95 protein-coding genes, 1 tRNA gene and 2 other annotated features (1 of these 98 running past the window's edge) are annotated in these 115,343 nt (G+C 38.6%); of the genes, 85 read left to right on the top strand and 11 right to left on the bottom strand.

What is annotated here, in order from left to right:
- The 32 genes from pnpS to AC4G3N_RS15870 form a co-directional block, all read left to right on the top strand.
- Nucleotides 1-1,366, top strand: the 3' portion of a protein-coding gene (gene pnpS / locus AC4G3N_RS16025) for a two-component system histidine kinase PnpS (RefSeq protein WP_491090629.1). It extends 404 nt beyond the left edge of the window; the window shows 1,366 of its 1,770 coding nt (coding positions 405-1,770); the start codon falls outside the window, past its left edge; its stop codon occupies nt 1,364-1,366.
- A gap of 278 nt (nt 1,367-1,644) precedes the next feature.
- Nucleotides 1,645-4,272: a DNA polymerase I gene (gene polA, locus AC4G3N_RS16020; RefSeq protein ID WP_139892804.1), complete on the top strand. Its 2,628-nt coding sequence runs from the start codon at nt 1,645-1,647 to the stop codon at nt 4,270-4,272.
- A 21-nt stretch (nt 4,273-4,293) separates the two neighbouring features.
- Complete coding sequence (gene mutM, locus AC4G3N_RS16015) at nt 4,294-5,124, top strand: DNA-formamidopyrimidine glycosylase (protein ID WP_066108883.1); 831 nt, start codon at nt 4,294-4,296, stop codon at nt 5,122-5,124.
- A gap of 70 nt (nt 5,125-5,194) precedes the next feature.
- A complete protein-coding gene (ytaF, locus tag AC4G3N_RS16010; RefSeq protein ID WP_490551054.1) occupies nt 5,195-5,833 on the top strand; it encodes a sporulation membrane protein YtaF in 639 nt (212 codons plus the stop codon).
- A gap of 16 nt (nt 5,834-5,849) precedes the next feature.
- On the top strand, nt 5,850-6,446 hold the full coding sequence (coaE, locus tag AC4G3N_RS16005; protein ID WP_490551055.1) for a dephospho-CoA kinase: 597 nt from the start codon (nt 5,850-5,852) through the stop codon (nt 6,444-6,446).
- Between the two features lie 172 nt (nt 6,447-6,618).
- Nucleotides 6,619-7,647, top strand: coding sequence for a glyceraldehyde-3-phosphate dehydrogenase (locus AC4G3N_RS16000; protein WP_066108875.1), 1,029 nt, complete (start codon nt 6,619-6,621; stop codon nt 7,645-7,647).
- A gap of 315 nt (nt 7,648-7,962) precedes the next feature.
- Nucleotides 7,963-8,343 (top strand): adenosylmethionine decarboxylase, encoded by a 381-nt coding sequence (speD, locus tag AC4G3N_RS15995; RefSeq protein ID WP_066108871.1) that lies wholly within the window; start codon nt 7,963-7,965, stop codon nt 8,341-8,343.
- 248 nt (nt 8,344-8,591) lie between these two features.
- Entirely contained in the window at nt 8,592-9,050 is a 459-nt protein-coding gene (nrdR, locus tag AC4G3N_RS15990) for a transcriptional regulator NrdR (RefSeq protein ID WP_066108869.1), read from the top strand.
- A 72-nt stretch (nt 9,051-9,122) separates the two neighbouring features.
- Nucleotides 9,123-10,499: a replication initiation and membrane attachment family protein gene (locus tag AC4G3N_RS15985; RefSeq protein WP_066108866.1), complete on the top strand. Its 1,377-nt coding sequence runs from the start codon at nt 9,123-9,125 to the stop codon at nt 10,497-10,499.
- Nucleotides 10,500-10,516: 17 nt separating this feature from the next.
- Complete coding sequence (dnaI, locus tag AC4G3N_RS15980; protein ID WP_066108861.1) at nt 10,517-11,458, top strand: primosomal protein DnaI; 942 nt, start codon at nt 10,517-10,519, stop codon at nt 11,456-11,458.
- A gap of 270 nt (nt 11,459-11,728) precedes the next feature.
- Complete coding sequence (locus AC4G3N_RS15975; RefSeq protein ID WP_254654738.1) at nt 11,729-12,583, top strand: putative sporulation protein YtxC; 855 nt, start codon at nt 11,729-11,731, stop codon at nt 12,581-12,583.
- A gap of 371 nt (nt 12,584-12,954) precedes the next feature.
- Nucleotides 12,955-14,883, top strand: a complete 1,929-nt coding sequence (thrS, locus tag AC4G3N_RS15970) for a threonine--tRNA ligase (protein ID WP_491090624.1) — start codon at nt 12,955-12,957, stop codon at nt 14,881-14,883.
- A 570-nt stretch (nt 14,884-15,453) separates the two neighbouring features.
- Complete coding sequence (gene yicI, locus AC4G3N_RS15965) at nt 15,454-17,766, top strand: alpha-xylosidase (RefSeq protein ID WP_491090622.1); 2,313 nt, start codon at nt 15,454-15,456, stop codon at nt 17,764-17,766.
- Nucleotides 17,763-19,793: a beta-galactosidase gene (locus AC4G3N_RS15960; RefSeq protein WP_491090620.1), complete on the top strand. Its 2,031-nt coding sequence runs from the start codon at nt 17,763-17,765 to the stop codon at nt 19,791-19,793. Before yicI ends, AC4G3N_RS15960 begins: the two co-directional genes overlap by 4 nt.
- Before the next feature lie 53 nt (nt 19,794-19,846).
- On the top strand, nt 19,847-22,180 hold the full coding sequence (locus AC4G3N_RS15955) for a glycosyl hydrolase family 95 catalytic domain-containing protein (protein ID WP_491090618.1): 2,334 nt from the start codon (nt 19,847-19,849) through the stop codon (nt 22,178-22,180).
- Between the two features lie 13 nt (nt 22,181-22,193).
- On the top strand, nt 22,194-22,919 hold the full coding sequence (locus AC4G3N_RS15950; protein WP_491090616.1) for a YesL family protein: 726 nt from the start codon (nt 22,194-22,196) through the stop codon (nt 22,917-22,919).
- Between the two features lie 75 nt (nt 22,920-22,994).
- Nucleotides 22,995-25,790, top strand: coding sequence for a glycoside hydrolase family 3 C-terminal domain-containing protein (locus AC4G3N_RS15945; RefSeq protein WP_491090714.1), 2,796 nt, complete (start codon nt 22,995-22,997; stop codon nt 25,788-25,790).
- 244 nt (nt 25,791-26,034) lie between these two features.
- Complete coding sequence (locus AC4G3N_RS15940) at nt 26,035-27,825, top strand: sensor histidine kinase (protein ID WP_491090614.1); 1,791 nt, start codon at nt 26,035-26,037, stop codon at nt 27,823-27,825.
- Nucleotides 27,818-29,344, top strand: coding sequence for a response regulator transcription factor (locus AC4G3N_RS15935; RefSeq protein ID WP_066108837.1), 1,527 nt, complete (start codon nt 27,818-27,820; stop codon nt 29,342-29,344). The genes AC4G3N_RS15940 and AC4G3N_RS15935 overlap by 8 nt, the downstream gene beginning before the upstream one ends.
- A 201-nt stretch (nt 29,345-29,545) precedes the next feature.
- Entirely contained in the window at nt 29,546-30,478 is a 933-nt protein-coding gene (locus tag AC4G3N_RS15930; RefSeq protein WP_225983735.1) for an ABC transporter permease, read from the top strand.
- Between the two features lie 12 nt (nt 30,479-30,490).
- Nucleotides 30,491-31,405 (top strand): carbohydrate ABC transporter permease, encoded by a 915-nt coding sequence (locus AC4G3N_RS15925; RefSeq protein ID WP_491090612.1) that lies wholly within the window; start codon nt 30,491-30,493, stop codon nt 31,403-31,405.
- A 56-nt stretch (nt 31,406-31,461) separates the two neighbouring features.
- On the top strand, nt 31,462-33,120 hold the full coding sequence (locus AC4G3N_RS15920) for an ABC transporter substrate-binding protein (protein ID WP_140462235.1): 1,659 nt from the start codon (nt 31,462-31,464) through the stop codon (nt 33,118-33,120).
- Nucleotides 33,121-33,231: 111 nt separating this feature from the next.
- The gene (locus AC4G3N_RS15915; protein WP_140462236.1) at nt 33,232-34,011 is read left to right on the top strand and encodes a sugar phosphate isomerase/epimerase family protein; all 780 of its coding nucleotides are present in this window, start codon (nt 33,232-33,234) and stop codon (nt 34,009-34,011) included.
- A 6-nt stretch (nt 34,012-34,017) separates the two neighbouring features.
- Entirely contained in the window at nt 34,018-35,094 is a 1,077-nt protein-coding gene (locus AC4G3N_RS15910) for a Gfo/Idh/MocA family protein (RefSeq protein ID WP_066108824.1), read from the top strand.
- Nucleotides 35,095-35,124: 30 nt separating this feature from the next.
- A complete protein-coding gene (locus tag AC4G3N_RS15905; RefSeq protein ID WP_140462237.1) occupies nt 35,125-36,168 on the top strand; it encodes a Gfo/Idh/MocA family protein in 1,044 nt (347 codons plus the stop codon).
- On the top strand, nt 36,168-37,136 hold the full coding sequence (locus tag AC4G3N_RS15900) for a sugar phosphate isomerase/epimerase family protein (protein WP_140462238.1): 969 nt from the start codon (nt 36,168-36,170) through the stop codon (nt 37,134-37,136). The genes AC4G3N_RS15905 and AC4G3N_RS15900 overlap by 1 nt, the downstream gene beginning before the upstream one ends.
- Before the next feature lie 272 nt (nt 37,137-37,408).
- Nucleotides 37,409-37,541: a sequence feature (ribosomal protein L20 leader region), on the top strand.
- Nucleotides 37,542-37,589: 48 nt separating this feature from the next.
- Nucleotides 37,590-38,111, top strand: coding sequence for a translation initiation factor IF-3 (gene infC / locus AC4G3N_RS15895; protein ID WP_077248178.1), 522 nt, complete (start codon nt 37,590-37,592; stop codon nt 38,109-38,111).
- A gap of 22 nt (nt 38,112-38,133) precedes the next feature.
- Nucleotides 38,134-38,334, top strand: a complete 201-nt coding sequence (rpmI, locus tag AC4G3N_RS15890) for a 50S ribosomal protein L35 (protein ID WP_049669916.1) — start codon at nt 38,134-38,136, stop codon at nt 38,332-38,334.
- A 32-nt stretch (nt 38,335-38,366) separates the two neighbouring features.
- Nucleotides 38,367-38,726 carry a 50S ribosomal protein L20 gene (rplT, locus tag AC4G3N_RS15885; RefSeq protein ID WP_066108802.1) on the top strand — a complete coding sequence of 120 codons (360 nt, stop codon included), beginning with the start codon at nt 38,367-38,369 and terminating at the stop codon, nt 38,724-38,726.
- Between the two features lie 59 nt (nt 38,727-38,785).
- A complete protein-coding gene (locus AC4G3N_RS15880; RefSeq protein ID WP_066109248.1) occupies nt 38,786-39,061 on the top strand; it encodes a DUF1294 domain-containing protein in 276 nt (91 codons plus the stop codon).
- Nucleotides 39,062-39,133: 72 nt separating this feature from the next.
- Nucleotides 39,134-39,703, top strand: a complete 570-nt coding sequence (locus AC4G3N_RS15875) for a VTT domain-containing protein (RefSeq protein ID WP_066108799.1) — start codon at nt 39,134-39,136, stop codon at nt 39,701-39,703.
- 281 nt (nt 39,704-39,984) lie between these two features.
- On the top strand, nt 39,985-41,073 hold the full coding sequence (locus AC4G3N_RS15870) for a M42 family metallopeptidase (RefSeq protein WP_066108797.1): 1,089 nt from the start codon (nt 39,985-39,987) through the stop codon (nt 41,071-41,073).
- 46 nt (nt 41,074-41,119) lie between these two features.
- Here the strand turns inward: AC4G3N_RS15870 and sspI are convergent, their stop codons facing one another.
- Complete coding sequence (gene sspI, locus AC4G3N_RS15865) at nt 41,120-41,329, bottom strand: small acid-soluble spore protein SspI (RefSeq protein ID WP_066108794.1); 210 nt, start codon at nt 41,327-41,329, stop codon at nt 41,120-41,122.
- Between the two features lie 128 nt (nt 41,330-41,457).
- Between sspI and AC4G3N_RS15860 the strand changes: the two genes are divergently transcribed.
- From AC4G3N_RS15860 to pheT, 3 genes are all read left to right on the top strand, one after another.
- Entirely contained in the window at nt 41,458-42,189 is a 732-nt protein-coding gene (locus AC4G3N_RS15860; protein WP_187393497.1) for a TrmH family RNA methyltransferase, read from the top strand.
- Between the two features lie 381 nt (nt 42,190-42,570).
- On the top strand, nt 42,571-43,608 hold the full coding sequence (pheS, locus tag AC4G3N_RS15855) for a phenylalanine--tRNA ligase subunit alpha (RefSeq protein WP_066108785.1): 1,038 nt from the start codon (nt 42,571-42,573) through the stop codon (nt 43,606-43,608).
- A gap of 21 nt (nt 43,609-43,629) precedes the next feature.
- Nucleotides 43,630-46,044 carry a phenylalanine--tRNA ligase subunit beta gene (pheT, locus tag AC4G3N_RS15850; RefSeq protein WP_148630967.1) on the top strand — a complete coding sequence of 805 codons (2,415 nt, stop codon included), beginning with the start codon at nt 43,630-43,632 and terminating at the stop codon, nt 46,042-46,044.
- 363 nt (nt 46,045-46,407) lie between these two features.
- Here the strand turns inward: pheT and AC4G3N_RS15845 are convergent, their stop codons facing one another.
- On the bottom strand, nt 46,408-47,028 hold the full coding sequence (locus AC4G3N_RS15845) for a DUF1269 domain-containing protein (RefSeq protein WP_066108777.1): 621 nt from the start codon (nt 47,026-47,028) through the stop codon (nt 46,408-46,410).
- 391 nt (nt 47,029-47,419) lie between these two features.
- Nucleotides 47,420-48,379, bottom strand: coding sequence for a ribonuclease HIII (rnhC, locus tag AC4G3N_RS15840; protein ID WP_148630965.1), 960 nt, complete (start codon nt 48,377-48,379; stop codon nt 47,420-47,422).
- 154 nt (nt 48,380-48,533) lie between these two features.
- On the opposite strand from rnhC, the gene zapA reads away from it, so the two are divergent.
- The 11 genes from zapA (at nt 48,534) to uvrC (ending at nt 61,508) form a co-directional block, all read left to right on the top strand.
- Nucleotides 48,534-48,803 carry a cell division protein ZapA gene (gene zapA / locus AC4G3N_RS15835; RefSeq protein ID WP_373925507.1) on the top strand — a complete coding sequence of 90 codons (270 nt, stop codon included), beginning with the start codon at nt 48,534-48,536 and terminating at the stop codon, nt 48,801-48,803.
- 7 nt (nt 48,804-48,810) lie between these two features.
- Nucleotides 48,811-49,353, top strand: a complete 543-nt coding sequence (locus tag AC4G3N_RS15830) for a CvpA family protein (protein ID WP_066108772.1) — start codon at nt 48,811-48,813, stop codon at nt 49,351-49,353.
- Nucleotides 49,354-49,461: 108 nt separating this feature from the next.
- On the top strand, nt 49,462-51,177 hold the full coding sequence (gene polX / locus AC4G3N_RS15825) for a DNA polymerase/3'-5' exonuclease PolX (protein ID WP_491090604.1): 1,716 nt from the start codon (nt 49,462-49,464) through the stop codon (nt 51,175-51,177).
- 27 nt (nt 51,178-51,204) lie between these two features.
- The gene (locus AC4G3N_RS15820) at nt 51,205-53,562 is read left to right on the top strand and encodes an endonuclease MutS2 (RefSeq protein ID WP_140462243.1); all 2,358 of its coding nucleotides are present in this window, start codon (nt 51,205-51,207) and stop codon (nt 53,560-53,562) included.
- Nucleotides 53,563-53,923: 361 nt separating this feature from the next.
- The gene (locus tag AC4G3N_RS15815) at nt 53,924-55,627 is read left to right on the top strand and encodes a long-chain-fatty-acid--CoA ligase (protein ID WP_491090601.1); all 1,704 of its coding nucleotides are present in this window, start codon (nt 53,924-53,926) and stop codon (nt 55,625-55,627) included.
- 130 nt (nt 55,628-55,757) lie between these two features.
- The gene (fadR, locus tag AC4G3N_RS15810; RefSeq protein WP_066108759.1) at nt 55,758-56,339 is read left to right on the top strand and encodes a fatty acid metabolism transcriptional regulator FadR; all 582 of its coding nucleotides are present in this window, start codon (nt 55,758-55,760) and stop codon (nt 56,337-56,339) included.
- Nucleotides 56,340-56,375: 36 nt separating this feature from the next.
- Nucleotides 56,376-57,149, top strand: a complete 774-nt coding sequence (locus tag AC4G3N_RS15805) for an enoyl-CoA hydratase (RefSeq protein ID WP_139892815.1) — start codon at nt 56,376-56,378, stop codon at nt 57,147-57,149.
- Between the two features lie 126 nt (nt 57,150-57,275).
- The gene (locus AC4G3N_RS15800; protein ID WP_066108751.1) at nt 57,276-58,049 is read left to right on the top strand and encodes an electron transfer flavoprotein subunit beta/FixA family protein; all 774 of its coding nucleotides are present in this window, start codon (nt 57,276-57,278) and stop codon (nt 58,047-58,049) included.
- A 67-nt stretch (nt 58,050-58,116) separates the two neighbouring features.
- A complete protein-coding gene (locus AC4G3N_RS15795; protein ID WP_066108748.1) occupies nt 58,117-59,094 on the top strand; it encodes an electron transfer flavoprotein subunit alpha/FixB family protein in 978 nt (325 codons plus the stop codon).
- Between the two features lie 182 nt (nt 59,095-59,276).
- The gene (gene trxA, locus AC4G3N_RS15790; protein ID WP_066108745.1) at nt 59,277-59,591 is read left to right on the top strand and encodes a thioredoxin; all 315 of its coding nucleotides are present in this window, start codon (nt 59,277-59,279) and stop codon (nt 59,589-59,591) included.
- A 129-nt stretch (nt 59,592-59,720) separates the two neighbouring features.
- The gene (gene uvrC / locus AC4G3N_RS15785; protein WP_066108740.1) at nt 59,721-61,508 is read left to right on the top strand and encodes an excinuclease ABC subunit UvrC; all 1,788 of its coding nucleotides are present in this window, start codon (nt 59,721-59,723) and stop codon (nt 61,506-61,508) included.
- Between the two features lie 114 nt (nt 61,509-61,622).
- Here uvrC and AC4G3N_RS15780 read toward each other — a convergent pair whose 3' ends face one another.
- Nucleotides 61,623-62,084, bottom strand: coding sequence for a YslB family protein (locus AC4G3N_RS15780; protein ID WP_066108735.1), 462 nt, complete (start codon nt 62,082-62,084; stop codon nt 61,623-61,625).
- 406 nt (nt 62,085-62,490) lie between these two features.
- Here AC4G3N_RS15780 and AC4G3N_RS15775 point away from each other — a divergent pair, with 406 nt between their 5' ends.
- From AC4G3N_RS15775 to AC4G3N_RS15725, 11 genes are all read left to right on the top strand, one after another.
- Nucleotides 62,491-63,108, top strand: a complete 618-nt coding sequence (locus AC4G3N_RS15775; RefSeq protein WP_066108731.1) for a succinate dehydrogenase cytochrome b558 subunit — start codon at nt 62,491-62,493, stop codon at nt 63,106-63,108.
- Between the two features lie 57 nt (nt 63,109-63,165).
- Nucleotides 63,166-64,926 carry a succinate dehydrogenase flavoprotein subunit gene (gene sdhA / locus AC4G3N_RS15770; protein WP_491090595.1) on the top strand — a complete coding sequence of 587 codons (1,761 nt, stop codon included), beginning with the start codon at nt 63,166-63,168 and terminating at the stop codon, nt 64,924-64,926.
- 2 nt (nt 64,927-64,928) lie between these two features.
- The gene (gene sdhB / locus AC4G3N_RS15765; RefSeq protein ID WP_066108725.1) at nt 64,929-65,690 is read left to right on the top strand and encodes a succinate dehydrogenase iron-sulfur subunit; all 762 of its coding nucleotides are present in this window, start codon (nt 64,929-64,931) and stop codon (nt 65,688-65,690) included.
- Nucleotides 65,691-65,996: 306 nt separating this feature from the next.
- On the top strand, nt 65,997-66,467 hold the full coding sequence (locus AC4G3N_RS15760) for an acyl-CoA thioesterase (RefSeq protein ID WP_066108722.1): 471 nt from the start codon (nt 65,997-65,999) through the stop codon (nt 66,465-66,467).
- A 119-nt stretch (nt 66,468-66,586) separates the two neighbouring features.
- On the top strand, nt 66,587-66,811 hold the full coding sequence (locus AC4G3N_RS15755) for a helix-turn-helix domain-containing protein (RefSeq protein WP_066108719.1): 225 nt from the start codon (nt 66,587-66,589) through the stop codon (nt 66,809-66,811).
- Nucleotides 66,812-67,092: 281 nt separating this feature from the next.
- Nucleotides 67,093-67,914 carry a glutamate racemase gene (gene racE / locus AC4G3N_RS15750; RefSeq protein ID WP_066108716.1) on the top strand — a complete coding sequence of 274 codons (822 nt, stop codon included), beginning with the start codon at nt 67,093-67,095 and terminating at the stop codon, nt 67,912-67,914.
- A gap of 163 nt (nt 67,915-68,077) precedes the next feature.
- Nucleotides 68,078-69,169, top strand: coding sequence for a GerMN domain-containing protein (locus AC4G3N_RS15745; protein ID WP_066108713.1), 1,092 nt, complete (start codon nt 68,078-68,080; stop codon nt 69,167-69,169).
- A gap of 144 nt (nt 69,170-69,313) precedes the next feature.
- A complete protein-coding gene (rph, locus tag AC4G3N_RS15740; RefSeq protein WP_139892820.1) occupies nt 69,314-70,051 on the top strand; it encodes a ribonuclease PH in 738 nt (245 codons plus the stop codon).
- Between the two features lie 46 nt (nt 70,052-70,097).
- Nucleotides 70,098-70,703, top strand: coding sequence for an XTP/dITP diphosphatase (locus tag AC4G3N_RS15735; protein ID WP_066108707.1), 606 nt, complete (start codon nt 70,098-70,100; stop codon nt 70,701-70,703).
- Nucleotides 70,700-71,212, top strand: coding sequence for a metallophosphoesterase family protein (locus AC4G3N_RS15730; RefSeq protein ID WP_066108704.1), 513 nt, complete (start codon nt 70,700-70,702; stop codon nt 71,210-71,212). The genes AC4G3N_RS15735 and AC4G3N_RS15730 overlap by 4 nt, the downstream gene beginning before the upstream one ends.
- A 174-nt stretch (nt 71,213-71,386) precedes the next feature.
- Nucleotides 71,387-71,460: transfer RNA gene (locus AC4G3N_RS15725), tRNA-Arg, on the top strand.
- 199 nt (nt 71,461-71,659) lie between these two features.
- Here the strand turns inward: AC4G3N_RS15725 and AC4G3N_RS15720 are convergent.
- The 3 genes from AC4G3N_RS15720 to AC4G3N_RS15710 form a co-directional block, all read right to left on the bottom strand.
- The gene (locus AC4G3N_RS15720) at nt 71,660-72,877 is read right to left on the bottom strand and encodes an NAD(P)/FAD-dependent oxidoreductase (RefSeq protein ID WP_148630960.1); all 1,218 of its coding nucleotides are present in this window, start codon (nt 72,875-72,877) and stop codon (nt 71,660-71,662) included.
- A gap of 192 nt (nt 72,878-73,069) precedes the next feature.
- The gene (locus AC4G3N_RS15715) at nt 73,070-74,629 is read right to left on the bottom strand and encodes an esterase/lipase family protein (protein WP_225983617.1); all 1,560 of its coding nucleotides are present in this window, start codon (nt 74,627-74,629) and stop codon (nt 73,070-73,072) included.
- A gap of 501 nt (nt 74,630-75,130) precedes the next feature.
- Nucleotides 75,131-75,400, bottom strand: coding sequence for a DUF1292 domain-containing protein (locus AC4G3N_RS15710; protein ID WP_066108697.1), 270 nt, complete (start codon nt 75,398-75,400; stop codon nt 75,131-75,133).
- A 180-nt stretch (nt 75,401-75,580) separates the two neighbouring features.
- Here AC4G3N_RS15710 and AC4G3N_RS15705 point away from each other — a divergent pair, with 180 nt between their 5' ends.
- On the top strand, nt 75,581-76,594 hold the full coding sequence (locus tag AC4G3N_RS15705) for an LLM class flavin-dependent oxidoreductase (RefSeq protein ID WP_491090590.1): 1,014 nt from the start codon (nt 75,581-75,583) through the stop codon (nt 76,592-76,594).
- 302 nt (nt 76,595-76,896) lie between these two features.
- Nucleotides 76,897-77,712 (top strand): GNAT family N-acetyltransferase, encoded by an 816-nt coding sequence (locus AC4G3N_RS15700; RefSeq protein ID WP_491090588.1) that lies wholly within the window; start codon nt 76,897-76,899, stop codon nt 77,710-77,712.
- A gap of 118 nt (nt 77,713-77,830) precedes the next feature.
- Here AC4G3N_RS15700 and AC4G3N_RS15695 read toward each other — a convergent pair whose 3' ends face one another.
- Entirely contained in the window at nt 77,831-78,640 is an 810-nt protein-coding gene (locus tag AC4G3N_RS15695; protein ID WP_140462246.1) for an SDR family oxidoreductase, read from the bottom strand.
- Nucleotides 78,641-79,074: 434 nt separating this feature from the next.
- On the opposite strand from AC4G3N_RS15695, the gene AC4G3N_RS15690 reads away from it, so the two are divergent.
- The 17 genes from AC4G3N_RS15690 (at nt 79,075) to yihA (ending at nt 103,124) form a co-directional block, all read left to right on the top strand.
- Complete coding sequence (locus tag AC4G3N_RS15690; RefSeq protein WP_490551068.1) at nt 79,075-80,424, top strand: APC family permease; 1,350 nt, start codon at nt 79,075-79,077, stop codon at nt 80,422-80,424.
- 180 nt (nt 80,425-80,604) lie between these two features.
- Nucleotides 80,605-82,338, top strand: a complete 1,734-nt coding sequence (locus AC4G3N_RS15685) for an ABC transporter ATP-binding protein (RefSeq protein WP_491090710.1) — start codon at nt 80,605-80,607, stop codon at nt 82,336-82,338.
- Nucleotides 82,328-84,184 carry an ABC transporter ATP-binding protein gene (locus AC4G3N_RS15680; protein WP_139892824.1) on the top strand — a complete coding sequence of 619 codons (1,857 nt, stop codon included), beginning with the start codon at nt 82,328-82,330 and terminating at the stop codon, nt 84,182-84,184. The genes AC4G3N_RS15685 and AC4G3N_RS15680 overlap by 11 nt, the downstream gene beginning before the upstream one ends.
- Before the next feature lie 224 nt (nt 84,185-84,408).
- Nucleotides 84,409-84,597 carry a hypothetical protein gene (locus AC4G3N_RS15675; protein WP_491090585.1) on the top strand — a complete coding sequence of 63 codons (189 nt, stop codon included), beginning with the start codon at nt 84,409-84,411 and terminating at the stop codon, nt 84,595-84,597.
- A gap of 432 nt (nt 84,598-85,029) precedes the next feature.
- Nucleotides 85,030-85,273 (top strand) — a binding site (T-box leader).
- Between the two features lie 92 nt (nt 85,274-85,365).
- A complete protein-coding gene (ilvB, locus tag AC4G3N_RS15670) occupies nt 85,366-87,096 on the top strand; it encodes an acetolactate synthase large subunit (RefSeq protein ID WP_491090583.1) in 1,731 nt (576 codons plus the stop codon).
- A complete protein-coding gene (gene ilvN / locus AC4G3N_RS15665) occupies nt 87,093-87,611 on the top strand; it encodes an acetolactate synthase small subunit (RefSeq protein ID WP_066108669.1) in 519 nt (172 codons plus the stop codon). Before ilvB ends, ilvN begins: the two co-directional genes overlap by 4 nt.
- Nucleotides 87,612-87,639: 28 nt before the next feature.
- Nucleotides 87,640-88,671 (top strand): ketol-acid reductoisomerase, encoded by a 1,032-nt coding sequence (ilvC, locus tag AC4G3N_RS15660; RefSeq protein WP_066108666.1) that lies wholly within the window; start codon nt 87,640-87,642, stop codon nt 88,669-88,671.
- A complete protein-coding gene (locus AC4G3N_RS15655) occupies nt 88,658-90,196 on the top strand; it encodes a 2-isopropylmalate synthase (protein ID WP_490551071.1) in 1,539 nt (512 codons plus the stop codon). Before ilvC ends, AC4G3N_RS15655 begins: the two co-directional genes overlap by 14 nt.
- A gap of 24 nt (nt 90,197-90,220) precedes the next feature.
- Nucleotides 90,221-91,330 carry a 3-isopropylmalate dehydrogenase gene (gene leuB / locus AC4G3N_RS15650; protein ID WP_066108663.1) on the top strand — a complete coding sequence of 370 codons (1,110 nt, stop codon included), beginning with the start codon at nt 90,221-90,223 and terminating at the stop codon, nt 91,328-91,330.
- Between the two features lie 38 nt (nt 91,331-91,368).
- Nucleotides 91,369-92,793 (top strand): 3-isopropylmalate dehydratase large subunit, encoded by a 1,425-nt coding sequence (gene leuC, locus AC4G3N_RS15645; RefSeq protein WP_491090578.1) that lies wholly within the window; start codon nt 91,369-91,371, stop codon nt 92,791-92,793.
- A gap of 1 nt (nt 92,794) precedes the next feature.
- Nucleotides 92,795-93,382, top strand: coding sequence for a 3-isopropylmalate dehydratase small subunit (gene leuD / locus AC4G3N_RS15640; RefSeq protein WP_066108658.1), 588 nt, complete (start codon nt 92,795-92,797; stop codon nt 93,380-93,382).
- 134 nt (nt 93,383-93,516) lie between these two features.
- On the top strand, nt 93,517-94,530 hold the full coding sequence (locus AC4G3N_RS15635; protein ID WP_066108655.1) for a tetratricopeptide repeat protein: 1,014 nt from the start codon (nt 93,517-93,519) through the stop codon (nt 94,528-94,530).
- A gap of 164 nt (nt 94,531-94,694) precedes the next feature.
- Entirely contained in the window at nt 94,695-95,984 is a 1,290-nt protein-coding gene (tig, locus tag AC4G3N_RS15630; RefSeq protein ID WP_491090575.1) for a trigger factor, read from the top strand.
- A 405-nt stretch (nt 95,985-96,389) separates the two neighbouring features.
- Entirely contained in the window at nt 96,390-97,649 is a 1,260-nt protein-coding gene (gene clpX, locus AC4G3N_RS15625) for an ATP-dependent protease ATP-binding subunit ClpX (RefSeq protein WP_066108651.1), read from the top strand.
- Between the two features lie 666 nt (nt 97,650-98,315).
- Entirely contained in the window at nt 98,316-99,980 is a 1,665-nt protein-coding gene (lonB, locus tag AC4G3N_RS15620; protein ID WP_066108648.1) for an ATP-dependent protease LonB, read from the top strand.
- A 241-nt stretch (nt 99,981-100,221) separates the two neighbouring features.
- On the top strand, nt 100,222-102,546 hold the full coding sequence (gene lon, locus AC4G3N_RS15615) for an endopeptidase La (RefSeq protein ID WP_139892829.1): 2,325 nt from the start codon (nt 100,222-100,224) through the stop codon (nt 102,544-102,546).
- On the top strand, nt 102,543-103,124 hold the full coding sequence (gene yihA, locus AC4G3N_RS15610; protein WP_066108642.1) for a ribosome biogenesis GTP-binding protein YihA/YsxC: 582 nt from the start codon (nt 102,543-102,545) through the stop codon (nt 103,122-103,124). Before lon ends, yihA begins: the two co-directional genes overlap by 4 nt.
- A gap of 511 nt (nt 103,125-103,635) precedes the next feature.
- Here yihA and AC4G3N_RS15605 read toward each other — a convergent pair.
- Entirely contained in the window at nt 103,636-104,571 is a 936-nt protein-coding gene (locus AC4G3N_RS15605) for an SMI1/KNR4 family protein (RefSeq protein ID WP_139892830.1), read from the bottom strand.
- 200 nt (nt 104,572-104,771) lie between these two features.
- Complete coding sequence (locus AC4G3N_RS15600; protein ID WP_139892831.1) at nt 104,772-104,957, bottom strand: hypothetical protein; 186 nt, start codon at nt 104,955-104,957, stop codon at nt 104,772-104,774.
- Nucleotides 104,958-105,247: 290 nt separating this feature from the next.
- On the opposite strand from AC4G3N_RS15600, the gene AC4G3N_RS15595 reads away from it, so the two are divergent.
- A complete protein-coding gene (locus AC4G3N_RS15595; RefSeq protein WP_225983614.1) occupies nt 105,248-105,676 on the top strand; it encodes a stage III sporulation protein AH in 429 nt (142 codons plus the stop codon).
- A gap of 197 nt (nt 105,677-105,873) precedes the next feature.
- Here AC4G3N_RS15595 and AC4G3N_RS15590 read toward each other — a convergent pair whose 3' ends face one another.
- Nucleotides 105,874-106,533, bottom strand: coding sequence for a nucleotidyltransferase domain-containing protein (locus tag AC4G3N_RS15590; protein WP_192796829.1), 660 nt, complete (start codon nt 106,531-106,533; stop codon nt 105,874-105,876).
- A 534-nt stretch (nt 106,534-107,067) separates the two neighbouring features.
- Between AC4G3N_RS15590 and AC4G3N_RS15585 the strand changes: the two genes are divergently transcribed.
- The 8 genes from AC4G3N_RS15585 (at nt 107,068) to AC4G3N_RS15550 (ending at nt 115,208) form a co-directional block, all read left to right on the top strand.
- Entirely contained in the window at nt 107,068-107,607 is a 540-nt protein-coding gene (locus tag AC4G3N_RS15585) for a GNAT family N-acetyltransferase (RefSeq protein ID WP_066108626.1), read from the top strand.
- Between the two features lie 290 nt (nt 107,608-107,897).
- On the top strand, nt 107,898-108,353 hold the full coding sequence (locus tag AC4G3N_RS15580; RefSeq protein WP_175354316.1) for a CarD family transcriptional regulator: 456 nt from the start codon (nt 107,898-107,900) through the stop codon (nt 108,351-108,353).
- A gap of 623 nt (nt 108,354-108,976) precedes the next feature.
- Nucleotides 108,977-109,378 (top strand): CDI toxin immunity protein, encoded by a 402-nt coding sequence (locus AC4G3N_RS15575; protein ID WP_066108619.1) that lies wholly within the window; start codon nt 108,977-108,979, stop codon nt 109,376-109,378.
- Between the two features lie 181 nt (nt 109,379-109,559).
- A complete protein-coding gene (locus AC4G3N_RS15570) occupies nt 109,560-110,420 on the top strand; it encodes an alpha/beta fold hydrolase (protein WP_139892833.1) in 861 nt (286 codons plus the stop codon).
- A 284-nt stretch (nt 110,421-110,704) separates the two neighbouring features.
- Nucleotides 110,705-111,208, top strand: coding sequence for an SMI1/KNR4 family protein (locus AC4G3N_RS15565; RefSeq protein ID WP_139892834.1), 504 nt, complete (start codon nt 110,705-110,707; stop codon nt 111,206-111,208).
- A 225-nt stretch (nt 111,209-111,433) separates the two neighbouring features.
- Nucleotides 111,434-111,913, top strand: coding sequence for a hypothetical protein (locus AC4G3N_RS15560; protein ID WP_139892835.1), 480 nt, complete (start codon nt 111,434-111,436; stop codon nt 111,911-111,913).
- A 682-nt stretch (nt 111,914-112,595) separates the two neighbouring features.
- Nucleotides 112,596-113,411, top strand: coding sequence for an SMI1/KNR4 family protein (locus AC4G3N_RS15555; protein WP_491090568.1), 816 nt, complete (start codon nt 112,596-112,598; stop codon nt 113,409-113,411).
- A gap of 594 nt (nt 113,412-114,005) precedes the next feature.
- Nucleotides 114,006-115,208, top strand: coding sequence for an IS110 family RNA-guided transposase (locus tag AC4G3N_RS15550; protein WP_491089503.1), 1,203 nt, complete (start codon nt 114,006-114,008; stop codon nt 115,206-115,208).
- Nucleotides 115,209-115,343: the final 135 nt, after the last annotated feature.

Raw genomic sequence — 115,343 nt, 5'->3', positions numbered from 1 at the left:
CGATTATTCGTTGGATACTGGGGAAACAGGCCATTTCATATTGGTTTCAAATGAAGATTCCTCTCTATATACAAAAGTATGGTTTATACTCTTGGGCTGTTTGGGATTCGCCTGTGTGATGATCGTCCTGTTTGTATTTCAGTTAATCAAGAAGTTTGCGATTCCTATAGAAAGTGCTACAAAAGCTGCTCTGGAATTAACGAGAGGTAACTATCGGGCCCGTTCTTATGTCGGTAGAAATAATGAAAATGGAATTCTTAATCATTCTATTAATACTGTTGCCCGAAATTTGCAGGAAATGAAAATTGCTCATGAAATCCAAAAAGACAGATTGAGTACACTGATTGAAAATATGGGTAGCGCCCTGTTATTAATCGATGATAAAGGGTTTATCAGTATGATTAACCATGCCTATATTGATCTTTTCAAGGTAGAGGAAGAAGAATATTTATCTGAACTCTATTATAAAGTGATCAAACATGAAGAAATTAATGCGATTATTGAAGAAATCTTTATGGCTGAACAAAAATTAAAGAAACAAATCGTATTGACGATTGGAATTGAGCGGAAGAATTTTGAGGTATACGGTGCACCAATTATGGGACCTAAGGGAGAATGGAAGGGTATTCTACTTGTTTTCCATGATATCACTGAGCTAAAGAAATTAGAGTCAGTAAGGAAACAATTTGTTGCCAATGTGTCTCATGAACTGAATACACCGGTTACATCTATTAAGGGATTTTCGGAAACGCTCCTTGATGGAGCCATGCATGATCCGCAGGCATTAGAGCACTTCTTATCTATTATTTTAAAGGAAAGCGACAGGCTGCAGGCTTTAATAAAGGAATTACTGGAGCTTTCAAAAGTGGAGCAACAAGGCTTCCGGCTCGATATACAGGAAATTGATATTGTTCCTGTTTTATCCGATACGTATGCCATGCTTGAGAAAAAAGCATCGAAGAAACATATTCAGTTCGAGATCCAGGATTTTAAAAAGCCTATTATGTGTGAAGCAGATACATTCAGGCTTAAACAAGTATGCCTTAATCTTGTTAGTAACGCGATTTCCTATACCCCGTCATATGGGAAAGTACAAATAACTGCAAAAGAAGAATCTGATAAAATTTATATTGCTATCGAGGATACCGGAATTGGCATAGAGGAAAAGGAGTTTCCTCGTATATTTGAAAGATTTTATCGAGTGGATAAAGACCGTAGCCGGGAATCAGGAGGAACGGGATTGGGACTTGCAATAGCTAAGCATATTATGGAGGCACATGAGGGAGAAATAACGGTAGAAAGCCAAAAGAATGTAGGAACCACTTTTACAATCATACTTCCTAAATACCAGGCCAAGCATACATAGGCCTGATGACTTCCAGCTTAAAAGAGTCCTATGACAAATCCAAACCGGTGTAATTGAATAAATAGAACTGAACCGTCATTTTTCTTTCAAACTCTAGTCATGATAAAATAGAGTGGATAAGTGAAGTGACGGTTTTTATCAGGCCTGAATCAGTAAAATGTCTCAAATCCTGATAAAAGCATTTATAAGGCACACCTGTTATGATGAATGATTCGGTGGCCGTATTTAAATTATGCTATATGTTAATGAAAATATATATATGGATACTGGAGGTAACCATGAAGAAAAAATTGATTTTAATCGATGGAAACAGCATTGCCTATCGGGCGTTTTTTGCATTGCCATTACTGAATAACGAGAAGGGTGTACACACAAATGCCATCTATGGTTTTGCGATGATGCTCAACAAAATCATTTCAGAGGAAAATCCTACTCATATATTAGTTGCTTTTGATGCCGGGAAAACAACGTTCAGACACAGTACATATAAAGAATACAAAGGCGGACGTCAAAAGACGCCACCTGAATTATCAGAGCAATTTCCTTTTATTCGAGAATTACTGGATGCATACGGAATCTCTCGCTATGAGTTAACGAATTATGAAGCCGACGATATTATCGGAACACTTGCTCTTGAAGCTGAAAAAGGGGATTATGAAGTACAAATTATCTCCGGCGATAAAGATTTAACCCAGCTTGCTACGGATAAAACGACTGTACGTATTACCCGTAAAGGGATTACGGATATGGAGGATTATACACCGGAGCATATTCGTGAAAAGTATAACTTAACGCCGAATCAAATCATTGATTTAAAAGGATTAATGGGGGATGCTTCAGATAATATTCCTGGAATCCCGGGTGTAGGTGAGAAAACTGCCTTAAAATTGTTGAATCAATTTGGAACAGTTGAGAAGGTAGTGGCTTCCCCTGATGAAATCAGCGGAAAAAAACTAAAAGAAAAAGTGGAAGAATTCAAGGACCAAGCTATTTTAAGTAAGCAGTTGGCAACAATTGAAACAAATGCTCCAATTGAGGTAGAGCTTGAATCAATTGATTATGCGGGTGCAGACCAGGAAAAGCTGCTGTCTATCTATAGGGAGCTTGGATTTGCAACCTTAATTGAAAAAATGGAACCAGCTGCAAAAGAAGAGATGGCCGTCCTTGAAGAGATTGACTATAAGGCAGTGGAAGAAGTGACGGAAGATATGCTGACAGCAGAGTCCTCACTCTATCTAGAACTGCTTGATCCGAATTATCATACTGCAAAAGTAATTGGCATAGCTATTTCAAATGAAAATGGAACATTCTTTATCGATAAGGACAAGGCTGCAGGATCCCCTCTTTTCAAAGAGTGGGCAGAGAATCCTGAATATAAAAAAACAGTGTATGATGCCAAACAAAGTATTGTGGCATTAAGCCATGATGGGATTGCTTTAAAAGGAATTGAATTTGATGTTTATCTGGCATCCTATGTTTTAAATCCAGCTGAACCGGATGTTGATATGGCGGATCTTGCTAAAAAACATAATGCCGGACATATTCAAACAGATGAGAGTTTTTATGGAAAAGGAGCGAAACGTTCAATTCCGCCGGTTGCTGAATTGGGTGAGCATATTGCCCGGAAAGCTTTATCGTTAACACTGATTAAGGAAAGCCTGGAAAGACAGCTGGAGGAATTCAATCAAATAGGATTGCTGCAGGATCTAGAACTGCCGCTTGCTCTTATCCTGGCTGAAATGGAAATTACGGGTGTGAAGGTCGATGAGAACCGTTTGAAAGAAATGGGAGCTGAACTTGCAGGCAGATTAAAGGACATCGAAGCTAAAATTTATGAAATGGCCGGTGAATCCTTTAATATTAATTCACCGAAGCAGCTTGGAGTTATCCTGTTTGAAAAATTAAATTTACCTATTATTAAAAAGACGAAGACAGGCTATTCCACATCAGCAGATATACTTGAAAAATTAGAGAGCAAGCATAGTATTGTCCGGGAAATTCTTCATTATAGACAGCTGGGGAAATTGCAATCAACCTATATTGAGGGACTTTTAAAAGTTATACATGATGATCAGAAGGTTCATACGAGGTTCAATCAGGCATTAACTCAAACTGGACGACTTAGTTCAACAGACCCTAACCTGCAAAATATTCCGATCAGACTTGAAGAAGGCAAAAAAATCAGACAGGCTTTCGTTCCATCTGAAGAAGGCTGGGTCATTTTTGCGGCTGATTATTCTCAAATTGAACTGCGTGTTCTGGCCCATATAGCGGGAGATGAAAACCTGATAGATGCCTTTAACTCAGATATGGACATCCACACAAGAACGGCTATGGATGTATTTCATGTGGATGCTGATCAGGTGACATCAAATATGAGAAGACAGGCTAAAGCGGTGAACTTTGGAATTGTGTATGGTATCAGTGATTATGGACTATCGCAAAGTCTTGGAATTACCAGAAAAGAAGCTGGAATCTTTATTGATCGCTATTTAGAGAGCTTCCCTGGTGTTCAGCAATACATGAAGGATATTGTAGAAGAGGCGAAGGAAAATGGATATGTAAGTACTTTATTGCAGCGCCGAAGATATATACCTGAAATTAATAATCGGAACTTCAATGTTCGTGGTTTTGCAGAAAGAACAGCTATGAATACACCAATTCAGGGCAGTGCTGCAGATATTATCAAATTGGCGATGATTCGAATGAATGCCAGATTAAAGAAAGAAAATTTACAGACTAGAATGCTGCTTCAGGTGCACGATGAATTGATTTTTGAGGCGCCACCTGAAGAGTTGGATATATTAAAGAAAATTGTTCCGGAAGAAATGGAAAATGCAATTGAATTAGCGGTTCCATTAAAAGTGGACTATTCTTTTGGCAACACCTGGTATGATGCTAAATAGGAATAAAAGGGGTGAAAAGGTATGCCTGAATTACCTGAGGTCGAAACAATCAGAAGGACCCTCGAAGTTTTGGTACTTGGAAAAACAATTGATGATGTGGATATACGCTGGGCAAAAATTATAAAAGAGCCGGATGATGCTGAACTGTTTCGTATGCTTTTAAAAGGGCAAACCATTCATGAGATTGGGAGGCGAGGTAAATTCCTGATTTTCCATTTAGATGATTACAGTCTTGTTTCCCATTTACGGATGGAAGGGAAATACGGTCTTTATGATGAAACGGAACCGGCAGATAAGCATACGCATGTTATATTCAAATTTACGGATCAAACGGAATTGAGATACAGAGATGTCCGTAAGTTTGGCACGATGCATCTGCATACAAAGGGGACAGAATTGGAAGTATTGCCACTTTCAAAAGTAGGACCTGAGCCTTTTTCAGATGAATTTACACCAGATTACTTAAGCACAGCACTCAGTAAGACAAATCGTTTTATAAAAACGGTATTATTGGATCAAAGAGTAGTTGCAGGTCTTGGTAATATCTATGTGGATGAAGCATTGTTCCATTCCGGTATCCATCCTGAACGGCCGGCATCCACATTGACAAAAGAGGAAATAGAAAAACTATATACATCCATTAAGGAAACTCTTGCTACCGCCATTGAAAAAGGTGGAAGTACAGTACGATCCTATGTGAATTCACAGGGCCAAATCGGCATGTTTCAGCTCGAGCTGTTTGCATATTCGAGAAAAGGACAGCCTTGTAAAATTTGCGGAACAAACATGGAAAGAATTATTGTTGGAGGCAGAGGGACCATCTACTGTCCTGAATGTCAGCCATTAGCCTAACTGAATATGAACATAAGATGGGCTCCTTTCATATAGTAGGGTATTGATTATGGAAAGGAGTCCCTATGAAATGGAGCACATAGCATCAATAGTATTATTGGCATTGGCAGTGAGTCTGGATAGTTGCGGTGTGGGAATAACCTATGGAATGCGAAAAGTAAGTATACCGATTCGCTCCATCATCATCATTGCCGGTTGCTCTGCATTAAGCCTAGCATTCGGTATGTTAATGGGATCGTTAAGCGAGCATTTGATGGCACATTCCTGGACCGGTAAGCTAGGAGGATTTATCTTGCTGGTGCTTGGAATTTGGACACTTTCAAGTTACTTCAAGCGAAATGAAGATAATTGTCCCTATGTGGATGAAAGAACCTTATTCCAATTAGAAATAAAGTCTATTGGGCTGGTTATTCATATACTTAAAAAGCCATTAAGTGCAGACTTTGACCGTTCCGGGACCATTACTGGGTTAGAGGCTTTCTTTCTAGGATTAGCCTTATCATTAGATGGATTTGGAGCTGGAATAGGTGCTGGTATACTTCATTATCCCCTGTTTATTCAGGTGACTCTCTGTTTTGGTATGAGTGCTTTATTAATGACTGTGGGTATAAAAGCGGGAAAATTTCTGCAGGATTCCATTATGGCAAAGGTCTTTTCATTTATTCCGGGTTTAGTACTTATTTTTCTTGGGTTAACCAAAATAATTTAATAGGGAATGGAATGCTATGGGGAAAATATTCGGAGTTACAGGAGGGATTGCCAGTGGAAAGAGCAGCGTCAGCAAATGGCTCATTTCCAAGGGTTACCCTGTTATTGATGCAGATATCGCAGCAAGAAAAGTTGTCGAGCCTGGTATGCCAGCATTAGAGGAAATTAAAAATGTATTTGGTCAGGATATTTGTTTACCTGATGGGACATTAGACCGAAAAAAATTAGGTTCCATCGTATTTTCAAACTCTGAAAAACGGCAAATGTTAAATGGAATTGTTCATCCGGCAGTCAGGAAATGGATGATGGAAGAAACGGAGAAAGCGTTACACCAGGGGAAAGAACTCGTTTTCATGGACATTCCCCTATTGTTTGAAAGTAATTTGACGCATATGGTAGAGGGTATTATTCTTGTGTATGTAAAGCCCGAGGTCCAGTTAAAGAGATTAATGGCGCGGGATCATTTTACTGAGGAAGAAGCACTTGCGAGAATACGAGCACAAATGCCAATTGATGATAAGAAAAAATTGGCCAATTATATTGTTGACAATAACGGAGAATTTTTTGAGACGGAAGAGCAACTCATTGATCTAATTAAACAATTGAATGTATAATCAATAGAAAGGCTATCTGAGGGATAACGACCCTGGGATAGTCTTTTTTTGTATAAAATTCCATTTAATTTGGATAATTTGGGTATTTAAACCATGCAGCATTTTATTCAATGTGTTATACTAATTACATCATTTTTACAATAAGTATAACTTATATATAGGAGGAAGTTAAATGAGTGCAAGAGTTGCTATCAATGGGTTTGGCCGAATTGGCAGAATGGTTTTCCGAAAAGCAATATTGGATGAGCATCTTGAAATCGTAGCCATTAATGCTAGCTATCCGCCTGAAACATTAGCACATTTAATTAAATATGATACGAATCATGGTCCGTTTAATGGTGATGTACATGCTATGGATGATCATTTATTGATAAATGGTAAAAAAGTTCTTTTGCTTAATAATCGCAATCCTGAATTCCTGCCTTGGAAAAATCTTGGGATTGATATCGTAATCGAAGCAACTGGGAAATTTAATCATCGTGATCAAGCAGCTCTTCATTTAAATGCCGGTGCAAAACGAGTCGTTTTAACAGCTCCCGGGAAGAATGAGGACGTCACGATTGTAATGGGTGTTAACGAGGATACATTGGATATCAATAAACACCTTGTTATTTCTAATGCATCCTGCACAACTAACTGTCTCGCTCCTGTTGTAAAAGTACTCGATGAACAATTTGGAATTGACAATGGTCTTATGACAACCGTTCATGCATATACAAATGATCAAAATAATATCGATAACCCGCACAAAGATTTACGCAGAGCTCGTGCCTGTGCACAAAGTATCATACCTACCACAACTGGAGCAGCCAAAGCACTCTCACTGGTGCTTCCTCATTTAAAAGGAAAACTCCATGGTATTGCGTTGAGAGTACCAACTCCAAACGTCTCTTTAGTTGATTTGGTAGTAGATTTAAAAAGAGAAGTTACTGTTAATGAAATCAATCAAGCGTTTAAAACAGCAGCTGAAGGATCATTGGCCGGTATTATCCAATACAGCACAGAGCCGCTTGTTTCGATTGATTTTAATACGAATCCACATTCGGCTATTGTAGATGCACTCTCAACAATGGTGATTGGTGCAAATAAAGTGAAAGTGCTTGCCTGGTATGACAATGAGTGGGGATACTCATGCAGAGTGGTAGAATTAGTAAACCATGTGGCACGCCTTCTTCAGGAGGATAAGGTGAAAGTAAGTTAATAATAATAAACAATATCTATTACGGTCTGGCTGTCTTTCTGAAAAAAAAGGCGGTTCAGGCCGTTCTTTGATTCATATTCTAGAATAAACTAAGAAAAACAATTAATGTACATTTAGTGGTAATTATTAACTAATATTGAATTGTATGATTGCTTTTGAAATATAAACCATATATACTAAATGTCGTAAACTTCATCATCCTGGCAGTACTACTTAAAGGGTTAGGACCTCTCAGGACTAACTTTCCCCCGTGGTAGTAAAGGCCAGAAACGAAGATAATTATAATTCGTTTAAATGCTAAAGGGGGAATTGAACATGCATACAATAGGTCGTCATGTCATTTCTGAATTATGGGGCTGTGATTTATCTAAATTGAACGATGTTAATCAGATTGAACAAATATTCGTGGACGCTGCTTTACGATCTGGAGCTGAAGTTAGAGAAGTAGCCTTCCATAAGTTTGCGCCACAGGGAGTAAGCGGAGTAGTCATTATATCTGAATCACATTTAACCATTCATAGTTTTCCGGAACATGGTTATGCGAGTATTGATGTATATACATGCGGTGACTTAGATCCTAATGTGGCTGCTGATTTTATAGCTGAAGCCTTAAACGCTCAGGTTAGGGAACACATTGAAATCCCGCGAGGCATGGGTCCTGTTGCTGTCAGCCATGTTCTTGCTAAAGCATTATAAATAAAAAATATTTAAGAGATGTCCTTTTGTGTTGACTCAAAAAAGCTAGATTCAAACTCTAACTTTTAGGGGTGCAGTACATATGCATCTCTTTTTTTTGTGGCAAACGTCTTTACTTGCCCATTATTTACTTTTCTCCGATAGTATTGGCCGTATCATAGATAAAAAATAGCATTTTATGCAAACAGACTTGTCCTATTCGATTTGTTTTAATAAGATAGAACTATAGAAAAGGACGGTGCTAATCTATGATATGTCCAACGTGCCAACATAATGGGACAAGAGTGCTGGATTCCCGCCCTGCGGATGAAGGACGTTCAATACGTAGAAGAAGAGAATGCGAATCCTGTAGTTATCGTTTTACTACATTTGAAAAGGTAGAAGAAATTCCGCTAATTGTGGTAAAAAAAGATGGCGCACGGGAAGAATATAGCAGAGAAAAAATCCTAAGAGGTTTAATCCGAGCTTGTGAAAAGCGTCATGTTGCTCTTAAAGAACTGGAAGAGATTGCAACTGATGTTGAAAAAGAAATAAGAAATCAAGGATTTTCTGAAATAAAAAGTGATTTAATAGGTGAAATGGTTATGGATAGGCTGGCTGAGTTGGATGAAGTGGCCTATGTCCGTTTCGCTTCTGTGTATCGTCAATTTAAGGATATAAATGTCTTTATTGACGAATTGAAAGAATTAATGAAAAAAGAGGATTAAGTAGAGCTGAAGACAGTTTCTTTAGCTCTTTTTTCAACTATAAAAACCCGAAGTACGAAAGGTTTGTAGACAATGCAATTTTCATGGAAGTTTGTAAATCCTAAAGACAGATATGTTGTACTATATAAAGAAAAGCTATCAGAAATGGACCATAAATCGATTCAATATTTATATCAGCCACTTGTAGGAGGATTGGCTGTTTCTTTGTATATGACCTTATTAAACGAAGTCAATACAGGTAACATGTATTCCAGACAAACGACACATCGTTGGTTAATGGATGTACTTGGTTTACCTTTGGATGAGATATTTCAATACCGAAAAAGGCTTGAAGGAATCGGGTTATTAAAAACATATAAAAAAGCAACTCCTGAAGGTAATGTTTTTATTTATGAGATTCTTTGTCCTTTAAGTCCGGATAAATTTTTCCATGATGATTTGCTGCCTATTTATCTGAAGCAAAAACTAGAAGAGAGACATTACGAACGGCTGCTCACGATGTTTGCGGATAAACGTATACCGGATGATTATGAGGAAATAACACAATCGTTCAATGAGGTGTTTGCATCTGAATTTCGCAATCCAAAAGAAATCATCAGCTCGGAAACTGATCAAAACATGCAATTCTTCTCAAAGGACCCACAGGGATATAGCCATAATTTAATGGAGCAATTTGATTTCGAGTTATTATTTGCGACGGCTAAAAACAGCTTTATATCGAGAAAAGCGTTTACTCCAAATGTGATGGAATCCATCGCGATGCTATCGTATTTATATAAAATTAATGTAATGGATATGAGCAAGTTGATTTTACGCTGTCAAAATCAACATAATGAAATTGATATAGACGAACTTAGAAAATGTGCAAGGGAGTTTTTCCACATCAATCATGGTGAAGAAATGCCGACATTGATTGAACAGAAACAGCCTGAGTATGAACGTACGATCATAGAACCTAAAACACCCGAGGAGCATTTGCTGTATACTTTTGAAACAACCTCTCCGTTGGAATTTCTAGTTAGCCTTTCGCAAGGCGCAATGCCTTCCGACAATGATCTGGCACTTGTAGAAAAGGTCATGGTCAATCAAAAGCTTCCTCCTGGAGTCGTTAATGTCCTTCTGCACTATGTCATGTTAAAATCAGATATGAAATTGCAATCAAACTATGTGGAGACAATTGCTTCGCACTGGGCGAGGAAAAATATCACCACCGTACGTGAAGCCTATGAAATGGCTTTGAGTGAGCATAAGAAATACCAAACCTGGGCTAATGAGAAAAAGACGAAAACAAATAAATCAACACGCCGCACATCGGGTAATGCGAGGAAGGAAATCGTTCCTGACTGGCTGGATGAAACAAAGAAGAAAGAGCCAGTTGCTCAATCCACCGAAATTGCTGAGCGGGTAAGAAAACTCAAGGAAAAATTGCAAAATGAAAATTCTAAATAAACAGGAGGTGTATAAGGATGAAAAATATACAGGATGCACTGAATCAGCTCGGGAAGCGTGAAAACTTTCAACAAAGATTGGATGAAATGAGAAATATTGTTTTAAAAGATCCTGATGTCCGTTTATTTATAAATGAACATAGCAGTCAGCTGACAAGCGACATGATTGAAAAAAGCATGAATAAGCTCTACGAGTTCTCCACTCAAACGAAGACATGTGACGAATGTCCTTCTTTATCTGAATGTAAAAATCTTCTTCAGGGTCATCATCCGCACCTGTTTATTCAGGGGAAACGGATTGATGTTCGGTATGAACCCTGTCATAAAAAACGCAGGCAGGAAGAGAAGAATCGATTACGTAAGCTGATCCGTGCCAGCCATGTACCAAAAGAAATTGTGGAGGCTTCTTTTTCTAATTTGATTTGGGATGAGTATACGACCGAAGCACGTGTGGAGGCAGTCGAAAAGGCAAAGAATTTTGTTGACTCATATATAAATGGTGCTGGTCATAAAGGGCTCTATTTATACGGTGAATTTGGGGTAGGTAAAACCTATTTGCTTGGCGCGATTGCAAACGCACTATCTGAAGAGGGTGTCTCATCACATATTGTGTACTGGCCTGAATATTTAAGAGAATTAAAAGGGTCATTTGCGGAAAATTCCTATAACCAAAAGGTGGATGCCCTAAAGGAAGTTCCTATTTTGATGATTGATGATATTGGAGCTGAAACGATGAGTGCCTGGTCGCGTGATGATGTACTGGGGCCGATCCTTCAATACCGAATGCACGAAAATCTACCAACCTTTTTTACCTCCAATTTTAATATGAAACAATTGGAACACCATTTCACGTATTCTCAGCGTGGAGATGAAGAACTGGTTAAAGGTAAAAGGATCATGGAGAGAGTCCGTAATTTAACGGAGCCAATTGAAATGGACGGAAAAAATCGCAGAGATTAAAGAGAATAAGGGTTTGGCAAAGAGGCAGCTCGCAAAAAAGGGGCTGTCTCTTTTTAGATATTACTATTCCTTAATAAGCTAACAGACCTGGCATGAAATAAATTGACTGGAATTCATATGATATGTAGGCAATAGTACAGCGGCTCTGTACAGTCTGCCATGATGCTTTTATTTTACATCTAATTTTATCCATCCATTCTAAAGGGTTGCCATGTCCCATATACATAAAACTAGGAGTTCCGATAGTCTGGAGGGATAGGGTTGCTTACGATGTATTTTGATTCACAGGAAGAACAGGCTAATTGGCATGTTCGATTTAAGAACAGCGATTTTTTTATCCGACAGGCAATTCATTCTGTTCATAAGGATGGCCAAAAGTCTGTCTCCTTTCTTTGGGACCCGGATCAGGAGGAAATTTTTTGTCACGCACTCATTGATGCTTTATATACATTTTTCTCTACCTATCATCTGGAATGCAAAATTCGGGATGTGATTCGGGAACGCTTTTTATATGAGGATGAAGATGAAATTAGCCAGATTGCAGAAATCGCATTGCTCATGTGGGATGGTGAAGCTGCCTACTGCGGTAGCCATCACCTTTCAGAACAATTAAAAAAACAAGTCAAGTATCTCCTGCAGGAAGTAGTTAAACAAAGAATTGATTTTTCGTTTCGATCCTTATGGAATTTCCGTTTAAGGGATATCCATGAATCGCTTGTTACATTAGTTGGATTTGCGATTGATGAGTATAAGCTTGAGCAGGATTATCAGGAATTTATCTCTGTGCTAAGACGATTGATAGAGGAGCGGAATCCACAGATTGATGAAATTCATTTAGTTTATCATGAAGAATTTCAATTTTATAATCGATATTTTGAGCCAATTTCTAAACAAGATATTCTTAAAGTGATTGACCGTAAATTGATGGCTGAGAATCCTATGTTTATTGATTCAAACACCATTGCACCGCTGGTTTCCTTAGCACCGAAACGAATTCATATTTATGCGGATGATGAGGATAATCGTGTAATCACTACATTGAGGAAAATTTTCGAGGAAAGAATCCTTTTATTCCGAATCAGTTACTTCCATGAACAGGTTAAAAAGGTAGAAGAGCGTTCATAATGATAAAAGAATAGAAAGTGACTTGCTTTTGTCCTCATAAGCTTTTATAATAACCTACATACAAGTTTATAATTCGATAGGTTACGATAAGGACATGAGTGTTTTAAAAAGCTGTGAACAGAGAGGGAAGCCAGTGGCTGCAAGCTTCCTCATAGACTTGAAATGCTTACCGCCTTTGAACTTCAGCCAGGAAAACATATTTGGGTGATTATTGGCTGACGGGAACTCCGTTAAAAGATACAAGTGCCGGAAAAGCTGAACCATCAGCACCGGAATTTGGGTGGAACCGCGGGTTTGTTTAGTATACAATAGCTCGTCCCTTAATTTATCAGGGACGGGCTTTTTATTATGTAGAAAAAGGAGTGGCTCACATGGCTGAAATGATCAAAATTACATTTCCAGATGGCGCGGTAAAGGAATTTGAATCTGGAATTACAACTGAGCAAATTGCTTCTTCCATTAGTTCTGGATTAAAGAAAAAAGCAATTGCAGGAAAGGTAAACGGAGCATTATATGATTTGCGCCGACCAATTACAGAGGATGCGTCAGTAGAGATTGTGACTCCGGATCAACCGGAAGCCCTGGAGGTATTGCGCCACAGTACAGCGCATTTATTAGCACAGGCAGTTAAACGTATTTATAAAGATGTTAAATTCGGTGTAGGCCCAGTAATTGAAGGCGGCTTCTATTATGATATGGATCTAGAGAAATCCATTACACCGGAAGACCTTCCTTTAATCGAAAAAGAAATGAAGAAAATCATTAATGCGAATATTGATATTGTCCGTAAAGAAGTCAGCCGTGCTGAAGCGAAGCGTCTATTTGAAGAAATTGGCGATGAGTATAAGCTGGAATTGATTGATGCGATTCCTGAAGAGGAAACTGTAACGATTTATGAACAAGGTGAATTTTTTGACCTTTGCCGAGGTGTTCATGTACCTTCAACTGGCAAAATTAAAGAATTTAAGCTATTGAATATTGCGGGTGCCTACTGGCGTGGAGACAGCGATAATAAAATGCTTCAACGTGTGTATGGAACTGCATTCTTCAAGAAAGAAGATTTGGACGAGCATTTACGTCTGTTAGAAGAAGCGAAAGAACGTGATCACCGTAAAATTGGGAAAGAGCTTGATTTATTCATGAACTCTCAATTAATTGGACAAGGTCTGCCGTTATGGCTTCCAAAAGGTGCAACGATTCGCCGCGTCATTGAACGCTATATTGTGGATAAGGAACAAAAGCTTGGCTATGACCATGTGTATACACCAATCATGGGAAGTGTTGACCTCTATAAAACTTCCGGCCACTGGGATCACTATCAGGAAAATATGTTCCCAATAATGGATATGGATAATGAACAGCTGGTTCTTCGTCCAATGAACTGCCCGCATCACATGATGATTTATAAAAATGATATTCACAGCTATCGTGAGCTTCCAATTCGGATTGCTGAATTGGGTATGATGCATAGATATGAAATGTCCGGTGCATTGGCAGGCCTGCAACGGGTACGTGGAATGACATTAAATGATGCTCACGTATTTGTACGTCCTGACCAAATTAAAGATGAATTCAAACGTGTTGTTACTTTGATTCTGGAAGTATATAAAGACTTCGGCATGGAGAACTATTCCTTCCGTCTTTCTTACCGTGATCCGGCGGATAAAGAAAAATACTTTGATGATGATGCAATGTGGGAAAGAGCTCAATCCATGCTGAAAGAAGCAATGGATGAGATGGGTCTTGACTATTTCGAAGCAGAAGGCGAAGCTGCTTTCTACGGACCTAAATTGGATGTTCAAGTTAAAACAGCGCTTGGAAAAGATGAGACTCTTTCCACAGTACAGCTTGACTTCTTGCTTCCTGAACGTTTTGACCTTACGTACGTTGGAGAAGACGGCAAACAGCATCGCCCAGTTGTTATTCACCGTGGGGTTGTTTCAACTATGGAACGTTTCGTTGCGTTCTTAATTGAGGAATACAAAGGAGCTTTCCCTACTTGGTTAGCACCAGTTCAGGTTCAGGTTATTCCAGTATCTCCGGATGTTCATCTTGATTATGCAAAAGAAATTGAAGCGAGCCTTCAACGTGCAGGTTTACGTGTAGAAGTAGACCTACGCGATGAAAAAATGGGCTATAAGATTCGTGAAGCTCAAATGCTAAAAATCCCTTACATGCTTGTGGTGGGAGATCAGGAACAAGAAAATGGTAATGTTAACGTTCGTAAGTATGGAGAACAGAAATCAGAGACTATGCCATTTGATGAGTTCTTGACTTTGATTAAAGGTGAATTGAAATAAAACTCTAGATGATAAGGGGCCTATCCGAATTTGGATAGGCCCTTTTTATTAAGAAACCAGCTTTTGTGGTGGATTATATTATAATTTGCTATAAAGAAGAGCGCCTATGCTCTTCGTTTTTATACTTAAATTTCAAGGTACCTTCATGATTTACCGGCAAACTTGAAAGAGGGTTAAAAGCTGGTTTTCCCCATTATCCTTATCCCCATGATGAACATCTATCTAATAATAATAAGATTACTGCAAACTCAGCCTCTAGGCATTTTTCGCCATTCTGTACTATATGTGAAATTTTTTACGATAATTAACAAACAATAATCTAATTTTGTCCTGATTTTTTCTTTAATTCACAGGGTGTTCACTCTTAAATTCCCTCTGTAAAATGAAAGAGAACTAGCTGACACAAAAAAATGTAAGCGTATTAATTTTGTTGAACAGCTGAAAACTTAATGATTTAGTAACAGGTATATGCAATGAGCTTATTCTAATCAGATTACTCAAATTCGATTTTTCGATCTACTTTTTTTAAGAGGTATGCTGCAACTCAATTTTTGAAAAGGGTGATTATATATGAAATTTAGCAATGGGAATTGGCTGGATAAGGAAGGCTATCAGCTTCATTATCCAATGGAAGTATACGATCTGGAAAAAGATGATAATAAACTATCGATTTTTGCTCCGTTTACAAAAATTCTACATAGAGGAAAAACATTGGACGGAGGGTTAATGACCATTGAGTTATCTTCACCTCTTGAGGATGTTATTTCTGTCAAACTGCTTCATCATATTGGAGCACCGATGAGAGGGCCGGAATTTGAACTGGCAAAACAGAATCCAGACGTTTATATAGAGGAAGCGGATGAAGAGATATCGTATCAGAGCGGAAATCTGCGGGCTTCTATTAGAAAAAAGGGGGATTGGAATATTGATTTCTTTTCTGGGGATGAACGAATTGTATCCAGTCAAAGTATGGGGATGAGCTATATTTTGACTGATAAAAAAGAGCCCTATATGCGAGAACAATTAACATTAGATGTTGGGGAATTAATCTATGGATTAGGAGAAAGGTTTACACCGTTTGTGAAAAATGGACAAACGGTTGATATATGGAATGAAGATGGCGGTACAAGCAGTGAACAAGCTTATAAAAATATACCGCTTTATCTAAGTAATAAAAGCTATGGAGTTTTTGTGAACCATCCAGAGAAAGTATCATTTGAGATTGGATCAGAAAAAGTCTCTAAAGCACAATTTAGTGTACCAGGTGAAAGCCTGGAGTATTTTATTATAAATGGATCGACAATGAAGGATGTACTAGAAAAGTATACAACTTTAACAGGGAAGCCAAGCCTACCACCGGCATGGACATTTGGTCTATGGTTAAGTACGTCATTTACAACAGATTATGACGAAGAGACTGTAAATCATTTTATCGATGGAATGCTGGAAAGAGATATTCCATTGGATGTTTTTCATTTTGATTGCTTTTGGATGAAGGAATTTGAATGGTGTAATTTTGAGTGGGATAAGCGCGTTTTTCCTGAACCGGATAGCATGTTGAAAAGGCTGAAGGATAAAGGGTTAAAAATCTGTTTGTGGATTAATCCATATATCGGACAGAAATCTCCATTATTTAAAGAGGGACTGGAAAATGGTTATTTCATTAAGCGTAAGGATGGACATGTTTGGCAATGGGATAAGTGGCAGCCGGGGTTGGCGGTTGTAGATTTCACCAATCCTGAAGCATGCAAATGGTTTGAGGAAAAGCTTGAAGCTTTAATTGATATGGGGGTAGATAGCTTTAAAACAGATTTCGGTGAGCGGATTCCTACGGATGTTGTCTATCATGATGGTTCTGACCCGCAGAAAATGCATAATTACTATACGTATTTATATAACAAAATCGTCTATGAGTTATTAGAAAGAAAGCTTGGAAAGGGAGAAGCAGCTGTCTTTGCCCGATCAGCTTCTGTTGGAAGCCAGAAATTCCCTGTCCATTGGGGCGGAGATTGCTGGTCCACTTATCCATCAATGGCAGAATCATTACGAGGGGGCTTGTCTTTCGGCTTATCAGGATTTAGTTACTGGAGCCATGATATTGCGGGCTTTGAACATGGAGCTACACCTGATTTGTATAAGCGTTGGACTCAATTTGGCTTGTTATCCTCTCACAGCCGTTATCATGGTAATACTGAATATAAGGTTCCTTGGATCTATGATGAAGAAGCGGTGGATGTCACACGAACTTTTACAAAATTAAAAAATTCATTAATGCCTTATTTATACAGAATGGCACGTGAGTCAGCGGAAACCGGTGTTCCTATGATGAGGCCTATGATACTTGAATATATGGAGGATGAATCGTGCCATTATTTAGATCGCCAATATATGTTAGGAGATTCTCTATTAGTTGCTCCAATCTTTAATGAAGATGGAAAAGTAACATACTATTTGCCAAAGGGTAAATGGACAAACTTCCTGACAAATGAGGTCGTCGACGGAGGAACATGGCAGGCGGAGGAACATGGGTATATGACATTACCATTAATGGCAAAACCAAACTCTCTTATTGCGGTAGGCTCTGTTGATTCTACAGCAGTTTATGATTATGCAGAGGAAGTAACTTTTCATTTATTTGAACTGGAAGAAGGTAAAACCGTAAACTCACATATCTATAACCAAAATGGTGAGAATGTGTGCAGGATTACGATTTCCCGCTCAGGTAATACGTTAATCGTAGAAGGGGAGAGAGTTTCCAAACCATATTCACTCGTCATTCGAAATAGAAAAAGCGTCTTAGCTGTTAAGGGCGGGGAAAGTATAGAAACAGAACAGGGTGTATGTATCCATCCAAATGAAAATAGGGTAGTGATTGAACTATGATTCACCAACAAATTAAAAAAATTGTTTATGGCGGAGATTATAATCCTGAACAATGGCCTGAAGAGATTTGGCAGGAGGATATGCGGATTACAAGACTCGCAGATATAGACATCATGACAATTAATGTATTTGCCTGGGCTATGCTGCAGCCTAAAGAGGATGAATACGATTTCTCATTGCTTGATAGAGTGATGGATTTGTTGGCAGAAAATAAGATTTATGCATGTTTAGCAACAAGTACGGCTGTTCATCCAGCTTGGATGGCCAGGAAGTATAATGATTTGTTACGTGTGGATTTTGATGGCAGAAAACGAAAATTTGGATTACGCCATAATTCTTGTTCGAACAGTTCTTCCTACCGCCACTTTTCAGCAAGACTAGTAGAGGAAATTGCTAAGCGTTATCAAAACCATCCTGCTCTCACACTATGGCATGTCTCTAATGAATATGGAGGGGATTGTTATTGTGAAAACTGTGAAAAGGCATTTCGAGTTTGGCTGAGAAGAAAATATAACACGTTGAATGAATTAAATCGGGTCTGGAATACACGATTTTGGGGACATACATTCTATGACTGGGATGAAATTGTCCTGCCAAATAATTTAAGTGAGCATTTAGGAAACTCAGATTACACAGCCTTTCAGGGGATTTCACTCGATTATCGCCGTTTTAACTCTGATAGTATGCTGGAATGCTATAAATTGGAATATGACATTATCAAAAAATACACTCCTGATATAAAGGTAACCACTAATTTAATGGGAACATACAAGCCGTTAGATTATCAAAAGTGGGCGAACTATATGGATATTATCTCGTGGGATAATTATCCTGAGGTGGGATCTCCGGTAAGTAAGGAAGCAATGCGGCATGATTTAATGCGAGGATTGAAGCAAGGAGAACCATTTATATTAATGGAACAAACACCGAGTGTAACAAATTGGCAGCCATATAATGCCCTAAAGCGGCCTGGTGTCATGCGCCTACAAAGTCTTCAGGCTGTCGCTCATGGAGCAGATAGTGTGATGTTTTTCCAAATTCGTCGCTCTATTGGCGCCTGTGAAAAATTCCATGGAGCCGTAATTGATCATGCCGGACACGAACATACACGTGTATTTAAAGAGTGCGCTGAGCTGGGGAAAGAATTGACTGCACTTGGGGATACAATTATCGATTCAAGAGTGAAAGCGAAAGTCGCGATTGTTTTTGACTGGGATAACTGGTGGGCCGTGGAACTTTCAAGTGGTCCAAGCAGAGATTTGAATTATGAACAAGAGGTATGGAAATTTTATCATGCGTTATTTGAGCAAAATATTCAGGTTGATATCATAGCTGAGAATGATGATTTTAACTCGTATGAGGTTGTCATTGCGCCCGTTCTCTATATGACCAAGGCTGGTTTTAAAGAGAAAGCGGAAGCGTTTACTGAAAATGGGGGTTTCTTTATCACTACTTTTTTCAGCGGCATAGTCGATGAACATGATTTAGTCATAGGAGGAGGATATCCAGGCCATTTGCGTCATTTACTTGGGATTTGGGTGGAAGAAATTGATGCTCTGCCGCCTGGAAAAACGAATCATATTTTAATGGCTTCCTCTCAAAAAGATAGATACCAGCCATCCTATTCATGTTCATTGCTTTGTGATCTTCTCCACCTTGAAGGGGCTGAGGCATTAGCTTTCTATGGTGAAGATTTTTATAAAGGAATGCCAGCAGTTACTCGGAATCAATATGGTAATGGGTATGCCTACTATATTGCATCCAGTGTGGATCCTGAGTTTCTTCGTGATTTCCTGGAAAATGTATGCAGAGAGCGAAATGTGAAGCCGGTGCTTACTGCTCCAAAAGGAGTTGAAGTATCAAGACGCGAAAAGAATGGTGAAGAGATCATTTTTATATTGAACCATAATGAAAATGAGGAAATGATTCAGGTGGATGACTCCTATTTTGATTTGATTCATCAACGGGAATACTCCGGTTCAATAGCAATCTCAGGCAGAGATGTTGTTATTTTATCTAAGATTTAATGGAGAGAGGACAGGAAGCTGTCCTCTTCTTAGTAAGAATGGGGTGAAGGAAAGTGGGAAGTGAACCATTGAGAGGCTTCAGCAGGCATTGGACATATAGCGATAAGCCTGCTGATAAATGGGAATTTGCGAATGTATGTGGAAATGGAGAGCTGGGAGCCATACATTATGGGCAGCCACACAAAGAAACGATTATTGTGAACCATGCGGAATTATTTCTTCCAACTGGCTCGCCACAGACCATGCCAGATATGTCCTTTTATTTAGAAGATGTGAGAAGAATCAGCAAGAGTGATGGTTATAGAGCATCCCATCAATTCTTTATTGAAAAAGGGGAAGAACTGGGACATACAATCGTGGACACAGACCCATTCCATCCTGGATTCTTTCTAAATATTGAACAAAGCCAAACGGAAGGATTGCGTGAATACTGCCGTTATACAGATTTTGAAAAGGGAGAGATTGGTTCTTCATGGGAGAATGATGGAAATAGGTTTCAGCGCCGCCTTTTTTCCTCAAGAACCGATCAGCTTATAGCATTAAGTATTAAAATGGATGAACATCTGCCGTTAACTTGTTTAACCATAGATGAAAACAATCATCCTTTAATAAAGTCTAGATATGAATGCCTCCCTAATGACGTGTTAGTTGGAACTCATGATTACGTACATGGAAAAGGCGGATACTATACCTTTGTGCACATAAAAAATTGTGATGGAACGATACAGTGCACGCCTACTTCAATTGAAGCAAGGAATGCCAGTAAGTTACTGATATTAATGAAAATTATTCCATTCGCCGAACACAATGAAGATATGGTGAGAGAGGTATCGTCCTTATTTTCCGGTTTTTCCGATACATATGAAGCATTATTCGATTCCCATCAAGTAAAACACTCAGAAGTCTTTAACCGTGTCTCCTTAAATTTAAATGGCGGAGAAAAAAGAGGCTGGAGTACCGATCAACTACTGGCGGATGTTAAGGAAACTTCCAGTGTACCACCGGCATTATTAGAGAGATTATTTGATGCAGGAAGATATATGTTTATCTGCAGTGCCGGTGTACGTCCGCCAAATCTTCAGGGGATATGGACGGGAACATGGGAGCCTTCCTGGTCATCTGATTATACGTTAGATACTAATTTGCAATTGGCCATGGCTTCTGTTTTTAGCTGTAATATGCTTGAAGGCATTCACCCATATACAGCCCTGCTCGATTCTTATATGGAAGATTTTCGTTATAATGCCAGGATGCTCTTTGGATGTAGAGGCATTCTCTCAGGTGTTCGGGCTTCAAGCCATGGAAGGCATTTGCACTGGGGAGAATCTTCCTGGGGAGATCGAGAATGCGATACGTTTTTTGGCGCTTTTTGGACGTGCGGGGGAGGATGGCTTGCTCATTGGCTGTATGACTATTATTTGTATACTGGAAATCAGCAGTTCCTACGAGAACATGCATTACCGTTTATGTTAGAAATCATAGCCTTTTATGAGGACTTTTTATATGAGGAAGAAGGAATATATGTCTTTAATCCCTCTTATTCCGCTGAAAATGGAATCGCGTTTAATAGTACTCAGGATATTGCCGTAGCGAAAGAGGTTTTAAATCATACAATCGAGGCTTGCAGGGAGCTTGGAATTTATCAAGAATCTATACCGCATTGGCAGCAAATGATAGAAAAAATGCCGCCGTACCTGATTAATGAGGATGGGGCATTGAAGGAGTGGGCTGTATGGGATCATGATGATAACTATAACCATCGGCATTTTTCTCACCTATATCCGCTTTTTCAAAGCTATGAATTTTCCGATACCGAGACTCCTGAACTTTGGGAGGCATCCAAACGGGCATTGGAGCTAAAAATGGAACATTGGCTATATAACCCTGACACCGATACCTCGTCTCATGGCCGTATGCATGCAGGATTATCGGCTGCCAGATTAGGAATGGGAGATGTTGTGATTGATATTATCCGGATGATGGCAGCTGGCGGAGCTATCTATCCTAGTTTAATGACAGCTCATTATGACCATTTTAATGTGTTTAATGTTGATGTAAATGGATGTATTCCTGAGCTTCTGGTAAATCTCCTGGTTTTTTCATTGCCTGGGAAACTTGAATTGCTGCCAGCTATCCCTAAGAACTTAACAAAGGGAGCAGTCGAGGGCATTTTATGTCGTAAACGAATGAAGATATCGACTATGGAGTGGGATTTAGAAGAAGGAATTCTTTCCTGTACCTTACTTTCAGATATAAATCAGGAAATCTCTCTTTCAATTGAAGAAGAAAAAGGAAATTGGTTTTTAAACAATAATCAAAGAGATACATGGAAAATAAATTTAAAAGCAGGAGAAAATACTACACTTACATTTAAACAAAAGGAATAAGGAGGGACGGGTAATGAATTCAGGAGTTTTGGGTGGGACATATCGAGTATGCTTATGGGTTGTCAGACTGGCTTGGTCAAATATCATATGGATTTTCTTAAATCTTCCTGTTTTATATTTTTGTTTAAGCTTATTGAATGCTGAATATTTAAATATCACGTATATTCTTCTTTTAATCATGGGGTTAGTGCCAATTTTCTCTTTCCCTTCCACTGTCGCTTTGTTTGGAGTTGTACGGAAATGGGTGATGGGAGAAAGCGATATTCCGATTGCCACTTCCTTTCTTCGTTATTATAAGGAAAACTATTTCAGGAGTTTCATAGGGGGAATCGTGTTTACCCTTATGTGGGCTGGCTGGTTTATGAATTATATTAGTTTTGTCAGTCAACAGTCCGTTATATTTCTTGTTCTCTATGCTTTTTTTACGATGATTCTCCTAACATGGACTTTATATTTTTGCTGCTATACCGTTCATATTCACGATCGGCTCTTACAATCTATCAAAAATTCTTTCATCATGTCCGTTGGACGACCGATTTCAACCCTTGGGGTAGTCATGGTCACTGCGATATTAATTTATATTAGCATTGGTTTTACGTTTTTATGGCCATTCTTTACCGGAACGATATTGGCGTTTTTATCCTTTAGCTTTTTCTATCGGATTATTGAGAAAACCATACACTATCAAAATCAAACTAGAGATAGTGGCTTAGACACAATAGAAGAAAAAACAACCTAAATAAAGGCTGGGCTTTTAATCGATTATTTGTTTTTGATAAGAAAAAGAATCTGTTGATGGGAGTTGGAGTTGAAGATGAAGACGGAATATACATATCTCTTTCAGAATATAAAAGCTTTACTAGAGGACAGGGTGAAAGATCTGGTGTCTCAGCTGACATTGGAAGAAAAAATTAATCAAATGTGTCAGTACCAAGATGCTGTTCCGAGATTGGGAATAAAAAAATATAAGCATGGAACAGAAGGAGCTCATGGTATTGCTTGGCTGGGGGAAGCTACCGTGTTCCCGCAAAATATCGGCTTGGCCTGTACATGGAATGTAAATCTAATGAAGGAAATTGGCTCTGTCATTGGAGATGAGGCGAGAATTTTTTATCAAAAGGATCCAGAACATAATGGATTAACAATTTGGTCTCCAACGGTTGATATGGAAAGGGATCCAAGATGGGGTAGAACCGAAGAGGCCTATGGGGAAGATCCTTGCTTAACTGGTAAACTGACAACAGAATTAATCAAGGGTATGCAGGGGGAACATCCATTTTATTTGAAGACAGCCGCTACATTAAAGCATTTTCTGGGAAATAATAACGAGGTTAACCGTGGAGAGTGCTCAGTCAGTCTCGATCCCCGTAATTTAAATGAATATTATCTGAAAGCTTTTGAAAGGCAAATTAAAGAAGGAAAAGCACAATCGATCATGACTGCCTATAATGCTGTTAATGGAACTTTATGTAATATGAATCCTGATGTTAACGAGATTATAAAAAAGGAATGGGGAATGGATGGCTTTGTTGTAAGTGATGCTGGAGATGTACTTGGTTCAGTTAATGAGCATCACTATGTTGAATCCTATTCAAAGGCGGTTGCATACTCCATTAAAAATGGAATTGACAATATCACAGATGATAAGGACATAACGGTACGAGCCATCCGTGATGCTTTGGAACAGGAATATCTATTGGAAGAAGATTTGGATAAGGCTCTTTGCAACACCTTTAGGGTGAGATTTCGTCTTGGTGAGTTTGATTCTGATGGGGAGAATCCTTATTCATATGTTTCTGCAGAAAAATTAGCCAGTAAGGAGCATTATGAGCTATCTTTGAAGGCTGCCCGGGAATCTATTGTATTGCTTAAAAATAATGGAATCCTTCCATTGAAAAATAAAAAGGTTGCCGTAATCGGTCCTTTGGCAGATGAAGTGTTAACCGATTGGTACAGCGGTACACCACCTTATTCAATCACACCGCTTGAAGGTATCAAGGGAAAAATCGGTGAAACAATTCCCTACGCTGATGGAAGCAATCGCATAAGGCTCAGTATTACGGAAAGCGGAAAATCGATAGGGGTTAACCCTGATACCGGCTTCTTGCTTGCAAGTGAGAATGAAGGAGATGTATTGATTCATACGGACTGGGGATGGGGGAGTGAGACGCTTCGCTCTGAGAAAAATGGCAAATTCATTACCGTAGATGACGATCTTCATTTAAAGGCTACCGCTGATGAAGCAAAAGGGTGGTTTGTAAAAGAAGTATTTACTTTTTCTCAAAAGGAAGAAAGCATGGAGATTCTTTCCTGGGATAACCAGCCTATCCAATTGTCTGATGATGGATCCATTATTCAGGCCGAAGGTATGCCTGCCGCATTGTTCTCCTATAACATAACCGAGGATGGTATCCAAAAAGCTGTGGAAGAGACAAGCAAAGCAGATACAGCTATCATTTTTGCTGGTAATAATCCTTTTATAAATGGAAAGGAATGCATTGATCGTCCGGATTTGACATTGCCGCCTGCTCAGGAAAGGCTCATCCAAGAAGTACTTAAGGTTAATTCAAATACCGTCGTTGTTATTGTTGGAAGCTATCCTTATGCTGTTAACTGGGTTAATGAACATGTACCTGCCATTATATATACATCTCATGCAGGACCGGAACTAGGCCGCGCAATAGCTGATGTGTTGTTTGGGGATTACAATCCAGCGGGACGTTTACCAATGACATGGTATCAATCTGTCAACCAGCTGCCTGAAATTATGGATTATGACATTATAAAAGGAAAGCGTACCTATCAGTATTTTGATGGGGAAGTATTGTACCCTTTTGGACATGGATTATCTTATTCACAGTTCGAATATAAAAATTTGGAACTATCGAAAGAAAGTGTAACGAAAGAAGAAGTTTTACATGTGACGGCAGAGATCAGCAATAGAAGTGATCTGGATGGTGATGAAGTGGTCCAGTTGTATGTGCGATGTAATCAGTCTAAAGTAATTCGGCCTATTAAAACGTTAAGGGACTTTGAACGGGTGCATATTAAAGGCGGAGAGACTAAAAAAATAATCTTATCAATAGAGGTAAAGGATCTGGCATACTGGGATGTGGCAGAAGAACGTTTTCTATTGGAGGATGGAACATATACAGTCATGCTGGGCAGTTCATCCAAAGCTATTCAGTTGGAAAAAACAGTTGAAATAACAGGAGAAACCCGTACAGAAAGAACATTGAAGGGCAAAGTAAACTCTGTTCATTATGATGATTATTACTCAGTCAAAATGGTTGAGTGCATAGAAGGACGGCATGCAATTCAAAGTATTGGCTCTAGTGGTTGGATTATGTATAAAGACGTTAAAATAAAAGCAAATAACAGAATGATGAAAATACGGTTGGCCAATGGCGGAAAGCAAACCGATATTGAAGTGAGGACATGTAAGCCGAATGGAAAGCTTTTATGTACCCTTCAGGCTCCAAGTACAGGTGGGTATCAAGCTTGGACTACAGTGGAAAAATCATTCATGGACATCGAAGAGGACAAGGTAGAAGATATCTATCTCTTATTTAAAGATGAAGTGGCTATTCATTGGTTAACAATAGAGTAATAGGAGAAAAAAACACTATAGTCAAATATAGTGTTTTTTTACGTTTATCGATAATTGGTATAGAGTGAGCATATGGATAAATATAAAATAAATAGGAGTTATTACCATGAGGTTTTGCATAATCACTAATTATGACATGAAAAATCATAAAAAATATACCACTTTATTTGGAAAATTCTTTAAAAAATCTCATGTATAATATATTTATATATGTAAGCGCTTACTATTTGTTGGAGGTTCGTTGATGATAGCGTATATTACTCGCAAATTAAATAATATGAAATTAAGAGATAAGTTGATTATATCCCTGGTTATTCTGGTAGCGATTCCGATTAGTATAGTTGGTCTATATTTAACTCAGCAATTGCGAAATGGGGCTATTGAAGACGCCATCAGTGAATCGAAAATGAATATGGAACGAATGAAAAAGAGAACGGCTGAGGTTTTAAAAGTACCAATCTATATATCTGACAACCTTCAGTTTGATCAGCAGCTGGATACGGTCGCAAATACCTCTTATGATTCGCGTTATCAGGTTGTAGAAGCCTATGAAAATTATAAGCTATTTACATATTACCTTGAATACTATAATGAAATCTCGACAATTCGATTTTTCATGGATAATCCAACGATGTTAAATAATTGGGAATTTATACCTATTGATGAAGAGGTAAAAAAAGAAGAATGGTATCAGGAAACAACGAAAAATCCTGATTTAATGAGATGGTATTACGTCAATGATTCAACTAAGGATAATGGGCCCTATTTATCACTTGTGAGACGTATTAATTTTCTTAAGACTAATACATACGGGGCGCTTGTTATAACAGTGAATACTTCAGAGTTGGAATGGATATTGAATCAGGAGACCCTGAGGGCAATGATTGTTGATGAGGAGAATAATATTGTAGCCTCCAATCAGAAAAAGCATATGGGACAAAAGCTTTCCAGTGTCATCCCTTCATTAGAAAAGGTAAGTGAAGAGGATGGATTCAAAGTTTATGAAGGTAAATTAAATGGCAAAAAATCTGTGGTTATGGAGGATTCCTTACTGGAACAAAGTCAAGATCATTTACGGATTATATCAGTTATGACAGAAGACCAAATGATGAAAGATGCCAATAACATCAGTATGATGGGTTTTTTTGTTACCCTGCTTGGATTTACATTAGCTGGCGTATTAATTTCCATTGTATCAATCCTTTATTCTAAGCGGGTTTCTAAATTGAGCAAGCAAATAGATTTGGTTTCAGCCGGTGATTTATCAAGCATGATTGAAGTGGATGGGGAAGATGAAATTGGTACATTATCCAAGCAATTTAATCGAATGGTGGCAAATCTGCGAGAGCTCATTGGCAAGGTGGAGGAAACGAATAGGCAGAAAAGTCTGTTGGAAATTAGGCAAAATGAAATCAAAATTAAAATGATGGCCAGCCAGATAAACCCGCATTTTTTATTTAACACATTAGAGTCTATTCGGATGAAAGCCCATATGGAGGGAGCGAAGGATGTGGCGAATGTTGTAAAAATGCTTGGCAGAATGATGCGCCACAGCTTGGAGATTCAGGGTCAAAAAATTCCTCTGTCAAAAGAATTGGAAATGGTGAATCTCTATTTGCAAATACAGAAATTCCGCTATCAGGACAGGTTGGAATATGAGCTGGATATAGAAGAAGAAGCTTTGACCGTGCTGATTCAGCCATTAATCATTCAGCCCTTGGTTGAAAATGCTGTTATTCATGGATTCGATTTATTAGATAACGGTGGAAAAGTGTGGGTGACAATCGAGAAAAAAGAGTGTGATTTAGAAATCATCGTTTCTGATAATGGGATTGGTATTTCGGAACAGAGGTTAATGGATATTCTTCAATCCATTAACCATCAAGAAGAGGGGAAACATATAGGGCTGAGGAATGTCCATCAAAGGATGGTGCTCATTTATGGAGAAGAATATGGTCTTTCTATTCAAAGTGAGCTTAATAAAGGAACCGTTATACAATTTAGAATTCCAATAGGGAGAGATAGCCATGTTTAATGTATTGATTGTTGACGATGAACCTATGATTCGTGAAGGCTTAAAAACTCTGATCAATTGGGAGGAATACGGTTTTCGAATCATTGCATTGGCTAGAAATGGAAAGGAAGGCTATGAGGAATACTGCCGGTGTAAACCCGATTTAATGATTGTAGATATTCGTATGCCAGAGATGGATGGTATTTCCCTTATTGAGTTAATACGTGCAGAGGATAATGATATTTCTTTTATTGTTCTGAGTGGCTATTCAGATTTTGCTTATGCCAAAAGGGCAATCAAAGCAAAAACAGCGGGTTATTTGCTTAAGCCAATTGACGAGGAGGAGTTGATTCAGTACCTGATTGACTTGCGTCAAAATATTGAGGAAAGGAAACAATGGTCCAGTTTGATTCAGGCTGAGTACTGTCACGAAAGGGATGAATTTCTCGCTTCCTTATGTCTGAATGATTTTAAAGAAATGGCTAATGTTCAAGAAAATCTTCATAAGTTTGAATTGGAGGATAGCGGATGTCAAATTTTATTAATTCAGTGCTATGAGAATGGGCAGAAAAAAATAAAATCAGAGTTAGTATCCTTCTTCGAGGATTGTAAAAAGGGCGTTGTTTTTACGATAAATGGGTATGCAGCTGTTTATTTGAGATCAGATTATTCATTTATTTCTCGGACTGACATGATCAAGCAAAAATTAATGAAACAGATTCATCCGTTTTGTAAAAGTATTGCATTGGGAGAATTTATGCCGAGTGTATACGGTATACAGGCATCCTATCAAACAGCACTTACCTTGATTAAACATCAATTTTATTTTGAAAAAGGACAAATATTAACAAAGAGCCATAGAAAAGAGTTGGATAGCGCCCATGGGATTTTAAAAGAAGAACTACTGCTAGATGAATATTTAAACCGCCTTTATTATGCGATAGATGTTGTTAATATTGATACTTGCAGAACTGTTATAGATGAACTTGGAAGAGAAATGATGCATCGAGATTTTTCGGAACAGCAAATAAAGAAACAGTTTATTTACATCTATACCCATACAATGAATAAGCTGTTGCAATTAAATTCTTCCATTGGTTTAGATTCAATGAAGGTTAATGATTGTGCCACTGATATTTATAAAATCGAAACTATGTCTGACTTAATCGAATATATTTTTCAACAGTTTGAGTCTATTATAAAAAGAATTGATAATGGGTTGACCGGTACACAAATGAAGAAAATGATTGATTTAATTCATAAGAATTATAATCAAAATCTCCGGTTGGAAAGTCTTGCTGGGGTATTCAATTATAATAGTGCCTATCTTGGAAAATTATTTAAAAATTATACCGGTGAATATTTTAATACGTATTTAGATAAGGTCCGTATTGAAAATGGAAAAATATTATTACAAAAAGGTTTAAAGGTTTATGAGGTTGCCGAAAAAATTGGGTATGCCGATGTTGATTATTTTCATAGAAAGTTCAAAAAATATGAAGGGATCTCACCTTCTGCCTACCGAAATCATACTGGGTAATAGTACCTTGCCAAAGCTATGTTGATGAATGCTTTGGCTTTTTTATTTTACCTTGCATATATATGAACTGCATATCTAAAATTTTCACCTGATTTTCTCCTAAATCTGTATGGTATTACCACCTTTTTGATTCGGTTATCATTAATGTAAGAAAAGGGGGAGGTATCAATGCAGACGGCAGAAAAGAAAGCGCATACAATTATGAAGGCAGCTCCTACAAGAACGCAAAGAATGTGGACGTCAATAAAAAATCAAAAGTATTTGTACCTTATGTCATTGCCATTTGTTGCGTGGGTGTTTGTTTTTAACTATATCCCTTTATGGGGTTGGACAATGGCTTTTCAAAATTTCAAGCCAGCCAGATCATTTATGGAACAGGAATGGGTGGGATTTGACCACTTTATTGCACTCTTTCAGGACGAGAGGTTTTTTCTTGCTTTACGTAATACGCTTGCAATGAGCTTAATGGGTCTGATACTTGGATTTGTTATCCCTATTATATTTGCCATTTGTATTAATGAAATACGTAAGAAGGCATTTAAACAAACGATCCAAACTGTATCATACCTTCCTCACTTTGTTTCTTGGGTTGTAGTAGCAGGGATTGTAACAAAAATGCTTTCGGTCGATGGGGGAGCCATCAATCAGTTGTTGACTACAACAGGTATTTTGGATGAACCCTATCAATTTATGACACAGGGAAATTTATTCTGGATCATTGTTACATTATCCGACCTTTGGAAAGAGATGGGCTGGAACTCAATCATCTTTTTAGCGGCCATGGCTGGAATTGACACTCAATTATATGAAGCAGCAAAGGTGGATGGAGCAAGCCGTTTGAGGCAAATATGGCATATTACCTTACCGGGTATTCGGCCGACCATCTTGGTTGTTTTGATTTTATCGATTGGTCATTTGATTTCCATTGGCTTCGAAAAACAATTCTTGCTGGGTAATGCTACTGTTGTTGATTATGCAGAGGTTTTAGATTTATATGCCTTAAACTACGGTATTGGTCTTGGAAGATTCTCGTATGGTACGGCAATTGGGATATTCAATTCTTTAGTCAGCATCATTTTATTATTCTTAGCAAATGGCATTTTCAAGAGATTTACAAACCAAAGTGTAATGTAATGGGGTGAGATAGTGAGTAGCAAAGGAGTTAACGTGAGACCCAGCCGGGACGACCGAATATTCGATATTTGTAATTATATCTTTCTAACACTTGTATTCGTCGTTACCCTATATCCATTTTTGAATGTATTGGCTATATCCTTTAATGAGTCGAATGACACGATTCAAGGGGGAATTACGATATTCCCAAGAGAGTTTACGCTGGAAAACTATAAAACTATTTTTCAGTACGATAATTTGGTAACAGGATTTGTTAATTCAACACTTCGTACCATAATCGGAACTGTACTTGGAGTATTATCATCAGCAATGGTGGCTTTTACTTTAAGTCGTGCTGATTTTAGTGGACGTAAATTTGTTTCAACGATCTTGGTTTTAACCTTGTATTTCTCTGGGGGATTAATTCCTGGATATATGCTTATGAGAGATTTAGGCTTAATCGATACATTCTGGGTGTATGTATTGCCTGGTATGGTTAATGCCTTCAATATCATCATTGTTCGGTCCTTTATGGATGGATTGCCATATGCCTTACAGGAATCAGCAAAAATTGATGGCGCTAATGATTTTACTATTTTTTGGAGAATTGTATTGCCGCTGTGTACGCCCGTTTTAGCGACAATTGCTTTATTTGTAGCAGTTGGTCAATGGAATTCCTGGTTTGATACGTATTTATATAATAGTTCAAATGAGAGTTTAACAACCTTGCAATATGAATTAATGAAAATCTTACAAAATACGACTGTTAGTGCCAGTGATCCTAATGCTTATCGGACTTCGAGCGGTGAAGCAGCTGCTTCATCTGTATCACCGGAATCCATCAAAATGGCGATTTCAGTTGTCACTATTGTTCCTATTCTGCTAGTATACCCGTTCCTACAACGCTTTTTTGTACAGGGTATGACATTAGGTGCCGTAAAAAGCTGATTTAAGTTAAAACAGATCATGATCTGTTTGACAATAAATGATAAGGAGAAAAGAGAATGAAAACAAAAACGAAATCAGTACTAATTCTTTTGATGGCCGTTATGTTGGTGATAACTGGTTGTAAGGATGATAGTACTTCGAGTCCGAAGGAAGAGACAACTGGGCCTGTTACTTTTTCTTTATTTAGCGCTGATCCGCATTCTCAATGGGATAAGATGGAAAGTCCGGTGAGCAAAGCAATCAAGGATAAAACAGATGTGACAATTGATCCTGAATTTGATGTAAATGGCGGAGATCAGAAAATCTCGCTTATGATTGCAAGCGGGGAGTATCCGGATTTAATTTTACCAAAAGGGAATGCTGGTAATTTGGTTGATGCAGGAGCTTTTATAGACCTGACAGATTTAATTGAAGAACATGCACCTAATTTAAAGAAAATTTATGGTGATTATTTAAATCGATTGAAATGGAGTAATGAAGATGAAGGGATTTATATCCTTCCAACTGCAGCTGTTGATCAGACGTATTTCGAGCCAGGCACTGGGTTTATGCTCCAGCATGATGTTGTTCAAAAATTAGATTATCCTGAAATCCGCACAGTGGAGGATGTAGAGAAGGCTATTAAGGAATATAAGGCTAAATATCCAACGATTGATGGAAAGCCAACGATAGGTTTATCCCTACTGGCTGATGACTGGCGCATCCAGATATCTACCACAAATCCTGCATTTTATGCAACAGGTGCACCTGATGATGGAGAATTTTATATCGATCCAAAATCACATGAAGCAAAATTACATTATCGCCGGGCTGAAGAAAAAGAATATTTCCGCTGGTTAAACCATATGAATGATATTGATTTATTGGATAAGGAAAGCTTTGTACAAAAATACGACCAATATTTAGCTAAGATTTCTTCTGGCCGTGTTCTTTCCGTAACCGATACGGATTGGCAGATTGGCGATGCAGACCGTGCGCTGCGTGAATCTGGAAAAACAGAGCGTATGTATGGAATGTATCCTGTAACACTTAATGAACAATTCAAACATCATAATTTCCAGGATACTGGCTATCTAGGCGGATGGGGCATCGGGATTACAGTAGATAATGAGGATCCGGTACGTGCCATTAAATTTATCGATTATCTTGCCTCTGAAGAAGGACAGATTCTTCAAAACTGGGGAATTGAAGGGGAGCATTATGAGGTTGTAGATGGTAAACGTGTCATCTCGAAAGAAGAAATGGATCAGCGTAATAGCAATGCCAATTATGTAAAGGAAACTGGTATTGGTGCATTAAAAGGCTTTGCTCCTTATTACGGGGATGGAATAACAGATTCAACTGGACAAACCTTTTCAATTGCCAGTAGAGAGCAAATCAAAGACGGCTATACTGATGTTGAAAAAGAAGTACTTTCTAATTATGGCGTAGAGATGTGGGCCGATTTGTATCCACAAAAAGAAGATTTCCCTGTAAAAGAATGGGGAGCAGCTTTTAATATGGCAGTCCCTTCAGGTTCTGATACGGAGCTTATCATGCAAAAGTGTCTTGATATCGTGAAAAAACGGATTCCAGAAGCTATTCTGGCAGATCCAGATAACTTTGATAAAGTGTGGGATACCTTTATGAAGGATTTGGAAAAAGCGGATGTCGAACAAGCTGAAAAGGAATATACCAAACTAATAAAAGACCGTATTGAGCTATGGAATAAGTGATATTAAATCATAACTGTCCTCCTGAATCTTTATAGGAGGACAGTGTTTTTAACTAACAGGCTATATAAATGAAAGAATAATAAATTATTTACTGGATTGGAGAGTATTCATATGAATCAGATTCCTATAGCGGTTCAAATGTTCAGTCTGCGAGAAGAGGCGGAAAAAAATTTTGCAGGTACGTTGAAAAAAGTAGCTGAGCTTGGTTTTGACGGTGTTGAGTTAGCTGGCTACGGTAAGCTTACTGCCCAGGAAGTGAGGAACCTCTTAGATGAGTATGGCTTAAAAGCAGCAGCCAGCCATATCCCAATCGATGAGCTAGAAAGTGAGCTTGAACGAGTAATTGAAGAGCAAATTATATTAGGTTCAAACTATATTGTATGTCCATATTTAGCAGAAGACCGACGCAAGGAAAGTGAGTATCTTGCTTTGCCTTCTCTATTAAATGAAATAGGGGAGACATGTAAGAGGAACGGTCTTACATTGTGCTATCACAATCATGATTTTGAGTTAGAGACCCTATCTGATGGACGGAAAGCGCTGGAGGTTATTTTTGATGGTACAGATCCAGATAAGGTTAAAGCGGAGTTTGATGTATATTGGCTAAAAAAGGCAGGGGAAGATCCTATTTCCTGGTTGGATAAATACCGGAATCGGTCTCCTCTCATCCATTTAAAGGACATGACCTTAGATGATGAACAGTTTTTCGCAGAACTGGGCACAGGTGGGGTTGAGATTGAGAAAATTTTAGAAAAGGGCGAGGAGTTAAACGTCGCCTGGTGGATTGTTGAACAGGATGCTACGAGATTAACTCCGTTTAGGAGTATGGAAATTAGTATGAATTATTTAAAAAGCAACCTGCCTGATTATACAACAAATAAAGGGAGATAGGGTTTCATGACTTTACGGGTAGGGATTGTCGGCTGCGGAAATATCAGCAGCATCTATATCGAGAATAGTAATAGATTTACAGACTATCAAGTAGTAGCCTGTGCGGATTTGGATTATACAAAAGCGATCGAAATGGCTCGAAAGTATAATGTTGGAAAACCGTTGGAGCTTGAAGAAATATTTACATCTCCAGATATCGATTTAATTTTAAATTTAACTGTTCCTCATGCTCATTCATCTGTATCTCTAAAAGCTATTCATAACGGTAAGCATGTTTATACTGAAAAACCTCTTTCAATTTCATATAACGAAGGCAAAAGAATACTGGACGCTGCCCGTGAAAAGGGAGTTATAGTAGGGTCGGCTCCTGATACCTTTCTCGGTGGCAGTCTTCAATTAGCTGGAAAATGGATTGAGGAAGGGTTGATTGGGCGAATTGTAGGGGCAACAGGCAATATGATGTCCAATGGACCTGAATCCTGGCATCCAAACCCCGACTTTTATTACAAGGCTGGCGGTGGCCCTATGTTTGATATGGGTCCATATTATTTAACGGCATTAATCAGTTTACTGGGCAGTGTGAACAGAGTTACTGGTATAGCTAGAACAACCTATACGGAACGATTGATCACAAATCCGAAGCGGTTTGGAGAGTTTATCCCGGTTGAGGTGCCGACACATGTGACTGGAATACTGGAAATGGCGAGTGGAGTGATTACGACGATTACGACAAGCTTTGATGTAGTGGGAGCTAGAACTCCGTTTCTTGAGATATATGGGGAAAAAGGAACACTTAGCTTGCCTGATCCGAACCAATTTAATCATCCTGTTCTTGTAAAAAGAGATGGAGAGATTGAGTGGACTGAATTGAAGACTATGGGAGATCCATATGACAATCTGCGCGGGATTGGTCTTGCCGACATGGCAAAGGCTCTTCAGAACGGCTATCAGCCCCGTGCTAGCTCTGAAATGGCCTTGCATGTACTTGAAATTATGGAAGGAATACATCGGTCCTCGGAATTAGGGACTCATTATGTAATGGAAAGTAAATGCGAGAAGCCATTTTTACTAGACGCTAATTAAGTTCAATAATTTTAAAATGGAGGAACGTAGATGAATAAAATAAGAGTGGGTGTTATTGGATGTGGAAGTATCGCTAAATTCCGCCACTTACCTGAGTATGCTGCAAATGAGACTTCAGAAATTACTGCCGTATGCGATCTAGTTGAAGAAAGGGCAAAGAAGATGGCTGAGCTTTATGGCAGTGAAGTGTATACCGATTATGATGAAATTATAGCAAGAAACGATATTGATGCTGTCAGTATATGCCTTCCGAATTATCTGCACGCTCCCGTTACAATTGCTGCATTAAAATCTGGTAAACATGTATTATGCGAAAAACCAATGGCAACTTCAAAGCAAGAAGCAGAAGAGATGATTCATGCCGCACGTGAGGCCAGTAAAAAATTGATGATTGCCCATAACCAACGATTTGTTGCATCACATCAGACTGCCAAGGGAATTTTGGATAGCGGTAAATTAGGGAAGATTTATAGTTTTCGTACCGCTTTTGGCCATCCCGGACCAGAAGGCTGGAGTGTGGATGGCAAGGAAAGCTGGTTCTTCAATAAGAAACAAGCATTTATAGGTGCTTTAGGTGATTTAGGTGTACATAAGTCAGATTTACTTCGCTATTTATTTGGAGAGTTTTCAGCAGTAAGTGCTTTTGTTGAAACCAATGCAAAGGATTCTACTGAAGTAGATGACAATGCGGTTGTCCTGCTGCGCACGGATAGCGGAATCATTGGCACTTTAGCGGCGAGCTGGGCTTATGTAGCCGGCGGCGGGGATAATTCAACGGTTATTTATGGAGAAAAGGGTATTCTGCGATTGGAGGATGATCCAGAGCATTCATTAATTGAAGAGTATGCTGATGGACGTGTCATTAAACATAAGTTGGATAAAATTCAGACGAATGAAGATGGTGGGCAAACGTCATCTCATGTGATCAATCATTTCATTCAGTCAATTATCGAGGATAAAGAACCGCTAATTACGGGAGAAGAAGGGAAAAAATCATTGGGTATCATTCTTGGTGCTCTTGAATCAGAGCGGACGAAGAAGACCGTTTCCTTAGCAGAGGGGGAAGGTTTTTAATGAAGCTGGGAGTTTTTACCGTATTGTTCTCGAAAATGTCATTTGTAGATATGCTCGATTATGTTAAAGAAGCAGGATTATCCACTGTTGAAATTGGAACCGGAGGGTATCCGGGGAACGCTCATTGTCCGTTGGATGAATTGCTTGAGGATGAACAAAAGAGGAATTCGTATCTTGGAGAAGTCAACTCTAGAGGATTATCGATTAGTGCGTTCAGCTGCCATGGCAATCCACTAACACCGGATAAAAAGTTCGCTGAAGAATCAGATTCCATTTTACGTAAGACAATTCAACTTGCATCCTTGTTGGGAGTACCCGTTGTAAATACATTTTCCGGTACACCGGGAGACAGTGAAGAAGCAAAATATCCAAATTGGCCAACTGTTGCTTGGCCGGCGGAATATGCCGATCTATTAGAATGGCAATGGGAAAATAAGTTGATTCCTTATTGGAAAGAGATCGGGACGTTTGCAGAGCAACATGATGTAAAAATAGGTATTGAATTACATGGGGGTTTCCTTGTTCATACACCTTATACATTATTAAAACTAAGGGAAAGAACCTGTACGGCAATCGGAGCTAATTTTGACCCGAGCCATATGTGGTGGCAGGGAATTGATCCGGTGGCAGCGATTAAGATTCTCGGTAAGGCCGGTGCTATTCATCATTTCCATGCGAAGGATACGTATATCGATCAGGATAATGTAAATATGTATGGATTAACAGATATGCAGCCCTATGGTAATGTGGAATCTAGAGCCTGGACATTCAGAAGTGTTGGATGCGGGCATTCTATTCAAGAATGGAGCGATATGATGAGTGCGCTCCGTATTTACAATTATGATTATGCTGTCAGTATTGAACATGAAGATCCATTAATGTCTATTGAAGAAGGTTTTACTCGAGCGGTTAAGAATTTAAATGGTGTGCTTATTCGCGAAAGACCAAGTGAAATATGGTGGTCGTAATGAATGTACACACTTAAGGTTTGAATTCTGTTGCGAAATCAACCGGATTTGGAATTGTTTTGTTGAATGGCCAAACATGTATCCAATTTTGAAATCTATACAGAATCAATAGTATCTGGATTTTAACTTTCCAATCTTTCTTCAAAAACCTCTTGCCACCAGGTACAATTTTTGATAAAATAACTTTTGTTGTCATTACGAATGAGCTTCTATTGACATTATACAGCGAAACATGTTAAAATGATTTTTAGTGAGCAAATCAAATACGACACATTATAAAGCAGAAGCACCCGCTTCTCACCTGTATAACACTCTTCAGAGAGTAGTTAACTGGTTCAATTGATATAATCAGACGGTATGTCTTTTTATGGGCGGGTGTGCATGCACCGGCCTTTTTTATATGTTTAAAAAGCATGTGAAGTAGTATTTGCTAGAAAATCTTGGAGGTGGCTTATTATTAGCAAACAAGACTTAATCTTAAACGAAGGCATTCGTGCCCGAGAAGTACGTCTAGTTGATCAAAATGGTGAGCAGCTTGGAATTAAATCCCGCAATGAGGCATTAGAAATTGCTACACGCGTGAATTTGGATCTTGTGCTGGTTGCACCGAACGCAAAGCCTCCTGTCGCCCGTATTATGGACTATGGTAAGTTCCGTTTCGAGCAACAGAAGAAGGAAAAAGAAGCTAGAAAAAACCAAAAAACAATTAGTTTAAAAGAGGTTCGTTTAAGCCCAACTATCGACGAGCATGACTTTAATACGAAGCTTCGCAACGCTATTAAGTTCCTTGAAAAAGGAGATAAGGTAAAAGCAAGTATTCGATTTAAAGGACGGGCTATTACCCATAAAGAAATCGGGCAGCGCGTGTTAGTTCGCTTTGCAGAGGAATGTAAAGAAGTGGCTACTGTGGAAACAGCGCCAAAAATGGACGGACGCAGCATGTTCTTGATTTTAGCACCGAAAAACGAAAAGTAATGTTTCGAGGAGGAAATTTCCCATGCCAAAAATGAAAACTCACAGAGGCGCTGCAAAGCGATTCAAAAAAACTGGTTCTGGTAAGCTTAAGCGCAGCCATGCTTACACAAGCCACTTATTCGCTAACAAATCCACTAAAGCAAAACGTAAATTACGTAAAAGTGGAATGGTTAGTTCCGGAGATTTCAAACGCATTCGTCATCTATTAGACAATATCAAGTAATTGAGAACGCTCAATTTTAGGAGGAATTAGATATGCCACGTGTTAAAGGCGGTACAGTGACGCGCAAACGTCGTAAAAAAGTATTAAAGCTAGCTAAAGGTTATTTCGGTTCAAAACATACATTATACAAAGTTGCTAATCAACAAGTAATGAAATCCTTGCAATATGCATTCCGCGATCGTCGTCAAAAGAAACGCGACTTCCGTAAATTATGGATTACTCGTATCAATGCAGCAGCTCGCATCAACGGTCTTTCTTACAGCCGTTTAATGCACGGTTTAAAACTTGCTGGTATTGAAGTTAACCGTAAAATGCTTGCTGAACTTGCAGTTAGCGATGCAGCAGCATTTGCTCAATTAGCTGAAACAGCTAAAAAAGAACTTAATAAATAATAATAGAGGCGCTTCTCAAGTGATTGGGGGCGCCTTTTGTTATGGGAGGAGAGGAGAATATGAAAGAGCTTATCATCGGTTATTTTATACTGATCAATTTAACCTTACTTCTTGTTATGAAACTGGATAAAAACAGAGCTCAACATAATCGATACCGCATAAGCGAGAAAACATTGTGGATTCTGGCTCTTGCTGGAGGAGCTATTGGCGGGACAGCAGGTATGAAGCTATTCAGGCATAAAACAAAGCATAAAGCTTTTGTGGCAGGCTTTCCATTATTAGCAATCGTGGATGTAATCATAGCAGCTATTCTTTTATCAACCATACAGTCATAATTAAGCAAGAGAACATATATTAATAAATAAGCCAAGTTTTAACAACGTAGAAAGGCAAAATGGGGTGTGAGTATGGATTATGATTTTACCATGTTGCTCGCTTTTATTGAGGCAGGTGGTTTTTGGTCACCTCTTGTCTTTGTAGTTTTCCATATAGTAAGGCAATATATTTTTATTCCGGTAGCTGTTGTTTGTATGGCGGGCGGGATTATGTTTGGTGCTGTATTCGGTACGTTATTATCTTTATTAGGTCTCTGGCTATCATCGATTATTTTTTACTTTATGATTATTAAAATGCCGAAATTACAGCATAAGCTTGAAAAGTTGGATGAGCGTACATTGAAGTTCGGAGGAAGAATAAATGTAAAGCAGGCGAGTATCCTAAGGCTTATTCCGTTTATACATTTCCATCTCCTAAATTTTTATTTAATCGGCAACAGCAAAACCTTTACGGATTACGCAAAAGCCGTTTTTTGGTCCAATATTCCCTTGGCATTTTTTTATACGGTATTTGGACATTCGATTGCAAAGTTTTCTCCAACGATGATGCTGATTATCATTTCAGCGCTGATTATCTTGCTCTTTTTCCTTAGAGAAAAGAAGGTCATTATTAAGTGGAGTCAGTTTTTTGGTCATACTTAACATTAGTCTGTTAAACTTATTTGTATAGATAAGTTTTGCAGGCTTTTTTAGATGGTTAATAGAATGAAGTTCTATTCAGTTTACTGAAGACTGGTTAGGATACAGGAGGAATGACCATGTTTAATGGAATGAACCAGTTCCATGGTCAGGCTATATTTAGAAGTGAATATTAACGGAAGTCTTTCGGCTGATTCATAATGGTCTTTCGATTATTTGATAGTAAAGGGAAATAATACATATACTATAAAGAATGATATACATAGTTAAGGAGGCTCTTTTTTATGAAACATCTAGATGATACGCTTTCTATGCTGAAGGAGCTAACAGATGTTAACGGCATTGCAGGTAATGAAGGAGAACCGAGAAAAGTTATGAGAAGGCTGATTGAGCCATATGCTGATAGCCTTTCATTTGATGGAATCGGCAGTTTGATTGCTGAGAAAACAGGAGAAGAAAAAGGACCGCGCATTATGATTGCCGGACACCTTGATGAAGTAGGTTTTATGGTTACCCGGATTGATGACAAAGGATTCCTCTTTTTTCAAACGATTGGGGGCTGGTGGTCACAGGTTATGCTTTCTCAGCGTGTTACAGTAACCACTTCGGGGGGCGAGCAAATTACGGGTTTAATCGGATCTTCACCGCCTCATATCCTTACTCCGGAAGCGAGAAAGAAACCGGCAGATGTCAAAAATATGTTCATTGATATCGGAGCCACAAGCCGGGATGAAGTACTTGAATGGGGAATCCGTCCAGGAGATATGGTAACGCCGTACTCCGAATTTACGGTACTTAAAAACGAAAAAATGTTAATGGCTAAAGCATGGGACAACCGAATTGGTTGTGCGGTGGCAATAGAGGTATTAAAACGCCTAAAAGATGAAAACCATCCGAATACCGTATTTGGCGTAGGAACTGTTCAGGAAGAGGTAGGGCTGCGCGGCGCTAAAACAGCGGCTAATTATGTACAGCCTGATATTGCGATTGCTGTAGATGTTGGAGTGGCAATCGATACACCAGGATTATCTGAAAAAGACGGTTTAACAAAAGCGGGAGACGGTCCGGGACTGGTGTTATATGACGCAAGCCTGGTGACTCATAAAGGCTTGAGGGACTTTATTGTCGGTGTGGCAGAAGAAATGAATATACCTTATCAATTTGATCATATACCTGGCGGCGGAACAGATGCTGGATCATTCCATGTCAGCGGTACGGGTGTACCTTCTATCGCGATTACGATTCCAACTCGTTATATCCATTCTAATGCGGGGATATTAAATCGTGATGATTATGAAAATACGGTTAACCTTATTGTAGAATTGGTTAAACGTCTGAACAGGGAAACGGTGGATAAGATTACGTTTGATTGAATACGAAAAAACGATGATGGAGAATAACTCCGTCATCGTTCTTTTGTTATTTGCTGAGTGCACTTTCTAATAGATGGAGCATCTCGTCCTTCTCGCTTTCAGAGGCTTTTTGCCAAATAAGCTCAAATAATACACCAAGGCCCGGCAGCATTTTTTCTTCACCGCTTTGAATGGCATCTACAATAGTGGCTTCAAGTTCATCCTGGGTATTGCCTGTTACATTATGGATAATGGCATTTCTAAGATTTAAATTCATGGATATTCCCTCCAATTTTGGTCTCATACTTAGTTTTGCTTTTCTTTCCTTTTTCTATGTATTAAATTTGGGATATAATGAAAGAACGTTTGATAAGAAGGTGACTTATATTGAAATATATTGAATCAATGCAAAATGCACGTGTAAAGCAATGGAAGAAACTTTTGACAAAGAAGGACAGGGATAAAAGCGGTCTTTTCCTAGTGGAAGGTTTTCATTTAGTAGAGGAAGCTCTTATGCATGGATTAGTGGAAGAACTGATTGTAAAGGAAGGTACTGATTTACCTTTAAAGTGGGAGCTAGAAGGCATTGATCTGTTTACTGTACATAAAGACATTTTTAAAGCAATCGCGGATACTGACACACCACAGGGAGTTGCAGCGGCTTGCAGAAAGCCAACTTTCCCTGAGTTAGGAGCGGACATTTCAACTGTATTATTAATTGATCGTGTGCAGGATCCAGGGAATATCGGAACAATGATACGTACAGCAGATGCAGCGGGCTTTGATGCCGTTATACTAGGGGACGGGTGCGCAGATGCATACAGTCCAAAGGTAGTTCGCTCTACACAGGGCAGCCTGTTTCATATCCCAACTTTTAAAGGAAGCCTAGAAACTTGGGTGGATAAATTACAACAATCAGGTATGAAGGTTTATGGGACTGCCTTGCAGGGAGCAAAGTCTTATAAGGAGATAAGTAAAGCAGAACGGTTCGCTATACTTGTCGGCAATGAAGGCAGCGGCGTCAGCAAAGAACTGCTAGAACAAACAGATCAAAATGTGTATATTCCTATATACGGAAAAAGTGAATCATTAAATGTGGCAGTAGCTGCCGGCATTTTGATGTATGGCCTTAAATAAAGAGGAAATGAACGTTTGAAACTCGGGGCAATTTAGATTATAATGAGTAAATAAAATTGGATGATGAAAAGCATAGATGGGGACTAAGTAGCTGTTTGACCGCCTTACAGGAAAAAAACGCCTGAGACTGAGAGCGTTTTTATGGAAAAAGGCAAACAAGTGAATTCACCCCCGGAGCTGCAACCGGGACCACAGACAAAACGTTTGTGTAAAGGTTAGCCGGCAGAAATGTCGTTATTGAATGAAGCGAGCGAGCCTATAATGAATAGGACGCTAACAAGGGTGGTACCGCGATGATAACCTCGTCCCTTTTTGGGGACGGGGTTTTTTGTTGTTTTCATTTATTGGTTTTCATCAAAAATCACATAGGAGGATTTAATTATGCAAGAGAAATTACAAGCATTGCAGCAGGAAGCCTTGGAAAAAGTACAGATTGCTGTTGACCTCAAAGGCTTGAATGATGTCCGTGTTGCGTACCTTGGCAAAAAAGGACCGATCACCGAGGTATTGAGAGGAATGGGCAGTCTTTCAGCAGAAGAACGTCCAAAGGTAGGGGCACTTGCCAATGAAGTAAGAGGTGCGATTGCATCTGCAATTGAAGAAAAGCAGCACGCATTAGAGGAAGAAGCTGTTAATCAAAAATTGGCAAAGGAAAAAATTGACGTCACTCTTCCTGGAGCTCCTGTTAATAAAGGGAACCACCATCCTTTAACAAAAATTACGGAACAATTAGAAGACCTATTCCTTGGAATGGGCTACACAGTGGCTGAAGGTCCGGAAGTGGAACAGGATTACTATAATTTCGAAGCATTGAATCTTCCTAAGAGCCATCCTGCCCGTGATATGCAGGATTCCTTCTACATTACTGAGGAAATCTTAATGCGTACCCATACATCCCCTGTACAAGCTCGTACAATGGAAAAGCATGAAGGGAAGGGACCGGTTAAAATTATCTGTCCTGGTAAGGTGTATCGCCGTGATAATGACGATGCCACACACTCTCACCAATTTATGCAAATTGAAGGTCTTGTAGTGGATGAGAACATTACAATGGCTGACTTAAATGGAACTCTTGAAGTATTTGCGAAAAAATTCTTTGGTGAAGATCGTGAAATTCGCCTTCGTCCAAGCTTTTTCCCATTCACAGAGCCTTCAGTTGAAATGGATATTTCCTGTAAAATTTGCGGTGGAAAAGGCTGTTCAGTTTGTAAACAAACAGGTTGGATCGAAATTCTGGGCGGAGGTATGGTTCACCCGAATGTACTTGAAATGGCAGGATTTGATTCCAAGAAGTACACTGGATTTGCATTTGGTATGGGTGTTGAAAGGATTGCCATGCTGAAATACGGTGTTGACGATATCCGTCATTTCTATACAAATGATGTACGTTTCGGAAGCCAGTTTCATCGTCACGAGTAAGAATTAGAGGGAGGAAATAAGATGTTTGTATCATATAGATGGTTACAGGATTATGTTGATTTAGATGGAATCAATGCTAATGAGTTGGCAGAAAAAATTACAAGAAGCGGAATCGAAGTAGAAGGTGTAGAATCTCCTGCTGAGGTAATTCAAAACGTGGTAATCGGACATGTACTTGAAAAAGTACAGCATCCGAATGCTGATAAATTAAGTGTTTGTAAAGTGGATATCGGTGAAGAAGAACCGGTTCAAATCGTGTGCGGTGCACCGAATGTGGCAGCAGGACAAAAAGTTCCTGTCGCAAAAGTGGGAGCTGTTTTACCGGGGAATTTCAAAATTAAAAAGAGTAAGCTGCGCGGAGAAGCATCCCACGGCATGATCTGTTCCCTGCAGGAATTGGGAATCGAAGCGAAAGTAGTGGCAAAAGAGTTCAGTACAGGTATTTTTGTATTCCCTGAAGATGTTGTTCCTGGCACAAATGCGCTTGAACAACTGGGGCTGGATGACCATATTCTTGAGCTTGGATTGACACCAAACCGTTCTGATTGCCTAAGCATGCTTGGTGTAGCATATGAAGTAGCAGCTATTTTGGGTAAAGAAGTTAAATTACCGGAAGTAACTGTAAAAGCAGGCTCTGAGAAAGCAGAAGACTATGTAAGCGTAAAAGTGGACGCACCTGAGCAAAATCCTCTTTATATCGCGAAAATCATTAAAGATGTAAAAGTCGGTCCATCTCCATTATGGCTGCAAAGCCGATTAATGAAGAGCGGGATCCGTCCGCATAATAATGTGGTCGACATTACGAATTTTATTTTGCTTGAATATGGTCAGCCATTGCATGCGTTCGATTATGATCGTTTACAATCTAAAGAAATTGTAGTTCGTATGGCAGATGAAGGTGAAAAGCTGACTACATTGGATGAAGCTGAACGTACGCTTAGCGATGATCATTTAGTCATTACAAATGGCAAAGAAGCTATTGCACTTGCTGGTGTGATGGGAGGAGCCAACTCAGAGGTTGTTGATGGAACAACAACTGTATTACTGGAAGCAGCCTATTTTGCAGGCGGTCCTGTCCGCAAAGCTTCCAAAGATTTTGGTCTTCGTTCAGAAGCAAGCGCACGCTTTGAAAAAGGTGTGGATCCAAACCGCGTTCGTGCTGCCGGAGAACGTGCAGCAGAATTAATCGCAGAGCTTGCAGGCGGTACAGTGCTTGAAGGTCAAGCAGAATTTAATGAGATGAAGATTGAAGAAGCCGTGATTAGTATTGGTCTTGGAAAAATCAATAAGGTACTGGGTACGTCTTTATCTGTGAACGAAGTGAAGGATATTTTAACGCGCCTTCAATTTGAAGTGAATGTGGATGGAGAAGACTTTGTAATTACGGTACCGACACGCCGTGGAGATATTACTATTCCAGAAGATATTATTGAAGAAGTAGCAAGACTTTACGGATACGATAATATTCCAAAAACATTACCGGTTGGTGCTTCTAAGCCAGGTGTACTAACTCCTTACCAAATGAAGCGTCGAGTTGTACGTCGTTATCTAGAAGAAGCCGGTTTAATGCAAAACATCACATACTCTCTAACATCTGCTGAAAAAGCAGCCATGTATACATTAGAGCAACGTGAAAGCATTCGTTTGGCAATGCCGATGAGTGAAGAAAGAAGCACTCTTCGTATGAGCCTGATTCCTGGCTTGCTGGATGTGTTAAAGCATAATGTAGCTCGCCAAAATGAAAATATGGCTGTTTATGAAACAGGTGCTATTTTCCTTAAAACTTCTGATACAGAGCTTCCAGAAGAAAAAGAGCATCTTGCAGGTGCTGTAACGGGTCTATGGAACACGAACCTATGGCAGGGAGAGAAGAAAAAAGTAGATTTCTTCGTTGTAAAAGGAATCCTTGAAGGCTTATTCCGCAAGCTTGGCCTTGAAAACCGTATGGAGTGGAAACAAGCGATTGTTGAAGGAATGCATCCAGGACGCACAGCTGAATTGTTCTTAGATGGAGAATTAATTGGTTTCGTAGGTCAAGTTCATCCGAAAGTTGAAAAGAAAGAAGACTTAAAAGAAACCTATGTATTTGAATTGTCTCTAGTAGACCTTTTACATGTAGATCAAGAACCAATTCAATATACAGCTATTCCAAGATTCCCTTCTATTACACGTGATATTGCATTGGTTGTGGACTCTGAAGCAGTAGCGGGAGAAATCAGCACGATTATCAAAGAAGCTGGCGGCAAACTATTAAAAGAAGTTCACTTATTCGACTTATACGAAGGAGAAAAAATGGAAGAAGGCAAAAAATCATTAGCATTCTCCCTAAAATACTTCGACCCTGAAAAAACACTAACAGACGAAGAAGTAACAAAAGCCCACAGCAAAGTCCTAATGGCAGTAGAAGAAAAAGCTGGGGCACAGCTGAGAGGCTAGAAAAGCTGAAGGGCCTTGCTCAGGAGCGAGGAGCATAAGACAAAGGCACGAAGGGGATGGTTTCCCCCGAAGTGGCTATCCTTATGACTCGAGGGCCTAGGAGTTGAAGCTGGATCTAACGAAAGGCTGAGACGACTCAAAAAGGAACAAAGACTAAGACCACCACATCGTGTGGCAATGTCTTCATCCAACATCCTGTTGGCCTTTGCAGCCACTTATAATTGAATGAGGGAGTGGTGGAAGCCATCTCCCTTAATTAAAGATTATATCTGTATAATTTTAATGCAAAAAAGATTGCTATAATATAAGCAATCTTTTTTTTATGTATGAATTAACTTGTTAATGTATGATGACTGTGTTGGTTTATGATAATTTCTCTTTAATCTGTTTGAATTCTTCTCTTAATTTCGTACTATATTCGTCGATTTTTTCTCGTCTTTCTTTTGAGCGCTGTTCTTTCATTCTGGCTTTTGCTTCGTGTTCTAATTCCTTTTGTATCTTACGCGCATGGTCTAGTTCTTCCTGAATAACGCTGGCACGGTATCTAACGATTACTGTATTAAATTGATTAATGATCTCATTATAGGATGTTTCTGTTTCTTCTTGTATAACAGCTATAAGGGCTATATCTCCGTCTTTCATTCTTGTAGAAACCGTATAAAGCATACCGTCCTCTTCCTTGGCATCATTCATATCTAATAAGGAACCGAAGCCGGCACCTATCCCCATTCCTAAAAGGATACCTATCGGACCGCCAAGTAACCCGAGAGCTCCTCCAATAAGTCCGCCTAATAAAGTGTCATCACTTGTTTGACTGCCAGTGTTGAAGCTATCCTTTGTGATAATCTCCCCATCAACTTTTTTTAGTAAAACTACTTGTGAGAGGACGAAATCTTTCTGGGATGTATGAGTTCTTTTTAGCTCAGATAAAGCCTGATATGCTTCGCTTTCAACCTTGAAAAAACTTAACACAACATTTTCCATTCTCGTTTTACCTCATCTCTTTGAAAAAATTCCGATTATTTTATTCCCCTCAGAAAATGCGGTAAACTGGTAAGTTTTTCATTGCATTTAAACATCATTTTAATTGGCTGAGGATAGCGGCTGGATTTAGGGGTAGTTTGGCTGGATTCCAATCAAACTCGGCTGGATTATTACCAAGATTGGCTGAATTCCTTCTAAGTTCGGCCGGATTTTGAATAAAGTCGGCTTGATTCCCGTAAATACAACCTACGAGGCCCTGTTAAATGGAGAATCTTGTTGAAAACAACTTTACTCCATAATAAAAACACTCAGACCAGATGTGATCTCCCCAATTGTTAGACCGTGTGTCTAACAATTGGGGTGCAGATCAGCTCCCAAGCTGAGTGCTTGATTATAATCCAATTCGTTTTACGAGCTTGCGTGCCTTTTCTGTATTGGCGAAGTGAAGCTTGGCAAAGGCGTTTAATTCACTTTCACCTTTTTTAGCGATAAAGACAGCGGCAGCTTCATCCACTTTTGAACTGGCGCCTTTAGGAATCGTCATCCCTGCCTGTTCGCTGAGTAGATCCATATGTTTTAAGAAAGCGTAGCGGGCAATGACAGAAGCGGCTGCCACCGCTGTGGATATACTTTCAGCTTTTGTGCTGAAATACAAGGGAACTTCACGATTTCCGTTCGTGGCGGTATGGCGAAAATATATATCAGGTTCACAAAATTGGTCTATGAGAATACCATCTGGCTTGGTTCCTTCCAATTTGGCCAGCAAATGATGAATAGCTTGTTCATGCAGCATGGCTTTCATTTTACCCTGGCTCATTCCTTTTTGCTGAAGGCTATTGTATTTTTCGTTTTTCAGGACAAGCAGACTATACGGAATCATTGCTGTAATCTTTTTGCCAAGAATTAATATTTGCGGATCGCGAATCGTTTTTGAGTCCCGTATGCCCATATTTTCAAGTTCCCGAATATGTTTCTTGCTGACATAGGCTGCCGCAACTGTTATGGGTCCGAAGTAATCGCCCGTTCCCGCTTCATCTGTACCAATGATACTCAACTCATTGATTGTATGAGGAGGACGGTAGATATGGTCTGATACACTTCTTTTTTTAATTGGTGATTTTTTTTGAGGGGCAGCAGCATTGGCTGATCCGCTACTCCATTTTTGAACTTCTGCATCTGAGACGGCTCCCTGGAACAATACTTTTCCAGAATTATAGGCCGTAATCGTCATCCCATTCATTTTCGCTGAGAAAACAGCTCCGGGTGGTGTTTTAGGCAATAAAGAATTCAAGTAATAGGATTTCATTTTAAGAATCGTTTCTTTTGTTACTGTAATAACAGTATTCGCCATTTTTCTACTCTACTCCTCTTTACGCCAAATTTCCGTCCTCTTGTTGATAGGACGGAAATTTGTGTATATGATATTTTACGATTGATAGTAGTTTTTATCTAGGAATACCAAGAAATTGGTTTTCATGTTATGATAGTAGACAGGATTTTTATGATTGGAGGCAACCGCCTTGTCTGATAAAAACAGGATAAACGTTGAGATATATGGACAACAATACACCATTGTAGGCGATGAATCAACTTCTCATTTACGACAAGTTGCCCACTCGGTGGATGATAAAATGCGCGAAATTGGTCAAAAAAACCCGAGTCTGGATACGACTAAATTAGCTGTATTAACTGCAGTTAATACGATGCATGAATACTATAAATTGTTAGAAAAGATAGAAGCCTTGGAAATAGAAATAAATCAACAGAAGAAATGAGGATATTATGGTTACACTATTCATATTAGTAGCTTTACTCATAGGATTTTTAATAGGTTTAAGAAGAGGCTTAATCTTGCAGCTTGTACACTTATTAAGTTTTATTATTGCCTTGATTGTAGCTAAATTATTTTATAAAGACCTCGGTCCTAAGCTTGAAATGTGGGTTCCTTTTCCGTCATCAGCGGATACTGACTCAAGTCTTAATATGCTGTTTAATATTACAGATTTGGATTCTGCTTTTTACAATGCAATTGCATTCTTTATTATTTTTGTTGGCGTAAAAATTGTCCTGCAAATTATTGGGTCCATGCTGGACTTTCTTGCTCAGCTGCCCCTTTTGAAGCAGTTTAATCAATTGGCTGGCGGGGCTTTAGGATTTGTAGAAATGTATTTGGGTATGTTTATTATCCTATTTATTGGTGCTATGCTACCCATTGAGTCACTGCAGGAAATGATACATAACTCATCCTTAGCGAAAACAATCATTATGAACACCCCATTTTTATCTGATTGGGTGACAAATTTGTGGTTCCATCCATTTTCATGACTTCCTCTTCCAATAGGGAAGTCATTCTTTTTTAGTATCCGATTGAGCTTGTATATAATGAAGGATAAAGGTATCTAATAAATGAAATAGGACGGGTAGGTGGCCGGAATGAGCGTAAACAAAAAAGATGTCATTAAACTATTGGAAACAATAGCAATATATATGGAATTAAAGGGAGAAAATCAATTTAAGGTTTCTGCCTTTCGCAAAGCTGCACAGGCACTTGAAGTAGATGAACGCAGCCTGTCGGAGATTGATGATTTCACCAAGCTGAGCGGGATCGGCAAAGGAACGGCAGCTGTCATAAATGAATATATCGAAATGGAATCATCAGAGGTCCTTAAAGAATTGCAGGAGGAAGTGCCGAAGGGGTTAATTCCTCTTCTTCGCTTACAAGGACTCGGTGGGAAAAAGATTGCCAAGCTATATAAAGAGTTAGCTATTACGAATGCGGAAGAGCTGCAGAAAGCGTGTGAAGAAGGGAAAGTCAGTAAACTTGCCGGCTTTGGCAAAAAGTCTGAAGAAAACATACTTGATGCCATCAAAGCAATGGGAACAAAACCGGATCGTCTGCCTCTTGCTGTTATGCTGCCGATTGTGGAAGACATTGAGGCAAAACTGCAGGCAATGGAAGATGTTATTCGCTTTTCAAGAGCTGGCAGTGTAAGGCGCGGACGTGAAACGATAAAAGACCTTGATTTCATCATAGCTACTGACAATCCCTTGAGTGTCAAAGAACAAATCTTAGGGTTAACCAATATTGATCATATCGTTGCAGCCGGTGATACAAAAGTATCTCTTGCTTTAGCCTATGATTATGAAATAGCAGTAGATTTCAGGATGGTAAAGCCAGCTGAGTTTGCAACGGCTTTACACTATTTTACTGGATCTAAGGACCATAATGTCCGTTTACGCCAATTGGCTAAGGATCGCGGTGAAAAGGTTAGTGAATATGGCGTTGAAAATTTAGAAACTGGTGAAGTCAAAACATTTGAGAGCGAAGAAGACCTATATCGCCATTTTGGTCTGCCGTATATTCCACCGGAAATTAGGCAGGATGGTACTGAAATCGATAAATATCAAGCTGATTACGGTTTAATTTCCTTGGAGGATATTAAAGGTGATCTTCATATGCATACAACCTGGAGTGACGGCTCCCATACGTTAAAAGAGATGGTAGAAGCTTGCCGTGCCAAGGGGTATCGCTATATGGCCATAACCGATCATTCTCAATATTTAAAAGTGGCAAACGGACTGACACCTGAAAGAGTTTTAAAACAGAAAGAAGAAATCAGGAAGTTAAATAAGGAATATGATGACATCATGATCCTGTCCGGTATCGAAATGGACATCCTTCCGGATGGTACACTTGATTTTGATGATGAAATTCTAGAACAATTAGATCTTGTTATTGCTTCTATTCACTCCTCTTTCTCACAACCGCAGGAAGTGATTATGGAGCGTTTGAAAACAGCATTGACCAATAAACATGTCGATATTATCGCACATCCAACTGGGCGGGTTATTGGGCGAAGAGACGGTTACGCAGTGGATATGGATTTATTGATTCAGCTTGCAAAAGAAACTGATACGGTATTAGAGTTGAATGCCAATCCAAATCGTCTCGATTTAGCAGCGGAAAATGTTAAAAAAGCTCAGGATGCAGGAGTTAAAATCGTTATTAATACAGATGCTCACAGCATTGATATGCTGGAGAATATGGACGTAGGTGTGTCAAACGCCAAGCGTGGCTGGATCAAGAAAGAGACTGTATTAAACGCCCAAAATGAGGACGATTTTTTGGCTTTCCTCAATAGAGACTAACAGAAAAAGTAAGGAGGATTTTTCTCCATGCAAGACAAAGTATTAAAAACACTCGAGTTTACAAAAATCATTGCACAATTGCAAAAACATGCTTCTTCCAGTCTGGGAAAAAGCCTAAGTGAACAGTTAATGCCCAATACCGATTTGGAAGAGGTTAAACGTACTCAATATGAAACAGACGAGGCTGCAACCGTATATCGCTTAAAGGGCAATGTGCCTCTTGGAGGGATATTTGATATTCGCTCCCATATAAAACGAGCTCGGATTGGTGGTGTTCTCAGTCCTGTTGAATTGATGGAAACATCAAGTACACTGAGAGCAGGACGGACTCTACGCAGATTTTTGGAGGATATGCAGGAAAATGAAATCGAACTTCCTATTCTCTATGAATATAAAGACCAATTAGTGAATCTGAGTGATCTGGAAAAAGACATCAATATGGCAATTGGGGACCATGGTGAGGTTCTGGACTCTGCCAGTGATACGCTCCGGACGTTGCGTCAGCAATTGCGCACGAATGAAGCAAGAGTTAGAGAAAAGCTTGAAAGTATGATTCGTTCAAGCAATGCCGCCAAAATGTTATCAGATACGATTGTGACGATTCGGAATGATCGTTTTGTCATTCCTGTAAAGCAGGAATATAGAAATCATTATGGCGGTATTATCCATGATCAATCTGCATCAGGGCAAACCTTGTTTATTGAGCCGCAGTCTATTGTTCAATTGAATAATACATTACAGGATATTCGCGTAAAAGAAAGTAGGGAAGTAGAACGTATACTAACAGCACTTTCCAATGCTGTAGGCGAGTATGCAGATGATATTCTACTGAATGTCTCTATTTTGGCTAAGCTCGATTTTGCCTTTGCAAAAGCAAAATATGCAAAAGCTATTCATGCATCCATGCCGATTATGAATAATCAGGGAATCATTAAGCTTAAGAAGGCAAGACATCCGCTCATTCCAAAAGAAGAGGTTGTTGCCAACGACATCATTCTTGGAGAGACCTATGGGACGATGGTCATTACAGGACCGAATACAGGCGGTAAAACCGTCACATTAAAAACGGTCGGTCTTTGTACATTAATGGCTATGGCAGGTTTGCAGGTACCGGCAATGGATGGATCAGAATTAGCAGTTTTTAAATCTGTATATGCAGATATCGGTGACGAACAATCGATTGAGCAAAGCTTGAGTACATTTTCATCTCATATGGTGAATATAGTGGAAATCCTAGAAACCTTGGACTTTGAATCACTCGTATTATTTGATGAGCTTGGAGCTGGAACAGATCCTCAGGAAGGAGCGGCACTAGCGATTTCAATTCTGGATGAAGCACATTCACGTGGAGCTAAGGTTATTGCTACAACCCATTATCCTGAGCTGAAAGCCTATGGATATAATAAAGAAGGCGTCATGAATGCAAGTGTGGAATTTGATGTAGAAACGCTCAGTCCAACCTATCGACTGCTTATCGGTGTGCCTGGTCGAAGTAATGCGTTCGAAATCTCTACGAAGCTGGGTTTAACTGAACGGATTATTCGCAACGCTCGTGGAATGATTGGAGCCGATTCCAATAAGGTTGAAAACATGATTGCATCTTTGGAAACTTCACGAAAGGAAGCTGAAAAAGACTGGCAGGAAGCGGAAGAATATTTGAGGGATGCTGAAATCCTTCATCAAGATTTACAAAAACAATTAATGGAGTACGAGGATAAAAAAGATACGCTAATCGAAAAAGCCAAGCAGGAAGCAAGGCAACTCGTAGAAAAGGCTCAAAAAGAAGCGGAGGAAATTATCCGTGAGCTGAGACAGATGCGAATCGAAAAGAGTGCTGAAGTCAAAGAGCATGAATTGATAGAGGCGAAGAGAAGGCTTAATGAAGCAAAACCTGAGGAATCCAAAAAAATAAGAAAAGCCGCTGTATCGTCAGCCAAAAGGACGCTTAAGCCTGGCGATGAAGTTAAGGTTCTCACTTGGGGACAAATTGGTCAATTAATAGAAAAGATATCCGATCATGAGTGGAATGTTCAAATGGGAATCATGAAAATGAAAGTGGATGAGAAAGATCTCGAATTTAAGAAAAGTCCAAAGCCAGTCGAGACGAAAACGATCACCAAGATTAAAGGTAAAAATTTTCATGTTAATCTAGAGCTTGATCTCCGTGGTGAGCGTTACGAAAATGCATTGTCTAGAGTGGAGAAATATATTGATGATGCCTTGCTTGCCGGTTATCCGCGTGTTTCCATCATTCATGGGAAAGGAACAGGGGCACTGAGACAAGGAGTCAGAGAGTATTTGAAGAATCATCGTTCAGTCAAATCAATGAGGTTTGGGGAAGCTTCTGAAGGTGGAATTGGCGTGACGATTGTTGAATTGAAATAAGGGAGAACACAGGAGGAGACCATGGAAACACTGGGGAAGATTTTGTTGGTGGTATCTGCTTTATTTATCATTGTCGGGATCATATATATGGCCTTCTACGCGTGAGTGCGTGAGTGAAAGAGTTTAAATGGTGGGGGGTCCCGCTGTTTAGGCTCTTTTTTATATCCTGCCGGCAAGTTAAGTACACATTGAAAGCAAAAAAGTGATTATTGGATATTCAGGACTTCCAAAATCATTCTTTAGGAGTTAAGAACTAGATAATTCAAATAAAGTTAACAGAATATTAGTAAAATATTGTCACATAAAATTCATTATACTATAATTAACTAGGAGAAATAGCTTTTTAAGGGAGGTTTTTACATTGTTAGAAGAAAAACCATGGTTTAAGCATTATCCAGAAGAAATCCCGAAAAGCATCGAGTATGGACATAATTTAATACAGGATTATTTAAAACAGTCTGCTTACAAATACCCAACTAAAAACGCCATTCATTTTATGGGAACATCAATTACGTACAAGAAACTGTATGAGTATGCATTGCAATTTGCCCATTATTTGAAAAAGCTAGGCGTTGAAAAAGGTGACCGAGTAGCTATCATGCTACCAAATTCGCCGCAGGGAGTCATTGGTTATTATGGATCATTGATAGCAGGTGCTATAGTGGTTCAAACGAACCCTCTGTATATGGAAAGAGAAATCGAATACCAAATGCAGGATTCAGGTGCCAAAGTTATCCTGACTTTAGATATTTTGTTCCCCCGTGTCATGAGTGTCATGAAAAAAACAGATTTACAGCATATCATCGTTGCTCCCATCAAAGATTTTTTACCTTTTCCAAAGAACTTAATTTATCCATTTATCCAGAAAAAGCAATATGGCATTGTCGTCAATGTTGAGCATAAAGGCAATCATCATCTCATGTCTGAAATCCTAAAAACATCACCGAAAACCGAGGTCGAGTATGAAGGCAACCCGGAAGAAGATCTTGCCTTACTGCAATATACCGGTGGAACAACTGGTTTTCCTAAGGGAGTTATGCTGACACATAATAACCTGGTAGCCAATACAAAAATGTGTGATGCCTGGCTCTATAAATATAAAGAAGCAGAAGAAAAAGTCCTCGCAATATTGCCTTTTTTCCATGTCTATGGGATGACTACCGTTCTTATCCTTTCTATCATGAAGGGCCATGAGATGATTATATTGCCAAAGTTTGATGCCGTTACGACCTTGAAGACTATACAGAAACAGAAGCCAACTCTATTTCCAGGAGCTCCTACCATGTATATTGGCTTATTAAATCATCCGGATATTTCGAAGTATGATTTATCATCCATTGATGCCTGTATAAGTGGTTCAGCAGCACTCCCAGTGGAAGTTCAGGAGAAATTTGAAAAACTCACTGGAGGTAAATTGGTTGAGGGCTACGGTTTGACAGAAACATCACCCGTAACTCATGCTAATCTTTTATGGAGTGACAAGCGTGTGAAGGGAAGTATTGGTTTACCATGGCCAAGTACGGAAGCAGCAATTCTATCCTTTGAAACCTTAGAGCCGTTACCTCCAGGTGAGGTCGGTGAACTGGCAATAAAGGGCCCCCAAGTTATGAGAGGATATTGGAATCGTCCAGAGGAAACAGAAAACGCTTTCTCTGGTGAATGGTTATTAACGGGAGATATGGGCTATATGGATGAAGAAGGATACTTCTACATCGTGGATCGTAAAAAAGATATCATTATTGCAGGCGGGTTCAATATTTATCCGAGGGAAATTGAAGAGGTATTATATGAGCATGAGGCTGTTCAGGAAGCCGTGGTGGCGGGTGTGCCTGATCCATATCGCGGAGAAACCGTTAAAGCGTATGTAGTATTGAAAGATCAAGCAAAAGTGACCGAGCAGGAATTAAATGAATTTTGCCGTAAGCATTTGGCTGCCTTTAAAGTACCTCGTCTATATGAATTCCGCGATGAGCTTCCGAAAACCGCGATTGGTAAAATTCTACGACGTGTATTGGTTGATGAAGAGAAACAAAAACAACAAACAATTGATAAAAGAGAGGCTTAATCGGTTCTGAAGAAAGCTCTTCGCAAAACCATTTGATTGAAAAGGGATTTAGCTTGACTTTATTATTTTTCCCCTCTAATATGAAATTATGAATGACTATTCATTCATTTTTAGAGGAGGAAGAATGATAATGAAAAAAGACCGCCCAAAATACAAACAGATTATTGATGCAGCCGTGATTGTTATTGCAGAAAACGGCTACCATCAAGCACAAGTCTCCAAGATAGCAAAGCAGGCGGGTGTAGCGGATGGTACGATTTACTTGTATTTCAAAAATAAAGAAGATATTTTGATTTCCATGTTCCAGGATAAACTGGGAAGTTTCATATCCAGTATTGAAGAAGAGATGGAACGGGTATCCAGTGCAACTGAAAAAATGCTGGTGCTGGTGCGCAAGCATTTTGAGATTCTTTCTGAGGATAAGCATTTGGCTATCGTTACACAGTTGGAATTACGGCAATCCAATAAAGAGATACGTTATAAAATTAATGATGTTCTTAAAGGATATTTAAAGCTTGTTGATTCCATTTTAGTTACAGGAATTGAACAAGGGGAATTCCAAGATAAACTTGATGTTCGTCTGGCTCGTCATATGGTATTTGGTACGCTGGATGAAATCGTTACGACTTGGGTGATGAACGAGCAAAAATATGATCTTAATAAGCAAGCTGAACCAGTTCACCATTTAATAATCAAAGGATTGGGTGCTTGAATGAGATAACCATGATACAAAAAAGGGGTAATACAAATGAAGACATTACGTGTATATGAGGAGAATCAGGTGGCCTATGTCTCTATAGATAGGCCACCAGCTAACGCACTGGCTTCTGATCTTCTTGAAGATTTATCCGCCATGTTTGATTCGATTGAAGAAAACGAGGATGTGCGGGTTGTTGTCCTATATGGAGAGGGGAAATTTTTCTCAGCTGGTGCAGATATTAAAGAATTCACGACAGTTACATCCGAAGGAGATTTTTCTGCTCTTTCTAAAAGAGGACAGGATTTATTTGAAAGGATTGAACGGTTCAAAAAACCGGTCATAGCGGCCATTCACGGCGCTGCATTGGGAGGCGGACTTGAGCTCGCTATGTCTTGCCATCTGCGATACGTAACTGAAAGGGCTAAGCTTGGATTGCCAGAGCTGCAGCTGGGTCTTATTCCCGGTTTTGCTGGTACTCAAAGGCTCACTCGTTTTGTGGGAGCATCCAAAGCTGCAGAGATGATGTTCACATCTGAACCTATTTCTGGTTTGGAGGCTGTTGAAGCAGGACTTGCAAATAAATCCTTCAAGGATGAAGAGTTAATGGATGCCGTAAAAGAGATTGCCGGTAAAATTGCAGGAAAAAGTCCAATTGCACTAGAGAAAGCCATCCACCTTATTAACTACTCTAAGCATGAACAATATTACAAAGGAGTAGATGAGGAAGCTATCCAATTTGGCAAAATCTTTGTCACTGAAGATGCTAAAGAGGGGATTCATGCATTTTTAGAAAAACGTTTGCCGATTTTTAAAGGAAAATAGGCGGTCAATAGCGAATCATTTTGTGAGTAACCTCTTCTCTTTGAGTGGGAGCTTCAGAGAGTAGGAGTTATATATATTTAGTTTTCTCAATCTTCAAAATTAATACGAACTATAGGAGGGCAATACATGAATATCTATGTTTTGCTAAAAAGGACATTTGATACAGAGGAGAAAATTTCATTATCAAACGGCCGTATTCAAGAAGATGGCGCTGAGTTTATCATTAACCCGTACGATGAGTATGCAGTGGAGGAAGCTATCCAGGTGCGTGATGCACAGGGCGGCGAAGTGACTGTTGTGACAGTCGGCGGAGAAGATGCAGAGAAAGAGCTAAGAACTGCACTTGCAATGGGAGCTGATAAGGCAGTTCTTATAAATATTGAAGATGATGTGGAAGATGGAGACCAATATACAACTTCTAAAATATTAGCTGAGTATTTAAAAGAACAAGAGGTTGATTTGATTATTGGAGGGAATGTGGCAATTGATGGAGGTTCCGGTCAGGTAGGACCGCGTGTAGCCGGTTTACTCGATATCCCTTATGTAACTACTGTTACTAAACTTGAAATTAACGGCGAAAATGTAACCGTTACCAGAGATGTTGAAGGGGATTCTGAGATTATTGAAACTTCTCTGCCTTTATTAATTACAGCTCAACAAGGTTTGAACGAGCCGCGTTATCCATCCTTACCAGGGATTATGAAAGCGAAGAAAAAACCGCTTGAGGAATTGGAACTGGATGACCTTGATCTTGAAGAAGATGATGTAGAAGCTAAAACAAAGAGTATTGAAATTTATCTGCCTCCTAAGAAAGATGCCGGTAAAGTTTTACAAGGGGAAATTCCTGACCAAGTAAAGGAACTGGTTAATCTGCTTCGTACTGAAGCAAAGGTAATTTAATTTAAATAAACGGTGATAGTGATAGATAGCAACGAACACAAAGGGAAAAATAACGGGAGGTAAAATTATGTCTAGAAAGATTTTAGTTTTAGGTGAAACAAGAGAGTCTTCTCTTCGTAATGTATCCTTTGAAGCAATCGCTGCAGCTAAGACAGTTGCTGAGGGCGGAGAAGTTGTAGGCGTTATACTTGGAGAGTCTGTTACAGAGATTGGGATGGAATTAATTCATTATGGAGCCGACCGTGTTATCGCTGTTGAGAATGAACAGCTAAAACAGTATTCATCAGACGGTTATACTCAGGCCTTGTTAGCTGTGATTGATCAAGAATCTCCTGACGGACTTATTTTCGGCCATACTTCATTGGGAAAAGACCTGGCGCCGCGTGTTGCTGGTAAATTAAGTTCCGGACTAATTTCAGATGCGATTGGTGTAGAAGAGGCAGGCGGAAATATCGTCTTCACACGTCCAATCTACTCCGGTAAAGCATTTGAAAAGAGAATTGTAACAGATGGACTAGTATTTGCTACTATTCGACCAAATAATATTGATCCGCTTGAGCATGATTCTTCCCGTACGGGGGATGTTTCAACTATATCTGTAGATATCAAGGATTTACGTACCGTTATTAAGGAAGTATTACGTAAAGCAACTGAGGGAGTTGACCTGTCAGAAGCTAAAGTAATTGTTGCCGGTGGACGGGGAGTAAAAAGCGAAGAAGGCTTTGAACCACTAAAAGAATTGGCCAATGTTCTTGGTGGTGCTGTTGGAGCATCTCGCGGAGCATGTGACGCCGAATACTGTGATTATTCTCTGCAAATTGGCCAAACAGGTAAGGTTGTGACACCGGATCTGTATATTGCTTGTGGAATTTCCGGAGCAATCCAGCATTTAGCCGGTATGTCTAACTCCAAAGTAATTGTAGCAATCAACAAAGACCCAGAGGCTAATATTTTTAAAGTAGCTGATTACGGTATTGTTGGCGATTTATTTGATGTAGTTCCTTTATTAACAGAAGAGTTCAAAAATCTTCTTGTGAAATCTTAAGTTCATATTTTGGGTAAACAGGGTGGCAAAAGCCATCCTGTTTTTCAACATAAAGGTAAAATTAGTACAAACCCATTTCTTTGAAATTCAGGATAATTAAGCAGGACAGTAGCCATCCTATATAGAACAGTGGTATACTCCACTTATAGTTTACTTAATGTATGCTTTAGGAGGTAAAATTCATGGCAATTTCTAATGTAACGGATCAAACATTCGTAACTGAAACAGGCGAAGGCTTGGTTTTAGCTGATTTTTGGGCACCTTGGTGTGGACCTTGTAAAATGATCGCACCTGTATTGGAAGAAATCGATGCAGAGTTAGATGGTAAAGTTAAAATCGTTAAACTTGATGTAGATGAGAATCAAGAAACAGCTGTTAAATTCGGTGTCATGAGCATTCCTACACTTGTTCTTTTTAAAGATGGAGAAGTAGTAGATAAAGTGATCGGATTCCAACCAAAAGAAGCACTTGTTAATTTGATTTCCAAGCATTCTTAAGGTTTAACGTAAAAAAGACTTCGGACGACCGGAGTCTTTTTTCTTTTGGAAAGTATTAAAACCTCCTTTAATTGTAAAATCCGTTTATAATATATAGAAACTTAAACTTTAAGTAGAGGGGGGACCCTTTTGAATCAACATATAAAAGATAAGCTTAGCTTGTTACCCGATCAGCCGGGATGTTATCTAATGAAGGACCGACAAAATGTTGTTATATATGTGGGAAAAGCCAAAGTTTTAAAAAATAGGGTACGTTCTTATTTTACTGGTTCTCATGATGGGAAAACCCAGCGCCTTGTATCGGAGATTGAGGATTTTGAGTATATCGTAACCTCTTCTAATATGGAGGCACTCATATTAGAAATGAATCTAATAAAAAAATATGATCCAAAATACAATATCATGCTGAAGGATGATAAAAGCTTTCCGTTTATCAAGATCACTTCGGAAAGGCATCCTCGATTAATCATTACAAGAAACGTAAAAAAAGATAAAGGTAAGTACTTTGGGCCCTATCCCAATGTATATGCAGCCAATGAAACTAAAAAGCTGTTAGACCGGCTGTATCCGCTCAGGAAGTGCACAACCTTACCGGCTAAAGCATGTTTGTATTATCATATTGGACAATGCCTTGCACCATGTGAAAAGACGGTCAGGGAAGATGAATATAAACAAATTACAGATGAAATAACAAAGTTTTTAAATGGCGGTTTTAAGGATATCAAGAAAGATTTACAGGATAACATGTATAAAGCATCAGAAGAATTGGACTTTGAACGGGCCAAGGAATTAAGGGACCAAATCGCTCATATTGAAGCAACAATGGAAAAACAAAAAATTGTATTCAGCGATTTAACGGACCGGGATATATTTGGATATGCAGTTGATAAAGGTTGGATGTGTGTCCAAGTCTTTTTTGTTCGGCAAGGAAAGCTGATTGAGAGAGATGTCTCGTTATTCCCTTTATATGATGATCCTGCTGATGAGCTATTGACCTTCTTGGGGCAATTTTATTCTAAGCCAAATCATTTTAAACCACATGAAGTACTCCTCACTGATGATATAGATATAGAATTAGCTGAAGGACTTCTTGACGTGAAAGTGGCACAGCCTAAACGTGGACCAAAGAAAGACCTGGTGAAACTTGCTGTTAAAAATGCAAAAATCGCCTTACAGGAGAAGTTTTCTTTAATCGAAAGAGACGAAGAACGGACGATAAAAGCAATTGAAAACTTAGGAGAAATCATGGGGATTCATACACCGCATCGAATCGAGGCTTTCGATAACTCGAATATTCAGGGTGTTGATCCTGTCTCTGCTATGGTTGTATTTATTGATGGGAAACCTGAACGGAAGGAATACCGGAAATATAAAATTAAAACCGTAATCGGCCCGAATGACTACGATTCCATGAGAGAAGTCGTCAGAAGGAGATATGCCCGCGTACTTCGAGAGAATCTCCCTTGGCCGGATTTAATCATAGTTGATGGAGGCAAAGGACATATTGAGGCAGTTCGCGAAGTAATCGAGGATGAATACGGAATGGAGATTCCTGTAGCGGGATTGGCTAAGGATGATAAACATAAGACCTCCGTATTGCTATACGGAAACCCTTTAGAAATAATTCCATTGGGCAGAACCAGCCAAGAGTTTTACCTCTTGCAGCGTATACAGGATGAGGTTCACCGATTTGCAATTACCTTCCATCGACAAATTAGAGGAAAATCAAGCTTCCAATCTGTCCTGGATGGAGTTCCTGGTATAGGAGAGAAAAGAAAGAAAGTACTGCTTAAGCATTTTGGCTCGATTAAAAAGATGAAAGAAGCCACATCAGAGGAATTTATAAAATTGGGAATCCCTGAAGCAAGCACCAAGGCTTTATTGGATAAACTAAATGAAGAACAAAAAAATGACTAACCAGTAAACCTGCACCTTTAATTTTATGGTGCAGGTTTTTTATTGAAGGTAAACAGATATCATAGAGAAAAAGGGCAATTCATATATGGAATTACCCTTTTTAATCAATTTACATTAAATGGTATCTTTGTTGTCGGTTTTCACCGTGAAGTATACTTTATTTGCCCGTTTTTTTTGTTCCTCATAGCTTTCAGAAACTACTTTTCTCTGATGTTCTGTTTGGTAGGCAAGAAAACCTGCTTCTAATTGGAAATGGGTATTTTCGTTGATTGAAAATCTGCGGTTAATTAATTCACCTGTAAGCTCCCACTTTAATTCATCTTTTGTTTCCTTTACCAGCGTAAGGTCGCCCCAACCGGCGTCATGAAAAAACGTGATGGTTTCTTCTGTACTAGATAATGGAAATCTTCTTCCGAGTTGCTTTCCAGCCCAATAAAGGATTTGAGGGCCTTCCTTTCCTAATAAATCTTCCAAAAGGAATTCTCTTATTATTTCATACCCAAATGCAGGTATTAACGGCTCATTTTCAGTGACAGGTGCCATTTCTACTGACTCTAACTTATCTTCTTTTGTCATAGTTTCCCCTCTTTCCTTACATTATTATAGCTATATATATGGGAGTGGATGCAAGGGTAAAGTTGTATTTTCTATTAAGTATTTTCCAGGTAATATATAGAAATAGAAAAATATCAGTTATTTACAAATTATCGGTAGAAATAGGAAATCTCTGTATCCGTTTTCTTGACGCATTTTGGTTGAAAGGAGTACAATAAAACCGTCACATAATTGTAAGAATATGTGGAATTATTTTTGTTTTTATACTATTCATCTATTAATTTTGCAGAAAAATGTTTTTGGCATCTTAGATGGGTGGTGGGTTAGATGATTGCAGCTATGTTGAAGACCTGCTTGCAATTATTTAAGGCATAGTCCTTATCCAAGGCTATACTTTTATTTTTTCATTTTCAGAGGGAGGGTAACTATGGAGAGTCGTCGCGAGTTTAATTTACGTAGGTTACATTCGTTGTTAGGGGTATTACCAATCGGGCTTTTTTTGATTGAGCATTTAATGGTCAATTATTTTGCGACAAGAGGGCCTGAAGCATTCAACAAAGCAGCTGAATTTATGCATGATTTACCTTTTAGGCTTTTAATGGAGATTGTTGTCATCTATTTGCCAATCCTTTTCCATGCTGTATTAGGTCTTCATATTGCATTTACGGCGAAATATTCAGTGGGAAGTTACAGCTATTTCCGTAACTGGATGTTTGCTTTACAAAGAATCACAGGTATCGTGACTGTAGTTTTTATCGTTTGGCATGTATGGCAAACGAGGGTGCAGGTCGCATTGGGTGATACAGCAAATGCGGATATGATGGTTGAAATTTTTTCTAATCCATTTATGATTGCTTTCTATATGGTAGGTGTACTTTCAGCAATATTTCACTTTGCAAACGGGTTATGGTCATTTGCTTTAAGATGGGGACTTATCGTAACACCAAAATCCCAAAGAATATTTACATATATAACTCTTGGAGTTTTTGTATTTTTAGCTTTTATATCCATTCGCACGCTGCTGGCGTTTATCAACATGGCTTAAACAATTGCAATAGCTTAGCAGGTGAGTCTGCTAGTTTAATAAGGAGAGGGTCGGTTTATGAGTAAAGGTAATATAATCGTAGTCGGCGGCGGTCTTGCTGGTTTAATGGCTACCATCAAAATCGCTGAAGTAGGACATAAAGTAGAACTTTTTTCAGTCGTACCCGTTAAAAGATCCCATTCTGTTTGCGCCCAAGGGGGAATTAATGGAGCGGTAAATACAAAGGGTGAAGGTGATTCTCCTTGGGAGCACTTTGATGATACCGTGTATGGCGGTGACTTTCTGGCTAACCAGCCGCAGGTAAAAGCAATGTGTGATGCGGCTCCTTCGATCATTCATATGTTTGACCGTATGGGCGTTATGTTTAACCGTACGCCTGAGGGATTGCTCGACTTCAGACGTTTCGGCGGTACACAGTATCATAGAACAGCATTTGCAGGCGCAACTACTGGCCAGCAATTGCTCTATGCATTGGATGAACAGGTTCGTCGTTATGAAGTGGCGGGTCTTGTTCAGAAATATGAGGGTTGGGAATTCCTTGGAGCGGTGCTGGATGATGAACAGATATGCCGCGGAATTGTAGCACAAAATTTAACCTCTATGGAAATTAAATCTTTCCGTGCGGATGCAGTTATTATGGCAACCGGAGGACCTGGAATTATTTTTGGTAAATCTACGAATTCCATCATTAACACTGGTTCAGCAGCTGCGATTGTATATCAGCAGGGTGCTACCTATGCAAATGGTGAATTTATTCAAATACATCCAACGGCAATCCCTGGGGATGATAAACTTCGATTAATGAGTGAGTCTGCGCGTGGAGAAGGCGGACGTATTTGGACTTATAAAGATGGAAAGCCTTGGTACTTCCTTGAAGAGAAATACCCTGCTTATGGAAATCTAGTTCCTCGTGATATCGCAACACGTGAAATTTTTGATGTGTGCGTGAATCAAAAGCTGGGAATCAACGGTGAGAACATGGTCTACTTGGATCTTTCTCATAAAGATCCTAAAGAGCTTGATATTAAATTGGGCGGTATTATTGAAATCTATGAAAAATTCACTGGTGAAGATCCGCGCAAATTGCCTATGATAATCTTCCCGGCTGTTCACTATTCCATGGGTGGACTATGGATTGATAACGACCAAATGACTAAAATACCTGGATTATTTGCTGCCGGTGAATGTGATTTTTCACAGCATGGAGCTAACCGTTTAGGAGCGAACTCCCTGCTATCCGCCATTTATGGAGGAAGTGTTGCAGGACCAAATGCGGTACGCTATGTAAATGGACTTGCTAGAAACGCTGATTCCCTACCGGATTCTTTATACGAACAGCATGAGAAGGCTGAAATGGAAAAATGGAATCGCATTATGTCCATGAATGGAACAGAAAATGCTTATTCCATCCATAAAGAATTGGGTGAATGGATGACCGATAATGTAACAGTAGTTCGTTATAATGATAAGCTTCAAAAAACAGATGAAAAGATTCAGGAGCTGCTTGAAAGATGGGAAAACATTAATATTAACGATACGGCAAAATGGAGCAACCAGGGAGCATCATTCACACGTCAGCTATACAATATGCTTCAACTGGCACGCGTTATCACATTGGGTGCCCTGCAGCGTGACGAAAGCCGTGGTGCTCACTACAAACCGGATTTCCCAGAACGAAATGATGAAGAGTTCATGAAAACGACAATGGCTGACTTTGTTGATGGAAAATCTGCACCAAATATTTATTATGAAGAGATTGATGTCTCACTTATTAAGCCGCGTAAACGTGACTACTCTAAGAGCAAGGGGGCAAATTAATTATGGCTACAGAAAGTAAAGTACTGTTTAAGATCCAACGCCAGGATAACCCGAACTCTGAGCCTTATTTTGAAGAATTTGAGTTGTCCTATCGACCAAATATGAATGTCATCTCTGCACTAATGGAAATACGTCGTAACCCGGTTACAAAGGAAGGCAAGAAAACAAGCCCGGTTACGTGGGATATGAACTGTCTGGAAGAAGTTTGCGGTGCCTGTTCCATGGTCATTAATGGAAAGCCACGTCAATCCTGTACGGCATTAGTGGATCAATATGAACAGCCAATCGTGCTGGAACCAATGCGTACTTTCCCGGTTATCCGTGACCTTCAGGTAGATCGAAGCAGAATGTTCGATTCACTTAAAAAAGTTAAAGCCTGGATTCCTATCGATGGTACGTACGATTTAGGTCCAGGACCTCGTATGGCCGAGAAAAAACGCCAATGGGCATATGAATTATCTAAATGTATGACTTGCGGCGTTTGCCTGGAGGCTTGCCCGAATGTAAATGATAAGTCCAACTTTATCGGACCTGCTCCTGTGTCACAGGTTCGTCTATTTAACGCTCATCCAACAGGTGAAATGCAAAAAGCAGAACGTCTGAATGCGTTAATGGGTGACGGAGGAATTCAGGATTGCGGTAACTCCCAAAACTGTGTTCAAGTTTGTCCGAAAGGTATTCCTTTGACAACCTCGATTGCTGCATTAAATCGGGACACGAATGTCCAAGCTTTCAAAAATTTCTTTGGAAGTGACAAAATCTAAGTCTTTTCATTTTGATAGCCTTAGATGGATGTAAATAAATGTAATATAGCAAGAGAAAAGGCCGTCTGTAATAGTCAGACGGCCTTTTCCGTTTAGCGATTGTGTTATGTTTGTAGAAATATAAATAAATAGGTTAGTACTACATTTGTGATCATACAATAAAGTTTTATTTTTATTCACTTGTAATCTAAGCAAAGGACATGGTCCAAAAAACATGCTATCCACCAGTAAAATAATTACAATTTCGTCGATTTTTCTGTATAATGAATGAATAGTCATTCATATTTATGGAGAGGTGTGTTCCCAATGGGTAAAATTGCATATATTAAAGACATGGAAGAGTGGAAAGAAGAATTTACTTTTTCTTATTCTATTAAAGTTAGATTTTCAGAGACAGATATGTTTGGGCATTTAAACAATACAGTGCCTTTTACGTATTTTGAACAGGCACGGATTGAATATTTTAAAAGTCTTGGCATGATGCAGGATTGGGTGGATACCAAACATGAAACGATTCCTGTAGTAGCTGATCTTCAATGTGATTTTCTCCACCAGGTTTTTTTCGATGAGAAACTCAATATTAAAGTTAAGGCAAATAAAATAGGCAATTCATCGGTTGATATCCATTATCTTGGTCTACGAGAGGATGGGGTTCCCTGCTTCACCGGTCGAGGAACAGTTGTCCAAATTTCCAGATTAAGCGGTAAGCCGGTAGCTTGGACAGAAGAGATGAAGGAATTGTTTAATGACGGATTGAAGAAGCAACCTCAATCATAAAAACACGTTCATTCTTATCTAAATATAGTCACTCCTTATAGACCAGTCACATACACTATCGTGACTAAATATATACCCAATCCTAAGGTTATGGCTGGTAGCAAGGAGGGTTACAATAGTTGAAGGAGAACGATTTCACTCATAAACCTTTACTCACAAAAAGAGAAAGAGAAGTATTTGAGTTATTGGTACAGGACAAAACAACAAAAGATATCGCTAAGGACCTCTTTATTAGTGAGAAAACTGTGAGAAATCACATATCTAATGCGATGCAAAAATTGGGCGTAAAGGGCCGTTCCCAAGCGGTCGTAGAACTACTTCGAATGGGTGAATTAGAATTATAAGATCATTCAATGATCTTTTTAGAAGCTCGCCTAGCAATTGATCTATTTATCATTGTTCTTGACAATTCCTTTATGAGTCCATAAATTAGGAAGAGTAGCGAATATCAAATCACTATACACGTCATTGTAAAATGTAAAGTATGTGGTTTGAATCACTACTCTATTTTTATGCCCAAGTGATGGATTGGAAAAGAAATAAACTAATGATAAAGTGATATACAGTCCGGTTTAAATAATAGAGCAAAATGCTGCAAGCAAAAGATAGATAGAGGCGATCTGATTTGGATAGAGAAAACCCAATAGGACTTATCGATTCGGGAGTTGGCGGATTAACGGTTTTTAAAGAATTTATCAGGCAGCTTCCAAATGAAAATTTAATATATCTTGGTGATACAGCCAGATGTCCATATGGGCCCAGACCAATGGAAGAAGTTCGAAAGTTTACATGGGAAATGGCTCATTTCCTTTTGAAGAAGAATATTAAAATGTTAATTATAGCTTGTAATACCGCGACGGCTGCCGTACTTGAGGAAATGAGGGCAAGCCTGCCAATTCCGGTTTTGGGTGTTATTCAGCCGGGAGCTAGGGCAGCGATTGATGTATCAAAATCAAGAAACATCGGTATTATTGGTACGGAAGGAACAGTGCGCAGTAAAGCATATAATAAGGCGTTATTAAGCATTCATCCAAAGGTACACATTGAAAGTTTGGCATGCCCAAAATTTGTCCCTCTGGTAGAAAGCGGGGAATGGAACAGTGCAATTGCTAAAAAAATTGTTGCTGAAACATTAAAGCCTTTGAAAAATAGGAGCATGGATACATTGATTTTGGGATGTACACATTACCCATTGCTAACAGAACCTATATCAAATTATATGGGATCCTATGTGACGGTTATATCATCAGGCGAAGAAACGGCCAGAGAGGCAAGTGTACTATTGGAGCATGCTGGCATGCTAAATAAGGAAACCCCTCAGCCAACCTACAATTTCTATACTACCGGCTCCAGAAGAATGTTTAAATCTATTGCTTACGCCTGGCTTGGTGAAGCAGTTGAAACGGTTGAACATGCTACGCTTAATCAGTTGGTAGATGGAGACTAGTAAAGCAACTTATAAAAACCCTTGCACAATTTTAAGTATGAAAATACTTCGCTAAAATTGTGCAAGGGTTTTTTTAATCCATAATTTTTTTCTGCCTATAAAGGTATAAAATGAGCCAAGCCCCGTATATATGTAGTACAAACAGTCTTAGGAGGAATGGTGTATGCCTTTACGAACGAAATCAACATTGGTTGCTTCGGTACTTATATCATCTGTTTTAGTGTCAGGCTGCGGCTTGTTCGATTTACCAAAAAAAGAAGAAATTGATCCGCCACAGGATGTTACTTATTTGAAGGAGCAGGCAGAGGGTGAAGAAGAAGTTGTCAATCAGGAGGGTGTTAACACCAACGAAGAGGCAGGAAAGAATGAAGAGGCATTAAAGGTTCAAACGGAATTATACTTAATGGATGCAAATGGATATATTGTGCCACAAACCATTCCATTGCCAAATACAGAAAGTGTAGCTAAGCAGGCGGTGGAATATTTAGTGACGAACGGCCCGGTATCACAAATGCTTCCGAATGGATTCAAAGCTGTTTTGCCGTCAGATACTGCTGTTAAAAGTGTAGACATTAAGGATGGAGTAGCCACCGTAGATTTTTCTAAAGAGTTTAAGGAATATAAAAAAGAGGATGAAACGAAAATTCTGGAGTCAGTGACTTGGACTTTAACGCAATTTGATAAAGTGGAGAAAGTAAAATTGCAAATCGAAGGGCAAGCATTAAAGGAGATGCCCGTTAATAAAACAGCAATACAAAACGGAACATCAAGATTAATGGGAATTAATAACGATCATACAGACACGACCGATATTATGAATACACGTCCTGTTACGGTTTATTATATGTCCGGTGAAACAGATAACTATTATTATGTACCAGTGACAAAAAGAATCAGTAATCAGGAAAATGATCATGTAGAAGCCGTAGTCAGCAGCCTGATTAAAGGTCCGGGTTATTCCTCTCCGCTTGTTACGGAGTTCAGACCTGATGTTGCATTAGTCGAGGAACCTAAAATAGAGGATGGCGTGGTTACGCTTAATTTTAATGAATCTATTTATTCAAGCTTTGATGGGGAGGAGAAAATAGTATCCGGCCATTTATTAAATGAACTGGTGCTTTCTCTTACTGAGCAAAAAGATATAAAGAAAGTGGCGATTCAGGTAAATGGAGAGGGTGAGCTTCTGAAGGAAGATGGCAAGAAGCTATCGGAACCGGTAACACGACCTGAAACCGTCAATACAGGTAAATACTAATAGTGAAAAAGATGGGCAAGTTCCGTTTAGGAGCTTGCCTGTTTTTAATTTGGACATAAATGGCAATATTGTTTGGACAGGGTGCTTTTTTATTGATTTAGGGTATGCTAAACTAAGCATGATGTATACATTTAGGAGGTACCTATGAGATTTGATGGTCGAAAGAAGAATGAATTAAGACCCGTACATATAGAAACAAATTATATTAAACACCCGGAAGGCTCGGTGTTAATCAGTGTCGGTGATACAAAGGTGATTTGTACAGCCAGTGTAGATGACCGTGTTCCGCCATTTATGCGCGGAGAAGGAAAAGGATGGATTACGGCAGAGTATTCAATGCTGCCTCGTGCAACAGAGCAAAGGACGATGCGCGAATCAACTAAAGGGAAAGTTACTGGACGTACGATGGAGATCCAGCGTTTGATTGGGCGCGCTTTACGTGCGGTAGTCGATTTGGAAGCGCTTGGAGAAAAAACAATCTGGATTGATTGTGATGTGATTCAGGCAGATGGAGGAACAAGAACAGCTTCGATTACAGGTGCATTCGTTGCAATGGCGATTGCGCTCGATAAGCTTCAGGAGGCAGGGAAAATTAGCTCTTATCCGATTAAAAACTATTTAGCTGCCACATCAGTCGGGATGATTGAGGAGCTTGGAGCGGTTCTTGATTTGAATTATCATGAAGACTCTAAGGCTTTAGTGGATATGAATGTCATTATGACAGGCGCAGAGGAATTTGTGGAGCTTCAGGGAACCGGAGAAGAAGCGACTTTCTCCAGACATCAATTGAATGAATTACTTGACCTTGCAAGTGAAGGTTTACAGCAATTATTTACTGTACAGCAAGAGTCATTGGGAGATATAGCAGCTAAAATTCAGTAAAGCGTACCAATTTATACGATTTTTCTCTTGGGAGGAGAAGTTGAATATGAATACCGTTTTAATTGCAACCAAAAATAAAGGTAAAGCAAAAGAATTTGAAGCATTATTTTCCCCAAAAGGGATTAAGGTTATTACCCTATTGGATATTGAGAATGCGATTGATGTTGAAGAGACAGGAAGCACATTTGAAGAAAATGCTCTTTTGAAGGCTAACACTATTTCTGAGCTTATGAATATGCCTGTTTTGTCTGATGATTCTGGCTTGGTCATTGATGCATTGGATGGACGTCCGGGTATTTTTTCGGCAAGGTATGCAGGTCCAGGAAAAGATGATAGAGCTAATTATGAAAAGGTTCTTAATGAGCTAGAGGGTGTACCTAAAGAAAAACGAACTGCCCGTTTTTATTGTGCAATAGCACTTGTCGGTCCGAAGATGGACCCTATTACAGTTTCCGGAACATGTGAGGGAATCATTGCTGACGCGCCGGATGGCGAGAATGGCTTCGGATATGATCCTATTTTCTTTGTGCCGGAAAAACAAACAACGATGGCGAACCTTGAAGCAGAGGAGAAAAACAGAATCAGCCATCGAGCGAATGCTTTAAAAGAATTAGAGAAAGTACTAAATGAAAAAGTAGTGGAATTCCTATGAAATGTTTAATTGTCAGTGATAGCCATGGCTTACTGGAAGAATTGGACGTTTTGCATGAAAGACATAAAGAAGAGGTCGATCTGTTTATACATTGCGGGGATTCAGAATTATCTCGTGATGATCAAGTAATTCAGTATTATCAAACTGTACGAGGTAATTGTGATTTCGGAGAGGACTTTCCGGAGGATTTAATTGCACATCTTGAAGACTGGTCAATACTTGTTACACATGGGCATTTATACAATATCAAATCTACGTTGATGAATATTAGCTTGAAAGGGAGAGAGGTTGGTGCGAATGTTATCTGTTTTGGCCACTCTCATATAGCAGGTGCAGAAAAAATTGATAACTGCCTGTATATTAATCCCGGCAGTATACGTCTACCGAGAGGAAGTCAGTATAAAACCTATGTGATTCTCGAAAAACAAGGTCAGAATGCAATCGTTGATTTTTACACAATGTCTGGGGAAAAATTACCAGGCTGGCAATTGAAAACAACACTTTCCTAAATCAAAAAAAAGTTGTATAGTAAGTGAAGGGAATATACAGATCAGGATTTGTGAGTTCCCTTCCCTTCACTTTTAAAAAGATAAAAAACTTTTTCAAAAAAGTTATTGACTTATAAATAAAGTGATTATATAATAATAAATGTCGTTAAGGACAACGTAAAAAAATAAAAACATGTCCCAGTAGCTCAGCTGGATAGAGCAACGGCCTTCTAAGCCGTCGGTCGGGAGTTCGAATCTCTCCTGGGACGCTAGTAAAAAAACCTCTTATTTTCATAAGAGGTTTTTTGTTTTCTAAATCTAATAAGTATGAAGCTAGAATGATTAAATCTATGGTATAGACAAATTCTCTTCCGAGTCCGTTAATTAAAGAAAGAGGCAAAACCTTTTAAAGTTGGTTTTGCCTTTTTTTACATTTAATATTGAAATTATACAAATAACCTATTTGGATTACCTTTCCCTCCGTTTCTGACTATATAAGTTAAAGGCTGGATGAGAACCTTTTGTGATGATATCCGTGATGATTTTAGACAAGACAGTGCTATAGACAAGTCCGTTATCTCCATAGGCAAATTGAAAATGGCAGTGTGGAAATTCGTCATATTGACCGATAAGAGGAAGTCCATCGTGTGTCCCGCCATAGAAGGCTCCAAGATAAAATTCGGGTTCAGCTTTTATATCGGGAAAGAGCTTATTAAATTCTTCAATAAGCTTCGTCTTTTTATGATTAATTTTTGAATCACGATCCTCAGGATAGATTGTGTTTTCGTCAAGTCCTCCAATGATAATCCGATTATCTGCAGTTGTGCGCATATAGATATATGGGCGTGCTGTTTCCCAAATTAATGTTTGCTTATACCATTCAGATTGCTGAAGATTTTCAACCGGTTTGGTGATAACAGCATATGAACTTGTCAGAAGACAATCCTTATCTTTTTTAAATTCGAGCCCTTCATATCCAGCAGCAATGATGACTTTTCTTGCTGTGATGGAATGATTGCGGTCTGTAAAAAATGTAGCATACTCCTTATTGAATTTTTTACCGGTTATTTTTGTATCCTCAAATATTTGTACACCCTTTTGATGGGCTGCTTGAATCAGGCCATGATTATATTTAAATGGATTGATTTCCCCATCATTATGGATATACAAGGCTGATTGCTTAGAAAATGGGTAACGCTCTTTAATTTGGCTTTCGTTAAGCAGATCGACAGGGAAGTCGTGCTTGATCAAATAATCGTATTCCCTTTGTAACTTCGTCTCTCCTTGGGGATCACTGGCATAATAGAGGCTATCCCTTCGTGTAAACTCGGAATCTAAATTTAGTTTTTTCGATGTTTCTTCAATTTCAGAAATGGCTTGCTCGCATAATTTTGTATGGTAAATGGCTGATTCTTCCCCAAAGGAATTGATCAACTCAAACAACATCTTATCTCCTAAATATTGAAGGAGGGCGGTGTTGGTCATTGTGCTGCCGGTACCAATCCTTCGTTTATCAACTACAGCCACCTTAAGTCCTTTGTCGCTTAAAAGGTATGCGCACTGTGCCCCTGAACTTCCTCCCCCAACAATAAGAACATCACAAAGTATATCTTCCTCCAACGATGGATATACAGGAGGATTAGGATAAGTTGTTTGCCAATAATATTTGCCGCTCTGCAGGTTCATAATCCGTGCTCCTTTTATAGAGGTGATTTGAAATAGAATTCCCTGCTGAAATGAAAGTATACCTGTATCAAAGTGTAAGATTATTGGATGGAGCGAGAGCTTAAAAATATATTATGACCACTTTATAATCTGAATAAGCAAAAAAGAAACACCTCTCTTATTAAAGAAACATAAGAGGGGTGTATATACACATTAATCAATATAAACAGATCTCACCAACGTGCGAACAGATTCTTTTCCGTTAGGATGCTTGGTCTTGATATCGACTGTCATATTATAGACACCTGGCTTCGGCACTTTTGGCAGTTTGGCAGAGAAATCTATTCCGTTGGTTGTCTTAGGGAGGACGGTTTGTGTCAATTCGATACCGTCTTTGTCGATTAATTTAATTGAGAAGCTAGCTGTTCCGGAATGCTTAGGGGCACGGATGGTGAAGTCCGTCAGCTCTGCTTTGCCTGTTCCGGCCATCTCCAGTTTATATATTTCCTTTTCGTTAAAGGTAGAGGCTAATAGATAGGCATCATCAGCTTCCGTTGCCTTTATTTGTACCGTCCATGTACCAGGAGTGAATTCTTTGTTATAAAAGGTATATAAGCTGGCACCGGAAAAAAGTATCTGATCGACAGTCGGCTTAGAGGCGGGGATGATGGTACCATCTGGTGAAATCAATTCGACACCTGTTGATGAGTGGGCCGTATAGATCGAGATTGTACCGGTGGTTTTTTCCGGAATATAGATCTCTTTTTTTACAAGTTGATTTTGGGCTAAGGCATCCCCATGAATATAATGAGAAGATGTATTTTGAATGGCCGATTCATTTTGCTCGGGATCGGCTGTTGATTTAATTTGTGTAACTGTGGCAGTGCGCATATAAGGCTCAATCCGCGAAAACACCTTGGAGCCCATCCGAATATTATCATGGTCAATTGAGCTGTCTGTAAACAGATGTGTACCATAGGATAGTTTGGAGCTTGTTTCAGTGACCAATCCATCATTAGCCCCGTATGAAGATAAATAGGCGCCTCCCAAGGATAGAGCGGAGAAAGCAGGTCCATGATCCGTTCCTGCCACGGTATAGTACTTATTCTTGTTTCTATTCGTATGCCCATCCGTTACAGAGCGGAATCTCGCCATTTCCCCAAGCTGCAAAGAATAGGTACCAGCATCGTTTTGGCCAAGCAAATCTCCGAGCCACCCAGCATACCAGCTATATGCCAGGTCTGCCAGCTCTGAACCACGATGTGGTGAACCTAGTGTAATAACCTTGCCGACATAGGGGTGGGCTCCATAGTGTACTAGGGCTGCTTGAGTATCTGGTCCTCCTTTGCTGTGAGCGATGATGTTGACTTTCTGGCCATTGAAGTGTCGGGAGATATCGGCTAGCATCGATGCAAGTAATTCTCCGTTCGTATACTGATTTTCCGACCCGTTTCCGGCTGCATCATAAAGCTGGACAAAGGCGGTTTGATATCCGGCTTCATACGCCTTTGTATACATATCATTCACGCCATGATATTCTGTTTCACCGTACCAACTGGTTGAACTGCCATTTTTCCCTTGGACAAAAACAATCGGAGGTTTAGCTGGATTTAAATTCGGCGGCCGTTCACCCAGGAACCATTGGCCTGGCGTAAAGGTTTCATCAGGTGGTTTCAGCTTGCCGGCTGAGGTTTTTGTAGGCAGGCTGAATGGTAAGAAAAGAAGCGCAGCTGATAGAATAACACCAATCCGTTTCTTCATCGTATCCTTCATATGATCCTCCATTCAAATCAGTCTTTTAATACAAAAATAATTTTATGATGATTAGAGGTTTCGTATTCTGAAGCAAATGGCTCAAAATGTATTAGGAATAATTATGTGTGCAAGATTCTTTGAATCTGGAAGAGGAGTTTTCTTTGGTTGATAAAACGTAGTCAGAGTAGGTTTCTTTAGATAAAAACATTTATTAAATGTCATAATGAGAGCGGTAGATACAATCTTTATCTATTTAACTATACAATCATTTTGACTTTTTTTACAATTTAAATGTGGCATACAAGCATAGAGGAGAAATACTGTTATTAAAGAAAAAATAACTAAGAGATTTTCTGTACGTGGGAAATTGAAGGATGAAAACGGAATGGGCTTTGAATGGCTGTGGATTTATGGATATTCACAGTCAACACCTAGGTCTATAGTAGATCTTGACTGAATTCACAAAAAAGGTTGTCCCTTATGCTATTAATGCATTTGGGACAACCTATTACCTGTAAATTAATGAGAGTGTTTCATATTCTCTTCAAGTACACTTGCGACCTTTTGGAATTCTTCGTCGCTTTCAATTTCGTGAAGTTCACCGTCTTCGTCAACACGGAAAAAGAATATTTCCATATCTTCTTCTGTTTCGAGTTTGATTTCTTCCACGAGTGCGGTAACAGCGTATTCTGCTCCGTCTACATCCAATGTACCTAGTACTTCAATTTCTTCTTCCTGTCCATTTTCGCCTTCTAATACAAGGATTTCTCCCACTTCAATTTTCGCCATTTGATTACTCCTTTAACGATTTACTTGTCCGCTTAGTATATCCATTATTGATAGGAAAAACAACTATTAATACCCAGGTGCGAAGCTTAGAAAAAGGATTGATCAAGCAAGAATGTTTGTTTATTGTCACTTACTTGTTACTATTAAATGGAAACTTTATGATGGAAGGATCCAAACTATATGACAAATAAAAGTATTAATATAAATGTTCCTGTTTCTGTACTAAATTTAGCCCCTATTCGCAAAGGCCAAGATGCAAAGGGAGCAATTGATTCAATGGTTGAGCTTGCACAGGCTACAGAGAAGATGGGATATAAGCGATATTGGGTTGCCGAGCATCACAATACACCTACAATGGTTAGCTCAGCCACTTCTATTTTAATTAAACATATTTTGGAGCATACAGATAAAATAGAGGTCGGATCCGGTGGCATTATGCTGCCTAATCATTCCCCATTAGTTGTGGCGGAGCAGTTTGGAACGATGGCAACTATCTATCCAAATCGCCTTAATTTGGGCTTGGGAAGAGCGCCTGGAACAGATATGATGACGGCGAGTGCATTAAGACGTTCACAGAAGGATTCCGTTTATACATTTCCTTCAGATGTGCAATCCTTGTTAACCTATTTGGGACCGGAAGAGGATCAGGGTTATGTAAGGTCGTACCCGGGTGTCGACACCAATATACCAATTTATATTTTGGGATCCTCTACGGAATCAGCTGTTCTTGCTGCTAAATTGGGTCTGCCTTATGTATTTGCAGCCCATTTTGCTCCAACTTATTTGGAAGAAGCCATCTCAATTTACCGTAATCAATTCAAGCCGTCTGAATATCTAAGTGCTCCTTATATGATGGTCTGCTTGAATGTTATTGCAGCGGAAAGTGATGAAGAGGCTGAGATAGAATCTACAACCATGCAACAATTTTTCCTAAACGTTGTTCGTGGGACAAAAAATTTGTTAAGCCCTCCAATCAAAAACATGGATGAATTATGGAATGGACCTGAAAAACAAATGGCAAAATCCATGTCCAGTGTCACGTTGCTTGGCTCAAAACAATCCATACGCGAGCAGCTAATCAGCTTCCAGGAAAAATATAATGCTGATGAAATTATGGCTGTTTCCTATATCTATGATCAAGATAAACAAAAGCGGTCCTACGAAATACTAAAAGAAGTGGTTGAAGGTCAATAATGAAAAAACATCGCATCCGACGGTACATATTTAACCGTGAGGATGCGATTTTTTTATTAATGAATTGTGTCGTTGCAATCCTATTTGTTCCGTCGAGCTCAGTTGAAAAGTGATAACATGAAGAAGGAAATGTGGCAGTAAGGATTTTATTAAGCAACCGTAAATATACATAGAATACCACTGAATAAATGGGTAATTATGTTAAAATGTTCAAAAACATAGTTTTACGCGTTCTTTGTCGGTGGATGGGCTAAATTGTATATTAAAGCATTCAATATTTTTTTGTATGGGAGTGAGGGAGAATGATTAAGCGTTTAAGCGAAAAAGATCATGATGTTTGTGTGTCTTTTATTCATACGAAGCCTTCTGAAAACTTATTTTTAATTGGGGATATTGAAGCGTATGGATATGAGGAAGATTTCCAAAAGGTTTGGGGAGAGTTTGATACAAATGGGAATCTGATTGCCGTTCTTTTAAAATACAAAGAAAACTATATCCCATATGCTGAGAATGATCTATTTGATGCCAAAGGATTTGCTGATATTATGCTGAATGATTCTGAATTTTCCATGATGTCCGGTCTAAAGGAAGTCACTGAGAATATTGAACCCTATTTACAGCAGAGACTTTTAAATAAAAGGCAAACATTTTATGCGAAATGCCAAGTTTTAAACGCTGAGGCTGGCTATGTAGATACGACAGAAGTACAGTATGCTGCACCTGATGATGCAGAACGAATTGTTAAATTGCTGCAAAATATCCCGGAATTTAAAAATTCATGTACGTCGGTAGAAGAAAAACGTAAAAGTTTAAAGGATGGTTTTTCGCGTTGTGCTTATATTACCGATAATGGGAAAGTTGTTTCATCCGCTTCGACTACAGCGGAAAATTCCTGCTCAGCTATGGTAGTCGCTGTCGCTACTTTAGGAGATTATAAGAAAAAAGGCTATGCTACGAAATGTATGGTCAAGTTATGCAAGCAGCTTCTTAGTGAGGGAAAGGAAATATGCTTGTTTTATCATAATCCAAATGCTGGCGCTATATATAAACGAATTGGCTTCGCAGATATTGGATATTGGATGATGTATAGGTTTAAGAAGGATAAATTGTCAGATTAATAGAGCGGCGATATGGAGAAGACGTAGTGGAAGGCATTCATACAAAGCACCCTGAAAGTTAAGCTTGAAACCTAATGTTCAGAGTGCAATAGAGTATTTACTATTACTGTAGGATTGTTTATTTATGTTTTGCTAGATTTGCTACAGTACCGCCATCTACACGTAAGTCGATACCTGTGATATAAGAAGCCGCATCGCTTAATAAAAATTCTACAGCTGTTGCAATCTCTTTTGATTCCCCTTCACGACGTAAAGGTGTAATTTCAAGCATCTTCTTCATTTCTGCTTGCTTTGAGGCTTCCTGACGTCCCATTGGTGTGTTGATTGTTCCAGGAGAGAGAGAATTTATACGTGCGCCTTTTTCTCCCCATGTCCATGCCTGGTCCTCAACAATTAATTGTACGCCTAATTTAGATAAACTGTAGGCAGCCCCAGGATTCCCTTGGGCAAATTGCTCCATTGTTTCCACGGCATTTTCAGCTAACGGCTGTTTTAGTACTTCCATATAAGGGCCTTGACGGGGAGCCATATAACCGCTCATGGAAGAGATGCAAACGACCGCTGTTCCTTCTGTAGCAAGTGGAAGGAAAGCTTCTAGAATAATGCCTGTCCCAACCAGGTTAACTTCTGTAATCCGTTTTGAATCCGCCATAGTAGGAGAAAGGCCTGCTGTATGAACTAATCCTTTTAATGTACCCAGCTCAGCAGCCTTATCAGCTAGGTCTGCAACGTTTTCCTTAGATGTAATATCAACGACTTGAATGTGGACATCTGTAATCCCTTTTCCAGCCAATTCCTCTTTTGTTTGAAGTAAGCGTTCATGCGAAACGTCTGCTAAAAGGACAGTCCCCTTCTTGCCGACTAATTCAGCAGTTGCTTTCCCCATTCCGCCAGATCCGCCTGTAATGACATATACTTGTTTCGTCATAGTTCCAACCTCCTTATATGATTCAATTTTAATTATAAATGTTTTTTGATTAGTGGTAAAATTTAACTATGTGAAGATTCAGAATAAATTCTAAACTTTTATATAAGAGGTTAAAATATAAAACTCAAATGTTTATGTATATCCATAAAAAATAACGGTTTCAAGACTAGGTTTTGGAAAGGAAGCTAGTTCGTCATCAAGAGATATTAGAAACTAGAACACACCATACTCCTATAAAATATTGTGAGCAAATAATTAGTGAAGTAATTATCAAATAAAATAGGATAATTTAGGAGTGTATCAATTAATAAATTCAATTTTCGCTATACTAATATGATTAATAAATCAATAATTGTCTTGAATAACTTCTCTCTTTCGGATAACATTTTTAATATGTGAAATAAGGAACTTATTTTGAGAGGATTAATTAAGCCATGTCAAAACATCAAAAGAAGAACATCTATGCAGCGGGAGCTGTTTTAAAGAAAGAGATTGGTTTGAAAGAAGCCTTAACCATTGTAGTTGGGGTTGTAATTGGATCAGGTATATTTTTTAAAGCTACTCCAGTATTGGAAAGCGCCGGTTCTCCAGTTGCGGCTATTATAGCTTGGTTACTTGGGGGATTAATTACTCTTGCAGCTGCTCTGACGTTGGCTGAGATTGGCTCAGCTATACCAGAGACAGGTGGGGTATTCGCTTATTTGAAGGAGCTTTATGGAGAAAAATTTGCTTTCCTATTTGGATGGGTACAAGCGTTAATCTATATACCAGGCATTCTGGCGGCGCTATCCATCGTTTTTGCCACACAAGCAACATATTTTATGCCTATGACAGACCTCCAGCAAAAATTATTAGCGATTGGTATTTTAGTATTTGTGGCCGCACTAAATATCATCTCAACTAAACTTGGAGGCAGGATTCAGTTCATTTCTACGATAGCTAAAATGATTCCAATTATTGCTATCATCGTGTTTGGAATTATTCATGGAATGGGGAAAGAAACAGCATCGCTATTCTCGGGAGAATCTGTTCATAGCTTTACCCTAACTAGCTTTGGTGCTGCAATCCTAGGAACTTTGTTTGCCTATGAAGGCTGGGTGAGTGTTGGAAATATGGCTGGAGAAATGAAAAATCCTCAGCGCGACTTACCACGCTCTATTTTGTTTGGAATGACGATTATTATTGCAGCTTATGTCCTAATAAACGTAGCCTTTTTCTCTGTTATGTCTGTTCAGGAGATTGTTTCGACAGAAAAAGTAGCAACGGATGCTGCTCTCATTCTTTTTGGAAGCGGCGGCTCAGCGATTATCTCAATAGGGATTCTAATCTCTATATTTGGTACATTGAACGGATATTTGATGACAGGTGTCCGAGTGCCATTTGCGATGGCACAAAGCAAGATCTTCCCGTTCCATCATGTTATGGGACGTGTTGAAAGCCGTACAAGTACACCGATTAATGTCTTTATTTTTGAAGTGGTCTTATCGATTATTTATATTTTATCTGGATCATTTAATACACTGTCTACTCTGGCCTTATTTGCCACATGGATTTTCTTTGTAATGGCCATTTACGGGGTTTTCATCCTTCGTAAAAAGCGTAAGGACTTAGTTCCGACTTATCGAGTTCCTTTCTATCCGTTTGTTCCGCTAGTGGGAATCATTGGTGGAGTATATATATTGGTATGTACGGTTTTTACCGATACCTTATATTCTCTAATTGGATTAGCGATTACCGCATTGGGTTATCCAGTATATCTCTATCTAAAAAAATCAAATATGTAAATATGAATACACACGGGTTTCCGATTAGGATATCCCGTGTGTTTTTTTATCTATACATATGAAAATCTCCTAAACTGTTTTTAAAAGGAAAGGTAAATTGGGCTTTTTACTTGTATGATTGAAAAGGTTTTAGCAAAATAAGGATGTAGTCATATGTCGGTAACGAAAAAAGGTGAAGGTATGGGGTATTTACGAAAATATATAAAGAAATATGGAGTTTTATTTACGGTTGCGATTCTATTTTTAATGGTTGAAGCCATTTGTGATTTGCTTCTGCCTACGATATTAGCAACGATGATTGATAAAGGTGTAGCAAATAAAGACCTTTCTTATGTATTGGAAATGGGCGGAGTGATGTTAGTTGTTACGGCAGTAGGTGCGTTGGGTGCGATAAGCAGGAATATAATCTCCAGTAATATTTCGCAAAAAATGGGAGCCGAACTTCGCTCTGATTTATATAAAAAGATACAGTCTTTAAAACTCGTGCAAATGAACCGTTTTGAAGCAGCGACTCTAGTTACAAGGCTTACAAATGACGTAACGCAGGTGCAAGTATTTGTGAACGGCTTGATGAGAATTATGGTGAAGGCTCCATTGATTTGTATAGGAAGCATTATCATGGCAGTCCGTTTAAATGCTTCTATATCATGGATTCTATTAATTATTATTCCGATTGTAGCGGGTATCATTATGCTGAATCTGAAACTTAGCTTTCCTTTCTTTATCCGCGTTCAAAAAGTGACAGATCGCTTGAACGGGGTAATGAGAGAATATTTATCCGGCATACGGGTGATCAGGGCATTCAATCGTTCTAAGTTTGAGAAGGAGCGTTTTGAAGAACGGAATGATGATTTGGCAGAAACCTCTATTAAAGCTATGCGAGTAATGTCTGTATTTAGTCCTGGAATCATGCTAACCGTGAATTTTGGAATTGTGCTCGTCCTTTTAGTGGGCGGTTGGAATATAAATAATGGACAGATGCAGGTTGGACAAATTGTTGCCTATGTGAACTATATGACTCAAATCTTAGTATCTTTATCGATGATTTCAATGATATTTAATTTCTTTGTTCGGGCAAGGGTATCTGCCGGAAGGATTGGAGAAGTATTTAATACTGAGGAGCCTCCTTCAACACTTGATACATCTGGAAAAGCTATTGATAAAGAAGGTATCTTTTTTAATCAAGTTGGTTTTTCATACTTTGGAACGAAGGACTTTGTAGTAAAAGACGCTACCTTTCATGTAAATAGGGGTGAGACAGTTGGGATAATAGGTTCAACCGGATCAGGAAAGAGCAGTCTGGTTAACTTGATTCCTAGATTGTATGAACCTTCTAAAGGTGCCATTTATATGAATGGGGTAAACATTCAAATGATGGACCCAGCTTTATTGAGAGAGACTGTGGCATATGTGCCTCAGAAATCTATGTTATTTACGGGAACGATTAAAGAAACTATACTTTGGGGAAATGGGAATGCCAGTATGGAAGAGGTGGTACAGGCAGCCAAGGCAGCCTGTGCCCATACATTCATAGAGGCTTTGCCCAATGGGTATGATACTCATCTTGGACAGGGCGGGATCAATCTTTCCGGTGGCCAAAAGCAAAGATTATCGATTGCCAGAGCCCTGTTGAAAAAATCATCTGTTTTAATTCTTGATGATTCAACCAGCGCACTTGATGCGGTCACGGAGAAGCAATTAAAGGAATCATTAGGGGAAAGAACGAAAGGGTCGATGATTTTTTTGATTGCCCAAAGAATAACCTCAGTTATGGATGCCGATAAAATTATCATTATGGATAATGGGAAAATAGTAGGCATTGGAAATCATGAAGAGTTAAAAACTCATAATCCGGTTTATCAGGAAATTATACGTTCGCAAATAGGTGAGGAGATGGTTAGCCATGGCAAATAAATCGGAGAATGGAAGCAAGCCCTCACAGCCGCAAATGCCGAAACCGGGTGGAAGAGGCCATGGCCATGGTGCGGGCCGATTTGCTCCTGTAGAAAAACCTAAGGATTTTACGGGAACTCTTAAACGGATTTGGGGATTTTTTGGGTCTGAAAAGAGAAGTCTGTGGATTATTTTTGGCTTTGTTGTTATTAGTTCAGCTATCAGCTTATTTGTTCCCTATTGGATTGGAAGAACAGTCGATACGATTGCAATGGAATCAGTTGACCTGAACTTATTACATATGATGATTCTTATTTTGGCTGTGGTTTATGTGACGGATGGAATATCCAGTTTGCTCCAGGGCTGGATGATGGCCCGAGTTTCTCAGCGGGTTGTTCAATCCTTAAGAAGCAAGCTATTTCATAAGCTGCTTAAATTACCAATTGGTTATTTTGATTCACATGCTCATGGCGATATGATGAGCAGAGTTACCAATGATATCGATAATGTCAGCAGTAGTATTTCTCAATCGACTACACAGCTGATGGGTGGGGTCATCACAATAACGGGATCATTTATTATGATGCTAATATTGAGCCCTATTTTGACAGTGGCTGCATGTATTACGATACCATTTATGTATTTGCTGACGAAAATGATTGCTAAACGGACACGGGTTTTATTTCGGGAACAGCAAAAGCATTTAGGCAAATTGAACGGACATATAGAGGAAACGATATCCGGAACGCTTATTATTAAAGCCTTTAATAGAGAAAATCAAGTGGTCGAGACGTTTGAAGAAATCAATGGTAAATTATTTGAATCAGGAAGGAAGGCACAAATCTGGTCAGGTTATTTAATGCCATTAATGAATGCAATTAATAATCTTGGACTGGCCGCGATTGCAATTGTAGGCGGTATCTTGGCTGTAAATGAAGCTGTAACGATTGGGGTGATCGCCAGTTTTGTCAGCTATTCAAGGCAGTTTACGAGACCGTTAAATGATTTGGCCAATATATTCAATCTATTTCAGTCTGCAGTCGCAGGTGCTGAACGAGTATTCCAGGTGATTGATGAGAATGAAGAGACAAAAGATGGCGAGCATGCGGTTCCACTCCGGCATTCAGAAGGAAATGTAACGTTTAAGAATGTTTCATTTGGATATGACGCAAATCACCCCATCTTAAAAAATATCAGTTTTGAAGCAAAAACGGGCAGCCACAATGCGCTAGTGGGACCAACTGGTGCAGGGAAGACAACCATTACGAATCTCTTAACCAGATTTTATGAGGTATCTGAAGGGAGCATCTTAATCGATGGGGTAGATATTCGTGATTATACAAGAGAGAGCTTAAGAGATACGTTTGGGATTGTGCTGCAGGACACGTATTTGTTTACGGGAACCATTAAAGAGAATATAAAATATGGCCGGTTGGATGCTACAGATGAAGAAATGATTGAAGCTGCCAGAACGGCAAATGCTCATTATTTTATTACAAGACTTCCAAATGGCTACGATACGATGCTTCTAGAAAATGGCTCGAATCTCAGCCAAGGGAACAAGCAGCTGCTAGCTATTGCCCGGGCAATATTAAAGGATCCAGCAATCCTGATCCTGGATGAGGCAACGAGCAGTGTAGATACGAGAACAGAGCTTGCCATACAGAATGCTATGCGTAAAGTGATGAGAGGACGTACCAGCTTTGTGATTGCACACAGGCTCAGTACGATTCGCGAGGCAGATAAGATTATGGTCATTGATGACGGCCAAGTCAAAGAGAGTGGAACGCATGAAGAATTATTACGTCATAAAGGTCGATACAGTGAAATGTATGAAAGCCAGTATAAAAATATCCAGACTTCATAATGTGAAATCCTGTGGTAATTGATCCGCAGGATTTTTTATTGAATTATATGTAAATAATATGGAAATTATATGCTACTATTAAAATAGTATTTAAGAAGGAGTTCGATTGCTTTGAAAAAAAGACGACCCTGATACTATTTGTCCTTTCATTCATCTATCTATCATTGGCCCAAGTATTAAGTTGGAATAAATACTTTGTTGTTTGGGAGGGTAAGGTATATGAAATGAAGGAAGATGAGGCAATAGATCCTCGGAAAATTGGTAAATACATAGGCAAGGTGGAGTCAATAGCAAATGACGATACCGGACAATATAAAGGGAATGGCTCTAACATATACCCTGTAGGCACTAAGTATTATAAATTGAATAATCAATCTTCTGATTCTGCCATTGCTGTTGAAATCGGTAACTAAAAATGGAAGAAAGCCGAGTTTATCCATGAAGCACCGTTCCGTTTTACCGACCTGTTTGGGAAATACTTGCCTTATACACTTTTAGCAGCTATTGTATTTATTATTTTAGTGAAATTTATACCCAGAATCAGAGTGTCACAATAAATTCCAGAGCTTATAGGCTCTTTTTTTGTGTAAAAAATAGAGATGAAATTTCATTTATTTCTTTTAATTACAAATGATATTGCGATGATAAAAATTTAAAAATAGGAAAACCGCTTAGCAAAAACAATGAAAGCGCATACAATTATTCAGAATTAATTAAATAGTCTAATAATTTAGAAAAATCAGTTGACTATGTGTCTGGAAGGTCGTATTATAAATTTCAACGAGATAACAAATTAGTAATTATTTGGATTTATAATAGTGGAACTAATAACAAGAATTTAATAAGTAGAAGCGATGATAAGGATAAGTAGTAAGTGGGCTGAACAGTTACAGAGAGCCGATGGTGCTGAGAATCGGTACTGTTTCCAAGTATGAACTCCCCTTTGAGCGTCTGTATGAACTCTCCAGTAATACAGACCGGGTTTGACCGATCAACCCGTTATCAAAAGTAAAGAGTGCATGATTGATGAAATCAATTATGAATTAGGGTGGTACCATGGAAAGGACAACAAGCCTTTTCATCCCTGCGTTTCAATTGGGAAACGTATGTGATGAAAAGGCTTTTTTATTTTTAAAAAAGACCTGGCAAATAAGCCTATCACTAAACAGGAGGTAGATTCCATGTTGGAGAAAACAGCTCTTGCTGAGAAGAAAAGCCTACAAACTGAAATAAAAATCAGCGGAGCCGAGATGTTGGTCAATGCCCTGAAAAAGCAAGGAGTGGGGGTTTTATTTGGATACCCCGGAGGTGCCGTTCTACCCATTTATGATGCACTTTATAAATCGGGATTGAAGCATGTGTTGCCAAGACATGAGCAAGGCGCAATCTATGCGGCTGAAGGATATGCAAGGATAAGTGGAAAGCCTGGAGTGGTAATTGCTACCTCTGGTCCCGGAGCAACCAATATTGTCACAGGTCTTGCTGATGCCATGATGGATTCCTTGCCTTTAGTCGTTTTTACCGGTCAGGTTGGTACAGGAGTAATCGGAACAGATGCTTTTCAGGAGGCAGATATTTTAGGAGTTACAACACCGATCACAAAGCATAATTATCAAATTCGAAATACGGCAGATATTCCAAGAATCGTGAAGGAGGCCTTTCATATTGCTTCAACAGGACGGCCAGGTCCAGTCCTCATTGATATTCCGAAAGATATGGCTCAGCTCGTAGCAATAGAAGAGGAACCTGAGACAATCCATTTGCCGGGATATCAGCCAAAGTATGAACCTAATTATTTGCAGATTAGAAGACTCGTAGAAGCAGTCAGTTCTTCTAAGAAACCCGTTTTCTTGGCTGGTGCAGGTATCCTTCATGCGAAAGCCTCAAAGTACTTACTTGAATATGCTGAGCAACAGCAAATCCCAGTCGTTAATACATTATTGGGACTTGGCAGTTTTCCTCCGAGTCATCCGCTTTACATCGGAATGGGAGGGATGCACGGAATATACGCAGCCAATATGGCACTGTCTGAATGTGACCTATTAATCAATATTGGTGCCAGGTTTGACGATCGTTTAACAGGTAATCTATCAAAATTTGCACCGCATGCAATGGTTGCCCATATAGACATTGATCCTGCTGAAATCGGTAAAAATGTTCCGACGGCTATCCCGGTTGTAGGAGATGCCAGGCATGCTCTGAAGCATTTAATCAAGCAGAATGGCAAACAGCCAGATAACGAGGGCTGGAGGAAGCAAATTCAGAATTGGCTGGAGGATGCACCATTCTATTATGACAAGGGGAACGATCAGCACCTGAAACCACAGAGAATTATGGAAATGATTTATGAAATGAGTAATGGGGATGCCATCGTGACAACCGATGTTGGTCAGCATCAAATGTGGGCTGCCCAGTATTATCCTTTTAAGCGTCCGAATGCATGGGTAACCTCCGGAGGACTTGGCACGATGGGGTTTGGATTACCGGCTGCGATTGGAGCACAAATTGCTGAACCAGATGATTTGGTTATCTCCGTAAATGGTGATGGGGGTATCCAAATGTCCATTCAGGAACTTGCTGTTATCGCAGAACTGAACTTGCCAGTAAAAATTATCATTATCAATAATGGTTCTCTTGGAATGGTACGCCAATGGCAGGAAATCTTTTATGAATCCCGATACTCAGAAAGTGTATTTCGTTCCCAGCCCTCCTTCAGCAAGCTGGCTGAAGCTTATGGAATAAAGGGATTCGATATCCGGACGGAGGAAGAAGCTGAAAGGGTATTTAACGAAGAATTTAGTAAAGATAGTCCAGTACTAATCAATATTTTTGTAGAACCTAAAGAAAATGTATACCCAATGGTTGCACCTGGAAAGGGAATTAATGAAATGGTAGGGGTGAAGAAAAATTGAAAAGGATCATCACTTTAACCGTTCTAAACAGACCGGGTGTCCTTAACCGGATTACCAATTTATTTACGAAACGAAATTATAACATTGAAAGTATTACGGTAGGGCAATCCGAAATGGAGGAGAGAGCGCGAATAACTTGTGTTGTAAACGTCGAATCCGTGCAAATTGCAGAACAAATTACCAAACAATTAAATAAACAGATTGATGTCATAAAGGTACAGGACATAACAGATCAATCCGTTGTAGCCAGGGAGCTTGCGTTAGTAAAAGTAACAGCCACTCCCCAATCGAGAAGTGAGATTTACTCACTCATTGAGCCTTTTAGAGCTTCGGTTATTGATATTGGCAAAGAAAGTCTTGTGATTCAAATAACCGGTGAATCAAATAAAATAGAAGCTTTTATCGAATTAGTCAAGCCGTACGGAATTAAGGAATTAGCTAGAACAGGCACTACCGCTTTTGCCCGCTCCACTCAAATGGGCAACCAGGGAACAAAGAATTATTCAATTGTCTAAATAAAAATGAAAAAGGGAGAGAACAATTATGGCAAAAATGTACTATCAAAATGAAGCAAATGAAGCAGCTTTATCAAATAAAAAGGTAGCAGTTATTGGATATGGATCACAGGGGCATGCCCATGCACAGAACTTACGGGAAAGCGGATTTGAAGTAGTTATTGGATTGCGAGAGGGTAAATCTTGGAACCAGGCGGTTGAAGATGGATTTGATGTTAAATCTGTTAGGGAAGCAAGCGAGGAAGCAGATGTAATCATGATTCTCTTACCGGATGAACATCAAACAAAAGTATATAAAGCAGAGATTGAACCAGTCTTGCGGAAAGGTCATACACTGATGTTCGCTCATGGTTTCAATGTCCATTATCATCAAATTGTTCCTCCGGCATTTGTAGATGTATCCCTAGTGGCGCCAAAAGGACCGGGCCATTTAGTCAGAAGGACATTTGAACAAGGGGCAGGTGTTCCAGCATTATTTGCCATCTATCAGGATGTGTCAGGTGAAGCAAGAGAAGTTGCATTGGCTTACGCAAAAGGGATTGGAGCACTTAGGGCAGGAGCTCTTGAAACTACATTCAAGGAAGAGACCGAAACAGATTTATTTGGAGAACAGGCAGTACTTTGCGGGGGACTTACCTCCTTGGTAAAGGCAGGTTTTGAAACGCTGACGGAAGCTGGCTATCAGCCTGAGCTTGCTTACTTTGAATGTTTACATGAATTGAAATTAATTGTTGATCTCATGTATGAAGGCGGCATGGAAGGGATGCGCTATTCCATTTCTGATACCGCTCAATGGGGTGATTTTGTTTCAGGTCCCCGCGTAGTTGGCCCGGCTGTTAAAGAAGAAATGAAGCAAGTGTTAAAAGAAATTCAGAATGGCACATTTGCAAAAGGATGGCTGCTTGAAAATCAAGTGAACAGACCTGTATTTAACGCGACACAGGCACAGGAAAATGCACATCCAATTGAACAGGTAGGCAGAGAACTTCGTCAAATGATGCCATTTATTCAACAGCAAAAAAAGAAACAGAAAGAAGTGGTCGGCAGTGCGAAAAATTAATATTTTTGACACGACCTTACGTGATGGAGAACAATCTGCCGGAGTCACTCTTAATTTGACCGAAAAACTGGAGATAGCCAAACAATTAGAAAAAATGGGTGTAGATATCATTGAGGCTGGTTTTCCCGCAGCCTCTCCAGGAGATTTCGAATCAGTGAAGAAAATTGCTGATTTAGTCAAAAATTCAACGGTAACAGGACTGGCAAGATCTGTGGAAAGTGATATTGATGCAGTGTGGGGAGCTTTAAAGCAAACGGCCGACCCGAGGATACATGTCTTTCTTGCTACATCACCCATACACAGGCAGTATAAGCTGAAAATGACGGAGGATCAGGTAGTTGAAGCTGCCGTGGCTTCGATCCGTTATGCTTCGAAGTATTTCCCGGTTATTCAATGGTCAGCTGAAGATGCTTGCCGAACAGAGCTTCCATTCCTGGCTCGGATTGTGGAAGAAGCTATCAAAGCCGGAGCAAAGATCATCAATATCCCGGATACGGTTGGTTATATCACACCGAAAGAATACAGTGAAGTCTTCCGATATCTAATGAGCCACGTTCCATCTATAGATCAGGTTACGTTGTCTGCCCATTGCCATGACGATTTAGGATTGGCGACCGCCAATTCTATGGCAGCGATTCTGGCCGGAGCGACTCAGATAGAAGGTACCATTAATGGAATTGGTGAACGGGCCGGGAATACTGCACTGGAAGAAGTAGCGCTTGGCCTATATACAAGAAAAGATTTTTATCAGGCAGAAACCGGCTTGGTTCTTAGTGAAATTAAACGTACAAGTGAATTGGTCAGTAAACTGACAGGTATGGTAATCCCGCCAAATAAAGCTGTAGTAGGTAAAAATGCCTTTGCACATGAATCCGGCATTCATCAAGACGGTGTGCTTAAAGAGAAAACAACCTACGAGATAATTGAACCTGAATTAGTTGGATTAAGTTCTAACTCCATGGTGCTTGGTAAGCATTCAGGCCGGCATGCATTCCGTACAAAATTAGAAGAGTTAGGCTTCCCTGTGTCGGATGAAGAAGTTAATCACCTTTTCAAAGTATTCAAGGATCTCGCAGATCGTAAGAAAGAAATGACAGATGATGATATTGTCGCGTTAGTACTGGAAGAGAAAGTAACAAAAGAGGATAACTATTATGAATTAATTTCCATTCAGGTTCAATACGGAACCAATCAGATTCCTACAGCAACCGTTACATTGTCAGGGGTAAATAACGACAGAATACAGGAGGCCTCCACTGGAGCAGGGAGTATTGAAGCGTTATACAATACGCTCGAGCGTTGCATCCAGAAACCAGTTAAGCTGCAGGATTACCGTATTCAATCAGTTGGCGGCGGCAGAGATGCGTTGGCACAGGTGTTTGTAAGAATTATTTATCAGGGAGTGGAAACAAGCGGACGGGGATTAGCCCAGGATGTGTTGGAAGCGTCGGCCAAAGCGTATTTAAATGCTATTAACCGAGTGATTTTAACAGTAGAGCACCAATCAATGGTGATCACGAATTAATCAAATAAGGGGGATTTCTTCGATATGAAAAAAAACATTGCTGTATTGCCGGGTGACGGAATTGGACCAGAAATTATGATAGGAGCCCTCGAAATCCTCAATGCTATTGGTGAACGATTCGGGCATGAATTCGTCTTTGAATATGGGCAAATTGGCGGGGCAGCGATTGACACGGAGGGTACCCCTTTATCTGAAAAAACGATTGACCTTTGTAAACGAAATGATGCCGTGTTACTTGGAGCAGTTGGCGGTCCGAAATGGGATCATAATCCCCCGGAGATGCGACCTGAGCAAGGGCTGTTAAAAATCCGCAAAGAGTTAAATTTATACGCAAATATGCGTCCAATCAGTTATTATGCCAGCATCGAGGATTCATCACCTTTGAAAAAAGAAATCATTGATGGTACGGATTTTTTAATCGTGAGGGAACTAACGGGCGGGTTATATTTTGGCAAACCGAGTAAGCGTAATTATCATGATGGCATGGAATCTGCTGTCGATACTCTGTATTACGAACGCGAAGAAGTAAAGCGGATTATCACACTCGCTTTTGAATTGGCAAAGGAACGAAAAGGAAAGGTAACATCCGTTGATAAGGCAAATGTATTAGAATCAAGCCGAATGTGGAGAGAGGTGGCAGAAGAAGTAGCCAGTGAGTATCCAAAAGTGAAGCTTGAGCATATGCTCGTAGACAACGCAGCGATGCAGCTTATCCGTAATCCAAGGCAATTTGACATATTGGTGACTGAAAATATGTTTGGTGATATTTTGAGCGATGAGGCAAGTGTCTTAACTGGTTCACTTGGAATGCTCCCTTCAGCAAGTCTTTCTGAAAATGGTTTGCATTTATATGAACCAATTCACGGCTCTGCCCCGGATATCGCAGGCCAGGATAAAGCTAATCCAATTGCAATGATTCTGTCTGTTGCATCGATGCTTCGCCATTCCTTCCAAATGGAAGAAGAGGCAAGTATAGTGGAACAAGCGGTGAAAAATGTACTGGACTCCGGCAAACATACAATAGATATATCAGGAGATGGAAAAGTGCTGTCAACTACGGAAATGGCCAGGGCTATTAAGGAAGAAATTTTGCAGAAGGACGCTATTTTTCACATTATGGAAGCGTACGCGTAAAAAAATTAAAGGTATCAATAAAATGAGGAGGGATCTATGTGGGTAAATCGATCGTGGATAAAATCTGGGAAAATCATATAGTGCACAAGGAGGCGGGAAAACCAGATTTATTATACATCGATCTGCATCTCGTTCATGAAGTGACTTCTCCTCAGGCATTTGAGGGTCTTCGCCTAAAGAAAAGAAAGGTACGCAGACCAGATTTGACCTTTGCAACAATGGATCATAATGTCCCCACCATTAATCGTTTTGTAATAACAGATGAGGTGGCGAAAAGGCAATTGACAGCACTTGAACGGAATTGCCAGGAATTTGGAGTACCTTTAGCAGGCCTTGATAGTGAAGACCAGGGAATTGTCCATGTGATTGGACCTGATTTAGGCTTAACCTGGCCGGGAAAAACCATTGTTTGCGGCGACAGCCATACATCTACACATGGTGCATTTGGTGCATTGGCCTTTGGAATTGGCACGAGCGAAGTGGAGCATGTATTAGCGACGCAAACCATTTGGCAAAACAAACCGAAAACGATGAAAATTGAAATAAACGGTTTACTCCAAAATGGGGTTACTGCAAAGGATGTCATTTTATTTATCATCACTCAAAATGGAACGAACTTTGGTAACGGTTATATTTTGGAATATGCAGGAGATGTAGTACGTAATATGTCGATGGAAGAGCGCATGACTATGTGTAATATGTCTATTGAAGGTGGCGCTCGTGCCGGTCTGGTTAGCCCGGATGAAACTACTTTTTCTTATATGAAGGGCCGGAAATATGCTCCCGTGCCGGACGAATTCGAGGAATATTGTAAGCGGTGGTCAGAATTGGCCAGTGATGCTGATGCAGATTATGACAAAGTAATCTACATGAATGGAGATGATATTTCTCCTATGGTCAGTTGGGGCACCAATCCTGGGATGTGCAGCCCAGTAACCGGGAATATCCCTCATTCAAATTCAATGAAGCCAGCAGCAGCCAAAACATTACAGCGAGCGCTAGAATACATGGGTCTTAAAGAAGGTCAGGCAATTACAGATATACCGGTTCAGCATGTATTTATTGGTTCCTGCACAAATTCCAGGATAGAAGATTTAAGGGAAGCGGCTGAAATTATCGATGGTAATAGGGTTGCTGCAGGAGTGAGAGCAATGGTCGTTCCAGGCTCACAGGCTGTTAAGAAGATGGCAGAGGAAGAAGGTCTGGATACGATTTTCAAAGCAGCTGGATTCGAATGGAGAGAAGCAGGCTGCAGCATGTGCTTAAGCATGAATCCAGATGTGGTGCCGGCAGGTGAACATTGTGCTTCCACGTCGAACCGTAATTTTGAAGGAAGACAGGGCACTGGAGCAAGAACGCATTTAGTATCTCCGCGCATGGCAGCAGCGGCAGCGATTTACGGAAAGTTTGTAGATATCAGAGAAGCGGTGAATCCTTTGATTTCTGGAAAAGGAGGTCATTAAAATGGAAAAAATGACAGTCTATACAGGTAAACCTGTTATTCTTGAACGCGATCATGTCGATACAGATCAGATTATACCGAAGCAGTTCCTAAAGCGCATTGAGCGTACCGGGTTTGGCAGGTATGTGTTTTTTGACTGGCGTTTTCATGCAGATGGAACCGAGCGAGACGATTTTGAACTGAATCAGCCTGAAGCTAAAGGTGCGACCATTTTGTTGGCAGGTGAAAATTTTGGATGTGGATCCTCTCGTGAGCATGCCCCATGGGCACTGGGGGATTATGGGTTTAAAGTAATTTTAGCTTCCTCCTTTGCAGATATTTTTCATCAAAACTGTTTGCAAAATGGAATACTGCCGATAACCTTAGAAAAAGAGACTCTTGCTTCACTAAAGGAATTTATACGTAAAACACCGTTGGATCTAACGGTTGATCTACCTAATCAAGAATTGAGAGCACAAGAAAACGTACTTGCTCGATTTGATATTCATCCATATTGGAAGAACATGCTGATTAATGGTTGGGATGAAATTGAACTAACGCTTCAGTATAATGAAGAAATCAATCAATACGAACAGAGAATACTGGCATAGACTACAAGATATATAGTCTATGTTTTTTTGCGTTTCATTGTTTATTGAGTGAATAACAGAAAGATTTTTTGTTTTTCATGGAAAGGCATGCTAAACTAACGACAATTAATTCAAAAAAATCAAGGCGGTTTGTTATGAAGAACACAAAAAGTGAACGAAAGGATGAAAAGGTAATTCCTTTTCCTAATCTGGCACAATTGCTCCTCAAAAAAGGTATGCAAGCCATGGAGGAGAAAAAATTCAAAAATGCCCGTGAATTATTTGGCCAGGCGTATGAATTGGAACCGGAAGATGAAGATATCAATATCGGATTGGCTCTGTCACTTGTAGAGCTCGGGAATTACCAAGATGCAAAAGCTATAGTGAATAAGATGATGGGAAATGGAATTGGAGAGTATTTTCATGTCATCAATATTTATTTAATGATCCTTCTGCAATTAAATGAACATCGCGAGATTATATCGGTAGTCGAAGCGTTATTGGAAGAAAATCAAGTACCTGAAGGCAGAGTTGAATCATTAGAACATCTATTGGCTATGAGTAAACGAATTGTGGAACAGGGCAGCGAACAGGAATATTCAGATGATTTTCCTGAATTTAAAGTCGAATCACCTCAAATTCAGGAGGAAGAAATAAAAGTTATTTTGGAAACCGGAACGATGCAAGAGCAATTTTTTATGCTATCTTCACTTGCAGGGCAAAATATTAGACCGTGGGTAGGGCTGCTTTGCCAATATTTAATAGAAGAAAAACATCCTTTTTTAAAAACCTTTACTTTATCCATATTAAAAGAGCAGGAAGTGGATAAGATTGTAGAGGTGGATAAGTTCGGTCAAACTATTACAGTGAATATAGTAGACTTACCAATTGTTGAAGAAACGCATTTTTTATCTGACATACATAAAACCTTACGTGACAGGTTGGAAAATAATAATCCTATCATGTTCGAACAGGCAATGGAAATGGTTAAAAGGCATAATATCCTGCTTTATCCATTGAATATACCGAATCTCGAAGGATGGGCAGAAGGCTATTATCGAATTGTGTCGGAAGCCTATGGAATCGATTTGAAGGAGCCTGATGAAAGGATAAATATAATTATAGAGGAAATCAGGAATCTAGAGGGGATGACTTTCCCTGTTATTTGAGGGTCCAAGTCTTGAAACGTAGGAAACCTATGTTATAATATAGTGGTTGCAATATGCATTGGTACAGTAAGGCTGTACTGCCTAAGATCAATAAATCTAGTTGCACATAATATCGTGTTAAGAGAAAACGATTATTAGGAAATATATATAGTGGAGGGAAAACCATGTCTGCAAAATGGGAAAAGCTTGAAGGGAACAGCGGTATATTAACTGTTGAAGTACCGGTTGAAAAAGTAAACGAAGGCTTAGATTCAGCATTCAAAAAAGTGGTTAAACAAGTACAAGTGCCAGGATTCCGTAAAGGAAAAATGCCTCGTGCATTATTTGAAAAGAAATTTGGCGTTGAGTCTCTTTACCAAGACGCATTAGATTTTATTCTTCCAGAAGCATACGCTAATGCAATTGAAGAAACTAAAATCGAGCCAGTTGATCGTCCAGAAATTGATATCGAAAAAATGGAAAAAGGCGAAGCTCTTATTTTCAAAGCAACTGTTACTGTGAAGCCAGAAGTTAAACTTGGCGAATACAAAGGTATTGAAGTTACACAACTTGATACTGAAGTAACTGATGAAGATATCGAAAAAGAAATCAAAACTTTACAAGAGCGTAACGCAGAGCTTGTAATCAAAGAAGAAGGACAAGCTGAGAATGGTGATACTGTAGTTTTAGACTTTGAAGGATTCGTTGATGGCGAAGCATTCGAAGGCGGACAAGCAGATAATTACTCCTTAGAACTTGGTTCTAACTCTTTCATTCCAGGATTTGAAGAGCAATTGGTTGGTCTTGAAGTTGGTGGAGAAAAAGATGTTGAAGTTACTTTCCCAGAAGAATATCATGCTGCAGAATTAGCAGGAAAACCAGCTGTATTCAAAGTGAAAATTCATGAAATCAAAACAAAACAATTACCTGAGTTAGATGATGAATTTGCTAAAGATGTTGATGAAGAAGTAGAAACATTGGAAGCACTTAAAGAAAAAATCAAAACTCGTTTAGTTGAGTCTAAAAACCATCAAGCAGAGCACCATGTAAAAGACACAGTTATCGAAAAAGCGGCAGAAACTGCAGAAATCGATATTCCAGAAGCAATGATCGACACTGAAACAGATCGTATGATTCAAGAATTTGAACAACGTCTTCAAGCTCAAGGTATGACTCTTGACATGTACTTCCAATTCTCTGGCCAAGACAAAGATGCTCTTAAAGGTCAAATGAAAGAGGAAGCTGAAAAGCGTGTACGCATCAACTTAACTCTTGAAGCAATCGCTAAAGCAGAGAACCTTGAAGTTACTGAAGAAGAAATCAACACTGAAGTACAAGCAATGTCTGAGCAATATGGCTTGACTGCTGAACAAATCATCCAAGCGCTTGGCGGAACTGAAAGTGTTAAAGGTGACTTATTAGTAAGAAAAGCAATCGACGTATTAGTTGATAACAGCAAAACAGTAGAAGCTTAATACACATATTAAATAACAAAACAAGGTGCGATTTTATCGTACCTTGTTTTATACATACTATACATACTAATTGCAGGGCCAAAGTTTCGAGAAGATTCGACTTTTAGAATCGAAATATTTTAACACATACATAATTGCTTTTTTCATGAATTAAGTGTAGATTAATTCTAAATAAATAGGATTTAAAACTCTTCCATTTTTGATTTCCAGGATTGAAAGGAGTCAAGAATGGATATTATGTACATATACATAAGGAACAATTAGTTTGGCAAATGAGTACGGCCTTTTTCTTACCTTATATGGGGCAATGTATGTTACAATCCTTACATACCCTTCATTAGTTAATCTGGATCGTAAAGAATTGCAGATTTCATGATAGAGTTCATAATACCAAGGGGTGAAACTATGTTTAAATTCAATGATGAGAAAGGGCAATTGAAGTGTTCTTTCTGTGGGAAAACTCAAGAACAAGTCCGAAAACTCGTAGCGGGTCCAGGTGTTTATATATGTGATGAGTGCATAGAGTTATGCACTGAAATTGTAGAAGAAGAACTGGGTACTGAAGAAGAAGTTGAGTTAAAAGATATACCAAAACCAATGGAGATCTTAGAAATCCTTGATGAATATGTTATTGGTCAAAAAGGTGCTAAAAAATCCTTGGCAGTAGCCGTTTATAATCACTATAAACGTGTAAATTCTAATAGCAAAATTGAAGATGTAGAATTATCTAAATCCAATATTTGCTTAATCGGGCCTACTGGAAGCGGGAAAACACTTCTTGCTCAAACTTTAGCCAGATTATTAAATGTACCATTTGCCATTGCAGATGCTACGTCATTAACTGAAGCTGGTTACGTGGGTGAAGATGTTGAAAATATCTTACTTAAGCTAATTCAGGCTGCTGATTACGATGTAGAGAAAGCTGAAAAAGGCATTATATACATTGATGAAATCGATAAAATTGCACGTAAATCTGAAAACCCATCCATTACACGAGATGTTTCAGGTGAAGGTGTACAGCAGGCGTTGCTGAAAATTCTTGAAGGCACAGTGGCAAGCGTTCCGCCACAAGGAGGAAGAAAGCATCCTCATCAAGAATTCATCCAAATTGATACAACGAATATTCTATTCATTTGCGGTGGTGCATTTGATGGAATCGAACCGATTATTAAACGCCGTCTTGGCCAAAAAGTTATCGGTTTTGGATCAGTTAAAGAAGAAGTTGAAGATAAAAACTTGTTAACTAAAGTTCTTCCTGAAGACATGCTTCGTTTTGGATTAATTCCAGAATTTATCGGACGTTTGCCGGTAATTGCTACACTTGAGCAATTAGATGAGGATACATTAATCCAAATCCTTACTAAGCCAAAAAATGCGCTTGTTAAGCAATTCCAAAAAATGCTTCAACTTGATGACGTAGAACTCGAATTTGAGGACGGAGCGTTGTTAGAAATTGCGAAAAAAGCAATTGAGCGTAAAACAGGTGCACGTGGACTTCGTTCCATTATTGAGGGAATTATGCTGGATGTCATGTTTGAACTTCCTTCCCGTAATGATATTAAAAAATGTATCATTACAGCTGAAGTGATCTCTAAAGGCGAATCTCCAAAAATAATTCTTGTTGATGGAACAACTGAAACAGTTGAAAAGAAAACATCTGCTTGATAAAGATATAAGTTGTAGAAGAGGCCAATCAAAATCTTGATTGGCCTTTTTTTGTATTGCAAATGACGCAATTTACAGGTTATCTATTCTTAAATGGATACATGTTTGGAGAGTTAGAAGAAAACAATTGCTTTTATAGGAAGAATAATAAGAGATTGACCCGAGTGGAGTAGGAATCCAGCCGATTCCTTCATTAATCCAGCCAATTTTAGATTTTATCCAGCCAAATTCAGCACTAATCCAGCCAATTCAGCTCAAATTCCAGCCAAACGCTAAAGTAGGTGGCAGGTTTTGATGTAGATACATAGAGCTTGAGTCATAAGGATAGCCACCCACTGCGGGAGGAAAGAACACATCTGTGCGCCTCCTCTTATGCTTTTCGGAGGCCAACAGGATGTTGGTCACAAAGACGTTGCCACAGGACGTGGCGTATTTAGTCTTTGTTCCTTAACGTAAGGCCCTTCAGCTTTTTAGTTAATCCAGCTTCGCCTCCTAGCTTCTCGAGACATAAGTGTAGCCACAGCGGGAGGAAAAGCGCCTCCCTGCGCGCCTCCTCTTATGCTTGTCGAAGCTGATCAGTCGGCTCAGCTTTTTGATGTTTATTCCATCCTTTCTAGGGAGATACTAGCTTGTATCTCAACGATGTGATTTCAGGAGGGTGCTTATATGAGTTGGACTGGTGTGGTTATTGTTATCCAGCTGTTTTTTGGAATAGTGATTGGCATGTATTTTTTAAATTTGTTAAAGGGTCAAAGGGTACAAAAGGTTTCGATTGATCGAGAGGCTAAGAAGGAGATGGATCAGCTTCATCGAATGAAGTCTATCTCATTAACTGAGCCGCTTTCCGAAAAGGTAAGACCAGCACGGTTTGATGATATTATTGGTCAGAAGGATGGAATCAAGGCACTAAAGGCAGCACTTTGTGGGCCAAATCCACAGCATGTACTAATTTATGGTCCGCCTGGAATTGGGAAAACGGCCGCTGCGCGACTGGTGCTGGAAGAGGCTAAAGCAAATATGAAATCTCCATTCAGGCAAACCGCAACATTTGTAGAATTGGATGCCACAACAGCCAGATTTGATGAGAGAGGAATTGCTGACCCACTTATAGGCTCTGTTCATGACCCAATCTATCAGGGCGCCGGAGCAATGGGCCAGGCAGGTATTCCACAGCCAAAACAGGGGGCAGTTTCAAATGCTCATGGCGGTGTCTTATTTATTGATGAAATTGGAGAATTGCATAATATACAAATGAACAAATTATTGAAGGTATTGGAAGATCGGAAAGTACATTTTGAAAGTGCATACTATAATGAAGAGAATCCGAATATACCAAAACATATACATGAAATTTTTCAAAATGGATTACCTGCTGATTTTAGGCTTGTTGGGGCTACAACGAGAACACCTTCTGAAATTCCGCCTGCGATTCGTTCCAGATGCATGGAGATTTTTTTTCGTGAATTAAATCAGGAGGAACTGAAAAAGGTGGCCAAAAATGCAGTTGAACGGGTGTCCTTAGAGATTAGTGATGAGGCGCTTAATGTCATTGGTAATTTTGCCAGCAATGGACGGGAAGCTGTAAATATGGTTCAGAGTGCCGCAGGTTTAGCCATTACAGAAAATAGAGATTATATTAAAGATGAAGATATTGAATGGATTGTTCAATCCAGCCAAATGTCTCCTAGATATCAAAGTTTTATTGCGAAAGAATCTGCCGTTGGTGTTGTAAATGGTCTGGCTGTAACCGGACCAAGCTCAGGGGCGTTACTTGAGATTGAAGTTACGGTTATTGATGCGGTTGATAAGGGATCAGTTAATATAACTGGAATCGTAGAAGAAGAAAGTATTAATAGTGCAGGAAAATCCATCAGAAGAAAAAGCATGGCTAAGGGATCGATTGAAAATGTGGTGACTGTCCTGAGAACGATTGGCGTACCAGCTGACAAATTTGATATCCATGTTAATTTTCCGGGCGGTATACCGATTGATGGTCCTTCGGCAGGCATTGCTATGGCCGTTGGGATTTACTCAGCTATCTATCAAATACCGGTAAAAAATAATGTTGCAATGACAGGAGAAATCAGCATTCACGGGAAGGTTAAGCCGGTTGGCGGTGTGTTTACGAAAGTGACAGCAGCTAAGTTAGCGGGAGCCGATGTAGTTCTGATTCCGGAAGAAAATATACAAGCCCTGTTAAACCAAGTCGAAAATATTGAAATTAAACCTGTCAGGAACTTAAAGGAAGTATTTCAACTAGTATTCGATCGTACAGCGGCCATTGATACTATTATTGAAAATATGCCACTTTCTGAACGGGAAAGCGGCTGAGGGAACAAAATTAAAAGGCTTGCATCAGAGCGAGCCTTTTTTTTGTCTTACTAATAATGAGAGTGGGAAATTTTGTTACCTTAAAAATTTATTGAAAGGTGTTACATCCACTTAAATTTAGGGAAAACAAGTAACATGGTTTCGTTTATCGTCCCAAATAGACACAAACCAGTAAATACGATAAAATTGGTAAAAGGTCAATGAATAATACATATATTAGCATGTTTTGGAGGTGCAACAAATGGCAAACACTATGGACAAAAACGTTCCCCTCCTGCCGCTTCGCGGATTGCTTGTTTTCCCAACGATGGTTCTCCATCTGGATGTTGGAAGGGAAAAATCTGTTCAGGCGCTAGAGAAAGCGATGGTAGATGACCATTTGATATTTTTAACTACTCAGAAGGAAGCTTCTACAGATGAGCCCAGTGAAGATGATTTGTATGAAATGGGTACACTCACTAAAGTAAAACAGATGCTTAAACTCCCAAATGGGACAATTCGAGTGTTGGTAGAAGGTTTATCTAGAGCACAAATGGTTTCCTATGAGGATGATAGTGATTTTCTTACAGCGAAGCTCGAAATTATTGAAGATCCAGTAGAGAAGGATCCTGAAACAGAAGCTTTGATGAGAACTTTATTAAATTACTTTGAACAGTACATAAAAATCTCAAAAAAGGTCACAACAGAAACATATAATTCAACTGTTGATATAGAAGAACCCGGCAGACTGGCCGATATTGTTACATCACATTTGCCGCTTAAGCTGAAGGACAAGCAGGAAATACTTGAGACCATTGATGTCAAGGAAAGATTAAACAAAGTAATCAGTTTAATCAATAACGAGAAAGAAGTATTGAATCTCGAAAAGAAAATCGGTCTGCGTGTCAAAAAATCAATGGAGCGAACACAAAAGGAATATTATCTACGCGAACAAATGAAAGCAATCCAAAAAGAGCTCGGTGACAAAGAAGGTAAGGCTGCTGAGATTGCTGAATTTGCTGAGAAGATAAAGGAAGCGGGCATGCCGGCTCATGTCATGGAAACTGCACTTAAGGAGCTGGACCGCTATGAAAAGATTCCGGCAACATCTGCAGAGAGTGCGGTCATTCGTAATTATATTGAGTGGCTGATTGCAATTCCTTGGTCGAAAGCAACGAAGGATGATCTGAATATTAGAAAAGCTGAGAACATCTTAAACAAAGACCATTATGGTCTTGAAAAGGTGAAAGAGCGCGTGCTTGAATATTTGGCTGTTCAGAAGCTTACGAATTCCTTAAAAGGACCAATTCTTTGCCTTGCGGGACCTCCAGGGGTAGGTAAGACTAGTTTGGCAAAATCCATAGCTAAGTCTTTGAACCGTAATTTCGTCCGGGTTTCTCTTGGTGGAGTAAGAGATGAATCAGAAATACGCGGACATCGCCGTACGTATGTGGGGGCTATGCCTGGCCGTATTATACAAGGGATGAAAAAAGCGGGAACCATTAATCCGGTTTTCTTATTGGATGAGATTGATAAAATGTCCAACGATTTTCGGGGGGATCCATCTTCAGCTATGCTTGAAGTTCTTGACCCGGAGCAAAACAATACTTTCAGCGATCATTATATTGAGGAAACCTACGATCTTTCCAATGTAATGTTTATTGCTACAGCCAATGATTTAGCAACGATTCCGGCACCTCTACGTGATCGGATGGAAATTATTAATCTCTCCGGCTATACGGAAATTGAAAAGCTCCATATTGCTAAAGATCATCTGATGCTAAAACAAATCAAAGCTCACGGATTGACAAGAAGCCAGCTTCAAATGAAGGATGATGCGATTATCAAAATCATCAGGCAATATACAAGAGAAGCTGGGGTTCGTACTTTGGAAAGGCAATTGGCGGCAATCTGCCGGAAAGTAGCCAAGATTATTGTTTCAGGTGAGAAGAAAAAAGTTATTGTCACAGAAAAAGTAGTGGCTGAATTTTTGGGTAAACCGTATTTCCGTCATGGCGAAGCAGAGCGTGAAGACCAGGTTGGAGTAGCAACTGGACTTGCTTATACTACATTTGGCGGTGATACCCTTCAAATTGAAGTTTCTTTATCACCAGGTAAGGGCAAACTTGTGTTGACGGGTAAACTTGGAGATGTCATGAAAGAATCTGCGCAGGCTGCTTTCAGCTATGTTCGTTCCAAGGTTGAAGATTTTGGGATTGACAAGGATTTCTATGAGAAATATGATATTCATATTCATGTTCCTGAAGGAGCTGTTCCAAAAGATGGTCCTTCCGCAGGTATTACTATAGCGACTGCCTTAATTTCAGCGCTTACGGGTAAAGCGATCCGTAAGGAAGTAGGGATGACTGGTGAAATAACTTTGCGTGGTCGTGTATTGCCGATTGGGGGATTAAAGGAAAAGTCATTGAGTGCTCATCGTGCAGGACTAAAGAAAGTTATATGTCCGATTGATAATGAGAGAGATATTGATGATATTCCTGAAAGTGTTCGTGAAGAATTAGAATTCGTATTTGTATCACAACTTGATGAAGTGCTGCAACATGCATTGGTAGGTGGAGAAAGTTGAAAATTACTCAAGCAGAGATTGTGATGAGTGCTGTTAAACCGGAACAATATCCAACAGATGGTTTTCCGGAGTTCGCTCTAGCTGGACGTTCAAATGTAGGAAAATCTTCTTTTATTAATAAAATGATCAATCGGAAAGGTTTGGCCCGTACTTCATCTAAACCGGGTAAAACACAAACATTGAACTTTTATAAGCTTAATGAGCAATTATTTTTCGTCGATGTACCGGGATATGGATATGCGAAAGTATCCAAGTCCGAACGTGAAGCATGGGGTAAGATGATTGAGACATACATTACGACACGTGAGCCTTTACGTGCTATGCTCTTAATCATTGATTTGCGCCATAAACCGTCTGTGGACGATGTAATGATGTATGATTTTCTTAAGCATTATGAGATACCTTGTATCATTATTGCAACCAAAGCGGATAAAATTCCAAAAGGTAAATGGCAAAAGCATCTAAAAGTCGTGAAAGACACACTGAATATTATCGAAAGTGACGAAGTGATTTTGTTCTCTTCGGAGACTGGGCTTGGAAAAGATACGGCCTGGAATGCCATACAGGCGCGAATATAAAAATTGATGTGAAAAGAGCTGCATATTAGTTATGCAGCTCTTTTCATATGTATATTCTAATATCAGAAGCTCTGATGAGTATTTTTTGGTAAAGCCCCTAATTCATAAAGGATGGCAGCATCACTATTTTTTCCTTCCCTAAATTTAAATATCATGATACCTGTTTCTTTGATTCGTTGGTTATCCGAAGGAATGTTAAACCAACCACCTTTATAGGTCATCCAGCCGGTATAACGGACAACTAGCTTTTCTCCCTGTTCTATTAAATCATCTATTATCCATTCATCATCCTGAAAAACATTCCTATACTAGTTCATAAATTCTCTCATATCATTTTTTGGGTTATCTGTATTTCTTGAGTGGAATATAAAATGTGAATCTGTAAGCTGATCTAAGAGTTCAAGATTACCTTTCGTAAAGTATTCATCGAACCATATCCTGGCGACTTCTCTTTTTTGATCAGTAATCACTTTATCTCCCTATACTTGTATAAGATGGTCTGACCTTTGTATTATTCCTCATCCTCAAAAGTAATCATTACGCCAACAACCTGTTTGAAAATATTATATTTCACTTTGACTTCATACATTCCATCACCATAGCCAGACATAGAAACCGCACCTCCAGGAACCACTCCGGCTTGTTCATCTGTATCAGTCATATCACAGCATACTACATAGTATTTTGAGCTAGCCTCATCTATCTCTATATCATGGGTATTTATCAGTTCATATGGGATTGTTTCATCTTTTTGAAAAACGTCAAAATCAAAGATTCCTGCTTGTGCTGAATCAACCGCTATTGCTTGAGCGCAATCATGCCATCTCCCGCTTGGTTTCTTTTCACCATAATATACGAACAAATTTTGTACTGCTTCCTCATCAGTGTGTGTAACATATGCTGTCCACTTTCCATTTTTCACATTTAGAAGTAAGACTTGCAGGTCTTCTTCATCTTTATCGTAACATGGGTCCGTAACAATTAACTTCCCACTTTCGATTGTAAATGTGCCTAAGATTTTAGGCTTATTTGTCTTTTTCGGTACATACCAGTCAATAAATTCACTTAAAGTTGAAGCCTTACATTCGCATTTTCCTTTTTTATCATCCCATAGAAAAATCAGCTCTTGCATAAATCTTTTTCGAATTCGATAGCAGAGATTATTTCCATTGATATGGTCACCAATACAAATAAATTCATCAGGCATATTTTTAGGCCGGTTCTCTTGATTTTGCCTAACAATATCCATTGTAAAGGCTAATTGTTCATTAGCTTGAATCGAGTACAAAGTCCATTCTCCGAATGTTGCACCATTTGTTTCTAGAAAGAGTTCCTTGTATTCTTCTGGAAAGGTAGCGCCAAGTGTTCGTTCTGTTTTCTTTAATTCAATTAATGACACTCCGGCTACTTCAATCTTGGGATTAATCTTATTTATTACTTTCTTCATTGTTTCCTCCAAGGATTTTTCCAAATTATTATGACATGTCAGAGAAATAACGTAATTTTATTAATATGCTAAGAATTGATTTATAAAAAGCGAAAGAAATGAGTGGTCTGAAGATGAGAATTGAAGTAAACAAATGAAGTAGAATCATCAAATTCGAGAATCTTTTTAAGGATTGTATGCGTAAATCTGTCAAACGTCTATTATGTGGATTGCTTGGATTTATTTCTCCATACGAGGGATGCAATTAAAATAAGTAAACCGGCGGCTATTCCCATTATTTGATCGATTAAAAGCTCACCTGTTCTAAAATAACGGATTGTAAATGTTCCTCCGAAAATAAGAAGTATGCTGATGGAAAATCGAATGAAAAATGTGTTTGTGCTCAATCTCTAACACCTCCTCTGTAAATAAAGCATAATTCATATGTAATTAATTGTAAATATCCTTTGTTAATAGGCTGAGATCTCTATAAAAGGCTTTTTCGTAAATATTGTTGCTTTGAATAAAAAGGGAGCTGCTATCCATTTGCGGTAAAATTGGGTGGGGATTACCTTCTTGAATGAATGGGATAGGTTAGTGAAGAAGGAATTTATTAATATTTTATTGAATTATATTAAAGATGAATTTATATAGAAACCCAAAAAACGGTAAATTGTAGCGTTCAGGTGAGATTAATATGATATGGGTACATAAAAATATAAAGGGCAAACGTTATAAGCAATTAATAGACTTACTCTCAAGGAATTGTAATCGCTTTGCTTTTGTAGAAGATGGACGTTTATTGGAGTTTGAAAAGGAGCGTCTTGCCTTTATTGATAATTTAATAATCGATATTGAAGAACATTTAATCGAAAGACGAATACAAAAAGAATGGGAAACCACAAGACTTTCTGAAGATACAGCCTACGTTTTTTATTTTAAAATGAATAATGCTACAAGAGACTTTTTGAAAGAGCGTTGTCATTCCCTTTTTGATTGGATTAGTCCTGAACTACCAGAAGACTTAATGTTTTACCATAATGATAAATGCATATTAGCTGTATGCTCCCACGAAGAATATTTTGTAGTGGAGGAAGCTATTTGGGACAGTTTCATATTGAACTAACGGGGCAGTTTAGCTCAATAAGAGAAAACCACTAGTGAATGTTACCATTACCAAACGACTTTATTATGAATTAAGCAACTATATGTACAAAGATAATAAAGTCGTTTAATTTTAATACAGAAAAATAAAAGCCTTACTACACATAAAATGTAATAAGGCTTTTAAAATTTGTTCAAAAACGCACAATTTTGTCTTTATCATTTCATTGCTTGTAACGTTTCCTTTGCCCAATGAAAAATTAACGTTGTATCTTGTTGTAAATGAACAGGCATACCTTGTTGAATCTCTAAAAAACGGCTTAATACTTGTCGATCAAGCTCTTCTGCATTTAGAATAAGCTCCCCTATATCTGATTGAAATATTTCTGATTTTAAAAATTGCTTTCCTTGTATTACGAAACGTGCATTTTTAAATATAGCTTTAATTGCCTCTACTGATTTTGTGTGCAAATAATTGTGCAAAGTCATATGATAACTATTTCCTGCACCTGTTCGAACAAATCGCTTGATATCTTCCGGTTGAATATGTTTCTTTAAAAATTCCAAGCTACCGTAAACTGCTTTTGTATCATAGACAAAGGTAAATAAATCCGATTTATCCCAAGCTTGGAGTTCGTCTACACCCGAAATAAAACCACAAAGTAAATGACGGTTTGGCATCGTATGGGTAACGACTTCATACGATAATAATCGATCAATCGTCAGTTCTTTAAAAATGACCACTACATCAATATCACTGTCTAGCTTTGCCTCTTCCCTCGCTCTACTTCCTTGCAATCCTATAAAGACAATCTCCTCGCCAAATTGTTGAATAAGTTTTTGACTAAATTGCTCAAGCCAATCGTTCATTTCAATCATATGCATTACCATCCTTATTTAATTTTGCCGCGGTAAATGCAGTAGCGTAAATAATTCTATTTTAAAACTGTAACTGTAGTCAATCGACTTATTTCTTGTAGTTTTTTATTATAACTGTACACGATAAATGGTAGGCGGGAAAGTTTCATTTTTAAATAACTCTATTATCATTAAACATTTCAATCATCTCTTATTAAATTAACGAGTGCATTAATTGAAGAAGGAATAACACTATTCTTGTTTAAGTAATTGTTATCTGGGACCAATAAGTTATTTAGAAAGTAAGATTATGTTTGTTTTGGCGAATGTCTCATTGTGATTAAGGATAAGGATTATACCGCTAAAGGAGCAGCATTCCAGAAATAATAAAAAGCTTGTGAACAAGTACACTTAAACTATAGGGGGCGTTGATCCAGGAAGGATTAATCTCTTTTTATGTTGAATTTCTTATTGAAGTAAAAGGGGAAGGTTTATTCAAGAAAAAATATAATATAAGTTTTAATCCCAATGATAAACTGATGAGGAGAAACTGAATTGAAAATTGTAAAAATTTACGAATATGAAATTAATGGTCAATTGGAAACTAAATTACGGCAGTTATTAGTAGAATGTTTTACAGATGTATATCCAAAAGATAGAATTTACTTTAAGCAGTTACCTCATTTTAGGTTCATTGTAATTGATGATACTAATCAACTTGTCGGTCATGTGGGCTTGGATTATAGAGTAATGAATTTAAACGGGAAACCAATAAGAGTTCTTGGTATCATCGATTTATGTGTATCAAAAAACAAGCGTTCACAGGGAATAGGTTCATTACTGCTCTCTGAAATAAATGATTTCTGTGAAGGGAAGTTAGTTGATTTTTTACTCTTGTTTGCAGATAACAAAAAATTGTACTTAAACGCAGGATTCAAGTCTGTAAATAATGAATGTAAATGGTTAAAAATTGACGATGAAAATCAATCAACTTACGGAATAGGACATGAAAAGATTAATGAGCTTATGATCAAAGAAGTAGGTAATATAAAATGGGAAAATGGCAAGTTAGATTTATTAGGATACCTTTATTAAGCTAACGGGGGCGATTGCAAAACAAGGCAGTCGCTTTTTGTGTTATTTGCGCAGGAAGGTTTTATAAAGAATAATAATATTAAGGTTAGTAGAGGTTTCAGAATATACGTGGGAAAATCAACCTTCCCTTTATTGGTAATCCGACACGATTCCTATTGTTAGTGCTTTTTCTGATCTTTAAGAAAAAAGTAGTTGACAACGGAAAATAAATTATGATATTATTAAATATTTGCTAAAAAATGATATATATGTTAAGGTTAAGAAGGTTACCATATATGGAGGTGGATTATTTGTTTCAAATTGGCGATAACATTGTTTATCCAATGCATGGAGTAGGTTTAATTAAAGCCATAGAAGAAAAGGAAATCTCAGAGGAAAAACAACAGTATTATGTTATAAAAATGTTAATCGGTAATATGCAAGTCATGATTCCTACGGGTAAGAGTTCAAGTATACGCCCTGTTACTGACATAATTGCATTAAAACACATCATAAACATCTTTCATCATGGAGAATCAGATAGATTACTGCCGTGGAAACAAAGGTATAAAGTGAACACGGACAAAATAAAAACGGGTAAAATACAAGAATGTACTGAAGTTGTACGTGATTTAATGCGTATGAAGAAAGAAAAAGCACTTAATACAAGCGAAAAAAAAATGTTAGATAACGCACATGAATTTTTGATTAGTGAACTGGGATTAATTAAAGGTATTACTGAAAATCAAATAAAAAGTTTCTGTTAAGGTTAATTTAAGAAAATTGATTACTTTCCCGAAAATTTCCTGATTTTTTGGAAATATGTTTATTATTAAAATAAATCTTTTCAAAGACATTCAACTTCTCCAACTCACCTTTAGAGCATTAACCTCTTTTGTAATTTCTACAATCTAATCCATTTTTATTATTTAAATTTATTTTACGAACGTTTGAAGTTTCATCAAATAACTCGATAAAATAGTCACTTGATTTTTGCAATCCTGATTCACACTGGCACGGACAAGGAGCCGTAAGGATGAAAGAGAGGTAGGGCTTTCATTGTTTTAGGTATACAATATATTATTTAAGTCATTATTTCTAGAAGAAAAAACAATCAATCTCACCTCTATCTTTAAGAATTTTTTATATCATCTGAGACAGTGAATAGTAATTGTTTATCTTCTTTACGTTAAAGAGAGAAACGAATTGGTAACACCATATGGTCAACTACAAAAATGGATTCCAGACCAGGAAACCATTTTTTATTTTATTTACATAACAATAGTAAAGATTACTGGTGAGGGTTTAAATCCTTTGAAGGGCAACGTGTACAAGAAGGATTTTAATGCTATTGTGGAACATATTAAAGGTTAACTAATAATATTAAATCATGTATGAAAAAACCAAGTTTGTGAATACGGAAGTATTTGAAATTCTAGGTTCTAATAACAGTCATTCAATTGTAGAAGATTTCTCTGAAAATTCCCTGATTGCTTTTTGGATCAGAATTGACTGGGAGAATCCTATTGTTAACCGAGTTGAAGTAAATGACCAAGAAATTAAGAGCATTCCATCCTTTCTAATTTCTAAAGGATTTGATACTTCAATTCCTATATATATCTTTTGGGGATACGATAGTTATCCATGTGTAAAAACTAAATTGACTGGAGAAATATTAAGTAATATTGAGGATATTGTTTGGTTAGGAAATGATTTATATATTTATTGTCTTACACAGAAATATGTTATTGAATTCTTTCATGATGATACGGTTAATGTGGGGTGGATTTAGGTCAACAAAGACTTTATCCTTATTTAACAAACAGGGGCGGTGATCCAAGAAGGATTAATGCTCTTTTTTGTTGAAATCCTTATTGTTGAAACGGGGCAGTTTAGCGGAAGAAGGTTTAATACCTTTCTTGTTGAACTTATTATGGTAGACCAGGTCAGTTTAATAAGAAAGGAAGATATTATTGGGGAATTGGGAAAGGAATTTACTTAAAACATCACGTGGTGTATTCGAAATATTTGTAAAGGGTGAAGGCGAACAACTTTGTGTTACCCATCATTATGCAGAATTTAATCAGACAGGTGATTATTTTGCAGAGACTTTTACAAAAACAAACAAAGTATTTTTGATAAATTTAAGAGAAGCAGGTAATTCAGAGAAAGCACAAGAACCGTATCAACTAAGTTTTTTGGAAACAATATTTGATATAGAAGCTATTCGAGAAGAATTGGGTTTTAATAAATGGGGATTTTCTGGGCACTCAACTGGGGGTATGTTAGGCATTATCTACGGAATATACTTTTCAAAATCTCTTACATTTAATGTGATTGTCGGAGCTGCAGCAAGAGAATATATAACATTCTCAAAAGATTGTATTTATAATCCGAAACACTCCCAATTCACCAGAATGCAAGAACTTAATGAAACATTGAAACGTTCAGGTATATCATCAGAAAAAAGAAAAGAACTAAAAATTGAAAGAACGAAACTATCTTTATTCGACCCTGAAAAATATGACGAGCTTTTTTGTCTAAACATTAGTAAAGGAATGTCTGCGATTCGTATGGATTTTTTCAGCCGAGAATTACAAGTCTATGATGTAACGAAAAAGCTGGAGTTTATATCAACCCCAACTTTAATAATTTGCGGTAGAAATGATGTACAGTGTCCAGTGTTATACTCTATTGAAATGGAGGAAGGAATACCGAATTCAAAATTAGTGATTTTTGAAAAAAGTAATCATTACCCTTTCTTAGAAGAAGCTCAACAATTTATTGAAGAATATAATTTATTTATAAAGGAACACCAATCCTTATTAAGCTAATGGGGGCGTTGATCCAAGGAGGATTAATGCTCTTTTTTGTTGAATTCCTTATTGTAGAAACGGGGCAGGTTAGTTGAATAACAATTTACCCTTAAAGTAAGCTGGTGTTATAATTCACCTATAAATCCTATTTTTAGAGATAACATTTACTAGTCACGAGCTAAACCGGGTTCTGTGAAGAATTTAAAACATATGATGGTCACATCCTGTTTATTTCCAACAGTAGAAACAAACAAGTCGTTAAGAACAGCAACTTTTGCTGTATAAAATTTTGAGGTGATTATATGTCGGAAATTATTTTTCAAGAAGCCGAAAACTTCATTGAAAAAGCAAAAAAATTAGGTGAAAAATATTTAGGGAGAACAGCTACAAGAGAAGAAATCCAACTTTTGAATGACAAATTTGGGGGTAAGATTCCAAGTTGGTATTGTAAATTAATTTCCGAACTTCCATTAATTCATATGGAAATTGGTTGGCAAGCATATGAACCTGAAGAAGATTATGATGGGATAGAATATGTAGAAATATATCAGCCGAGTCATATGATAGATTACTCTTTTGAAGCATATCAAGGTATACAAATTTTAGAAAGAGGTTATGTCTGCATAGGCGGAGATCCAACGGGTTCTGGAGACCCCTATTTTATTAATTTTGATTCTGAAAACCCACCTGTATTTCAAATATATCACGATGTAGGAGACAATCCAGATGAAATTCTTAAGCACGGTAAAGCAAAAGTAGCTGACTCTCTTGTGGAGTTCTTTAGAAATGGCATAATCTTGGAATAGTAAAATCAAGTGAATTACAAAATATTTCTTCAGTACATATAGAACAATTCGGGCGTTAATCCAGGAAGGGATAAACGATATATTTTGTAGAATTGAAGGAATAGATATACTCCAATATCGAGGGCTGTGAGCAGCTCTTTTTGTTTTGACAAAAAAGGGGCAGGTTAGTTGAAGAAGGAAATGACGAAAAGTAGTTGAATTTAAATAATTTTAAGGGGATTCATTTTGAATATAAAATTAACGGCAGAAGTCTATAGAGTAGGAATCTCTATTGGTATTTTTTCAGTACAAGAAATTATAAAGTGGGCAGATAATGCAATTAAAACCCTTGAAAACCCACCGTATGAAATTATTGATTTGTCTTTATCCTCCAAATTAAATATAGAGGAATTTATGTTGAAATTAGAGTTGATTAAAGGAGATGTTGAACAAGGCCTTCCCCCCAAGATAATATTGGGGTTATTAAATGATTACCTTTACATACAACAAGATATAAATGATGTTATCACCATAATGGACAAGTTAATTCAGCATTTACCAGAAGACTGCGAATGGATGGAGATGGAAATTCACTATTTATCAGATGGAGTTTATTTAGCGAAGAACGAAATTGATGGAGACTTAAAAGAAATGACTTGTGAAATAAAACAATTTCTAAATCAGTTCGTTGATTTTAGTAATTGTTTTGGCAAATGTGATTTTTAATATGTCAAAAGTCTGTGAATGCATCCCCTTTTCTTATGCAACTAAAGGGGCAGGTTAGTGAAAGGAGAAAAACAGAGAAATAAGATATATTTATAAAAAACAATCCGAGGAATCCATTAGTAAAAATAAGATATGGAGGACTTGTTGATGGGGAATCTATGAAGAATTCTTATACGTTTTTTTATATTACTAGAAGTCAGGTTATGGCCGCAATGGTTATAAAAACCTGTCATTTCAAGGCACAAAGGAAGAATTTTTAGATGTGATTAGTAAAATCATTATTACTAAATTTGGATGTTATAAGATTAGAATTGTAAATGATAAGAAAAGAAGTATGTATATTTTAGGTATTAAAAGACGAGGAAGAAAAAAAGAATTTAGAGTTTTTTTAAAGGATGTTCCTAATAAATAATTACATTCCAAACAAAGTGAAAGTGCTTATTCAGATAAAAGAGGCATTGTTCTTAAGGATTAATGTTCTTATTACCTGTGAGTGGGAACAATGTATCACGATCCATTATCCCACCGGCGTTTGTTGGATATAGCAGTTTAAAAAAGTTAGTATTAAGGCATAAACTCATTAAAAATGTAGAGTTTTCCTCCATATTAAATAATCAGTAAGAGGGTTTTATTTGAAATTTGTCGAATATTTCAATAATAAGATTTTGACAAGGAGGAAATTATGAAATTTTGGCTTAAAAATTTCGATAATTATTTTGACAAGTATCCGTTACCGGAAGCTGAACTTTTAAAAGCGGAAGAAACTTTAGGCTATAAACTTCCTAAGACATACAGGAATCTTTTATTAGAACAAAACGGGGGAAATATTCGTTTTAATGCTTATAAATTAAAAGAAGGAACAACAATAGAAGACCTGCCTTTTGTCGAATTTAGTTATATTGCAGGAGTAGGTGAGAGTGAAGAGTTTGGAAACATCTTGCATACTCCTGAAATGACTGAAGAATGGAATATGCCTAAAGAGCTTATCCTCATAAATGGTGATGGGCAAATATGGATTGCACTTGATTATCGTAATAATAAAGAGGAACCAGCTGTTACTTATTTTGAGAATGAATCAGGTGAGGATATTGTAATAGCAGATAATTTCGATGAGTTTATCGAGGGGTTATATATTGAAGATGATGTGTTCTTTTTCCTCCTCCACCCTGATGAGCAAGAAGCAAGGTTGTTGAAACGTCCAGATGAAGAGATAATTGAAGCAATCCAAAAAGCAGTTCAATCCAAAGATATTCTAGTATTTGACGATGCTCTTCAGAATCTTGTAATAAATCGGAACGATGATATTGCTGAAAAATATTTATTAGAGTTAATAGAACATAGAACATTATGGATCAGAGAGTTAACTGCAAATTATTTTTATTACGCCGCAAAAAACAAAACTATTGATTCAGCTATTTTAAATAAAGCAGTAGAAAAAATCGAAAAAGATCCTGCATTAGAACACTTTGCTGATTGGATAAAAGAACTAGAAGAATAATACGAGAACATCCGTGTCTCATAAATTACGGGGCTTTAGTTAAACAACGGAGACAGCAAAAAAGCTGTCTCTTTTTTATGGCATTAGCAACAATCCTTACGAAAACAGCCTTTTAAAATGAATAATGCTACAAGAGACTTTTTAAAAGAACGTTGTCACTCCCTTTTTGATTGGATTAGTCCTGAACTGCCAGAAGACTTAATGTTTTACAATAATGATAAATGTATATTAGCCGTATGTTCCCACGAAGAATACTTTGGGACAGTTTCTTAATGAACTAACGGGGCATTATTCCATTATCAAAGGCTGTAATCGGCTCTTTTTTGCTACGCAGCTAAAGGGGCAGGTTCGTATTATATAGTTCAGCCAGAACTTTCTGGTTGAACTTTTTTCATATGAATTTAATCTATCAGTAGCCAGGGTAGAACGTAAGGGGCAGTGGGACAAATGATCCCGTCCGCTAAACTGTTCACCCCCTACTTGTAGAAATATGTTTGAGGCTGGTTGGGACTGAGATCTCGTATAACAAGCGAAGCTATAATACTACTTGGAGGAAATAGGGATACTGGTGAATTTATCAGAGGAGGAGAAAGAATGAACCCAGTTGTGGGTATAGATATAGCCAAAGAAGAAAGTGAAGTACAGGCTTTTTTAGATAAAGGAAAGCCGTATGGAACAAGTTTTTCGATTAAGCATAATCGTGAAGAGTTGGAGAAGTTTATCTATTTCTTAGAAGAAATGAAGGAAACAACTGGGCAGATGCCTGTGGTTATATTGGAATCAACAGGACATTATCATACCCCAGTTGTTCAATGCTTAGAAGAGAATGACATACTTTATATCTTATTGAATCCAATCATTTCTCATCAAGCGAAGAAGGCCAGTTTAAGAAAGGTGAAAACTGATGCGTTTGATGCGTATCAATTATGTGTTCTCTATTATAAAGAAGAATTTGAACCTCAAAAAAGGAGAGGAATTCAACTTCTAAATATTCGGAATCTATCGAGACAACAAGAGATAATGACGAATATGTATGTGGAGGCAAAATTGCATTTCCATACGATTTTAGATCAGGTTTTCCCTGAATATAGAAAGGTTTTTGGGGATCTATTTTCGAAAGTATCTTTATCGGTATTAAAGGAATACCCTACCTCGGAGAAGGTTCTAAGGGCTAGCAAGGAAGAGCTAGAAGATAGGATACGAGAACATTGTCCCAGTCGGTCTGTACAGTGGGCCAAAGAAAAGGCAAGAAAGCTCATTCATTCAGCTTCTCAAAATCCTTTTCAGAAAGTGCGATATGAAAGCCATCTTATCAATCTTAGTATGTATATCGATATTTTATTTCACTACCAAGGACACCTTACGGATTTAGAGAGCCAAATGGTATCCCTGGCAAATGAAATAGAAGAATATAAGATTATCCAATCGATTCCTGGTATCGGTGAAAAGATTGCGGCAACAATCATTTCGGAGATAGGAGAAATTGATCGGTTTAATCACCCTAAAAAGTTAGTGGCCTTCGCTGGAGTAGATCCCAGTGTCTATTCATCTGGTAAGTTTACTGCGAACATAAATCGTATAACCAAACGAGGATCCAGTAGGCTAAGGCATAGTTTGTATTTAGCTGTTTTATGTGGGATAAGAGGCTCTAGAAATAAAAAGCTCAAAGAGTTCTATGATAGAAAACGTTCAGAAGGAAAACCTTCAAAAGTTGCCATTGTAGCTTGTATCAACAAGCTGCTTCACTGGATTTATGCTTTATTGAAAAAGAACGAGAATTTCCTAGATTTAGCTTAGGAAATGATATTTATCCAACATAAGAAAAACCTTCCAAAAAGAAACTGGAGGGTTATTTGGCATACCCAAAAACAGTATAGCATATAAAAAAATGAAATATACAGAGAGATATTGACAACCTATTAGCTGGTTTAG

The organism is Bacillus sp. z50 (assembly GCF_058313585.1).
This window is presented reverse-complemented; position numbering and strand designations above follow the sequence as displayed.

Bases quoted from the DNA above. Each gene is read 5' to 3' on its own strand.
- polA (WP_139892804.1), top strand. From the start codon at position 1,645: ATGAAGAAAAAATTGATTTTAATCGATGGAAACAGCATTGCCTATCGG.
- mutM (WP_066108883.1), top strand. From the start codon at position 4,294: ATGCCTGAATTACCTGAGGTCGAAACAATCAGAAGGACCCTCGAAGTT.
- ytaF (WP_490551054.1), top strand. From the start codon at position 5,195: ATGGAGCACATAGCATCAATAGTATTATTGGCATTGGCAGTGAGTCTG.
- coaE (WP_490551055.1), top strand. From the start codon at position 5,850: ATGGGGAAAATATTCGGAGTTACAGGAGGGATTGCCAGTGGAAAGAGC.
- AC4G3N_RS16000 (WP_066108875.1), top strand. From the start codon at position 6,619: ATGAGTGCAAGAGTTGCTATCAATGGGTTTGGCCGAATTGGCAGAATG.
- speD (WP_066108871.1), top strand. From the start codon at position 7,963: ATGCATACAATAGGTCGTCATGTCATTTCTGAATTATGGGGCTGTGAT.
- nrdR (WP_066108869.1), top strand. From the start codon at position 8,592: ATGATATGTCCAACGTGCCAACATAATGGGACAAGAGTGCTGGATTCC.
- AC4G3N_RS15985 (WP_066108866.1), top strand. From the start codon at position 9,123: ATGCAATTTTCATGGAAGTTTGTAAATCCTAAAGACAGATATGTTGTA.
- dnaI (WP_066108861.1), top strand. From the start codon at position 10,517: ATGAAAAATATACAGGATGCACTGAATCAGCTCGGGAAGCGTGAAAAC.
- AC4G3N_RS15975 (WP_254654738.1), top strand. From the start codon at position 11,729: ATGTATTTTGATTCACAGGAAGAACAGGCTAATTGGCATGTTCGATTT.
- thrS (WP_491090624.1), top strand. From the start codon at position 12,955: ATGGCTGAAATGATCAAAATTACATTTCCAGATGGCGCGGTAAAGGAA.
- yicI (WP_491090622.1), top strand. From the start codon at position 15,454: ATGAAATTTAGCAATGGGAATTGGCTGGATAAGGAAGGCTATCAGCTT.
- AC4G3N_RS15960 (WP_491090620.1), top strand. From the start codon at position 17,763: ATGATTCACCAACAAATTAAAAAAATTGTTTATGGCGGAGATTATAAT.
- AC4G3N_RS15950 (WP_491090616.1), top strand. From the start codon at position 22,194: ATGAATTCAGGAGTTTTGGGTGGGACATATCGAGTATGCTTATGGGTT.
- AC4G3N_RS15945 (WP_491090714.1), top strand. From the start codon at position 22,995: ATGAAGACGGAATATACATATCTCTTTCAGAATATAAAAGCTTTACTA.
- AC4G3N_RS15940 (WP_491090614.1), top strand. From the start codon at position 26,035: ATGATAGCGTATATTACTCGCAAATTAAATAATATGAAATTAAGAGAT.
- AC4G3N_RS15935 (WP_066108837.1), top strand. From the start codon at position 27,818: ATGTTTAATGTATTGATTGTTGACGATGAACCTATGATTCGTGAAGGC.
- AC4G3N_RS15930 (WP_225983735.1), top strand. From the start codon at position 29,546: ATGAAGGCAGCTCCTACAAGAACGCAAAGAATGTGGACGTCAATAAAA.
- AC4G3N_RS15920 (WP_140462235.1), top strand. From the start codon at position 31,462: ATGAAAACAAAAACGAAATCAGTACTAATTCTTTTGATGGCCGTTATG.
- AC4G3N_RS15915 (WP_140462236.1), top strand. From the start codon at position 33,232: ATGAATCAGATTCCTATAGCGGTTCAAATGTTCAGTCTGCGAGAAGAG.
- AC4G3N_RS15910 (WP_066108824.1), top strand. From the start codon at position 34,018: ATGACTTTACGGGTAGGGATTGTCGGCTGCGGAAATATCAGCAGCATC.
- AC4G3N_RS15905 (WP_140462237.1), top strand. From the start codon at position 35,125: ATGAATAAAATAAGAGTGGGTGTTATTGGATGTGGAAGTATCGCTAAA.
- AC4G3N_RS15900 (WP_140462238.1), top strand. From the start codon at position 36,168: ATGAAGCTGGGAGTTTTTACCGTATTGTTCTCGAAAATGTCATTTGTA.
- rpmI (WP_049669916.1), top strand. From the start codon at position 38,134: ATGCCAAAAATGAAAACTCACAGAGGCGCTGCAAAGCGATTCAAAAAA.
- rplT (WP_066108802.1), top strand. From the start codon at position 38,367: ATGCCACGTGTTAAAGGCGGTACAGTGACGCGCAAACGTCGTAAAAAA.
- AC4G3N_RS15880 (WP_066109248.1), top strand. From the start codon at position 38,786: ATGAAAGAGCTTATCATCGGTTATTTTATACTGATCAATTTAACCTTA.
- AC4G3N_RS15875 (WP_066108799.1), top strand. From the start codon at position 39,134: ATGGATTATGATTTTACCATGTTGCTCGCTTTTATTGAGGCAGGTGGT.
- AC4G3N_RS15870 (WP_066108797.1), top strand. From the start codon at position 39,985: ATGAAACATCTAGATGATACGCTTTCTATGCTGAAGGAGCTAACAGAT.
- sspI (WP_066108794.1), bottom strand. From the start codon at position 41,329: ATGAATTTAAATCTTAGAAATGCCATTATCCATAATGTAACAGGCAAT.
- AC4G3N_RS15860 (WP_187393497.1), top strand. From the start codon at position 41,458: ATGCAAAATGCACGTGTAAAGCAATGGAAGAAACTTTTGACAAAGAAG.
- pheS (WP_066108785.1), top strand. From the start codon at position 42,571: ATGCAAGAGAAATTACAAGCATTGCAGCAGGAAGCCTTGGAAAAAGTA.
- pheT (WP_148630967.1), top strand. From the start codon at position 43,630: ATGTTTGTATCATATAGATGGTTACAGGATTATGTTGATTTAGATGGA.
- AC4G3N_RS15845 (WP_066108777.1), bottom strand. From the start codon at position 47,028: ATGGAAAATGTTGTGTTAAGTTTTTTCAAGGTTGAAAGCGAAGCATAT.
- rnhC (WP_148630965.1), bottom strand. From the start codon at position 48,379: ATGGCGAATACTGTTATTACAGTAACAAAAGAAACGATTCTTAAAATG.
- AC4G3N_RS15830 (WP_066108772.1), top strand. From the start codon at position 48,811: ATGGTTACACTATTCATATTAGTAGCTTTACTCATAGGATTTTTAATA.
- polX (WP_491090604.1), top strand. From the start codon at position 49,462: ATGAGCGTAAACAAAAAAGATGTCATTAAACTATTGGAAACAATAGCA.
- AC4G3N_RS15820 (WP_140462243.1), top strand. From the start codon at position 51,205: ATGCAAGACAAAGTATTAAAAACACTCGAGTTTACAAAAATCATTGCA.
- fadR (WP_066108759.1), top strand. From the start codon at position 55,758: ATGAAAAAAGACCGCCCAAAATACAAACAGATTATTGATGCAGCCGTG.
- AC4G3N_RS15805 (WP_139892815.1), top strand. From the start codon at position 56,376: ATGAAGACATTACGTGTATATGAGGAGAATCAGGTGGCCTATGTCTCT.
- AC4G3N_RS15800 (WP_066108751.1), top strand. From the start codon at position 57,276: ATGAATATCTATGTTTTGCTAAAAAGGACATTTGATACAGAGGAGAAA.
- AC4G3N_RS15795 (WP_066108748.1), top strand. From the start codon at position 58,117: ATGTCTAGAAAGATTTTAGTTTTAGGTGAAACAAGAGAGTCTTCTCTT.
- trxA (WP_066108745.1), top strand. From the start codon at position 59,277: ATGGCAATTTCTAATGTAACGGATCAAACATTCGTAACTGAAACAGGC.
- AC4G3N_RS15780 (WP_066108735.1), bottom strand. From the start codon at position 62,084: ATGACAAAAGAAGATAAGTTAGAGTCAGTAGAAATGGCACCTGTCACT.
- AC4G3N_RS15775 (WP_066108731.1), top strand. From the start codon at position 62,491: ATGGAGAGTCGTCGCGAGTTTAATTTACGTAGGTTACATTCGTTGTTA.
- sdhA (WP_491090595.1), top strand. From the start codon at position 63,166: ATGAGTAAAGGTAATATAATCGTAGTCGGCGGCGGTCTTGCTGGTTTA.
- sdhB (WP_066108725.1), top strand. From the start codon at position 64,929: ATGGCTACAGAAAGTAAAGTACTGTTTAAGATCCAACGCCAGGATAAC.
- AC4G3N_RS15760 (WP_066108722.1), top strand. From the start codon at position 65,997: ATGGGTAAAATTGCATATATTAAAGACATGGAAGAGTGGAAAGAAGAA.
- AC4G3N_RS15745 (WP_066108713.1), top strand. From the start codon at position 68,078: ATGCCTTTACGAACGAAATCAACATTGGTTGCTTCGGTACTTATATCA.
- rph (WP_139892820.1), top strand. From the start codon at position 69,314: ATGAGATTTGATGGTCGAAAGAAGAATGAATTAAGACCCGTACATATA.
- AC4G3N_RS15735 (WP_066108707.1), top strand. From the start codon at position 70,098: ATGAATACCGTTTTAATTGCAACCAAAAATAAAGGTAAAGCAAAAGAA.
- AC4G3N_RS15730 (WP_066108704.1), top strand. From the start codon at position 70,700: ATGAAATGTTTAATTGTCAGTGATAGCCATGGCTTACTGGAAGAATTG.
- AC4G3N_RS15720 (WP_148630960.1), bottom strand. From the start codon at position 72,877: ATGAACCTGCAGAGCGGCAAATATTATTGGCAAACAACTTATCCTAAT.
- AC4G3N_RS15715 (WP_225983617.1), bottom strand. From the start codon at position 74,629: ATGAAGGATACGATGAAGAAACGGATTGGTGTTATTCTATCAGCTGCG.
- AC4G3N_RS15710 (WP_066108697.1), bottom strand. From the start codon at position 75,400: ATGGCGAAAATTGAAGTGGGAGAAATCCTTGTATTAGAAGGCGAAAAT.
- AC4G3N_RS15705 (WP_491090590.1), top strand. From the start codon at position 75,581: ATGACAAATAAAAGTATTAATATAAATGTTCCTGTTTCTGTACTAAAT.
- AC4G3N_RS15700 (WP_491090588.1), top strand. From the start codon at position 76,897: ATGATTAAGCGTTTAAGCGAAAAAGATCATGATGTTTGTGTGTCTTTT.
- AC4G3N_RS15695 (WP_140462246.1), bottom strand. From the start codon at position 78,640: ATGACGAAACAAGTATATGTCATTACAGGCGGATCTGGCGGAATGGGG.
- AC4G3N_RS15690 (WP_490551068.1), top strand. From the start codon at position 79,075: ATGTCAAAACATCAAAAGAAGAACATCTATGCAGCGGGAGCTGTTTTA.
- AC4G3N_RS15685 (WP_491090710.1), top strand. From the start codon at position 80,605: ATGGGGTATTTACGAAAATATATAAAGAAATATGGAGTTTTATTTACG.
- AC4G3N_RS15680 (WP_139892824.1), top strand. From the start codon at position 82,328: ATGGCAAATAAATCGGAGAATGGAAGCAAGCCCTCACAGCCGCAAATG.
- AC4G3N_RS15675 (WP_491090585.1), top strand. From the start codon at position 84,409: ATGAAGGAAGATGAGGCAATAGATCCTCGGAAAATTGGTAAATACATA.
- ilvB (WP_491090583.1), top strand. From the start codon at position 85,366: ATGTTGGAGAAAACAGCTCTTGCTGAGAAGAAAAGCCTACAAACTGAA.
- ilvC (WP_066108666.1), top strand. From the start codon at position 87,640: ATGGCAAAAATGTACTATCAAAATGAAGCAAATGAAGCAGCTTTATCA.
- leuB (WP_066108663.1), top strand. From the start codon at position 90,221: ATGAAAAAAAACATTGCTGTATTGCCGGGTGACGGAATTGGACCAGAA.
- leuD (WP_066108658.1), top strand. From the start codon at position 92,795: ATGGAAAAAATGACAGTCTATACAGGTAAACCTGTTATTCTTGAACGC.
- AC4G3N_RS15635 (WP_066108655.1), top strand. From the start codon at position 93,517: ATGAAGAACACAAAAAGTGAACGAAAGGATGAAAAGGTAATTCCTTTT.
- tig (WP_491090575.1), top strand. From the start codon at position 94,695: ATGTCTGCAAAATGGGAAAAGCTTGAAGGGAACAGCGGTATATTAACT.
- clpX (WP_066108651.1), top strand. From the start codon at position 96,390: ATGTTTAAATTCAATGATGAGAAAGGGCAATTGAAGTGTTCTTTCTGT.
- lonB (WP_066108648.1), top strand. From the start codon at position 98,316: ATGAGTTGGACTGGTGTGGTTATTGTTATCCAGCTGTTTTTTGGAATA.
- lon (WP_139892829.1), top strand. From the start codon at position 100,222: ATGGCAAACACTATGGACAAAAACGTTCCCCTCCTGCCGCTTCGCGGA.
- AC4G3N_RS15605 (WP_139892830.1), bottom strand. From the start codon at position 104,571: ATGAAGAAAGTAATAAATAAGATTAATCCCAAGATTGAAGTAGCCGGA.
- AC4G3N_RS15595 (WP_225983614.1), top strand. From the start codon at position 105,248: ATGATATGGGTACATAAAAATATAAAGGGCAAACGTTATAAGCAATTA.
- AC4G3N_RS15590 (WP_192796829.1), bottom strand. From the start codon at position 106,533: ATGATTGAAATGAACGATTGGCTTGAGCAATTTAGTCAAAAACTTATT.
- AC4G3N_RS15575 (WP_066108619.1), top strand. From the start codon at position 108,977: ATGTATGAAAAAACCAAGTTTGTGAATACGGAAGTATTTGAAATTCTA.
- AC4G3N_RS15565 (WP_139892834.1), top strand. From the start codon at position 110,705: ATGTCGGAAATTATTTTTCAAGAAGCCGAAAACTTCATTGAAAAAGCA.
- AC4G3N_RS15555 (WP_491090568.1), top strand. From the start codon at position 112,596: ATGAAATTTTGGCTTAAAAATTTCGATAATTATTTTGACAAGTATCCG.
- AC4G3N_RS15550 (WP_491089503.1), top strand. From the start codon at position 114,006: ATGAACCCAGTTGTGGGTATAGATATAGCCAAAGAAGAAAGTGAAGTA.